Raw genomic sequence first — 115,343 nt, forward strand, 5'->3', positions numbered from 1 at the left:
GCATGCTGCGTGATGAGGCGCCGGAACGTTATTTCCATAGCCGCCTGAAGCGGGCCGCCAATGGGCTGTATGACACCTGGTTGATCCTGGGCGGAGAAGGCTTCGACGAGGATCGGCTGCATACCCACGCCAGCCTGTCGTTACACCTGATCGGCACCCACGGCCAGCTGCCACGCAAAGCGCTGCAGAGCACGGTGCTCGATACAGCGGTGCAAACCACCCAGTTCGGCCTGCGGGTGCGCAACCTGTGTGCGCCGACGTTGCCGTGCTATCCGCCAAACCGCGACCGTTTCCACTGGCGCATCCTGAGCCACCTGGGCTCCAATTTCTTGCCGATGCTCGACAGCGCAGAGGTGTTGCGCGGGACGTTGGCGTTGTATGACTGGACCGGCAGCGAGCAGAACCGGCGTCGCCTGGCGGCGATTGTCGAGGTGAACCATCACCTGGTCCAACGTTTTGAAAATGGCTTTTTGCTGCGCGGGGTGGATATTGAAATCACGTTGGATGCCCACGGCTTTTCGGGGGACGGCGATATCAGTCTGTTCGGTGAAATGCTCAACCGCTTTTTTGCGCTCTACGCCGACATTCATTTGTTCACCCAGCTCACGCTGATTCTTCAACCTACCGGAGCGTGCCTGCGATGGAACGAGAACCACAGCCAGCGCATTCCCGGTTGAACGCCGACGGTTTGCTGGACGCGTTGCGAGGGCGGGTGGCCGAGGCCAGCCTGTATCGTTTCTGCCAACTGTTGGAACAAGCGCTGCCCGGCCGTCCTCTGCTTGGCAGCACCGCGCATCCGGCAGACGATCCCGTGCGCTTTCGACCCGATCCCGGCATGGGGTTTCCCGCCGGTGAGCTGAAGGCGATCGAAATCGACACGAACAACCCGCAACGTCCGGCTACGGTGCGCACCCGTCTGATGGGTTTGTACGGCCTAGATTCGCCAATGCCGACGGGGTTTGTGGATGACATCGCTCAACGCCGGGAGGGGCATGAGGCACTGGAAGCTTTCCTCGACATTTTCAATCACCGGATTTTCACTCAGTTCTATCGAATCTGGCGCAAGTACTCTTATCCAGCGACGTTTGCAGCGGGCGGCAGCGATGCGACATCGCAGTGCCTGTTCGGTTTGATCGGGCTGGGCATTCCCGGAACAGCGGAACGCGTCGCTACCCCAGTCTCCCGTTTCCTCGCGTTGCTCAGCGTCATGCGCCTGCCTACCCGCAACGCCGAAGGCATCGAGGCGCTCGTCAAGCTGCTTGCCGTCCATACCCAGGCACGGATAACCCCGTACCGGCCGCAGAAGATTCCCTTGCCGCAACCGGCCAGCCTGTGTCCGTCTTGCCCGGTACGCTTGTCCAAGGGCACGCCGCTGGGCAATGTCGGGCAAGACGTCAACAGCCAGCTGCACTTGGTGCTGTCCACCGACGACGCGCAGGAGGCCAATGACTGGTTGCCCGGCGGAGCGCTTCACCGCGACCTGCTTGTACTCCTGCGGGTGTACCTGGGATGGCGCTGCACCGCGACGCTGCAATTGACCATCGCGGTAAGCAGCCTGCCAACTCCGATACTGGGGCATCGGCAGATACGACTGGGAATGACCGGTGTGCTGGGCTTGGGTTCAGACACCTGGCAGCCGCGAGAACAGGACACCCTCACGATCAATATGGGCCGCTACCAGGGCCTTTCGACCAACCCACGGATCAGGGAAACACAACATGTCACATACCTTTATTAACCGGTTGGCACTCACGGTGCTGGTCGCTGCGCTTGGCGGGTGTGGAGCGGCGCAGACCGTCGAGCCGAGCACGGGGTTCACCACCGGGACGATGTTCCGTAAACAGGTCAAGACCTTGCACCTGGATTTCAACGCACGAACCGCGCTCAACACCGAAACCGCGGACATGAACGCCTTATCGCTGCCCACCTTGGTGCGGGTTTACCAGTTACGCGACAGTACCGCGTTGGAGCAGGCCACCTACGACGGGCTGGTGAACACAGACGACAACCTGTTCGAAGGTGCATTGCTGGACAAACGCGCCGTGGTGGTGAAACCCGGGGCAGGGGCCCTGTTGAGCGTGCCCATGGACCCCCGCACGCGGGTAGTGGCGCTGGTGGGCTTGTTTCGAAGTCCAGACGCCGCGTTAGGCTCCTGGCGCCTGGTGCTGAGGCGCGAAGACCTGGACCCGGATCGGGCACGGCTCATCGAGATAGGCGCCAACCAACTGACGTTGCGCCCGTTGGCGAAGGACTGATCCATGACCGAGCCCAACCCTTCGCTCTATGAAATGCTACTGCAAAACTTCAATGGTGAACTGGATTTGCATCGCGTCAGCGGGCAGGACCAGCACACGCTGTCGGTCCTGGACAACCTGCAACGCATCCTCAACAGCCGGGCCGGCAGCCTCAGCCATTTACCGGATTATGGACTTCCCGACATGGGAACCATTTTGCAGGGGCTACCGGCTACCGCCCATACGTTGATGAAGGCCATGACCCATACCCTGCTCAAATACGAACCGCGATTGACGGCGCTCGCCATCGAGCTACTGCCGCAATTACTGCCGGGGCATTTGGAGTGCGCCCTGGACGTGCAGTTGAAAGGAGGGCGCCGGGTAACTTTCGGTACCACGTTGGGACCGGAGGGCAAAGTCCTGATGCGTCACCTGAAGCGACAGAACCATGTGGCGGCAACGGGAACGGATAACGCAAGGCAAGCGCGATGAGCGCGTTGTTTGAAGTGCATGTTCGAATCGGTGGCGATCCGCGCGGCTATGCTGAGTTCGTCGCTTTGCGCGACGAGTTGGCCAGATTGGGCCATGGCGCCTGCCCAGACGTGGATTGGCAAAAAGTCGAGCAGTTATGCCTTGTGCTGCTGCAACTCAACGGTGCGGAGCTGCAAACCGTCAGCTTCTATGCGCTGGCTCGAAGCCAGCGTCACGGTTTGGACGGCATGGTCCAAGGCGTTCGATTGTTGAAGACGCTCTGCGGTCAATGGCCCAGCCTGTGGCCGCCGTCGGTGCGGGTGCGCCTGGATACGTTGGGGTGGTTGTTCGCACAGCTGCAAACGCTGCTGCGTGGCCTGGCGCTGACGACCAACGATCAGCGCGCGTTGCTTGAGCTCGATGGTGCGTTGGGCTGCCTGACTGAGCGGCTGGCAAGCTACGCATCCACGCCGCTGCCGGCTCTCCAGTCTCTGCGCCAGCAGGTCAACCAGCTGATCCAACGTTTGGAACGATGCGATCAACGTATCGAAGCGGCACTGCTTCCCATGGGAATGACAGAGCCGGCATTGGCGATACCCATTGTGGTCCTGCCCCCGCCGGACATGACCCATCGTAAGGGGCATTTTTCGCCATGGCTGTGCGGCGCGGCGCTCGTCTTCGCTCTCGTCGCAGGGGTTGTCGGGTGGCGGATGAGCGCGAGGTCAGCGTTGGTCTTGCCCGCTCCGGTGCAGTTGGACAGCCTGTCGCTGTTCGATGTCGGCAGTTCGCAGCTCAAGCCTGGTTCGACCGATACCTTGGTTAAGGCCTTGGTGGATATCAAGGCCCAGCCAGACGGGTTGATCGTCATTTCAGGCCATACCGACGGGACAGGTTCATCGGAACAGAACCTGCAACTCTCAAACGCCCGTGCTGTTGCAGTGCGGGACTGGATGCAGCACGTGGGCAAAATCCCCGCCGGTTGCCTAGCCGTCCAGGGCGTCGCCGCCGGTCAGCCCATAGCTGGAGACGACACCGAAGCTGGGCGAAGGGCCAATCGGCGTGTCGGTATCCGCGTGGTGCCGCAAGTGGTGGCTTGTGAGCTTTCGGGGAAGGTTGGACAAGAGACGCCGCTTTGAACGTCCTCCTTGAAACCTGCTTCGGCCTACAGACGCAGCGTGGCAAATCCACTTTGGCGAGCATTAGGTTCCAGTGCATGAATGCCAAGGTAACCTCGAAGCGACGGACAGCATCAGGCTGGATCTAAATTAGATGTCAATCAAAATCAAAACTGTTGACGGCTATGATTATGCTCATCATCATAGAGCTACCCTGACATGTATCGATGTCGGGCCCGACCCAGTTGCCGAGGAACACTCCATGACGATCCACAAACCCGTAGCCTTGGTGACCGGCGCTTCTTCCGGTATCGGCGAAGCCATTGCCAACTCCCTCGTAGCGGCCGGCTATCAGGTATACGGCACCAGCCGGCGCGGAGCCCGGGCCGATCATCAGGCGTATGAGATGCTGGCACTCGACGTGACCGACGATGCCTGCGTCGAGGCCGCGGTTGCGCAGTTGATGCGGTTGGAAGGGCGTATCGACCTGCTGGTCAACAACGCCGGTTTCGGGCTCGCCCCGGCCGCGGCCGAAGAAAGCTCGATCGACCAGGCCAAGGCGATCTTCGATACCAATTTCCTCGGTGTTGTGCGAATGACGCGCGCCGTTGTGCCGCATATGCGTCGCCAGGGTGTCGGTCGCATCATCAACATCGGTTCCATACTCGGCGTGGTATCCGTGCCCTATGTGGCGCTGTACGTGGCGAGCAAGCACGCGGTGGATGGCTATTCCCAAGCCCTTGATCATGAATTACGGACCCATGGCATCCGGGTCGTTGTCATCGAGCCCGGTTATACCAAGACATCATTCGAGAGCAACAGCCTGCAGGCTGACGCTAAGCTGGACCTGTACGAGGATATCCGGGGTAAGGTAACCAAGGTCGTCAATCACGCAATGGCCACGGCCGAGGGGCCCGATGTGGTCGCTGACGTGGTGCTCAAGGCCGCTCGCGCCGAGCGGCCGAAGTTGCGTTACACCGCCGGCAAGGCGGCAGCCCAATTGCAGTTCATGCGCCGCTTCGCGCCGGCGGGCATGCTGGATACCGGTATCCGCAAGGCAATGCAACTGGCGTGAATCTGCTCAACCGGGCCCACGACATTCGCCGCTCAAATGCACAGGAAAACAACCATGACCTTCAAAGCGCTGCTTGCCACCAAAACCGATGAAGCCATGTCGACCGGCCTGGTCGACTTCACCGAAGAAGACCTGATGCCCGGTGATGTCACCGTCGCTATCGAATATTCCACGGTGAACTACAAAGATGCCATGGCCCTCAGTGGCCGCTCGCCGGTGATCCGCCAGTTCCCGTTGATTCCCGGCATCGACTTCGCCGGAATCGTTGAAAGCTCCAGCCACGCAGGTTTCCAGGCTGGCGACCGGGTACTGCTGAACGGTTGGGGGCTGAGCCAGACGCACCACGGCGGTTTCGCCCAGAAGGCCCGGGTGAGTGGTGACTGGCTCGTCAAGGTTCCGGACGTATTCTCGACCCGCCAAGCCATGGCCATTGGCACGGCGGGCTACACCGCGATGCTCAGCGTGCTGGCGCTGGAACACGGCGGCCTGGCGCCCGATGGGGGCGATATCCTGGTGACCGGCGCCAACGGCGGCGCGGGCTCGGTGGCGATTGCGCTGTTGTCGGGGCTGGGCTATCGGGTGATCGCGTCGACTGGACGCCTGGAAGAAGCCGACTATCTGCGTGACCTGGGCGCTGCAGAGGTGATTGATCGGCGCACCCTGTCGGAGCCGGGCGCACCGATTGCCAAGGAGCGTTGGGCGGGCGTCATCGACTCGGTCGGTAGCCATACCTTGGCCAATGCCCTGGCCCAGACCCGATACCGCGGGGTCGTCGCCGCCTTCGGCCTCGCCCAGGGCGCGGATCTGCCGGGGTCGGTGCTGCCTTTCATCCTGCGCAACGTGACCCTGGCCGGTATCGACTCCGTGAATGCGCCCCAGGCTGTCCGTTTGCAGGCATGGTCGCGTCTGGCCCGGGATCTGGATGTGGACAAGCTTGCTCGCACCACGCAGCTTGTCGGCCTGGCGCAAGTGCCGGAAGTCGCGGCTCGGGTGCTGCAAGGGCAGGTTCGCGGGCGCACGGTCGTGGATGTGAATGCTTGAGCGAAAGGACAAGCCAGCATTTATTAGCGGAGCGTTACAAGCATTCGGATGCCACACGCTGTAGCGGCTTCGCGCAAAAATTAATGAACATTTGCAGCACTGGGATATCGATTCTGTAACTGAACATTTCCGTGTGGGCATTCGGTCTCTAGCTTCGTTGGGCCGCTGTCCGGGCGGTCAGTCGGCCAACGGGGCGAGTTTCCATGAATGGCAGATACCAGTGCAGCGTCGAGTACAACGGTCGCACCCTCAGGGGTGACGCTGACCAGCCGCTGATCGATTTCTTGGCAGAGCAGGGCATCGACCTGCCTCACGTCTGCTATCACCGCGCCCTCGGGCCGATCCAGACCTGCGATGTCTGTTGGATCGAGCATGATGGCGAGTTGGTCCGCGGGTGCGCGCTGCGTTCCGCCGACGGCATGAAGCTGGTGAGCGAAACGCCTCGCGTGAAGGCGGCGCAGGAAGAAGGCATGGACCGGATCCTTGCCAAGCACGAGCTTTATTGCACGGTCTGCGAGCACAACACCGGTGACTGCACGCTGCACAATACCGTCGCCGACATGAACCCCGTGATCCAGCGCTACAAATACCAGCGCAAGCCCTACAGCAAGGACCACTCGAACCCGTTTTATACCTACGATCCCGATCAATGCATCCTGTGCGGGCGTTGCGTGGAAGCGTGCCAGAACGTCGAGGTCAATGAAACGCTGAGCATCGATTTCACCCAGGAGCATCCAAGGGTGTTGTGGGATGGCGGAACCAAGATAGAGGGTTCCAGTTGTGTGAGCTGCGGTCATTGCGTCACGGTTTGCCCCTGCAACGCGTTGCTCGAAAAAACCATGCAGCCGGATGCCGGACCGTTGACGTCGATGCCCGAGGACATCAAGCGGCCGCTCATCGACGCGGTGAAGACGATCGAGAATACGATCGGTGCGCCGCCCATTACCGCTATTTCCGTCATGGACATGCACTGGCGCCAGCCTGAAATCAAACGCACCAAGACCGTGTGCACCTATTGTGGCGTGGGCTGCTCGTTCGAAATGTGGACTCGCGACCGCACGCTGCTCAAGGTGCAGCCAGTGGTGAACGCACCGGCGAACGGCATTTCCACGTGTATCAAGGGCAAGTTCGCCTGGGATTTCGTGAACAGCGAAAAACGCCTGACGACGCCGCTGATACGGGAAAACGGCCGGTTTCGTGAAGCGAGCTGGGACGAGGCGCTGACCTTGGTCGCAGGCCGTCTTCTGGCCATAAAACGTGAGCACGGCGCCGATGCCATCGGCTTCATTGGCTCCAGCAAGGCCAGCAATGAAGAAGCTTACCTGACGCAGAAAATCGCTCGCCTGATCATCGGCACCAATAGCGTCGACAACTCTTCACGCTACTGCCAGAACCCCGCGACACAGGGGTTGTTCCGCACGGTCGGTTACGGCGGTGACGCCGGCACGATCACCGATCTTGAGCAGGCGGACCTCATCGTCCTGGTGGGCAGCAACCTGGCGGAGAACCATCCGGTTATCGCTTCGAAAATCAAGGCCGCACGCAAGCATCGAGGGCAAAAACTGCTGGTGGTCGATCCACGCAAGCATGAAATGGCGGAGCGCGCCGACCTGTTCCTGCAGATCAGGTCGAGCACCGACATAGTCTGGGCCAGCGCCATGTCGCGTTACCTGTTCGATCATGGCATGGCGGACGCGGCATTCCTGGAAGCGCGGGTGAATCAGGTGGACGAGTACCGACGCTCCCTGGAACCCTTTACCCTGCCATTCGCGTCGCAGGTCACCGGGTTGTCGGAGGCGGATCTGGTCAGCGCCGCGAACATGATCGGCAACGCCAAACGGGTCTGCCTGCTCTGGGCAATGGGCATTACCCAGCATAGCCATGGGGCCGACACGAGCACCGCACTGTCCAATCTCTTGTTGGTTACCGGCAACTACGGCCGCCCCGGAACCGGCGGTTATCCGATGCGCGGCCACAACAACGTCCAGGGGGCCAGCGACTTCGGGTGTTTGAAGAACGTCTATCCCGGTTATGAAAAAGTCACTGACGAAGCGGTTCGAGCCAAGTGGGCGAAGGCCTGGGGTGTGGCGCCGGAACGACTGTCCAACAAGGTCGGTGAAGACAACTTCCTGATGGTTCAGCATGCCGCCGAGCAGAAGATAAAAGCCATGTATGTGATCGGTGAAGAGACGGCGTTTTCCGACGCCGACACTGAAAACGTGCATGAGGCTTTCAGAAAACTCGATTTCATGGTCGTGCAGGACATTTTCTTCAGCCGCACCGCGCAGTTCGCCGACGTCGTGCTGCCAGGTTGCCCAAGCGTTGAGAAGGAGGGCACCTTCGTCAACACCGAGCGGCGGATCCAACGTTTTCATGAGGTTTTTCCGCCGCTGGGCAACAGCCTTCCAGACTGGCGCATCCTGACCGATCTGGCCAAGCGAATGGGCCATGACTGGGGATACGAGCATCCCTCGCAGATCTTCGCGGAGGTGGCCGGTATCGCCACCCTGTTCGCCGGCGCCAACTATGAGCGCCTGGACGGTTGGAAATCTCTCCTCTGGCCAGTAAAGCCGGATGGCACCGATACCCCGTTGCTCTATACCGACCGGTTCCACACCGACGACGGCAAAGCCGTGTTGTACCCGCTGGAGTGGAAACCTCCGGCGGAAGCGCCCGACAGCGAATTCGACCTGATGCTGGACAACGGACGCATGCTGGAGCATTTCCAGGGCAACAACCAGACGGGACGTGGCGACCGTGTCGATTCGTTGTCACCGCATTGGTACGTCGAAATCAGTCCCGAGCTTGCAGACGAGCGGGGTATCCAGGATGGGACCCAGGTGCGGATCACTTCTCGCCGTGGTTCGGTCACGGTGCCGGTTCTGATCACCGATCGAGTGCGCGGCAAGGTGCTGTTCATGCCGATTCACCAGGGCAAGCCCGGCATTAATGAACTCACCGGGGAACATCATGATCCAGACGTCAACACGCCGGCCTACAAGGAAACCGCTGTGAAGATGACGATCCTGAGGGATCCCCCTCCGGAATCGGCATTGCCGCGCGGCAATTTCCGAAACGGCCACAGGACACCGAACAATGGCGTGGCTGTTGAGGTGAAGTGGGCCAGAGACGACTACGCGCCGATCGACGCACCGGCGCCCCATCCGGAGAGGTTTTGATGGCCGAACCTATTGATTACGACGTAAAACCAAGCAAGACCGAGCCTGACGCGCAGGATGAACTCGATCGTCTGGTCCAGAGCCTCCATGAACACGGCGTGCTGCGCATGGCCAATGACCTGGTCTGTGCCAACACGGCGATTGCCAAAGTGCTGGTTGATGGCCTGAACAAGGAAGGCACGCTCAACGTCATTCAGAACCTGTCGATCCTGGCGATGGCACTGTCCCGCGTGCCGCCCGATGAATTCTACCGGCTGGTCTTCGCGCTGAAGGATGCCGGCGCTGCGGTCAGTCAATGGACCGCGCCCAACAACGACGACGTCGCGCCAGGCGTGCGGGGCGCATACCGTTTGCTGCATGACGAATCGCTTTGGCGCGCGATCTTGCCGCTCCTGGAGGGCTTGAAAGCGATGGGTGAGGGCATGAAGAGGCCGATCGATAAACCGATCAGTCAATTCTGCGGCAAACCCAGCGGCGCTTGAGCGGGGCCTGCCCATGGAATCGATGGATTCGGCGTTGATGCTGGCGCGCTACCAGTTTGCGTTCACCATTAGCTTCCACATCGTGGTTGCCGCATTTTCCATCGGCCTGGCCAATTACCTGATGGTGCTGGAAGCCCTCTGGCTGTGGCGAAAGCGTCAGGTCTATATGGACGTCTACCGATTCTGGCTGAAGATATTCGCCTTGACGGTCGCCGTGGGCACGGCATCAGGGCTGGTCATGGAGTTCGAGTTCGGGACCAACTGGAGCGCGCTGGCCAGCCGGGCGGGGGGCATCCTCGGGCCTCTGATGTTCTATGAAGTCATGGTCGCGTTTTTCCTGGAAGCAGGCTTCATCGGGGTCATGCTGTTTGGCATGAATAAAGTCGGGCCGCGCCTGCACTTCCTGTCTACATGCGCGGTCGCCGTCGGCTCGTTGTTCAGTGCATTCTGGATACTGTCAGCCAATTCCTGGATGCACACCCCGGCAGGCTTCAGCATTGCCGGCGATGGCCGGTTCGTGCCCGAAGACTGGCTGCAGATCATATTCAACCCCTCGTTTCCCTACCGTATGGTGCACATGAGCATCGCCGCCTTTCTCGGCACGGCCACCCTCGTGGGCGCCGCGGGCGCGTGGCACTTGTTGCGCGACAATACCCACGCGCCTGCGCGAGTGATGTTCTCAATGGCACTGTGGATGGCGGCCGTGGTCGGGCCTATCCAGCTCGTCGCGGGGGACCTGCACGGCGAAAATACCCGAGATCACCAGCCGCAGAAGCTGGCCGCGATGGAAGGTTCCTGGCGACGCCCGGAAGCCGGCCAGGGCGAGCCGCTCAGGTTGTTTGCGATACCGGACCAGGCCAACCGCAGGAATGATTTCGAACTGGCGATACCCCATCTCGGCTCGCTTTATCTGCGCCACGACTGGACCGGCACCATACAGAGCCTTGATGAGTTCGCGCCCGAAGACATCCCGCCCGTGGCCGTGGTCTTTTTCGCGTTTCGTATCATGGTGGGCATCGGCTTGCTGATCGTGGCCATGGGTATCGCCAGTCTCTTCTTGCGTTGGCGCGGCGGTCTGTTCGAGTGTCGATGGCTGATGCGCTGTGCGGTGCTCATGGCCCCGGCCGGGTTCGTAGCGATGGTTTGCGGATGGGTGGTTACCGAGGTCGGGCGCCAGCCATTCACGGTCTATGGCTTGATGCGCACCGTTCACAGCAGCTCGCAGCAACCGCTCTCATTCGTCCTGGGCAGCACACTCGCCCTGGTTATCCTGTACCTGCTGGTTTTCGGCCTGGGGCTGTTTTACCTGGTACGCGCCATCAACCGACTGCCGGCAACTTCAACGGATGCCGACGATCAAGCCAGCGCAACGCGGGGGAAATCGTGATGTTCATCTCTGAAGCGCTGTTACCCAATCTGTCGGCCGCCGCAATTGCCTTTACCATCATCACCTACGTGATTCTGGACGGCACCGACCTGGGCGTCGGCATCCTCTTCGCGACCCGCCAACACCCCGACGATAAGCAGATCATGGTCAACTCCATCCTGCCGATCTGGGACGGGAACGAAACCTGGCTGGTGCTCGGTGGCGGCGGTTTGCTCGCGCTTTTTCCCGTGGCTTACAGCGTCTTGTTTTCCGCCCTGTATATCCCGGTGATTGCGATGCTGCTGGCATTGATTGTCAGGGCCGTCGCGTTGGAGTTCCGGGCCGACGCGCCTGCACGAATGAAGCGCTGGCTCGACGTCAGCCTCGTGACCGGCTCGTTGATCGCAACGCTTTGCCAGGGTGTCATCATGGGCAGCGTGGTACAGGGAATCGATCACCACGAGGGCCGGTTCGCCGGAAACGGTTGGGAGTGGTTGAGTGCATTTGCGCTGGCGTGTGGCCTGGTGCTGGTGATTGGCTACGCACTGCTTGGCAGTTGCTGGCTGTTCTGGCGAACCGAAGGCGCGCTGCAAGCGGCGGCCAGAAGGCAGGCGCGATGGCTGGGATGGCTGACACTGGCAGGCATTGCAATCATTGTGGTGTGGACCAGCGAGTTGGCGCCGTCCTATCGAGACCATCTTCTTGAATCGAACCTGAGCCCGGCGCTTCTGCTTGTTCAGTGCGCGTTGCTGGTCGGGTTTTACCGGGCTTTTTCCAGCCGATACCATTTCCTTCCGTTGTTTGCGGTATTGGGATGGTTTGGCACGGCGTTCGCTGCCGCGATCATTACCCTCTATCCGTTAATCCTGCCGCCGTCGCTGGCGATCAGCCAAGCGTCTGCTCCAGCTTCGAGCCAAGGGTTCATGCTCGTGGGATTCGCGGTGCTGGTGCCGGTCACGCTGGCCTACAACACGTGGGGGTTCTGGGTGTTTCGCGGTAAGGTCAAAGCGCAGTACTTCCCAGACCGATAAAACCTGTCTTCATTTCCCGTCCCCGAATGGTGTGTCGACTAATTTGTAGACGTGTCTGTCGAGCGCGGGATTGCTACGGCATCGCCATTGCTGCACTCTCACTCTTCATTTTTGCATCGGGGCGGAGCATGGATTGGAGTGATGTTCGGGTCTTTCTCGCGATTGCCCGCAGTGGGTCATTGGGCGCTGCTGCCAAGCTGTTGGGTGTTAGTCATCCGACCGTGGGGCGGCGCTTGCAGGTCCTTGAACAGTCCAGCGGCCAGCCCATTTTCCTGCGTACCACCCAAGGTCTGATACTGACCGAGAGCGGAGAGAAGCTACTCAGCCTGGCGCAGCAAATGGAGCAAAGTGCGTTGGCCATCGAGCGGCGCCTTGCGGGCGACAGCGCGCAGCCAGAAGGTGTGTTGCGCATCTCCTGCGCTGACTGGTTTGCCTGTTACGTGCTGGCCCCGGTTCTGAGCGAACTGGGGCGACGTTATCCGCTGATCGTGCCCGAGGTCATCGCCGGGCATCGATTGTTCGACCTGGCCCGTCGCGACGCCGACATCGCGTTTCGGATCGTTCCTTTCACCGAACCCGATATTGTTCACCGCAAACTCACTTCCCTGAGCTATGGGCTGTACACCGCCGTCGGATCTCCTGACCTCGAGCCGCAGGGCGAGGGGGTTGGCTTGATTACCATGAGTGTCGCCCAATCACATTATCCCGATGTGCAGTGGCTGCGGCAGCGGTACCCTCTGGCCCGTACGGTGTTTACGAGTAGTAGTCGCACCGTCCAGGCGCAGATGTGCGCGCAAGGGCAGGGCATCGCTGTGCTGCCCCGCGCCCTGGGCGACCGGTTAACGGCGCTGCGCCTGATTGATCCGCATGAGGCGCCACCGGGCCGCGACATATGGATGGGCTACCACCAGGACATGCGGCAGATGGACAGCCTGCGTGCTCTTGCCGACCTTGCTTCCATCATGATCGGCAACCAGGCAGGCGGTTGACTCACTCCGCTGGGTGCATGGCTGTCGTTTGCAGTTGCGCAGCAGGTTGGCGCGCCAGGGTAAGGCTGAGTCCCGTGCCTACGACCAGGCATGCCGCGATACAGAGTATTGAGACGGTGAAGGCGTGGGTGATGGCAGCCGCGTCTGTGTCCGTGCCTAGAAGGGTGTAAAAAACTCCGCCTATTATCGCGACACTCAGTGATGTGCTGATTTGCAGAGTAGAGCTGGTAATGCCTGCAATCATGCCGGAGTACGCTGGCGCCACGCGCCCTGTGATCATGCGCATCAATGTCGGAAGGGCCAGTCCTTGTCCGAAGCCGATCAGAAACAGAATGACGGCAAGGGGCAGCGCAGCGGGGCTTACGGACATCGGCGTGTGCGCCACGAGCCAGGCCAGGAGCATGAGCCCCAACACTTCAAGTCCCATCCCGACCGGATTGACGTACGCCCCCAGCAAATGCCTGAAGTGAGGAGTGGAGAGCGGTCCCAGCAAAAAGCCCGCGCCGAAAGGAAGGAAGACGAGGCCTGCATTGAGTGGGCTCGTATGCAGCGCTCCCTGTAAATAAATAGAAAACAGCAGAAAAAACACGCCGATCGCGTAAAAGGTCAGAGCGACGAACAGTGCCCGGCCCAACCCAGGCGCGCGCAGTACGGCAGGATTCAGCAACGGCGCGCCTTGCGCTTGGTGCAAACGGGCTTCGTAGCGCCAGAACAGCCAGGCCAGCAGCGGCACCGCCGCAAGCGATAGCCAGGCCCACAAAGGCCAGCCCGCTTCACGCCCCTCGATCAGCGGCACGATCAGCGCTCCCAGCGTCACCATGGACAGTACCGTTCCGCCCAGATCAAGCTTGCTTGTATGTGGTGCGCGGGTTTCCTTGACCACCGCAATGGCGATCAGAATCACCAGCAACGCAATCGGTAAATTCACAAGAAATATCGCCCGCCACCCCAAGCCCATCAAGTTGAGCGATATCAATATTCCGCCAAGGGCCTGGCCGACCACCGACGCCAGACCAAAGACTGCGCCATAGAGGCTCAACGCCAAAGGTTTTTCGGACTCGGGGAATATGGCCTGCACTGAAGCGAGTGCCTGGGGCGCCATGACCGCTGCCGTCACGCCTTGCAGCGAACGTCCGGCGATCAACATCCAAGGTGACTCGGCGACACCGCAGATCAATGAGGCGATTGCAAAGCCAACCAGGCCAACGAAGAACATTCTCATGCGGCCGTAGATATCGCCGAGCCGACCCCCGGTGATCAATGTCACGGCATAAAGAGCCGCATATGACGAGATGATCAACTGTTCGGCGGAGGAGGCCGTGCCCAGCGATTGTTGAATCGAGGGCAGTGCTACGTTGACGATGAAAAAATCCAGCGGCGGTAAAAACGCACCGACCAACAAAATGGCGAACATCAACCAGCGCCGCGGTTCCGGGGGGGCGATTTTAGTCTGAGGCATAAGGTCTCCTTCCTGGAACACTTCGGTTCCAGATATTCTCGATTGCGGGTCATGCTCTGAATCAGCTGACTCGAATCTAAACGATCAAACCTTCGCTGACGCCTCACATAACTGAACGGCCAATGTTCATTTTTGGCAGTGCCGCTCAGCCCCTGACTCCTCTCAAAATGGCCGTACTGTGGTTTCAATCGAGCCACACAACCGAGGCTGAGGAGTCAGATATGTCAGGTAAATTCGCCAATCAGGTTGCAGTTGTCACCGGCGCATCCACCGGGATCGGATTTGCGATTGCGCAGGGTTTGATTGCAGAGGGAGCCAAGCGTGTTTACATCACGGGTCGTTCTGCAGCCACGCTGGAAGCTGCGGTGGCAAAGCTGGGCGAAAGAGCCGTCGCGGTCATTTCGGATGTCGCGCGCCAGGCTGATCTCGATAAGCTCAAGGCGACCATTGTGGCCCGTGACGATCAATTGGACGCAGTGTTTGCCAACGCGGGCATTTGTGAAAAAAACCCGGTGGGCGAGACCACGGAGGCGGCTTATTTCAATATGTTCGACATTAACGTAAAGGGCGTTTTTTTTTCCGTTCAGACGTTAATGCCATTGTTGAAAGATGGCGCTTCGATCGTGTTGACGGCCTCTATCTGTTCCAGCAACGGGATGGAAGGGCTGAGCCTTTACAACGCATCCAAGGCCGCGGTGCGGTCCTTCGCAAGGACTTGGGCCAACGAACTCAAAGGTCGCGGGATTCGGGCGAATGTCCTGAGCCCTGGCTTCACCCGCACGCCTCTGATGGATAACGGCTTGAAGATGAGCGAACGCGACATCGCCGCGCTGCGACAACATGTCGAGCAGATCACTCCGCTGGGGTATATGGCCCAACCTGAAGAAATCGCCTCGTCGGCGCTGTTCCTTGCATCCGCCGATGCGAAATACGTCAACGGTGTGGAGCTGATGGTCGACGGCGGCCTGTCGCAGATCTGAACACTTGCTTAACCGCAGCGCAGCCCTCGCAGAGGGTTGCCTTTTCGCTTTTGCGAAGTCTCAGCAGGAAACCTCATCATGAACATTGAAGAACTGAGCACCCGACTGGACGCCCTGGAAAGTCGCGCCGCAATCGAGTCGCTGATCAGCGCCTACGCCAATGCCTTCGATCGCGTTGACGTGTTGCTCCTGAGCGCAATCTGGCACGAAGAATCGACACTGGACCTACCGGGTTTCGGCAAGGCCGGAAACCGTGACGAAATCCTGGCGATGGCGCAAAACAGCTGGCACCAGATGCCTTATATGCACCACTGGATGGCCAACCCACTGATCGAAATCAAGGGTGACAGCGCGGCGGGTACGGTGGCCGCGGATTGCCTGTTCCATGACATTGAAAAAGGTCCGGTTCAAGCCAGTGGGCTGTACCACGACAGGTTTGAACGTCGCGACGGAAAATGGGCGTTCCTGTCACGTCGTTTTGAACTGCACTTTCTGACACCTTTAAAGGATTGGGTACCTGTAGCGGGCGATGAAAAGTACACAGCGGATCAACATCAGCGCCTGAACATGCCTTCACAGAAATGACGTGCTTGCATGACGTCCAGTGAGTAGTGAGTGGCGCGAACGACGAGCGCTGCCCGGTGTGAATGGGTCGCTACGACCTATGAAAAGTCAGAAATGATCAGCTAAACAGCCTGCAGGACGAAACCTAAAGGCTATCAGGGTCGCCAAAAAACATCTGGATCCGCGACCGCAACCAGCGTTCTCCCGGGTCATTATCCTGTGATCCCCGCCAAGCCATGTGCAATTCGAAGCTTCGCACCGGGATGGGTGGGTCTTCGGCGCGCACGCCGCCAGCGGCGGTCAATGCGTCGGCGGTGTAATCGGGTACGGTGGCGATGATGTCGGTGCCCGATAACAGTGTGCTCAGGCCGTTGAACTGCGGAACCGCCAGTACCACATGGCGCTTGCGGTCGAGTTTTTCCAGTTCTTCATCGATAAAGCCGCTCAAATCCCCGGCGAATGACACCAGTGCGTGGGGCCGGGCGCAGAATTCGTCCAGGGTCAGCCGTCCCGGCGCGGTGTCGGCCCGTAGCACTTTCGGCGAACTGCGACGCAATACCTTGCGTTTAGCATTGGCCGGCAAGTCGTCGGTATAGCTGACGCCGATGGAGATTTCCCCCGAGGCCAGCAAGCCCGGCATCAGGATGTAATTGACCCGGCGCACCACCAGCACAATGCCCGGTGCTTCGGCTCGCAGGCGCTTGAGCAGCATGGGCAGGAGGGCGAATTCGGCATCGTCCGACAGGCCGATGCGAAACACCGAAGTGCTGGTGGCCGGGTCGAATTCCGCCGCCCGGCTGACCGCGGTGGAGATTGAATCCAGGGCCGGAGAGAGCAGGGCGAAGATTTCCACCGCTCGGGCGGTGGGTTCCATGCTGCGCCCGGTGCGCACGAACAAGGGGTCATCGAACAGGCTGCGCAGGCGCGACAGCGCGGCGCTGATGGCCGGCTGGCCGAGAAACAGCTTCTCGGCGGCGCGGGTCACACTGCGTTCATGCATCAATGTTTCGAACACGATCAACAGGTTCAGGTCGACACGACGCAGGTCATTACGATTCATCTGGGGTCCTGGCAGATTCGGCAAGCTTGACGTGGGCGGCCATATGGGAACAATGACCGGCATGAATCTTACGGGGAAAGGCTGGTACTCTGCATCGGGTAAATGCATTTTCTTAGGGATAAGTCCTACAGGACTGGTTAGGTTTTCTTGCTGCGGAATCAATGACAGGCATGTCGACTATTAATAGCCACTGATGGTCTTGGCTACAAAGCCCGGATAGAGTTCATGGCATTAGAGGTTACTTTGACGAGGTTTGCGATGTCCCGCACGATCCGTTTTCACAAGTTTGGTGGTGCCGAGGTGCTCAAATGCGAAGAGCATGCGGCGGCTCTTCCTGCGCCGGGAGAAGTGCAGGTCCGCGTCGAAGCGATCGGCATCAGCTGGTATGACACCCTGTGGCGCCAGAACCTGGCGTCGTCCCAGGCGCGCCTGCCTTCGGGGCTTGGCCATGAAATGGCTGGCGTGGTCACCGCCATCGGCGACGGTGTCGACGATCTGGCCGTCGGCGACAAGGTCGCCAGCTTCCCCGCAGAGAGTCCGAACGATTATCCGGTGTATGGCGAGGTCATCGTGCTGCCACGCACCGCGCTGACTCGCTATCCCGACGTGCTCAGCCCAATCGAGGCCGCGGTGCATTACACGCCGCTGTTGATCGCCTACTTCGCCTACATGGACCTGGCACGGGTCAAGCCTGGGCAGTTTGCCCTGGTCACCGATGCCAGCCATTGCGCCGGTCCGTCGTTCGTGCAGCTGGGCAAGGCCTTGGGTGTGCGGGTGATCGCAGCGACCAAGACTGCCGACGAGCGCGAATATCTGCTGTCGCTGGGCGCCGAAAAGGTGATCGTAACCGAAGAGCAGGACTTGCTGATGCAAATCAACAAGCTGACGGACAATCGTGGCGTCGACGTCGTGTTCGACGGCCTTGGCGGTCCGCAGATGTCGCTCCTGGGTGACGTGCTGGCACCTCGTGGCAGCCTGGTGCTGTATGGCTTGCAGGGTGGCAACCAGACGCCATTTCCGGCTTGCGCGGCCTTTCAGAAGAACATCCAGTTCTTCGTGCACTGCATCGGCAATTTCACCGGCAAGCCGGAACTGGGGATTGTCCAGGACCAGGTGGCCTTGCAGCGCGCATTGCGTGATATCAACCAGCTCACCGCCGATCGTGTCGTGTTGCCACTCAAGACTCGGGTCTTTCCCTTCTCCGAGTTCGTCGAGGCCCACCGCTACATGGGCGAATGCCCTTGCCGCGAACGTGTTGCCCTTCAGGTGGTCGACCCCGCCTGATTCCCCTCCTTGCGCAAGAGCCAGCGGTTTCGGCTCTTGCGCGGCCCTGGCCTGCCTGGCCACGCGCCTTTTCATTGCGTCTTGCCTTATCCAAGGCGGCCCTGCGCCTGCTTGTGCGCGTTACCTATGCCGCTTTTCCCCGCGTTAAAAACCGAAGTCGCGCAACTGAACTGGTTTTTGGTGCCAATCTGTATCTTCTAATCATTATTTAAGTGCTGATAATTGAACGCTTGTTTCCAACTCAAGGAAGAAGTCGTGGCGCAATACAGACTTTACTCAGGTTTCGACCCTTCAGCGAATATTCAAAATGGCCCGAATGGTAGTTGCTTTGGACCTGCCCGTCGATCATGGGGAAAATCGAGTTGGTCAACAGGAGAGTTGCTTTTCGGCATGTTCTTTATCTGTTGTCTCTCTAGTCTGTGGGAAGTTGTAAGAAATCTCCTAGGACGTAACGATTGTTCAGCGAGGGGCAATGATTGCGGGGTTTTCCTGGGTTCTGATGAGGCGGCGGGGTCAAGGTGCCTCGTATGTGTCAAATGATTACCCAAGGCAAACATGGAGCGTATTGCCAATACTGTTGGCAATAACAAAGCAATATTCAGAACACTGCGTCGCGCAATCGGATTGGTGCGGGCGCGACGCCGATAATCGAATTTCCAGGTAAATGGTTATGAGTGCAATTCATGAACAGGCAATGACTTACGTTTATCAGCAAGTATTGCAACGCTTGCTGGATTTTTATTCCCGAGCGGAACGGACTGCGCTGCAGCTCCTGATCCAACGCTTGATCGTCGCCGCTGGGGGCATCGAGCGAATCGGCGATTACCGGGTGCTGTCGGTGCAGAACGGGAGCCGGGAGGGGTTCTACGTCCTGACGGCCTTGCGAGCGGCGCAATTGAGCATCGCCGGTCGGCACCCGGCGACGTTTGATCTTCGCGTCGCCACGCCTCGCCTGGGGGAGACGACCCAGGCCAGCCTGGAGAATATTCATCGCTGCTACAGCGCGCTGTTCCTCTACGACGACCCCAGGGTGGAGCTGCTTATGGCCGACAACCGTGAGGTGGTGCCATTCGACCATCGCAAGGCACCTTCGGAGGCGTGGTATGAGTCCAATCGGACCCACATGCTGATGCTGGGCCACCTGCGTCCGTCCGACAGCCTCTTGGGCCTGGGGGATGAGGGCTACCTGGCAATGGCGGAATTCTACAGGCATGTGGCGCGCTGGGAGTCGGGCGTCGATTCATGGGTCAGCAGCGACACGCCACGCCAGCAGAAGCAATTCATGGCGGGCCTTCATCGTGCGACCCGCAAGGTTGGCCAGCCGGTCGATCCGAGTTGTGGCTTCGACGGCCTGTTCATGCAGCTCGACACGATAGGCGGCGATTTCTTCCAACAGTTCTATGGCCGGGCCCGCCTGGGGCCGTGGCGGCCCGAAGGTCAGTTCGAGGCCTGTCGGCGGATAGGGCATATCAGCATCGACGACCTGATCGTCGATCGCCTGGAGGAAAACAACTGGCCTCTGTTCAGTGAATTTCTGCGGGTACGTCCCGATGGGCTGGTTGCGCCAACGATCGAGCATGAGTTCCTCAGTCCGTTCCTGTCCGCTCACCTGTACGGCTTGCAGGCCTGCTATCTGCAAGGCCGCAGCTATGAAACCGGCTATGGCGACTATGTGCAGCGCACTGTCATGCTCATGCATCGCAAGCAATTACCCCTCCATGTCTGCCAACAGGTCCAGGAACTGTTCGGCTCGCCGGCGGCCATCCCCGAGCGTCGCGCCCAGGCAGCCAACGAGGTGCAAAACACCCTGAGGCTCAATGAAACCCAACTGGTGTGCATGCTGTTTGCGCCCTTCGTGGACAATGGCGCGGGGCTGGAGCATTTCCTGCGCTGTAGCCATCCGGGCATGCTGGTGGCAATGCCGGACCTGCACAAAGCCTTGCAGGGAGGGACCGTCGCCGATCAGGTTGCGCAATGGATGGTGGATGTCAGCGGCCTGTCTATCCCGATGCTTGGCAAGTTGTACCGCGTCCGACTCGTCCCTGCGGAACGGGGGGCGGTTTCGGTGGTCGGCCCGCAATCAGTCGAGCAAGGCTTCGATACGGATGAAGATGAGCAGGGTACCGATGGATTGCGCGAACGCTCGGCGCGACGCTGAGGAACGGGGTTTGAAGGGGTTGGCTTTTCTCGTCCCGGCACGGCTGGCCATGGCTCGTATCGTTGGCGCGGGCTCATGAAGGTAGGCCGGGAAACAGATTTCGCCTACCAGGCGGTCTACCGATACCTGACGAACCTCATCAATGAGCTTGGCGCAGACGCCAAGGTGCGATTGCCATCGTTGCGGCAGTTGTCCGAGCGCCTGAGCGTATCCATCTCGACGATCCAGTACGCCTACTCCCTACTGGAGAAGGAAGGGCGCGTGTATTCAATCGCCAAGTCCGGTTACTACGCGTCGCCGGTGCCCTGCGTTGCCGACCTGGGCGACGGTGAGGATTTGCTCGAAACCTTGTATGTCAACGCCCGCAGGCCTGGCATGCTGGTGCTCAGCGATGATGAGCCGGCTTCCCTGCAGCCACTGGACAGCCCGCTGCTTTTGCTTGAGCGCGAGTTGCTCCGCCAATACCCGCGCGCTTCACAATTGCCCTCACAACCCTGGGGCGAACAGGAGCTGCGAACGGCCCTTGCGGCTCGCTATACGTCTTCGCCGGCCCGATGCTGGAATGCCGACGACGTTTATATCGGTGCCGACCTGCGAGGTGTCCTGGAGATCCTCATCGCGGTATTGGCCCTCAAGGGGGCGACGGTGCTGATGGAGTCACCCGGCGACTGGACTGTCCTGCGCCTGCTGCAAGCGGCCGATGTGCAAGTGATCGAGCTGCCATCACCGGCGGGCGGGGACATGGACGTCGAGCAACTGGAGCGATTGCTTGCGAGCGAAACGGTGAGCCTGGTGGTGCTGTCCTCGGTCTTGAGCATGCCCAGGGGGACGCGCGCGAGCGAGGGTAATCGCCGCGCCGTGGCGCGGTTGCTCGAACGATACGGTACCTGGGTGCTGGAGAACGATAGCTACACCGACTTGGTATTCGAGCCAGGGAGCACGCCATTTCGGGATCTGCTGGACCCGGATCGTCTGATTGTCTACTCCACGTTCGAGAAAACCATCGGTGCCGAGGCGCCCTACGGTTACGTGCTGTCCAGGCAACTGACGTTGACCTTGCAACGGCACTTCCTGCTGCGCGCATTTCGCCTGTCGCCGATTCGCCAGAAGGCGATTGCACGCCTGTACAGCAATGGAAGGATCGACCAGCACCTCCTGGTCTTGCGCCGCTTGCTACGGGAAAGCGCCGCGTCGACCTCGCAATTGTTGCGCGAGCGGGTGAGTGATTGCCTGCAATGGGTGGAGCCCGAAGGAGGGGCGACGGTCTGGGCGCGAACTTCGCGCCCAGCTGACATGCGCCGGGTCTTTCAGCGCCTGCTGGCCCGTCGAATCGTCATCGCGCCGGGAGAATTGTTCAGCATCCAGGGGATGTACGGCCAGCATCTGCGCCTGACCCACTCATTCAGCTCAGTGGACGATCGGCAGGCCGCCCTATCTGCATTGGCCGACGCTTTGAAGCTCGAGCAATCTTGATCGCTGGGCCAGGGATCGAACCCATCGCGTGATGGTCGAACTGTCAGTAAACTGCATCCATTTTCGAGCCACTCCATTCCGAGGTTTTGCATGACAGTCAGTCCATTTGCGGGCAAGCCGGCACCGGCAGAGTTGTTGATCGATATCCCGCGACTGGTTACGGCCTATTACACGGGCCGACCCGATGCCTCGGTTGCGACCCAGCGCGTCGCTTTCGGCACCTCGGGGCACCGCGGCAGTTCTTTCGACCTGGGCTTCAATGAATGGCATGTGCTGGCCATCAGCCAGGCGATTTGCCTTTACCGCGAAGCCCAAGGTATCGATGGGCCGCTGTTCGTCGGCATCGACACCCATGCGTTGTCGACCCCCGCGGCTGCCAGCGCCCTGGAAGTGCTGGCCGCCAACGGTGTCACCGTGATGATTGCCGAAGGCGATGAATACACCCCTACGCCGGCCGTTTCCCACGCCATCCTCTGCTACAACCGAGGCCGCACCACTGGCCTGGCCGATGGCATCGTCATCACGCCGTCCCATAATCCGCCGCAAAGCGGTGGCTACAAATACAACCCCACCAACGGTGGCCCGGCGGATACCCATATCACCAAATGGATCGAAGCCAAGGCCAATGAGCTGCTCGCCAACCAGCTGGCCGGCGTCAAGCGCATCAGCTACGAACAGGCGCTCAAGGCCGACACCACCCACCGCCATGATTTTCTCAATACCTACGTGGCAGACCTGGTCAACGTCATCGATTTTGATGCCATTCGCAATGCCGGGTTGCGCTTGGGCGTCGACCCGCTGGGTGGCGCGGGCGTGCGCTACTGGCCGGCCATCGCCGAGCACTATCGACTGGATCTGGACGTGGTCAATACTCACGTCGATTCGACCTTCCGCTTCATGACGGTCGACTGGGATGGACAAATCCGCATGGACCCATCCTCCAGTCACGCCATGCAAGGCCTGATCGGCCTGAAAGAACGGTTTGACGTGGCGTTCGCCTGTGACCCGGATCATGACCGCCACGGTATCGTGACTCCGAGCGGCGGCCTGCTGGCGCCGAACAACTACCTGGCAGTGTCGATCGACTACCTGTTCCAGAACCGCCCGCAATGGCGTGCCGATGCCGCTGTCGGCAAGACTGTCGTCAGCAGTGGCCTGATCGATCGCGTGGCCAACCGTCTGGGACGACGCCTCTATGAAGTCCCGGTGGGCTTCAAGTGGTTTGCCGATGGGCTGTTCGACGGTTCCCTCGGTTTCGGCGGCGAAGAAAGCGCCGGCGCCTCGTTCCTGCGCAAGGACGGTGGCGTCTGGAGTACCGACAAGGACGGTCTGATTCCGGCGTTACTGGCTGCGGAAATGACCGCTCGCACGGGTCGCGATCCAAGCCAGGCCTATCGCGCCCTGACGGACGAGTTGGGTGAACCGTTCTCGGTGCGGGTCGACGCCAAGGCCAGCCCGCAGCAAAAAGCACTGCTGAGCAAGTTGTCGCCGGACCAGGTCCAGTCCACCGAACTGGCCGGGGAGGCGATCAAGAACATCCTCAGCCATGCGCCAGGCAACGACCAGGCCATCGGCGGCCTGAAAGTGATGACCGAGAACGGCTGGTTCGCAGCGCGTCCGTCGGGCACTGAAGACATCTACAAGATCTATGCGGAGAGCTTCGTGAGCGACGAGCACCTTAAACAACTGGTGGTCGAAGCCCAGGCGCTGGTGGACGGGGCCATTTCCGGGCAGTAACCGAACGTTACGCTCCCCCCTGTATTTGCAGCGATGCCAATACAGGGGTGGGTGACCCTGCTCGCGAAGCATTGCCATGCCAGCAAACCTTGCGATACCAACCTGCCATAGCACTTTCATTTCATCGCCTAAATCCATGACTTAAAAGCTTTTGGCTGGAATCCGCCGGTAAATCCAGACACCATAGTCGCCATGGTTCTGAACACCGGAGTCCCCAAGCGTGCCGCAACACCGTCCCGATCTTCCCTCCGACCTCTTGCCCCTGGCCCAGATGCCCTGGTTCAAGCGCCTGGCCGCGCGTTTATTCGGCCACGGCCTGACACGTTTGCGCGCCCAACACCGGGCGTCCTGGCTGCACGGTCAGGCCGATGGCTTTCGGAGCGGCCACACCGCCGGGTTTGACTATGGTTTCAGCGAAGGCAAGGCCGAGGGGTTGGAAGAGGGTCGCCAGGTCCTGTTGATCCGGGATTCGCGAAGCACTGAACATCCCGCTCCCCAAGTCGATGACCTGCTGTTCGATGACTGGCGCTTCCCCCTGACGGCCGAGCTGAAAAAACGCATGAAGGCTGACGTTGCCCGGCTGTTGCCGGCGCAGGCGCAACCCAGCAGCGCCCAATGGAAAATGATCTTCAGCGATACGCCGGCGACGTCGGTCGTTGCGGGCGCGGGCGCGGGCAAGTCCACCACCTTGGTGCTGCGCATCGTGCTGCTCTCACAGTACCTGGGCTTCGAGCTGGGCTCGATGACCGTGGTGACATTTACCCGGGAGTCGCGCAAGGATTTCATCGAGAAGCTCATCTCGGTCTTTGCGCTTTGGGGGCGGGCGATCGGGTTGAAGGAGGCGCGCGAACTGGTGCGCACCTTCCATTCTCGTATCCTGCCCATGGTCCGCAGTTTGCCGGGATTCGAGCGGCTCCAGGCGTTCGAGACCCTGAGCCATCGAACCGGGCCTGATGATGAGGACGGCCAAGGCAATCCGTTCGATCTGCGCATCAACGATGCCCAGCGCCAGCAGCTCAACGCCTGCTATCACGGGCTTTATCAGCGTGACGAGCGGTTCCGTGAGCTGATGATGGCACTTTCCCGTCACGCCTTGCGGCTCAAGGAACTGGAGCGCGACCACCCGGATGTGCAAAAGCGCATCGCTGTGACCGAGCTGGCGGCCCAGCGCGACGAAGCGTTGTGCGATGCGATCGAAGACCTCTGGTTTCGCGCGGGCGCCTGGCCGATCAAAGGGGTTGAGCCCAAGCGCGAAACGTTTGAGATCAATGGGTCGAGGTTTCATTGCCACGGCTATATACCGACCCTCGATGCCTGGGTGATGCTAGGGTTCGATCCGCGAGAAAATACTCAACTGAGTCGGCCCGGCGCCAAGCTCAGCCTGCGCGCCGAATGGGCAGTTAAGCGAACTCTGTTTCAAGCTTTCTGCCGTAAGCCGTTGATTTGGCTCGAAAGCTATGAAGAGGCCAGGCGGGTCCTCGCCTCGCTGGCGGGAAACGCCACGGCGGGCCCCGGCTTTGATTACAAGATAAAGGGCGAGTTGGCTTCGGCACCGTTGCTGGATTGTTTCGTTTCGGCGGCGGGCTTCATCGAAAACCTCGGCCTGGATGTCCCAGACGCCGTGGGCAGGCTGTGTTTCTCCAAGGACGACCCGGATCGGTATTTTTTCGAGGCGCTGAGCCGTTTCTGGCGGGCTTTCGAGGACCATTTGCTCGACCAGTCCCCTCCGGTCATGACCTACAACCGGATGTTCTCGCTGTTCAGCGAGCATTCGCCGGAGAACTTCAAGCTGCTCGATGACGCGCTGCTGAGGTCGATGTCACATTTGATGATCGATGAGTTCCAGGACGTTTCGCCACAGATCGTCTCCTGGCTGCGAGCGACCCTAAGTGAGGTGCGCAAGCGCGGGCCCGCCATGCATGTGGGGCGGGGCGCCCAACGGTCATCGTTGCTGTGCGTGGGTGACGACTGGCAGTCGATCTACGGGTGGCGTGGCAGTTCGCCGAGTTTTTTCGTGGGATTCAACAAGCAATTTCCGTCACCGGCGAATACGCGGGTCATGCTCACTGAGAATTACCGCAGCCACCAATACATCATCGACGCGGCCGAACATATCGTCGGTACGACGCCTTCCATTCCCGGCAAAAAAGCCAAGGCCAGTGGAGAGCCTCGTTCGCCGAGCCCGGTCAATGTGCTGGAGCGGGACGACGAAGGCTTGGCGAGGCGGCTCGGCGAGCACTACCGCAACGGCGATTCGATCTTGATGTTGTATCGAAAAAGCAGCGATAAGCTATTGATACAAAAGTATATTGAGCCAACAGTTAATGTGGATTCTAGCTTGCCGTATTCTCAAAGGCGCCTCAGGCAGATGACCTACCATAGCGCCAAGGGTCTCCAGGCGGATGCGGTGTTCTTGATAGGCGACTGCCAACATTTGACCCGTTCGCCGTACAAAAACCAGGTGTATCGAATGGCTGGGTTGGGCCAGGAAGGCGACGCCGAACCTTACGACTCGGCGCAGCGCGATGAGATCCTGCGCTTGGCGTATGTGGGCATTACACGGGCGGTGCAGCATTGCTACTGGTATGTCGATGGTCAGGACAGCCAGGCGGCTAACGCACCGAAGGCCTCGGACCGGGTCGGGGTAGGCAAACCTTTTTTCGCTGATCACCGCCGTGCGCGCGGCTGAGCTGCCTTGGCAAAACTCTTAACGACAAAAAAGCCCACATGAAAATGTGGGCTTTTTTCGTCACGAGGCGAATCGTCGCAAACCAACCGGGGGGACGAAGGCTTCTAGCTCGGCTTCCACCGCTTCGATGATTCGCTCGACGTCGGGGGCGTTCATCACGGTCGCGCAGGGAATGCCTGCAATCGCGATCATGGTTTCGCCGCTCGCGCGGTCAAATAACCGGGCAACCATACTGCCCGGGGCGTCCATGCTGGCTTCGAAGCCCATGGGATGGAAGTGCCAGCGCATCAACTGGCAGGCGTTGGGGAACGTTACCTTGCTGAAAGATCCTTTATTCATCTGTAGCCCGCCTTCTTCATCAAGCGCTTCCTTTTGCTCATGTCAGGAAGGAAGAGCCATCTTGGCTCTACCAGTGAGTACTAAAAATAGCATTTGAAAATGAACGGCACGTGGATTTTTTCAGTCCGTTTGGCGATTGGTTCAGTTTTTTTGATCTGCGTCATGACCTAACGCTAAATGTTCAGAACGCCATCACCGTTTGCTGGTGCGCTCCGCGCCTTGCTTCAACCGCTCTGGCACGCGGGTTGCGGCGCTTATCAACCACGCCAGGGCGGTCAGGGCCAGGCCGGCGGCAAACGTGAGATGCATGCCGTTCGTTACGTCTTCCGGACTTGCGACAGAGATACCGTTGGTCGGCAAAACCGCGGCAAAAACCGCACCGAGCACTGACGCGCCAGAAAGGAAGCCAAGATTGCGCGATAAATTGAGCAGGCCGGCAACCACGCCACGCTTGTCATCGGGGACCGGCGCCATCACCGCCGCGTTGTTCGCGGGTTGAAACAGCGCGTAGCCAAGGGTAGTCACCGCAATGGCAAGAACATAGCCCGCAATGCCCTGCGCGGGGGGAATCCGCGACAAGAGCAGGGTGCCGAGGACCATCGTCGCCAGCCCGGCTAGCCGCATTGGACGTACCCCGAACCGATCAGCCAGGCGTCCGGCGGGCACACCGGCGAGCGCGGCCACGCAGGGGCCCGCCGCCAGCACCAGGCCGACGATTGCCGGAGGCAGACCGAGGGTGATGGACAAGTAGAACGGGCCGACCAGCAAAGTCGCCATCATGACCGCCGCGACCAATGCACTGGCCGCCAGGCCTGACACTAGGGGGCGGTCGCGGAACATCGCCAGGGGAATCAGTGGCGAGTCGAGCCTACGTTGCACCTGGACGAACAGCCCGCCGCTGATAACCGCTACCAGTAACAGCCCGCTGTTCAGCCAGCCGAAGCTTGTGCGTCCGACGGTCATCGCCAAGGTATAGGCGCCCAGCCCGGTGGCGAGCAACAGTGTGCCCAGGCCGTCGAAGCGCAAGCGCCCGATGGCAATCGGCCTGGGCACGACAGGCAGGAATCGCCAAGCCAACAGCAGCGTCAGCAGGCCCAGGGGCAGGTTGATCAAGAACAGTGCGTGCCAGCCAAACCCTGTGATCAGCAGGCCGCCCAGGGACGGGCCCAAGGCGGTGCCCACCGCCGACAGCGTGGCAAGCAGCCCCATGGCGCTGCCAGTCCTGCTCTTTTCCACCGTTTCGCCGACCAGGGCCAGCGTCAGGGTCATCATGATCGCCGCCCCCAGGCCTTGCAGGGCCCGGGCCGCGACCAACCACCAGAGCGACGGCGCCAGGGCGCACAGCGCCGACGCAAGGGTAAACAGCGCAATGCCTGCCAGCAGCAGCTTGCGCCGGCCCAGCAAGTCGCCGAGCCTGCCCACGCTCACGATCAGCGTGGTAATCGCGAGCAGGTAGGCCAGCACGACCCATTGGACTTGCGCGAACGAGGCCTGGAACGCCTCGGCGAGCACCGGCAAGGCGACGGTGGCTACGCTGGCACCCAGTGACGCCAGCAGTGTCGAGAGTGCGAGGCTGGTCAGGGCCCAGCGCACCGGGGTACTCGGCGAGTGAGCCGCTGTCGTTGGCAAGCTTTGTTCTGCATTGGCTGGCTTCATCATGTCTCCGTTGTTTGCAACCTGCTGTTACAACGGTACGTCGAGGCTTAACATGGCGGAAGACGCATGAGTTGCAGGTTATAGCTGCATGTGACGCCATCCAACCCAGCCAAAGGCCCGCCAATGTCTGCAATCGACCTGAATCTACTCGTCACCCTGGATGCGTTGTTGTCCGAAGGCAGCGTGGCCGGTGCGGCCCGGCGGCTGGGGCTAAGTGCCTCGGCCATGAGCCGAGCGTTGGCGCGGTTGCGGCAGGCGACGGGGGACCCGTTGCTGGTCCGGGCGGGGCGCGGCCTGGTTCCAACGCCCCGGGCCATGGAACTACGCGGGCAAGTCAGCCAGTTGGTGCAGGGCGCCCAGGCCGCCTTGCGTCCGGTGCAGGCCCCGGACTTGCGCCGTATCAACCGGACATTTACGTTGCGCACCCGCCAAGGATTCGTGGAGAACTTCGCGATCGACCTGATCGCATACCTAAGCGAGCACGCCCCAGGAATACGGTTGCGTTTTGTCGAGAAGACCGACCGGGACGGCACGGCGCTGCGCGAGGGCAGCGTGGACCTGGAGACCGCCGTCGTCGATGAGGACACGCGCCCGGAACTGCGCACCCAGGCGTTGTTCGTCGACCGCATCATAGGCGTGGTGCGTGCGGGGCATCCGCTGAGTCGGGCCGAGGTGGATGTAGCTGGTTACGCGGCCGGCAGGCATGTCGGCGTTTCCCTGCGCGGAATCGAGCATGGCCCGATCGATGAGGCCTTGGGGGCGTTGAATCTATCCCGCGACATCGTGACTTGCGTCCCGGGTTTTTCCACTGCCCTGGGGCTCGCGCGGTCCAGCGATTTGATTGCCAGCGTGCCGGAGCGCTACACCACGCGCCTGCGCCACGGCATGCACAGCTTCGCGCTGCCAGTCCCGATTCCTGAATTCTCTGTCGCAATGCTCTGGCATCCGCGAATGGATGCTGACCCCGTGCACCGTTGGTTGAGGGGCTGTCTGCGGGAAATATGTTCGGGGAAAAAACCGATATAGCGAAGCCAGCGAGGCTAGGGCCATGGACTGGCGGGGGGCGGTCCGGTACAGGTGGACAGACCTGCCGGCCCTCCAAGGGGAGGGCCCGGGATCCGTTCAGTCTTCCTTGCGAATCGTGGCGACTTCATCGGCACGAACGCGGACTTTCTTGCCTGAAATGTCTTCGAATTCGTAGAAGCCATCCGCCGTGCGGGTATTGGGGGTGTCCTCGGTCAAGTATTGGGTACCGTTCTGCAACGTCACCACGGTTGGTGATGCACAGCCGGCCAGCGCCAGGAATGCCACGGCGACCCAGGGCAGGCCCAGAAACCTGATGTTCATATCCATAACCTCTATGCATAGGGGTGAAGCCCAGCTGATTCGACCGGGCCATCACTGAGTTAACCGCCATTGGTCCCGCTTGTTGTAGGAAAGTTCATCGCCGCTTGAAGGTTTTCCCCTTTAAATATAGGAGACCGCTCATCTTTTGCAGTTGCCTGGGCTGCGACTAGCTGCTATCTGTACGCATAACCAGTACTTCAAGCACCGTGGCGCTATTTTCCGTGACAGCCAACCCCCTCGACGATCCCTTTTACTACCTGAACAATTTCCAGCGGGTGCTCGCCTGGCTGGCGCAACGCTACGCCGATGTACTCAGCGTCGAGGAACAACGTTTCATCGAGGATTTCGCCGCACTGCCGCGTGCCGCCCAAGGCCTGCTGGTGCGGATGGTGATGCGCAAGGGGCGGCACTTTCGCCACGGCAAATTGCATTACCCCGAGATCGGCGACATCGGCACGGCGGTGCAACCCCTGATCGCCTTGGGCTGGGTGGAGGAAGAGGCTGAACTGAGCCTGGAAGAATTGTTCGAAGTGTTGCTCAAGCCTGAAATCCTGCTCTGCCTCGGCCATGGGATCGAGCAGCCCAAGGCAAAGAAGGCTGACTGGCTATTGGCGTTGAGCGAGGGGTTCAGCCAACCCCAGCCATTTCGCGCCTGGTGCCCTCAGCTCGAGGATCGATTGTTCAGTCTGACCGTCATGGCGCTGTGCGACCGCTTGCGTTTGATGTTCTTCGGCAATCTCTACCAGGATTGGTCGGAGTTCGTGCTGGCGGATCTGGGTATTTTTACCTACGAGGCCGTTGAGTTCAGTGTCGAGTCCCGGGGGCTGCGCAGCCGGCAGGACATCGATGCTTGTCTTTTCCTGCATGAATGCCAGCAGTGCTTCGAAGCCGGCGAAGCGCTTGAGGCGATCGTCGCCCGGATCAATACCCTGGAATTGGATAATCCTTGGCTGGAGCGGCGTCGGGGCAAGCTGCTGTTCCAGATCGGCCAGCACGCGGAACGTATCGGCGACTTTGCCACGGCCCTGTGCATCTATCGCAATTGCACCTATCCCGGCGCGCGGTTGCGCATGATCCGGGTACTTGAACGCGTCGGCGAATATGCCTTGGCCCTTGACCTGGGCGAAGCCGCGGCGCAGTCGCCGCAAAGCGCCGCCGAACAACAAGCCCTGTTGCGGATCGTGCCGCGGCTGAGGCGCAAACTGGGCGGGCCACCCGTGCCGCGCCCGACGGCCCGGAGCGTCGAGCGGCTGGATTTGCACTTGCCCCGGGTCGATCCGGCATTGTCGGTGGAATATTGCGTCCAGGCCCATTTGCATGACGACGCCGCGCCGGTGCACTACGTCGAGAACAGCTTGGTCAATTCCCTGTTCGGCCTGCTGTGCTGGCCGGCGATTTTCGCGCCGTTGCCAGGGTCGTTCTTCCACCCGTTCCAGCGCGGCCCGGTGGACCTGCTCAACGAGGACTTTCACGACCGTCGCGCCGAGCTGTTCGCGGCGTGCTTCGCCGAGCTGGATGACGGGCGCTACCGTGAAACCATCCGCCGTCGTTATTCAGAAAAATGTGGCATGCAATCACCTTTCGTGTTCTGGGGGGCGCTGTCCGAAGCGCTGTTGGACCAGGCGCTCGACTGTCTGCCGGCAGAGCACCTCAAGCACTGGTTCAGTCGTTTGCTGTTGGATATCAAGGCCAACCGCGCGGGCATGCCGGACCTGATCCAGTTCTGGCCGCAGCACAAGACCTACCGCATGATCGAAGTCAAAGGCCCTGGCGATCGCCTGCAGGACAACCAGCTGCGATGGCTGGACTTCTGCCATGAGCACCGTATGCCGGTGGCTGTCTGTTACGTGCAATGGGCGGAGCAGGGCGCATGACCGAGGCGCCGGGCTACAGCATCGCCGTGCGGGCATTGTGTGAATTCACCGCCAAGGTCGGCGACCTCGATTTGCGCTTTACTCCGTCACCCACCGCGCTGGAAGGGATTGTCGGCCACCGGACCGTGGCATCACGGCGCAGCGAGGGCTACCAGGCCGAGGTCAGCCTGGAAGGCACCTACCAGAGCCTGAAGGTCAAGGGGCGGGCCGATGGCTACGATCCTGCGACCAACCGCCTCGAAGAAGTGAAGACCTACCGCGGCGACCTCAGCAAGCAACCGGACAACCATCGGCAGCTGCACTGGGCCCAGGCGAAGATCTACGCCTGGCTGATGTGCCAGAAATTGGAGCTGCCGCGCATTGACGTTGCCTTGGTGTATTTCGACATCGTCAGCGAGAAGGAAACCTGCCTGGACCAGCGTTTCGAAGCGTCGCAACTCCAGACGTTTTTCGAGCAGCAATGCGCACGGTTCCTGGCCTGGGCAGAGCAGGAAATGCGCCATCGCCAGGCACGCAACCAGGGCGCACAGGCCCTGCTTTTTCCCCACGCGACCTTCAGGCCGGGGCAGCGCCACCTGGCCGAGTCGGTTTTCAAGGCCGTCAGCACCGGTCGTTGCCTGATGGCCCAGGCGCCCACTGGCATCGGCAAGACGGTTGGCACCTTGTTCCCCATGCTCAAGGCCTTGGCGCCGCAGCGCCTGGACAAGGTGTTTTTTCTCACGGCGAAAACCCCAGGACGCAAACTGGCATTGGACGCCGCCCGGCTGCTCACCAACAGCACGACCGCGATGCCGCTGCGGGTGCTGGAAATGATCGCCCGGGACAAGGCTTGTGAACATCCGGATAAAGCCTGCCATGGCGAATCCTGCCCGCTGGCCCGTGGATTCTATGACCGCCTGCCCCAGGCCCGGGCAGCGGCGAGCCAGGTAACGCTCCTCGATCAAGCCGCGTTGCGTGACATCGCCCTGCAACACGAGGTCTGCCCGTATTACCTGAGCCAGGAAATGGCCCGCTGGGCCGACGTGGTGGTGGCAGACTACAACTATTATTTCGATTTCAGCGCCTTGCTTTTCGGCCTTGCCCAGGCCAATGGCTGGGCGGTCGCGACCCTGGTGGACGAAGCCCACAACCTGGTGGAGCGAGGGCGGCAGATGTACAGCGCGACCCTGGATCAGGCCACTTTGTCGGCGGTGCTCAAAACCGCGCCCGAGCCCCTGAAGAAACCCCTGCAAAAGCTCAATCGCCAGTGGAATGCCTTGCACGCACCACAGGTAGCGGCTTACCAGGCTTATGGCCGCCCCCCGGAAAAGCTGCTCCTTGCGCTGGGCTCCTGCGCCACGGCCATGGGCGATTACCTCAACGACCACCCCCAAGGCCTGGACAGCGGTCTGCAGGCCTTCTATTTCGACATCTTGCAGTTCGGGCGCGTGGCGGAGTCGTTCGATGAGCACTTCCTGTTCGATATCCATAAGCGCGAAACCGGTCGCCAGCGCAGCCTGTCCACGCTGTGCCTGCGCAACGTGGTCCCGGCCGGTTTCCTGCGGCCCCGGTTCACGGCGTCACGCAGCAGCGTGCTGTTCTCCGCGACCCTGAGTCCACGGCGCTACTACGCTGACTTGCTGGGTACGCCGGCGGACACGGTATCGATCGACGTTGAGTCACCGTTCCAGGCCCAACAATTGGACGTACAGGTGGTCAGTCGCATTTCCACCCGGTTCGCCCGTCGCCAGGCTTCCCTTGAGCCGATCGTCGAGTTGATGGGCCGCCAGTTCGATGAGCGCCCTGGCAACTACCTGGCGTTCTTCAGCAGTTTCGATTATTTACAGCAGGTGGCCGGGCTGTTCGCCGAGCGATATCCGCACGTCGAGACCTGGGCGCAATCGCGCGGAATGGGCGAGGCCCCACGACAGGCGTTTATCGAGCGGTTCACGGAGCAGGGCCAGGGCATCGGCTTCGCCGTGCTGGGCGGGGCGTTCGGGGAAGGCATCGACCTGCCGGGCTCGCGCCTGATCGGCGCCTTCGTCGCCACCCTGGGACTGGCGCAGTTCAACCCGGTCAATGAACAGATCAAGCAGCGAATGGCGGCGATCTTTGGCGATGGATATGACTACACCTATTTGTACCCCGGCCTGCAGAAGGTCGTGCAAGCGGCTGGGCGCGTCATCCGTACCCAGCAGGATCGCGGGGTGGTGATGCTGATCGACGATCGCTTCGGCGAGGCTAAGGTGCAGCAGTTGCTGCCACGGTGGTGGTCAATCAATCCTGAGCATCCCAAGGCACCTACGGGAGCGAGTTTGATCGCGATGGCGCCTGCATATCCTGCCTCTTCTTAGGCGGATGCACCGCTGTCACAAGCCCAACAGCCTATAGCCCCACGAAAATCGAGGTTTTTCCCGGCGCGTCAGTTGTTCCATACTCCACCCAAATTCCCATGGATGCCTCGGCCACATGCTTGAGAAGAACCCAAAGACCGCCCGTATCGATGAAGATCAGCGTTTTCGACTGTTGATCGATGCGGTGGTGGACTATGCCATCTACATGACCGATCCGTCGGGCATTATCATCAGTTGGAACTCCGGTGCCCGGCGCTTCAAAGGTTATGAAGAATCGGAAATCCTAGGCCAGCATTTTTCCCGTTTCTACACCGACCAGGACCGCGCCGCCGGCCTGCCGCAGCGGGCGCTGGACACCGCCGTGCGCGAAGGACGCTTCGAAGGCGAAGGCTGGCGAGTGCGAAAGGATGGCACGCTGTTCTGGTCTCACGTGGTGATCGACCCGATCATCGACGCCCAGAGCGGCGAGCTGCTCGGTTTCGCCAAGATCACCCGTGACCTGACCGATCGCAAGATGGCCGAGGAAACCCTCAAGCAAAGCGAACAGCAATTTCGCCTGCTGGTGCAAAGCGTCACCGACTATGCCATCTACATGCTCGATCCGGATGGACAAGTCACCAACTGGAACCAGGGTGCCCAGCGCATCAAGGGCTATCTGCCGGCTCAAGCCATCGGCCAGCATTTTTCCATGTTCTACACCCCTGAAGACCGCGAAGCCGGGGAGCCGCAGCGCGCTCTGAGCATCGCCGCCACGGAGGGGCGTTTCGAAAAGAAGGGCTGGCGCGTGCGCAGGGATGGCACGCGATTCATGGCCCACGTGGTTATCGATGCGATTCGCAGCGATACCGGTACGTTGCTGGGGTTTGCCAAGATCACCCGGGACATCACCGATGCCACCCAAGCGCAGCAGGCCCTTGAACAGGCTCGCGAGGCGTTGTTCCAATCCCAGAAATTGCAAGCCATCGGCCAGCTCACCGGCGGCATCGCCCATGATTTCAACAATCTGCTGACGGTGATCCTTGGCAACCTGGAGATCGTGCGCAAGCGTATGCCCAGCGAGCCGAAGCTGACCCAACTGCTGGACAACGCCACCCAGGGCGCGCTGCGCGGCGTATCGCTGACCCAGCGCATGCTCGCGTTTGCCCGGCGGCAGAAACTCAGCGCCGAACCGGTCGAATTGTCGGCGCTGGTGGACGGCATCAGCGGTTTGCTGCAAAGCTCCATGGGCCCTTCGATACACATCCAGACCCAGTTTGACGAGGCGTTGTCGCCGGTGCTGGCCGACGTCAACCAACTGGAACTGGCGATCCTCAACCTGGCGACGAATGCCCGGGACGCGATGCCCCAGGGCGGCCGGATCTTGATCCAGGCACAGGAGCGACAGGGGAGCGATGCTCCGACGGCAAGCAAGCCGCTGGCGACCGGACGCTACATCTGCCTGACCATCAGCGATGAAGGCGAGGGCATGGACGAGGAGACGCTGGCTTCGGCGGTGGATCCTTTTTTCACCACCAAGGGCGTCGGCAAAGGCACTGGCCTGGGTCTGTCCATGGTGCATGGCCTGGCCGAGCAGCTGGGCGGCCGGCTGATTCTCAAGAGCGAGAAAGGCGTCGGCACCAGTGCCGAGCTGTGGTTGCCAGTGGCCGACGATTCGGTCAGGGACAAGCCACCCGCCACCGAGATACCAACGCAACACGTCCAGAAACTGACGGTGCTGGTGGTGGACGATGACAGCCTGGTGCTGACCAGCACCCGTTTGCTGATCGAAGACTTGGGGCATCGGGTCCTCTGCGCGTTGTCTGGCGCCCAAGCGCTGGAGCTGTTCGAGCGCAATGAAGGTATCGACCTGGTGATCACTGACATGGCCATGCCCCAGATGGATGGCGCGCAGCTGGCCAGATTGCTGCGCGAGCGCCAACCGACCCTGCCGGTTATCCTCGCCACTGGTTACGCCGAGCGCCTGGAAGGGTTTGCAACGCAATTGCCGCGTTTGACCAAGCCATTCAAGCAGATCGACCTGGTGCAGATCATCGGGCAGACGATGGGTTAAACCGCCAAGTCGTGATGTGCGACCGCTGTGGCGAGGGGATCAAACCCCTCGCCACGATCAGATGGTGTGTCATTGGGTATTTTTCTTGAAGCCCCGCAGGTTCATCGCGCACAGGCAGAACTGCAAGACGATCAGCGCGTAGGCATCCGTGTGCAAGCCCCAAATGACCCACAGGATATTGCTGAGAATAAAACAACTAAAGCCCGCCACTCGCCGACGGGGCTGGCGCGATCCGATCAACCATGCCGCCAATACCGTGATCGCCATTGCTGGCCATTGCACCCATCCAAGATAATCCACGCTTTTTTCCTCTTGCCTTCAATCCTTTAAAGACCCCGGCGGTGCAGCAGCGTTTCGTTGACCTTTGGTCCATCGGCTTGAACTTGCCCGGTCCTCATCCTTCTAGATGTACCCCAATCAAACCGAGGGAAAACCTGAGCAATGCCCAGAATCCTCACCCGCCTGACCCCTGAAGAAGAACTGACCGAACACAACGCCAAAATGTTCGGCTCGCCCAAGGAGCGGCTGGACTTTTATCGTCGGGAAATCCAGTACGAAACCAGCATTCTGGCCAATCGCACCGACGCCTACCTGACCGCCCAGTCATTCCTGGTGATCGCGTTTGCATCCTGCATGGCCAATCTGAACCCGGAGTGGGGCAAGCTCTTCACACTGATCGTGCCGCCATTTTTGGCGTTGCTCGGCGTCTTGAGTTCCCTCAATGCATGGCCGGGCATTCGGGCCGCCTACGACATCATCGACCACTGGCATTTCAAACAAAGCGAATTGCTGCGCAGCGAGCCGCTGATGGGGCTGGCCTACGACGAATCGCCGCTGTTCAGCGAGCGAGAGTCGACCCATAAGGGCTACCGTAAGTCGCTGCTGTTTTCGGTGCGCACGCCGTGGATATTCGCAGCGTTCTGGGTGCTGTTGGGCATTTACTCGGTGTTTATCCAAGTGACCGATCCGGGCGGCTAGCCCGTGCGACCGTCTTTGCGGCGCTCATACCACGCCAGGGCGGGTTGGGTGGTGACACCGTGGACAAGGATGCTCAGCGCCACCACCGACAGCGTGAGGTTGATGCACTGCTGCGCCACTTCCGATTGCACGTCGTGATTCAAGGCGTAGAACAGATAAAACAGGCTGCCGATCCCGCGGATACCGAACCAGCCGATCAACAGCCGTTGCGGATGGTCCAGCAACCGCCCCCAGGGCATCACCCACACACTCAACGGACGAATGACCGCGAATAACAGGGCGCCGACGGCGAGGGCCCGCCAATCCCAATGAGTGGCAAGGACGACGCCCAGCAGTGTCACCAGGAAAACCTCCATGGAACGCTCCACCAGGCTGCCGAACGCCAGCATGTCGCTCATCATCACGCCAGCCGCCACTTGGCCGTCGTCCAAGGCCTGGGTGTCGCCGACCACCGCCTGCTGAGGCTCGACCGTTTCGTGGCCCACCACCGGCTGTACCAGGTGTTCTGCCGGTGGCGAGTGTTCGTCAGTGGACTCGACCTCGGCCTGGCGCAGCCCCAGGCCAGCGGCGAACACCGACAGGAAACCGTAGCCGTGGATCGCTTCTGCCGCCACGTAGGCGAGGGCGATCAGGGCCAGGGCCAGATAGTCATTGGGTGACAAGGTGCTGTCGGCATTCTTGATACGCATCGACAACGTCAGCCCGCCGATGCCGCGCCCCAGCCAGTAGCCCACCAGCAAACCCGCCGGCACCGCCCACAGGACGTCCCGCAACGCCCATTCGCCGAGGAATCCGCTGCCTTCCTCGCTCAGCATGAGCAAGCCAAGGATGACGAAGGGAAACGCCGTGCCATCGTTCAGCCCGGCTTCACCGGACAGCCCGAACCGCACCCGGTCGTCGTCGCGGGCATCGTTGACCTGCACCAGGGCCGCGAGCACCGGGTCGGTCGGCGCCAGTATCGCGCCGATCAGCATCGACATGCCCCAACCGAGGCCAAACAGGTAATGCAGCGCCAGGCAAAGCCCGACGATCGTCAAGATCATCACCGGCCCGGCGAGCCCGTAAGCCACGCGCCAGCTGCGGTTCTTGAGGGGCAGGCGCAGCTTGAGGCCGCTGACGAACAGCGAAAACACGACGGCGACTTCGGTCAGGTGCTCCATCCACCCGGACGAGTCATTGACATCGAGCCTTAGCAGCCCCAGCCCAGCCGGCCCGATGGCGACGCCCAGCGCCAGGCACACGGCGGAGGTGGTGACGGGCATCCAGCGCAGGTAGGAGGAGGTCAGGGCCAAGGTCAGCAAGACAGCGCCGAGTACGGCTACCCACACGGTAAAGATCATGATTGCTCCTTGGGTGATGAAAAGGCGCCTGTCCAACGTTCGAGGGCGATAGCGAAGCGAGGGTTCCGCCGCATATCAGGGCGATTCCGTTTATCCGGGCGCTTTTCGATCCAGGGGAATTTTTTGCCCTGCGCGAGGCTCTGCAAAGGAAGAGACGTGCCGATTCGAGCGTCCAGCCAAGAACCCAAGAGGCCTATATGACTGCGCTGACACCCCTCCAATCCAGGCCTGCCACCGCGCAGCCATTCACAAGTGCTGGTAACGTTCGCCAGTGTTACGAGCGGCTGTTGCAAGGCGCCGACGATGCTGACAAACAAGCGGTTGCCCAGGCCTTCCTGCAACCGTGTCTCGAACAAGCGAGCGCATTGCCTCAAGAAATGCCTGACGACCCTGGCGCGTTGCTTGCCTGGGTAGAACAGCACAGCGCCGGCGTGGCCCGGCAATATGCCGACTACCTGGAACGGCGCAAAAGCGGCGGCGGTCGGGAGTTTTTCCAGAGCAAGGCCCATGCCCTGTATTTTATCCAGGCCGTGGCGCCGACTAAGCTCGTGGACGGCGCATGGCTGTACGGTGTGCTCAAACACTGGCATGACCATCGCTTCGAAGGGCTGCTGTGCACCTATCTGGAAGAGCTTGGGGATGGCGTTCCGGCCCAGAACCATGTCGTGCTCTACCGCAAGCTGTTGGCCGAACACGGCTTACAGGACATGCCCGACATCGATGACGAACGCTACCTGCAAGGTGCTGTTCAATTGGCCCTGGGCTATGCCGGCGACGAATACCTGCCCGAGGTCATCGGTTACAACCTGGGTTATGAGCAACTGCCCCTGCATTTGCTGATCAGCGCCTATGAGCTGAGCGAGCTGGACATCGACCCGTATTACTTCACGCTTCACGTGACCATCGACAACGCCAGCACCGGGCACGCCCACAAAGCCGTGCAAGCGTTGCAACAACTGATGCCGATGGAAGCTGACCGCGAGTCGTTCTGGCGCCGGGTCACACTGGGCTATCGCCTCAACGACCTGGGGCAGGGCAGCCGGGCGGTCATCGAGTCGTTCGACCTTGAGCGCGAAGTCCTGGACATGCTTGAGCGCAAGCGCCCGTTCGGCCAGCACATGCATTCCGATTACTGCAAGTTCGAAGGCAAGACCGTCAACCAATGGCTGGCGGAACCGGGGCAGTTGGAGGGTTTCCTCAAGGCCATGCAAGGCAAAGGCTGGATCCGTCGCCATGAAGATCCCCAGAACAGCCGTTTCTGGACCCTGATCGAAGGCCCGGGCGCGGCCATGTTCGGGGTTTTCAGCCCTTACGAAAAACAGCTGCTGCACGACTGGATTGCCGGCGACTGGCTGGACCAGCGCGGTCGTCCCGGCGCCCGCCGCAATCATGGCGCGGCCCATGAATCGCCGGCACCGGCCCAAGACCCGGATGTGCAGAACCTGCAGCAAACGCTGCGGGGCAAGGCCCCCGATGAGCAGATGCAAATTCTCATGCCCTGGCTCTCGGCCCGCTGCCACAGCCACCCGGCCGGGTTGTTGGCGACCCGCCGGTTCATCGAACTCAAATCCGCCCTTCGCTAGGAGCCCTGCATGAATCAGGAAGACCGCCTGTCCGAACCCGACCTGGCGCTGCTGCAGCTAGGTCGTCGCCTGCACGCTGACGGCTACCGTTTCATCACCCCAACGCCGCTTACTCACGAGCGCGTCAACCAGCGGCCAGGCAACGAGCGCTCCAAGACCTTGCGGGACGTTTTCGGCTGGTCCCGGCCCTTCGCGCCGGGGCTTATTTCCGCCGACGAGCAGCGTCAATTGCAAGAAGCAGAAGTGTTGGAAGAACACGACGGCCTGCTGCGCAGCCGCGTGCGCTGGTCAAGCCTGGACGGCATGCTGTTCGCCCATTCGCAATTTCCGACCCAGGCCAACGACGCAGTGTTCTTCGGCCCCGACAGCTACCGTTTCGCGCACCTGATCCATACCCATCTGCAACAGAACTTCACGGCCGTGCATCGCGCGGTGGACATTGGCTGCGGCGCCGGTGTCGGGGCGATGGTGATTGCCCGCGCCCGTCGCGAAGCCCAGGTACTGGCCATCGACATCAACCCGATGGCCTTGCGGCTGTGCGCCGTCAATGCGGCGCTGGCCGAGGTGGCAAATGTCGAGATCGCCCGCAGCGACGTGCTCAAGGACGTCGAGGGCGACTTCGACCTGATCGTCGCCAACCCCCCGTATATGGCCGACCCCGCCGAGCGTGCTTATCGCCATGGCGGCGGAACGCTGGGCGCGGGATTGTCGCTGCGTATCGTCGAACAGGCATTGCCACGGCTGACACCCGGCGGTTCGCTGGTGCTCTACACCGGCGTGGCGATGGTCGACGGTCGTGATCCGTTTCTGGAGGCTCTGGGCCCTTGGCGCGATTCACCGCAGTTCGCCTGGACCTACAGGGAATTGGACCCGGATGTGTTTGGCGAGGAACTGCTGACACCCGGTTATCAGGACGTGGAACGGATCGCCGTGGTGGCGTTGGTTGTCACCCGCACGGGTGCGGGTATCGGAGGGAATATCGATGAACAGGCGTCTGAAGTTCGGCATTGAAGAGGAATATTTCATCACCGATCTGCAAACCCGCCGCATGCCCGATCAACCGTCGGCGGCGGCGGTGACGGCGTGCCGGGAAGAGCTGGGCAAGCACTTCGCCCATGAAATGTTCCAGAGCCAGGTGGAAATGGCTTCGCCCATCTTCCGCAGCCTGGCCGAAGCGGCCGATTACCTGGCCCAGGTGCGTAACGGCCTGACCCAGCGCTTGGCGCCCCATGGCCTGGGATTGCTCAGCGCCGGATCCCATCCAATGGCGACCGTTGGCTTGCAACCCACCGACGAGCTGCACTTCCAGCAGTTGTTCGACGACTACCAGCGCGTGGCGCGCCGCAGCGTCCTGTCGGGCCTGCACATACATGTGGAAGTGCCGGGCGATCATGACCGGGTCAAGGTGATGAATGAGGTGCTGCCCTGGCTGCCGATGCTGTTGGCGCTCAGCGCGTCATCGCCGTTCTGGAACGGCGCCTACAGTGGCTTCAGCAGTTATAGGCAAGTGGCCTGCGATGAATGGCCGCGCATGGGCGTGCCGGAATTCTTCGAGGACGAATCAGCCTTCAATGGCTACGTGGACATGCTCACCCGCACCAGCTCCATCCGCCAGCCCAGCGATTGCTGGTGGGTGATCAGGCCTTCCTCGCACTATCCGACCCTGGAGCTGCGTATCTGCGATGCCTGCCCACGGACCGAAGATGTGCTGTGCCTCGTCTCGCTGTTTCGGCTGATGATTGCCCACGCCGTCGCCCAGCCCAAGCCAGGCGCCCACTACAGCTTGATGTCCCACTGGATCCTCAAGGAAAACCGCTATCGGGCCAAGCGCCACGGCATCCTCGCGGAATTTATTGTCGAAGGCCAGGAGCAACCGATGCTGATTGGCGAGTGGCTGAACCTGGCCGAGCAGACCTTCGGCGACACCGCGACGGCGCTGGGCGTGCAGGACGTGTTCAAGCAAGCGCGCCGGATCATCCAGGAGGGCACCAGCGCTGATCGACAAGTGGTCCTCTACGAGCAAGGCCTGCTGCTGGGCGATACGACCGAAGAGGCCCTGGGCCGGGTGGTCGATCAGCTGTTGTCGGAAACCGCCGGTTTGCCGGTGGCCGATCCCACCCTCGCGCAAGTTGCAGGTGGCCAATGACCAGCAAAACCCTCGACGACTACAACCGCATGCGCGATTTCGGCGCCACCTCGGAGCCGTCGGCGAAGCGCTCTCGCAAATCGGCAAAAACCACCCACGCGTTGCAGTACTGCATACAGAAGCACGATGCAACTCGTCTGCATTACGACTTTCGCCTGGAGCTGGATGGCGCGCTCAAGAGCTGGGCGGTGCCCAAGGGGCCGTCCCTGGACCCGAAGGTCAAGCGCCTGGCGGTTCACGTTGAAGACCATCCCATCGATTACGCGACGTTCGAGGGCAGTATCCCGGAGGGGCACTACGGCGCGGGCGACGTCATCGTCTGGGACCGGGGCGTGTGGATTCCACAGGGTGACGTGCACGAAGCCTACGAAAAAGGCCGGCTCAAGTTCGAGCTGCGGGGGGAAAAGCTCGCGGGGCTGTGGAACCTGGTGCGCACCCATATGCCGGGCAAGCAGGAACAATGGTTTCTGATCAAGCATCAAGATGACGCCGCCCGGCCGGAAAGCGAGTACGACGTGGTGCAGGCCGAGCCCGACAGCGTGCTCAGTGACCGCACCATCGTGCCCAAGCGGCGGGGCAAGGCGGCCGCCGCCAGGGCTGTAAAGCAGCCGGAAAAACCCGCCAAGGCGAAGCCATCCAAAAAGAGCGGCAAGACCACCCTCAGCGGCGCCGTGGCCGGGCCCATCCCCGAGACCCTCAAGCCGGAACTGGCGACCCTGGTGGAAAGCGCACCCGATGGCGAATGGCTCTACGAAATCAAGTTCGACGGCTACCGCGTCATGGCGCGCATCGATAATGGCGACGTGCGCTTGATTACCCGCAACGGCCATGACTGGACCCACAAACTGCCGAAACAGGCCGAGGCTCTGGCGGGGCTGGGGTTGGAATCAGCCTGGCTGGACGGTGAAATGGTCGTCGCCGACGAGCAAGGCGTGCCGGACTTCCAAGCCCTGCAAAACGCCTTCGACGCTGGCAGCAGTGGCAAGATCGCTTATTACCTGTTCGACCTGCCGTACCTCAACGGCATGGACTTGCGCAAAGTGCCGGTGGAGGAGCGCCGGGCGGCGTTGGCTGCGGTGCTGGAACCCAACGAAGACCCCTTGCTGCGTTACTCCGATTCCTTCGAGGAAACCCCGCAAGCACTGCTCAACAGTGCCTGCCAGATGCGCATGGAAGGGCTGATCGGCAAGCGCCAGGGCAGCGCCTATGTGTCCCGGCGCAGCAGCGACTGGATCAAGCTCAAGTGCAAGAACCGCCAGGAATTCGTCGTGGTCGGCTTCAGCGAGCCGAAGGGCGCCCGCAGCGCGTTTGGCGCCTTGTTACTGGGCCTGCATGACGTCGACAGCGGCGAGCTGCGCTATGCCGGCAAGGTTGGCACCGGTTTCAACGAAACCACGCTCAAAAGCATCCATCAGCAGCTGTTGCCCCTGGAAACCAAAAAGGCCGCCGTGGTCAATCCGCCCACAGGGTATGACGCCAAGGGTGTGCACTGGCTAAAACCGGAGTTGCTGGCGGAAGTGGCGTTTGCCGAAATGACCAAGGAAGGCTCGGTACGCCATGCCGTGTTCCATGGCCTGCGCAATGACAAACCGGCAAAGGCGATTACCCAGGAATTGCCCAAAACCGTGAAAAAAGCGGCGGCCAAGGACAATGCTGAACCGGCGCCGGCCGAGCCGAAAGCCAAATCCAAATCCAAGGCCACGGCCACGGCCACGGCCACGGCCAAGACCACGCAGTCGCCAACCTTGGAAGGCAAGGTCCGCATTACCCATCCGGATCGGATTATCGACGCGAGCAGCGGCACCACGAAGATGCAACTCGCCGAGTATTACGCCAGCGTTGCTGATTTTATCCTGCCGGAGCTGGCCGATCGCCCGGTGGCGCTGGTACGGGCGCCGGATGGCATCGCCGGCGAGTTGTTCTTCCAGAAGAACCCCGAGCGCCTGGCAATTCCCGGCATCACCAGCCTGGACAAGGACCTGACCGGGCAACCAGTGATGATCATCAACAACGCCGAAGCGCTGATCGGCGCGGTACAGATGAGTACCGTGGAGCTGCACACCTGGAACGGGACTTCTGCCGATCTGGACAAGCCTGACCGCTTCGTCCTCGACCTTGACCCGGACCCGGCGCTGCCGTGGAAAAGCATGGTGGAAGCCACGCAATTGACTTTGTCAGTGCTGGATGAGCTGGGCCTGAAGGCGTTTCTAAAGACCAGCGGCGGCAAGGGCATCCACATTGTCGTGCCGATTACTCGCAAGTTGGGCTGGGACGAGGTGAAGGGCTTCAGCCATGCCATCGTCAGCCACATGGCCAAGCTGTTGCCCGATCGCTTCTCGGCAGTGTCGGGTCCCAAGAACCGGGTAGGGCGGATCTTCATCGATTACCTGCGCAACGGTTTGGGCGCAACCACCATTTGTGCCTACGCAGTGCGTACCAGGGAAGGGCTGCCGGTGTCGGTGCCCATCTACCGGGAAGAAGTGGCCGAGCTCAAGGGCGCCAACCTTTGGAACGTGAACAACGTCCACGAGCGGCTGGCGGAGGTGGGGCATGAGCCTTGGGCTGACTTGCCCAAGACCCGCCAGAGCATCACCGCCGACATGCGGCGGCGGATTGGGATGAAGAAGACTGCGAAGTAGCTTGATCGGCCTCGCTTTTTTGGCGAGGCAGTGAGTAGCTAAAAATAACCCGCCTCTGTGGTGAGGGAGCAAGCACCCCCGCTACAGAGGCTGTTCTAGCCAGCCCCAGCTAGTAAACCCGCGAACGCCGCAACTGCTCGATCGTTTCAATCAACTCGTCATAGGACACCGGCTTGCCGATGTGCTGGTCGAAGCCCGATTGTTGTGATTTATGCAGGTCGATGGACGCACCGTAGCCCGTCAGGGCGATGGCCGGGATGTATTTGATGTGAGGCAGCTCGCGCAGCGCCTGCATCAATTCATGGCCATTCATCTCCGGCATGCCCAGATCGGAGATCACCACGTCGAAACGGGCGTCCTTGGCGGCCTGCAAGGCTTGCAGCGGCTGGTCGAAGGCGACCACGTTGGCGTCTTCCATTTCCAGCAGCAACTTGAGGGTATCGAGCACGTCCGGGGAGTCGTCCACCAGCAACACCGTCAGGCCGCTCAGGCGTCCCGACTGTTCCTCGCAAGCCTGCGGTTTGGGCACGATCGCGGCATTGCTCAGGGGCAGGCGAATCGTGAAGGTGCAACCTTTGCCCAGCCCCTCGGACTTGACCTCGACGCTGCCGCCGTGGGCTTCGGTCAATTGCCGGACCAGTGACAGGCCGATCCCCAGGCCTTCGCGCTGGTGTGTCGCGTGTTGGGTCTCGGCCTGGCCGAACAGGTCGAACACTTCGCTCAGGTGCTCCGCCGCGATACCCACGCCGGAATCCTTTACGTCCAGGCGCGCCATATGGTCGTCGTGGCTGGCGACCAGTTGCACGCGGCCGCCGCTAGGGGTGAATTTCAGCGCGTTGTTCACCAGGTTCCAGATGATCTGTTCCAGCCGGGTCGGGTCGGCATTGACGATCAGTTCTCCATTGGAACCCTCGGGCAGGTCCAGAGTGACCTTGTTGGGATGATTGTCGTTGATCACCACGGTGTAGATGTCTTGCAGCACCCGCGCCAGATCAACGGCTTGGCGCTTGAGCTTGAGCTTGCCGGTGCGGACACGGGCCACGTCCAGCAGATCGTCAATAATGCGTGCCTGGCTGTTGACCGCATCGCAAATGGTATTGACGGCCCGGGCCGCGGTGGTGGCGGCCTTGGTCACCGGCAGGCGGCGAAGCAATTCGGCGTTTAGCTGGATCAGGTTCAGCGGGTGCTTGAGCTCGTGGGACATGACGGCGAAGAACTCATCCTTCAAATGGCTGGAGTTCTGGGTTTCCATGAGCCGCTGGGTCTGTTCCTCGTGCAGGCGCTTGTGGCCGGTGAGGTCACGGGCAATCTTCACGTAACCCTGCAGATATTCGCCGCTGAGCAGTGTGACTTCGCCGCTGCAGAAGAAGCGGCTGCCATCCTTGCGCTGGTGCCAGCGCTCGTCTTCGCAACGGCCTTTGGTTCGAGCGGTGCTCAATTCTGTTTCGGGTACGCCAGTGGCGCGGTCCTCGGGCGTGAACACGAAGTCGTAGTAACTGCCTTCGGCTTCGCTCTTGGTATGCCCGAAGATCAGCTCCGCCCCGGTGTTCCAGCTGGTGATCACGCCGTGCTCGTCCAACAGGATAATCGCGTAGTCGCGGGTGCTTTCAGCCACAAGGCGCATGCGTTCCTCGCCCAAGCGCAGCTCTTCTTCGGCCGCGCGACGCTTGGTGATATCGATGAAGGTCAGCACCGTGCCGTCGATATGATCTTCGCTGGAGCGGTATGGCAGCAGCCGGGCAATGTACCAGCGAGCGTCGCTGCTGCTGACTTCGCGCTCGATCATGTTCAGGGATTCGAATACCTGGGTGGCGTCCGCCGCCATGTCCGGGTAGTCCAGCCGATGGGTGATGTCCAGCAACGAACGGCCGGTGTCCACCGGCAGCATGCTGAAAATCTCCGTGGCCCGAGGCGTGAACCACTTGATGCGCATGCTGCGGTCGACGAATACCGTGGCAATATCGGTGGAGGCGATCAGGTTGGTGAGGTAGTCGTTGATCTTGTCGGTTTCCTCCACCTTGGTCTTGAGTTCGTAGTTGACCGTCAGCAGTTCCTCATTGATCGATTGCAGCTCTTCCTTGCTGGTCTCCAGCTCCTCGGTGGCCGATCGCAACTCCTCGTTGATGGCCTGCATTTCTTCATTGGAAGCCTTGAGCTCTTCGCTGGAGACTTCTGCCTGCTCGATGGTGTCCTGCAGGTGCGACTTGGTGCGCTGGAGTTCGCGTTCCAGGTTGGCAAGCACTTGGTTTTCGGTCTGGCTGGTAATGGCGGCAACCTGCTGGCCGGGGTCGACTTCTTCCTCTTCGAAGACGACGAGCACAAAGTCGCCATCGGATTGTTCGTCGCGATAGGGCTGGACCAGCAGGTCCACCAGGAAACGCCGTCCGTCGCGTTCCATGTTGACTTGGCGTGACTTGACCGGTTGGCCGTTCTGGTTGACCTGAAACAACGCCGTGCGGATTTCCAGGCGCAATTGCGGATTGATCAGCGTCAGCAGGTTGCGCGACATTTCGCCGCCGACATGGCGCAGGTAGCGGCCGGCACTTTCGATCATGTGCAGGATGTCGCCATTGTTGTCGACAATCATGCTGGGCGGCGCGGCACGCTCGATGGCGCGCAGGTGGATATCGGCGAACGAGACTTTGCGTGGCACCGCGACCTGGGGCGGGACCAACGCCGAGGTACTGCGCACATAACCGCCACGGGGCATGGTCGGTGTGCGGCGGCTGCTGGCGGTGCCGTACTTGGCGCGGAAGATCCGGTTGCGCTTGTCCACCGGGCTGAACAACTCGCTGCAGGCGTCGGCCGATTCCGAAGAGCCGAGAAACAGATAGCCGCCCGGCCGCAGGGCAAAGTGGAACATTTGCAGGATTTCACGCTGCACCTCGCGGTCGAGGTAGATCAGCAGGTTGCGGCACACGATCAGGTCGATCTGCGAGAACGGCGGGTCCGAGAGTAGGCTGTGCTTGGCGAACAGCACCCGTTCGCGGACTTCCTTGCGCACACGGAAAGTCGAGCTTTCCTTGACGAAGTACTGGCGCAGGCGGGTGGGCGGTACGTCGGTGATGATCGCTTCGGGGTAGGCCCCGCCGCGGCCCACCGTAATTGCCCGCTCATCGATGTCGGTGGCGAATATCTGCAGCTTGGCGTTGCTGGCATCGTGTTGCAGTTGATCGCTGATCAACATGGCCAGGGTGTAGGCTTCCTCGCCGGTCGAGCAGCCGGCCGACCAGACCCTGATTTCCTCCGGCGGGACGCTGCCCGGTTCCACCGGCTTGAGCAGGTTGGGCAGTACGTCGCGCTCCAGGGCTTCGAAGGCCTCACGGTCCCGGAAGAAGTTGGTCACACCGATCAGCAGGTCACCGAGCAGGGCCTTGGTTTCCTCCGGATGACTCTGCAGATAGCTGTAGTAGGCGTTGAGGTCCGGTTGGGCGGTGACTTGCATGCGTCGTTCGATACGCCGCAGCACGGTGGCCCGTTTGTAATGCTTGAAGTCATGGCCGGTGCCTGCCCGCAGCTGCACCAGGATGTCGTGCAGCGATTGCTCGGCGGCAACGGCTTCTCGCTCGGATGTCGGCGGCTGGGTATGTATCTCAGGGTCGTTGGCGGTCGGCAGGCGGATGGCCTGGGAGTTTTGCCACAGCTCCAGGAGTTTTTGCGGCATTTCCGCCACCGGTAGCACCAGATCGACCATCTGGGTGTCGATGGCCGCCTGTGGCATGCCATCGAATTCGGCGTCCTGGGGCGACTGAGCGAGGGTCACCCCCCCTTGCTCCTTGATTCTTGACAGACCCACGGCACCGTCGGAACCGGTGCCCGACAGCACCAGGCAAAACGCGCGGTCCTTGTGCACATCGGCCAGGTCACGGAAAAACAGGTCGATCGCCACATGCCCACCCTGGCGCGGTTCGGCCGGGGTAACCTTCAGATACCCGTCGTTCATCGATAAATGATGGGCCGGGGAAATCACATAGACATGGTTCTTCTCGATCGGCACCGCCTCGGTCACCTGCAATACAGGCATCTTGGTGGATTCCTGGATGATCTTGTCGGCGATGCTCTGATAATCCGGCGCCAAGTGAAGTACGATCACGAACGCCATGCCGTTGTCCTTGGGCATGTGCTCGAAAAACTGCTTGATGGCCTGCAACCCACCCGCCGAGGCGCCGATGCCCACGACGGCGAAATCCAGGTGACTGGGGCTCAGCTCCTTTCGTTGTGGAACGTTGGGAGAGCGTTTGCTTGGAGATGACATATTAGGTTAGGCCTTAAAGGGCGGCGGGGCGGTCCAGCGCTGCCGACTCGATTTCAGGATGCAAAGCCGCAGGATAGTCGTGTTACACGAACATTGCGAAATTGACGCTTCGCAACACCGCCGCCACCGTCATTGTGTACCTCAAAACCCCGTTCAGCCTACCGGAACCCGCAAATACTCCGGCTGCAAATAGTTGAACCACAGCAGGATCATCTCCACCAGAATCGTGACCAGCACCAGCAGGCCGACGCCCCAGACACTGGCCGAATACAGTAGGCCCTGTTCCTTCTTCAAACCCATGAACTTAGGCAGGCCGACGAACAGCAGGAAAGTCGAGTACACCGAAGCCGCCAGCAGGACCGCCACTGCCAGCCATCGGCTGGGGTACACGCCGAATATTCCGGCCAGGAAGTAGGGGGTCGCGGTGTAGGCAGCGAAACCGATGCATTGGTTGACGGTTGGCCGGGCCTCGAAGGTGCGCGACATCCAGCGGATGAACAGCCCCATCAACGTCACGCCGACAACGATGGTCACATACAGCAAGACGCACAGCTGCAGCGCACTGGCGTGGCTGAGTCGCACGGTTTCGTTTTCGGCCAGACTCCAACCGGTCCAAGTGGTACCGACGAACAGGCATACCGCCGGAATCAGTGCGAGCAACAGAAGATGCGCCAGGTAATGGTGGGGATGGGCCTGTTCCTGCTCGCGAATGTCCCCCCAGGCGAATTCCGGATGGGTGAACAGTTTGACGAAAAGCACGGACATAACGACCTCCTGATCAAGACAGCCTCTGCATGAGGCTCATACCGTTATGAGGTACAGGAATGACCAGGGGTTTCATTTATTTGACCGCTTGGCGCGACGGCGCGATAAAGGGAATGATTCGAGGCGGCGGGGGTCAACCCATCAGCATCCATGAAGGACTGTATGCCATGACTGTTGCCCATTCCCTGATCGAGTACATGCGTGAACATGAGTTGCGCCTGACCACTGCCGAGTCCTGCACCGCAGGGCTTATCGTCACGCTGTTGGCCGAAGTGCCGGGCAGCGGTTCGCTGATCGAAAGCGGTTACGTGGTGTATTCCCCCGAAGCCAAGCAGCGGCTGCTGGGTGTCAAGCCGCGGACCATCGATACCTTCAACCTGACCAGCCGCGAAGTCGCCGAGGAAATGGCTTTTGGCGCATTGCGCGACGCCAACGCCAACGTGGCGGTGGCCACCACCGGCCTGCTCGGGCCCGACGATAAGGACGGCATTCCCGCCGGCACGGTGTGTTTTGCCTGGGCGTTCGAATTGAACGGGCAGCGCGCGCTGTTCAGCCGCAGAGAGCGTTTTTTCGGCGATCGGCGCCAGGTGCAACGGTTATCCAGTGAATACGCCTTGCAGCAATTGCCCAGCTATCACCGGCGCGCCATGGCGGGTGAACGTCGATAGGAGGACCCCATGACCGACCAATGCGAACAGGACGATCATCGCAGTCGCCAGTACCCGGTGTGCGAGGACATGGCGTTCCAGCACAAGGTCTGGCGTTTCGAACGGGTGGGTTGGTATGCGTTGGTGCTGCTGGTCTTGTTGACGTTGCTCGGACTGTTTTCCCATGGGCCACTGAGCAATAGCGAGATTCACAGTGCTGACGGCAGCATCGGGGTCGAATACGAGAGGTTCCATCGCAACGGCTCGACCAACCCCGTGATCGTGCGCTTGAAGGGAGCACCCAATGCAGTGCTGGAAATCGAGCTCGGGGGCGACTGGCTGGAGGGATTCGACGTGCAAAGCGTGCAACCTACGCCCATGCGCTCGGCCGCCGCGGGTCCGGGCATGAAGCTCTGGCTCCAGGCGGATGGTCAGGGGCAGGCGAACCTGCACCTGTCATTGCTCAGCGAAGGCCTCGGCACGTACCAGAGCCGCATCGCAACGCCCAACGGCGCCGTGGTCACGTTCAGTCAATTCATCTTTCCTTAGGTGACATATGGATTCGGTACTGCGAGCCGCCGCGATGTATGCGGTGCTGATGGTGTTGTTCAAGATCGCCGGGCGTCGTTCGTTGGCGGAAATCACCACGTTCGATTTCGTGCTCTTGATGATCATTGGCGAGGCGACCCAGCAAGCGCTGCTGGGGGATGACTTTTCGATGACCAACTCGTTCATGGTCATCGTCACGCTGATCGCCATTGATGTCGGATTTTCGTTGCTCAAGCTGCGCTCCGACTGGGTGTCCCGGCTCATCGACGGCGGCCCGACCATCATCGTCGAGGACGGGCGCATCCTCCAGGGCCGTATGCGCCACGCACGGCTGGTTGAGGCGGACATCATGGAAGCGGCACGCTCGAGCCAGGGCATCGAGACCCTGGACCAGATCAAATTCGCGATCATCGAGCGCAATGGGAAGATTTCGGTGATTGCCAAGGAGTGATCAGAAGGGCGCTTTCCGTGGCGAGGGAGCAAGCTCCCTCGCCACGGAATATGTGCCTGCGCTTACAGGATCGGCTTGCCCCCCGTCACCGCATACCGCGAGCCGGAGATGTAGCTGGACTCATCCGACGCCAGCAGCACGTAGATCGGCGCCACTTCCACCGGTTCGCCGGGGCGGCCCAGCGGCGTCTGGGAACCGAAATTCTGCACTTCTTCCTCGGGCATGGTGGCGACGATCAGCGGCGTCCAGATCGGCCCCGGCGCAACACTGTTCACGCGAATACCCTTGGGCCCGAGCATCTGGGCCAGACCGCCGGTAAAGTTGGCAATGGCGCCCTTGGTCGTAGCATAGGCCAGCAGCGTCGGCTTGGGCATGTCGGAGTTGACCGATGTGGTGTTGATGATCGAGCCTCCGGCCTTCATGTGCGGCACCGCGGCCTGGCAGATCCTGAACATCGCCGTGATGTTGATATCGAACGTGCGCACCCATTCTTCATCGGGAATTTCTTCGAGGGTTTCATGGGTCATCTGGAACGCGGCGTTGTTGACCAGGACATCGATACGCCCGAAGCGCGCCACGGTTTCATCGACAACCTTGCGACACTGGGCCTTGTCGGCAAGATCGCCCGGCAGCAACAGGCACTGGCGACCGGCCTGTTCAACCCAGCGCGCGGTTTCCTTGGCATCTTCGTGTTCGTTCAGGTAGGAAATGGCCACGTCCGCGCCTTCACGGGCGAAGGCAATCGCCACGGCGCGCCCGATGCCGCTGTCGGCGCCGGTGATCAGGGCGATCTTGTTCGCCAGGCGTCCTGAACCTTTGTAACTCTGTTCGCCGCAGTCTGGATAAGGGTCCATTTTCTGCTGGCTGCCAGGTACGGGTTGGTTTTGCTTAGGGAAGGGTGGGGTTGGGTAATCGGCCATTTTAGTTCTCCATCTCCAGTGGTTGCGATGGACGGTGGACCCTGGGGTTTTGGCCGGAGTTCGGTCGGATTTTCCTGCCGGTCGATAAGCGTGACCACGAGCGTTTCATCGACCGATCACCGATTAAGGTGAACGTGGGCGAAGCCGCCTTTTCCAATCGAATAAGGTCTCAGAAGGAGAAGGGCATGTTCAGTCATATACAGATCGGCGCGCGCGACCTACCGAAGATGGTCGCGTTTTATGATGCGGTCCTGGGCTGCCTTGGCCTGGTGCGCATGGACAGCGAGGACGACTCTGGCCCACCCGGCGAGGGCTGGCATCAGCCCGGCAGGCATTGGCCGCAGGTGTTCGTCCAGGTGCCCATCAACGGGCTGCCGGCGACCTGGGGCAATGGGATGCAGGTCAGCTTTGCCGCTGAATCACAGCAAGCCGTGCGCGAGGCCTGGAAGATGGCGATGGACATGGGAGGTTTCGACGAAGGCGAGCCGGGCCCGAGGCCCCAATATTCGAAGGATTACTTCGGCGCCTATTGCCGGGATCCGGAGGGGAACAAGCTGTGTTTTGTGCATACGCCGGATATGCATGACTGACTTCGGCATGGGCGGTGGTGGAGGCTTCTGTGGCGAGGGAGCTTGCTCCCGCTCGGTCGGCCCGACGCTTCGGGCGCAGCGACCGCAAGATTTTGGGGCCGCTTCGCAGCCCAGCGGGAGCAAGCTCCCTCGCCCCAGGGGATCCGGTCAGGTTCGGGATTTCAGGCTACGCTCCATCCGCGCAATCCCTTCCTCCAGCAACGCCCGTGGGCAGCCGAAGTTCAGCCGCACGAACTGCCCCGCGTCGTCGCCGAAATCCAGCCCGGCGCTCAGGCCGACCTTGGCTTGCTTCAGGAAAAAGCCCTGTGGGTCGTCCAGCCCCAATCCGGAGCAATCCAGCCACGCCAGGTACGTTCCCTGCGGCACGGTCATGGTGATGCCCGGCAAGCGGGTCTTCACTGCCTCGACCAGGTAATCACGATTGGCCTGCAAATACCGCTTCAAGGCCTCCAGCCACGGTCCCGCTTCGCTGTACGCGGCGCGGGTGGCCTCCAGGCCAAGGGCGTTCACACTGTCGACCATGCCGGCCCTGGCGCCGTTGACCCGCTCGCGCAGCTTGGCGTTCTGGATGATGGCGAAGGAGGTTTTCAGCCCCGCGATGTTATAGGCCTTGCTGGCGGACATCAGGGTGATGGTACGTTCGGCAATGTCCGCGCCCAGGCTGGCGGTGGGGATGTGCACGCGGCCATCGAAGCATAGCTCGGCATGGATTTCGTCGGAGATGATCCAGGCGTCCTGCTCGACACAAATATCCGCCACCGCCTTGAGTTCGTCGCGACCGAATACCTTGCCCAGCGGGTTATGCGGATTGCTCAGCAACAGCGCGCCGCCGCCCTGCAGAGCATCCCGTAGTTCGGCCAGCGGTGTGCGGAACTCGCCATCGACCGTGTCGAATGCCAATTCCACCTTGTTCAGGTTCCAGTTACCAGGCGCGTTGCGTAGCGGTGGATAGTTGGGCACCTGCACCACGACGTTCTGCTGCGGTTCCACCAGCGCATGCAGTGCCATGTTGAAACCCGGCTCGACCCCAGGCAGGAATAGGATTTGCTGGGGCTCGACGCGCCAGGCGTATTTGCTCCAGAGATCGGCGACGATGGCCGCGCGCAGATTGTCCTGGGCAACGCTGTAGCCGAGCATCGGGTGCTCCAGGCGTTTGCGCAGCGCATCGACGACGACCGGTGGCGCGGCGAAATCCATATCGGCCACCCACATTGGCAATACATCCGCCGGGTAGCGGCTCCACTTGGTACTACCGGTGCCGTGGCGCTCGAACACCAGGTCGAAATCGAAAGTCATGGTCGTTCCATCAGGTCAGGGAATGGGGATGGCGCCATGATAAAGCGTGAACGGCATGATTGTATCGCTGTGTATCCAGACCCTTTGCCGATACGCACTGATTCCTTTGTGCCAGTCGATGACACACCCCAGATACCTCGCCGGCGTCAAATGAGCCCATCGAGACAGCACAAGCCGTCTCAGCTACTCACTCAAACGTCGGAGACATCGCCATGAACGTCAAGAATCTCAGCATTGCTTCACTGTTCGCCGTCCTCAGCCTCGGCGCTCTGGCAGCCAACGCCCAGGACGCCGTCAAGCCGCATACCTACATGTACGGTGATCACCTGGACATCGCCAAGGTGCTGTCGGTCAAGCAAGGGATGGGCTCAGGCTGCGGCGTCGTCGAGTCGCGAATGACCTACCTGGATTCCACCGGGGCGATCCAGGCGCTGGACTACAGCGCGATCGAGCAGGATTGCGGTCAGGGCAATTGAAGAAACGGGTGTCCCATGTGGCTGTGGCGAGGGGATAAAACCCCTCGCCAAGGTTTGGCGTTCGCTCCCAATCAAGCCAGGCTGAACGGCAACTGCCGCAGGGGTTTGCCCGTCAGGCTGGCAATGGCATTGGCAAACGCCGGGGCCAAGGCGGGCAGGCCGGGTTCGCCCATGCCGGTCGGTGGCTCAGCGCTCGGGACGATGTGGACGGCAATTTGCGGCATGTCGGTGATACGCGGCACGCTGAAGTCGGCAAAGTTGCTTTGTTGCACGACACCGTCCTTCAACGTCACGGCGCCACCAGGCAGGCACATCGACAGGCCCATCAGCGCAGCGCCTTGGACCTGGGCTTCGATGCTGCGTGGGTTGACCGCCAGATTGCAGTGCACGCCCGCCGTGACGTTATGGAGCACGGGACGGCCATCCTGCACCGAGGCTTCGACCACGTAGGCCACCACCGAGCTGAACGACTCGTGCACCGCCACGCCCCAAGCTTGACCGGCGGGTAACTGGCGCTTGCCGTAGCCGCTCTTGTCCACCGCCAACTGTAGCGCGTCGCGATGACGCGGGTTCTGGTCGCCAAACAGCTTCATGCGGTACGCCACCGGGTCCTGCTTGGTCGTGCGGGCGATGTCGTCGAGCAGCGTCTCCATCACGAAGGCGGTGTGGGTCGAGCCGACGCTGCGCCACCACAGTACGGGCACGTTGAGCTTGGGATGATGCACCGTCAATCGCATCGGCAGCGGATACGGATCGCGCAAGCCTTCGGTGGCGGTGGGGTCGATGCCGTTTTTCATCTGCCCGGCGAACAAGGTGCCGGTCAAGATGGATTGCCCCACCAGCGCGTGGTCCCAGGCCAACACCTTGCCGCTGTCGTCGAACCCGATGCGTGCGCGGTGAAGGTGCATGGGGCGGTAGTAGCCGCCCTTGATGTCGTCTTCACGGCTCCAAAGGGTGCGGATGGGGGCATCGAGCCCGGCGGCGCGGGCCGCCTTGGCCACTTCGCAAGCCTGTACGACGAAATCATTGGTGGGCACGCCGCGCCGGCCGAAGCCACCGCCCGCCGTCTGCACATTCACCTGGACCTGCTCAGGCTTGAGATTGAGCACCTTGGCCGCTGCCGCGCCGTCGCCGCCGGGAAACTGCGTACCCACCCACAACTGCGCACGGCCCTCGGACAGCTGGACGGTGCAGTTCAGCGGCTCCATGGGCGCATGGGCCAGATAAGGAAATACGAACTCGGCTTCCAGTTGATGGGGCGCCGACGCCAGGGGCTTCATGTCGGCATCGAAGTGGAGCGGTCCGGATTGGCCGGCCAGTTCGCGGTACTGGGCCAGTTGTTTTTCCGTGTCGACTTTTTCGACCTTGGCAACGTCCCATTCGACCTTCAGCGCATCACGCGCCAGCTTGGCCTGCCAGTAGCCGTCGGCGATCACCGCGACGCCTTCGGCACCGCCGTCCAACGGCACGCGCAGCACGGCTTTTACACCTTTGGTCGCGCGTGCGGCGCTGTCGTCCAGGGAGGCGATGCGGGCGCCGAATACCGGTGGATGGGCGACCACGGCGGTCAGTTGCCCCGGCAGATGCACGTCGATGCCGAAATCCTGTTGCCCGCTGCTCTTGGCCTTGGCGTCGAGGCGGGTGGTGGCCTGGCCGATGAGGCGGAAGTCCTTGGGGTCCTTGAGCGTGACCTTCTCCGGCACGGGCATCGCCATGGCGGCTTCGGCCAACTCACCGTAGGTGGCCTTGCGACCGCCAGGGCCAAGCACCGCGCCGTTTTGCGTGGTCAGGCTGGAGGCGTCGACATTCCAGCGCGCCGCTGCGGCGGCCAGCAGCATTGAACGGGCCCGGGCGCCCAGTTCGCGGTATTGGGTGTAGCTGTTCTTGATCGAATTGGAGCCGCCGGTAAGGTGAATGCCAAAGGCCGGATCCATGTACGCCGCGTCGTTGCTGCCGTTGCGCGTGCGCACCAGGCTCCAGTCGGCGTCGAGCTCTTCGGCGAGGATCATCGGCAGGCCGGTCTGCACGCCCTGGCCGAACTCAAGGCGATTGATGGTCACCGTCACCTCGCCGTTAGGCGCGATCTGGACGAAGGCAGAGGGTTGCTGGGTCGGCTTGAGTGGGCCTTCGCCCGCGCCGTTGGCCTGTTCGGCCAGGGCCAGGTGAGGAAAAGCCCCCAAGGCCAGGCCGCCGATGCCGACGATCTTGAGGAAGCTGCGGCGGGGCAGGGTCGCGGGACCGTCCGCGTCATCGCGTTCGAGCAGGTGCTGCAAGGCTCGCGGAAGTTCGGTTGGAAAAATCTCGTTCAGCATGGCGCAACTCCCTGTCAGGCGAGGGCTTTGGCGGCGTCGGCCACCGCGGCGCGGATTCGTGCGTAGGTGCCGCAGCGGCAGATATTGCCGGCCATGGCCGAGTCGATCTCGGCCGGTGTCGGCTGCTTGCCCTTGGGCTGGGCCTTGAGAAACGCGGTCGCGCTCATGATCTGCCCGCTCTGGCAGTAGCCGCACTGCGCCACGTCATGCTTGACCCAGGCTTCGTGCACCGCGGTGCCTACCGGGTCGCTGCCGTCGGTGGCCGCCTCGATGGTCGTGATCTTCCTGCCAACCGCCGCGGCTATCGGCGTCACGCAGGAGCGAATGGCCTGGCCATCCAGATGAACGGTGCAGGCGCCGCACAAGGCCGCACCGCAGCCGAACTTGGTGCCGGTCATGCCCAGGGTGTCGCGCAGGGCCCAGAGAATAGGGGTGCCAGGGTCTACGTCAACCGTGTGCTCACGGCCATTGATATTGAGGGCGCTCATAGTCGGACCAGCTCCAGATGGTTGGGCACCGATTACTATAGAAAGCATTGGGCGCGATAGCTTGCACGATCCGGTCCGATGATTGCCCAATCTTGCAAATCACCCAGCCGTTCGTTTGAAACGACCACGCCAAGATGTGGGCACGGCATACCCGCGTATGATATCGGGCGCGCCATACCGCGATGCACACTCGTCCTCCAGGTGATCCGTTGTTCTGCCAATGGATACGGATTCGCCTCATCCAGCACAGGAGAGCGATCATGACGATGCATCTGCAAGACACGCCGCAAAAAACCATCCAGGGAGTATCCGCGACCGAGGAACTGGTTCCGTCGCGCTACGCACTCAAGGTCGGCGACATCGATGTACTGGTGGTGAGCGACGGCGTGCTGCCGCTGCCGACCTCGACCATGTCCACCAATGCCGACCCCGCCGCACGTGCTGCCTGGTTCAAGGACATGTTCCTTGGCCCGGACGCGTTCGATTGGGCGTTGAACGTGCTGGTGGTGCGCAGCGGCGAGCAAACCCTGCTGGTCGACGCGGGGCTGGGCGGGCAGTTCCCCGGCTTCCCACGTGCAGGGCTGTTTCCAAAGCGGCTGGAGGCGGCCGGCATCGAGCTTTCCTTCATTACCGACGTGGTCATCACCCATATGCATATGGATCACATAGGCGGCCTGCTCGTCGACGAGGTACGGAACCGCCTGAGCCCGGACGTGCGGATCCATGTTTGCCAAACCGAGGTCGATTTCTGGGCGGAGCCTGACTTCTCCCGCACCGTCATGCCCGCGCCGATACCGGACGTGCTGCACACGACCGCGCGGCAGTTCATGGAGGCATACCACGACAAACTGCACACCTTCGAGCAGGAGCATGAAGTGGCGCCGGGTGTCGTGGTCAAACGCACCGGCGGGCATACCCCGGGGCACAGTGTGGTGCATGTGACGTCTGGCCGCGAAAAGCTCACGTTTGCCGGCGACGCCTTGTTTCCGGTGGCTTTCGACCATCCCGATTGGCAAAACGGCTTCGAGCATGACCCTGAAGAAGCGGTGCGCGTTCGCGTACGGTTGATGCAAGAGGCCGCGGCAAGCGGGGAGCTGTTCGTGGCGACCCACCTTTCGTTTCCTTCCGTGGGCCGTGTGGCGGTGGATGGCGACGCGTTTCGTTGGGTGGCGGGGTCCTGGGATTATTGAGTGCTGGCTGGGCTTGGATGTCAGTTCGGGCCCAGCGTAACGAACCAAGTCGCGACGTTGTCACTTCGAACTCAGTTGCACCGGCGTCGTCTCGATCAGCCGTCGCGAGCGGATCATCGACTTGGTTTGCTCGACGTAAAGCTTGAAATGTCGATCTCAAGTTGCGCGATACGGACCACGGCCGTGGAAGGGAAGCTTTGCGCCGATGCCCAGCCACCAGCAAAGAGACCCGGTACTAACGCGCATGCGAAAAACAGACGATGGATTTTCATGAACTCTCCTGACTGCTATTTATACTCGGTGAATCGGTGACAGGCGGGGACAAACAAAACGCCAAACCCGGTTCCGCCCTGTGCGCAACCAGTGTCCACCCGTGTGCGCGAGCGATCTCCTGGCAGATGGTCAGCCCCAGTCCCGCGCCGTGATCGCGCCGATGGGCGCCGCGCCAGAAACGAGTGAATATGTGGGGCAGTTGCGCTTGCTCCACGCCGGGGCCCCAGTCGCGCACGGTTAACTTGTCGGCGGTACATTGCACCCGCACCTGCGTGCCTTCAGGCGCGTGCTGGATGGCGTTTTCCAGCAGGTTTTTCAGCAGCGTGAACAGGGCGCTGCGGTCGGCCTGCCAAGGCGTTTGCGTGGCCGTATGCCCTGTAAGGACGATGCCGACCCGCGCGGCGTCGGCCATGCGTTGCAGGTAGTCTGCGGCTTGCTGCACCACTTCCCCGACGTTCACGGCGGCAAAGCTGTAGTTATGGGCCTCGCTGGTCTCGGCCAGCAGCAGTAATTGTTGAACCTGGCGTGTCATGTGCTCGACGTCATTGAGCAGCGAGTCGCGGGTCTTGTCTGGAGCCATCAATTCGATTTGCGCGCGGATCAGCGCCAGTGGCGTCTTCAGTTCATGGGCCGCGGTCGCGAGGAACTCCTGCTGCACACGGTATCCCTGTTCCAGGCGTTCAAGGGCGCTGTTGAAGCTGCTGACCAGTGGCGCGACTTCCGACGGCACGGTTTTGCTGTCCAGGCGTGAATGCAAGGATCGAGGGGAAATGGCCGCCGCCGATTCCGAGACTTCGCGCAGTGGCTTGAGCGCATACCCCAGCGTGAAATAGGCGCAAGCGCCGAAGACAAAAAGCAGCACCAGGCTGAACAGGACGATACCGGCCCCCATGAAAGGCCAGGCGAAACCCTGATGAAGCAGTTCCATCAGTCGTTCGCTGACGGCGAATTGCAGATACCAGATCGTGCCGTCGCGCTCCACCGGGGCGGTGGCGGCGTACATCAGCATGCCCTCACGCTCGAACTTGAAGCGCCCTTGGTCCGAAGGCGGTGATTTGGCGACCGGCGACCAGAATGCCTCGTCGGTGGAGGCCAGGACGACGTTTGCCTGCGAGTCCAGCACGCGATAGCCGATTTCCGCCCCCAGGCTCTTGAAGGTCCAGACGCGATCACCTTCGCTGTCATCGAAGCCGGTAGGATGGCCCGCAGCGTCGAACATCAGCTTGCCGGCGAGTTCATGGGTGCGTTCGGCGACGTCGGTGGTCAGGAGGATATCGCTCCTGGACGTAATGAGCGCGACAGCGCCCAGCGCAATCAGCAAGATACTCAAGCCCACGCCGGCGACGTAGGCGAGCAGGACCTTGAAACTGATGCTATTGCGCCAGGTCGTCTTGACGAAGGGCATAGCCCAGGCCTCTCAAGTTGACTATCCGTTGGTGGGAGCCGATCGCCAGGAGCTTGCGGCGAATACGATGCAAGGCCACGTCGAGGGCGTTTGGCGTCACGGCTTCGCTCAAGCCCCACGCAGCCGCCTCGATGGCGCTGCGACGGACGATTTCACCGGGCTTGCGCAGTAACAACAACATGATCTGCATTTCCGCCGGCGCCAGTGGAACGCTGCCTTTGACGCTGCACATGACCCCTGCGTCGGGTTGCACGCTGAGGTCGCCGTGTGACGGCGCCAAGGCGCGGCGCTCCACGGGACGGCGCAACAAGGCCCGCACGCGTGCGACCATTTCGTCCATGGCGAATGGCTTGGGCAGGTAGTCATCGGCCCCGGCGTCCAGGCCTTCGATCCGGTCATGCAGCGCGTCGCGGGCCGTCAGCACCAGGCAGGGCACGCCCAACCCGGCGTTGCGCAAGCGTTCGAGCAGTAGCAGCCCATCGCCATCCGGCAAACCCCGGTCGAGAATCAACGCCTGGTAGGGCACCTGTTGGATGGCCGCCCATGCCGCATCGATGCGGCTGATGACGTCGACGGCGATGCCTGCGCTCGACAAACCCTTGCACACCAGTTGCGCCAGACGCTCATGGTCTTCGACCAGCAGTATGCGGCTCATCAGAAACGGTACAGGTAGCCGAACAGCGCGCTGTTTTCGGTAGATCGATCTACCAGCGGGCTGTCCTTGATTTCATCGGACAGGCTCGTGGCCTTGAGGTCCAGAAACACGGAGTGATGATCATCGAACATATAGTTTCCACGTAAGCCGATTTCGGTGTTCATGCCGGACTTGCCATCATAGGCTGCCCGATCGGCGCGAGCTTCATTTTCCCGGACGCCGAAGTAGTAATCGACGTAGTTGTCGTCCTGCCAGATGGCGGCCAGCCGTGGCGTGAGCCTGATGTGCTCGCCGAAATTCCAGGACCGTTCCAGGCCCAGGGTGAAGCGCTGGCCCTTGCTGTTGCTCGAAACGTCGCCCAACCACTCGGCGCTGACATCGGCCAGGTCGTTGCGCCACTTCACCTTGGCCCCCGCCCAAAAGCCGCCCTTGCGGTCGCTCATCCCGTCCAGGATGCGGGCGTCATCGTCATCATAGCCACTGAAATCGTACTCACCGACGAGGCTGAATTCGAGTTGCTGGGTGTCGCTGATGTCCAGGCTCGGCAATTTGATCTCGGCGGTTGGGCCAAAGACGCGCACATATTCGTTTTCAAAATAGATCAGCGGCAAGACCTCGCTGTCACGGTCGATGCCTTTGTAGGGCTGTTGGCTGCTGGCTGCACCCACGCCGAGGCCCCAAGCGGAGCCTTCAGACTCGTCGGCACTGGCCGCGATCGGTGAGCACACGCCCAGCACAAGCGCGGAGCTGGCGATGGTCAGCCGGATCGCAAGGTAAGGTTTCGATAAGGTCAAGGCGCGCATGGAAGTCTCCGGATCGGTGGGATGAATGCATGCCTATCGTTGAGAACTTCTTCTTACTGAACACTTACGGTTCGGCATGGCTAACCGCCTTTTGCCGGTAAGTGTTGCGAAAGACTGCCTGTTGGATAGTGGCCGTCTCGAGCAATCGCGCCATGTGGATGTATCGGCACCCGCGAGCGATGCGAACCCTGCGCAGGAATCCGATCCCCATGAAAAGAAAAACCCGCCACGTCGTTCTGTTTGTCGCGACCATCGCCTGCACCGTTGCATTGGTGATGATGGGCCTGTCGCCGGACCCGCGACCGCCCGGTTCTGAACATCACCCCAGACCGGCACTGACCGTGGCCGTCACCCGGCTTGAATCGGCCATGCTGCCGGTGCGCATCCAGGCCAATGGCAACATCATGGCGTGGCAGGAAGCGAGCGTCGGCACCGAGGCCGATGGCTTGCGGTTGGCCGAGGTCATGGTGAACGTTGGCGATGTGGTGCGACGTGGCCAGGTGCTTGCAACGTTCAGCTCCGATACGGTGGCCGCCGAACTCGCGCAACGTCGCGCGGCCACCGCCGAAGCACACTCGGCCCTGGCCGAAGCCCGGGCCATCGCGCGGCGTGCCCGGCAGTTGCAGTCGAGCGGGGCGCTTTCGCAGCAGCAGGTCCATCAACATGTGACAGCCGAACGCACGGCGCAGGCAAGGCTTGAGGCGGGCGAGGCCGCCGAACGATTGCAGCACCTGCGCCTGGCCCAGACCCGCGTCCTGGCGCCCGACAACGGAGTGATATCGGCGCGCAGTGCCACGGTGGGCGCCGTATTACCCGCCGGCCAGGAGCTGTTTCGCCTGATCCGCGAGAGCCGGCTCGAATGGCGCGCCGAGGTCGCGGCAGCGGATCTCGCGAAATTCCATCCCGGCCAGCTTGCGCGTGTGGTGCCGGTCAACGGCGCGGCGATCGAGGGCAGGGTGCGCAGGGTTGCGCCCACGGTGGACATGCAGACCCGCAATGGCCTGGTGTATGTCGACCTGCCCGCCGACACGGCGGCGCGTGCCGGGATGTTTGCCCGTGGCGAGTTCGACGTCGGGGCCGAGCGGATGGCGACGCTGCCGCAAACTGCCGTGCTGCAGCACGACGGCTTCAGTTACGTCTTGCAGGTCGGCGCGGCGTTCCAAGTGGCCCAGGCCAAGGTGACAGTAGGGCGCCGCGTCGGCGATCGAATCGAGATCACCGCTGGCATCGACAGCACCGCCGCCGTGATCGAAGCCGGAGGCGGTTTTCTCGCTGAAGGTGACCTTGTCCGCGTCGTCCAGGGGCGCACCCAACCGATACACAATCTCACCAGCGGGAGCGCGCAATGAGCCTTAACGTGTCGTCCTGGTCGATCCGCAACCCGACGCCTTCGGTGCTGTTGTTCATCCTGCTGACATTTGCCGGCGCGATGGCCTTCTGGAAGATGAAGGTGCAGAACTTTCCCGACATCGACCTGCCCATGGTCGCTATCTCAGCCGAGCTGCCGGGTGCTTCGCCGGTCCAGCTGGAAAACGATGTGGCCCGCAAGATCGAGGATTCTCTCGCCACCGTGCAGGGCGTCAAGCATATCCAGAGCACCTTGACCGACGGCAACGCCGATATCACGGTTGAGTTCCGCCTCGGCAAACCCACCCAGGAAGCGCTCGATGACGTTCGTGATGCGGTTTCCAGGGTCCGGGCAGACCTGCCCGCCGACCTGCGCGACCCGGTGATCAGCAAGATCGAGGTTGCTGGCACGCCGATCCTGACCTATACGGTGTCGGCCGCGGGCCTGGACGAAGAGGCGCTGTCATGGTTCGTCGACAACACCCTCAGCAAGGCCTTGCTGGCTGTCCCTGGCGTGGGCGCAGTCGAGCGTGTCGGTGGGGTGACGAGGGAAATCCGCATCGATCTGGACCCGGCACGTCTGTTGGCCTTGAATACCACGGCGCTGGATATTTCTCGTCAACTTCGCCAGATCCAGCAAGAGGCCTCCGGCGGGCGCGTGGATCTGGGTGGCATCGAGCAAACGGTGCGTACGCTTGCCACGGTACGGTCGGCCGATGAAGTCGCGATGCTGGACGTGACCTTGAGTGACGGCAGACGAGTGCGGCTCGACCAGGTCGCGACGGTATCCGATACCGTTGGCGAGCGACGTTCGGCGGCGCTGCTGGACGGCGAGCCGGTGGTCGCGTTCGAAATCGTACGGGCAAAAGGGGCCGGGGAAATCGAGGTCGATGAAGGTGTACGCGCCGCCCTTGAGCGGCTCAAGAACCGACATCCTGGAATCACGTTCAACCAGGCGTTCAGTTTCGTCGAGCCGGTGATCGAAAATTACCAGGGTTCCCTGCACCTGCTCTACGAGGGCGCGGCACTGGCGGTGCTGGTGGTGTTCCTGTTCTTGCCGGATTGGCGAGCGACCTTCGTCTCGGCTGTCGCGCTGCCGCTGTCGGCGATACCGACATTCGCGGTGATGCACTGGATGGGGTTCACGATCAACACCGTTACGCTGCTGTCGCTGTCGCTGGTGGTCGGTGTGCTGGTGGACGACGCCATTGTCGAAGTGGAAAACATCGGGCGTCACTTGCAGATGGGCAAGAAACCCTACCAGGCGGCCATGGATGCCTCTGAGGAGATCGGCCTCGCGGTGGTCGCCACGGCGTTTACGTTGATTGCGGTGTTTCTGCCCACCGCGTTCATGAGCGGCACGGTCGGCAAGTTTTTCGTCCAGTTCGGCTGGACGGCGGCCACGGCGGTATTTTTCTCTCTCGTTGTAGCGCGCCTGCTGACGCCCATGATGGCGGCCTACCTGATGCGCGCCCCGAAAAAACCCGAGCCCAGGGTGGCCGGATGGGTGACGCACTACTTGTCCTGGGCCCGCTGGTGCCTGCGTCATCGAGCCGTGACCGCTGTTGGCGCAGCGATTTTTTTTGTCGGCGGGTTGATGCTCGCGGCAGCGTTGCCGGGCACCTTCATGCCGCCCGATGACGACTGGCAAACCCAGGTCACCCTCACGCTTGCGCCGGGTAGCAGACTGGGCGACACCCTGGTGCTGGCCGAGCAGGCGCGGGGGATAGTCCGGCACAACCCCCAGGTGAATAAGGTCTACACCGCCGTCGGGGACGGCAATGCCGGCACCGACCCTATAGGAGCGGGCGGCAACGTCAAAAATGTCCGCACGGCGGTGCTGACACTTAACCTGACGCACCGCAACGATCGACCCGGACTGAGTAAGCAACAGATCGAGAAACAATTGCGCGAAGCCCTCGCGATACTGCCCGCAACGCGGGTGAAGGTGGGCATGGGCGAGTCGGAGAACTACGTGCTGGTGCTCGCTGGCGAAGACGGCGCCTTGCTCACCCGGCATGCGCAGCTGGTGGAGCGCGAACTGCGCGGCGTGCCTGGCGTGGGCGCGGTGATTTCGACCGCGAGCCTGAAACGCCCCGAACTGCTGGTGCGACCCGATTTCGCCAGGGCGGCCGACCTTGGCGTGACTTCCGCAGCTATCGCCGACACCCTGCGCGTCGCCACCTTGGGTGACTACGACCAGGCCCTCGCCAAACTCAATTTCAGTGAACGGCAAGTGCCTGTTGTCGTGCGCTTGACCGACGCCGCTCGTCAGGATTTCGAGACGCTCAAGCGCCTGCCGGTGCCCGGCGCCCGTGGTCCGGTGCCGCTGGAAAATGTCGCGTCGCTGGAGATCGCCAGCGGCCCGGCGCAGATCGAACGTTTCGACCGCATGCGCAACGTCAACATCGAAATCGAGACAAACGGCCAGCCATTGGGCGACATTGAACAGGCAGTGCTTGCCTTGCCGAGCCTGCAAGCACTGCCGCCCGGCCTGGTGCGCACTTCGGTGGGAGATGCCGAAGCCATGGGGGAGCTTGCTTCGGGATTCGGCGTGGCGATGCTGACCGGGGTGTTGTGCATCTATATGGTCCTGGTCCTGTTACTGAAGGACTTCCTGCAACCGCTGACCATTCTCGCCGCCCTGGTGCTCTCGGTGCCAGGCGCCTTCCTTGCGCTGTTCGTCACCGGCTCGACATTGTCGATGCCGTCGATGATTGGGCTCATTATGCTAATGGGGATTGCCACGAAGAATTCGATCCTGCTGATCGACTACATCCTCCTCGCGCGCCGAGACCACGGACTGACGCGCTCTGAAGCGATCATCGATGCCTGCGGCAAGCGTGCGCGGCCCATTGTCATGACGACAATCGCCATGGGCGCCGGCATGATGCCCATCGCACTCGGTTGGGGGGCTGACCCGAGCTTCCGCGCGCCGATGGCCATCGTGTTGATTGGCGGGCTTATCACTTCGACAGTGCTGAGCCTGCTGGTCATTCCCGTGGTGTTTTCCTTGGTAGACGACGGCGCGCAGGGAATATATGTGCGTATGCGTGTCATCACGGGTAATGAAACGGTGGGGGGGCACTCAGAGCACTCATGAAGCCGACCCAAGCCCCTGTTGCGCGACAGGGACAAGGCGCTCTGAGAAACAATGCGTCAGCGTCCTGGCGCCTTGTTCTCGACCAAGCGTTGTGGTGAGCGAGTATGGCATCGATTGGCCGGTGCATAGCGTTGGCCTCTACTGTGGCCACTGCTCCAGCAGGATCGAGACGAACTTTTCCGCAGCGGGGGAAAGGGAGGCACCGCGTCGATAAACCAGGCCCAGCGACCGATTCACCACCGGCTCGATCAGCGGTACGCTGACCAGCGTCGGATGATCGACCGCCGGCATCGCCAGGCTGGGCATCGCCGACACGCCGAGGCCAGCCTCGACCAAGCCCAAGGATGTGGACAGGTGCTGCACTTCGTAGAACCACTGCGGACGCCAGCTCAGGCCTGACAAGGCGTGGTCAAGCAGCATGCGGTTGCCACTCAAGCGACCGACACCGATCAGCCGATAGTCGCTGAGCTCCGACCAGGTGACCGCACTGCGGCCAGCGAGCTCATGGTCTCGTCGGCAGGCCAGCACAAAGGGTTCGTTGACCAGGGGCACGAACTCGATGTCCGGGTGCTGGCCACTCATCATGTTGATGCCGAAGTCAGCTTCGCCACGCAGTACAGCCTCCAATCCTTCGTTGGCACTGAGATCGAGCAGGCGTATGCGGATCTTCGGGTAGCGTTCGTTATAAAGCCGGATCACCGAGGGCAGAAAATAGAACGCCGCCGTCGGGATGCAGGCCAAGGTCACTCGGCCGATCTGCCGCTCGGCCAATTCGCGGATATTGAGAATGGAATCGTCAAAATCATCCAACAAGCGCCGCGCCTTAGGCAGGAAATCACGTCCAACGCTGGTCAGGCTGACCTTTCGCGTCGTGCGGTCGAGCAAGGCGGTGCCTAATCCTTCCTCAAGCTTTTTCATCCGTCGGCTGAGGGCGGGCTGGGATAGGTGCAGTGCATCGGCGGCTTCATGGAAACTGCCAAGTTCGGCGATCTTAACGAAAGATCGGATGTCCTGAAGTTCATATTCCATCAATTTTTCTCGCTACCAGGTTCCAAGGAACTCCAAAATGATTCTTTTGTGAAACGCAATAATAACTCCGATCTTTGCATTGGAAACACTTTTTAAACCCTGCCACTCTTGTGCACAGAGCATCAATTATCCAGATTGATCAACAAGAGTTAGTGGTCATGCAACGAATTCCTTGTGTACTCATGCGCGGCGGCACTTCCAAAGGTCCGGTTTTTCTCGCCTGGGATTTGCCGGCAACGATTCCCGAACGTGACGAGTTGCTGCTCAACCTGATGGGTTCTGGCCATGAGCTGGAGATCGACGGCATCGGGGGTGGTAGTCCACAAACCAGCAAGGTGGCGATCGTCAGCCCATCGCTGCACCCTGAAGCCGACGTGGATTACCTGTTTGTCCAGGTCATGGTTTCCCAGCGCCGGGTCGACACTGCACCCAACTGCGGCAACATGCTCTGTGCCGTCGGCCCGTTCGCAATTGAGCAAGGGCTGGTCAAGGCCACAGGCGACCTGACCCGCGTGCGGATCCGCAACCTCAATACCGGAACCTTCGTCAATGCCGAGGTCCAGACACCGCAGGGCAAGGTCAGCTACGAAGGCGACACTGCCATCGACGGTGTGCCGGGCACGGCCGCTCCGGTGCAACTGACCTTTCTCGACGCAGCCGGCAGCAAGACCGGAAAACTCTTCCCCACGGGGCAATCCGTCGACTTGATCGATGGCATCCCGGTGACTTGCATCGACATGGCCATGCCGATGCTGATTGTCGAGGCCGGCCAGCTCGGCAAGCGTGGCGACGAAAGCCCCGCCGAGCTTGATGGCGATACGGCGTTCTTGCAGCGTTTGGAGTCCTTGCGCTTGAAGGCCGGCCTGGCGATGGGCCTGGGCGACGTCAGCGACAAAGTGATTCCCAAGCCAGTGCTGGTCTCGACGGCCACGTGCGGCGGGACGATCCAGGTGCGCTACTTCATGCCGCATAGCTGTCATCGCGCCTTGGCGATTACCGGTTCTATCGGGCTGGCGACGGCCTGCGTGACCGACGGCAGTGTCGCGGCCAACCTGCTTGGCGGCGTCAGCGAACCACGCCTTCAGCGGGTGCGCATCGAGCACCCCAGTGGCGGTATCGATGTCGTGTTGTCCTACACCGGCGAAAAGGGTGAGACCATCCGCGCCTCGGTGGTCCGTACCGCCCGCAGGCTTTTTTCAGGTTTTGTCTACGCCACGGTTCCCCAACGCCTGGCCGGATGACCCGGGCAGACTTTGTCATTGCATCTGCGACTCATAACAACAAGAGAACTGACTTATGCTCGCTTTACTTGGCTTGGCCATGGTGGTGGTCTTCACCTTTCTGATAATGACCAAACGGCTGTCGCCGATCGTCGCCCTGACGATCGTGCCGATAGTCTTCGCGGTGATCGGCGGCTTCGGTGGGACCACTGGCAAGATGATGCTGGATGGGCTGAAGATGGTTGCACCGTCGGCGGCACTGCTGTTGTTCGCGATTCTTTTTTTCGGTCTGATGATCGACGCGGGCCTGTTCGACCCGCTGATCCGCAAGATCCTCAAGCGGGTCAATGGCGACCCGATGAAAATCGCCGTGGGCACCGCACTGCTGTCGCTTCTCGTTGCACTGGACGGTGACGGCACGACGACCTACATGATTACCTGCGCCGCGATGCTGCCACTGTACAAGCGCATCGGCATGAATCCGATGATCCTGGCGACCGTCGCGATGCTTTCGCTGAGCATCATGAGCGGCATGACGCCTTGGGGCGGGCCGGCGACCCGGGCCATCGCGGCACTCGGCCTGGATGCCGGCGAGTACTTCGTGCCTTTGTTGCCGACTATGATCGGTGGCGCGATGTGGGTGGTGTTCACCGCGTTCCTGCTGGGTCGTGCCGAGCGCAAGCGTATCGGCAACATTCAACTACAGAGCGGAGGCGGCGATTGCTATATCAAGGCCATCCTGGAGGACACGCCGCACAAGCGTCCGAAACTGGCCTATGTCAATTTGCTGTTGGTCGTCGCAGTCATGGTCGCGCTGGTGATGGGCCTCATGCACTCGGCGATCCTGTTCCTGATCGGTTTCGTCCTGGCGCTGGTGATCAACTATCCGCAGCTGGACATCCAGAAAGAGCGCATTCTCGCCCACTCGGGTAACGCCATGACCGTGGTCCTGCTGGTGTTCGCGGCGGGTATTTTCGCCGGAATTTTCTCCGGAACGAAAATGGTCGATGCCCTGGCGCAAACGCTGGTCGACTGGATTCCGCCTTCCTGGGGCCATTTGTTCCCCCTGGTGGTGGCAATTACCAGCATGCCGCTGACGTTCGTATTGTCCAACGATGCCTATTACTTTGGGGTCGTGCCTATCCTGGCTAACGCCGCTGCCGCCTACGGGATTCACCCGGTCGAAATAGCTCGGGCGTCCATCCTCGGTCAGCCGGTGCACCTGATGAGCCCATTGGTGGCCTCGACCTTGTTGCTGGTGGGCATGGTCGATCGCGACCTGGGCGATTTCCAGAAAGCCACCATCAAATGGGCGGTGCTCACCTCAATCGTAATAACGGCGCTGGCGCTTCTGACCGGGGCGCTGACGCTGTTCTCCTGATTCACCCGACACCCTTTAGTCCTTGCCTGACGCTCCCCGCATGGGGAGTGCGCCGGCCTGCGCGCCAAATAACAACAACGAGACACTCGACATGAGTATTTACCTGATTCGCGGGGTTCTGTTTCCGATCCTTGGTCTGCTGCCGTTGGCCAACGCCAGTGCAGAGGGATTCGTCGACGACAGCAAGCTCAAATTGCAGTTGCGCAATGTTTACTTCAACGAGAACTTTCGCGATGAACATGGCATGAGTGCGCGAGCGGCGCGGACCGCCAAAAGCGAGCGCACCGAATGGGCTCAGGGCTTGCTGTGGGATTATCAGTCAGGCTACACGTCAGGCACGGTTGGTTTCGGCGTCGATGCCCTGGGCCTGCTCGGATTCAGGCTTGATTCGGGGCGCGGTCGTAGCGGCACTGGCTTGCTACCGGTCCATGACGACGGTCGTGCCGCAGAAGAGTTCGCCAGCGCGGGGATGACCGCCAAGGCCCGACTGGCAAAAACCACGTTCAAATACGGCACGCTGCTGCCCAAGAACCCAGTACTGATCTACAACGACGCGAGGCTGCTGCCCCAGACCTATCAGGGGGGGGCAGGTCAGCAGCAACGACATCGACAACCTCACCCTGACGGGTGGGCGGCTGGAACGATTCAAACTGCGCGATTCAAGCGACAGCATGCCGATCGTGCCCGACGGCTACAGTGGCAACGAGTCAGGCGACTTCATTTATGCCGGCGCCGACTACAAGCTGGGAAAGAACATTCGCTTGAGCTATTTCTATGGCGAACTGGAAAACTTCTACCGGCAGAACTTCGCCGGTGTCCAACATGACCTACAGCTCGGTCCCGGCGTGCTCACCAGCGACCTGCGCTACTTCAACAGTGCCGATTCGGGCTTGGCCCATAGCGGTAAAGTCGACAATGACATGTTCAGCGGCTCGCTGTCGTACGTTGCCCTCGGCCACACGTTCAGTGCCGGTTACCAGAAGCTCAGCGGGGAAGGGGGCTTGCCATACATCAGCGGCGCCACGGTCTATTCCTTCAGCAACGTTGGGATCGGCAAGTTCATCGAGGAAGATGAAAAGACCTGGATGCTCGGCTACGGCTACGATTTCGCTCGCCTAGGCGTGCCCGGCCTGACGTTTTCCAGCCGCTACCTCAGTGGCGCCGATGGCAAATCCAACAGCGTCGTGAACGAGTGGGAGCGCGACGCCGAAGTCGCTTACATTGTGCAGCAAGGTAAGTTGAAGGGGTTGGGTGTCAAATTGCGTAACTATGTCTATCGCTCCGACTTTTCACGGGGACGCGATAGCAACCGTGTCTACGTCACTTATGACGTCGCGCTTTGGTAGGGTCTGGGTTCGCGGGGGGGCTTTCTGACAAGAATGTCAGCAAGCCGTCAGCCTCCGGACACCTTCTGCGTCTAGACTCTTCTGGTTGCCCCGCTTTCGTAGAGGAGTCACCAGATGCGTTTGCTGATCGTCGAGGACGAAGAAAAAACCTCCTCCTATGTCCACCGCGGCTTGAGCGAGCTCGGCTACATTGTCGATGTCGCGACGAACGGCATCGATGGCTTGCACTACGCCCTGGAGCTTGAGTACGACGTGGTCATCCTCGATGTCATGTTGCCGGGCAAGGACGGCTATGCCGTGTTGCAGGGCCTGCGCCTGCACAAAAAAACCCCGGTGATCATGTTGTCGGCCAGGGGCACGGTGGATGATCGCGTCCGGGGGTTGCGCGAGGGTGCTGACGACTACCTGGGCAAGCCCTTTTCGTTTGCCGAGCTGGTGGCGCGCGTCCAGGCGTTGATCCGCCGTCGCGCCGATGACGCGGCCGATCCCACGCATCTGCGCATCGACGACCTGGAAGTCGACCTGCAAGCTCGCAAGGTCACCCGGGCCGGTTTGCGGCTGGACCTCACGGCGAAGGAGTTCTGCCTGTTGAGCCTGCTGGCGCGACACCAGGGGGAGATTCTTTCCAAATTGATGATTGCCGAGCAGGTCTGGGACATGAATTTCGACAGCGATGCCAACGTGGTGGAGGTCGCGATCAAGCGTGTGCGCGCCAAGGTGGATGCGCCATATCCACGCAAATTGCTGCATACCGTGCGCGGAATGGGCTATGTATTGGAAAGTCGTGAAGCGGACGACAGGCACGTTGGGATGGTGTGATGAAAGGATCGATCTCCAAGCGGCTCGCCCTGATGTTTGCCCTCGCGGTCATGCTTATCACCGCGGTCAGCGCAACGCTGCTGCGCTGTTCCTTGAAGCAATCGCTCGAAGACCAGATGCAGAACGAGCTGATCCTGCGGCATTCGGTTCTCGATCCGGTGCTCGCCAAATATGACTCACCGGAATTCTGGGTGGGGCTGCGGCAGAAGCTCGACGGCCTGACACCCACCGATGAGCGCGTGCGTTACTGGGTCCTGGTCGATAACCCGGCCTACAGCTATGGCGGGGCGATGCCGGACGGCCAGGATTGGTCAAAGCGTCCGGATGGGTTTTCCACGGTCGCCATCCCTGACCGGGATCGCCCCATGGTGCTGATGATCGAAACCATCGCGGCCATGGGCAGCCGGCCGGAGGTGCGTTTTATCGTGGGGCTCGATTCGACGCCGTTCATGAAGACCCTGAATAATTTCACCAAGACGTTGATCGTAACGTCCGCGTTGGGTGTCGTGCTGGTCGCGCTGCTGGGGTATTGGATCGCGCGTTTTGGCCTGGGACCGGTCCGGCGCCTGAGCCGCCAGGCCAACAGCCTGCCGCCGGGGGATTCCAAGCAACGGCTGGACACCGAGGCGTTGCCTGGTGAGTTGCAGGAGCTGGCGGTGTCGTTCAACGGCGCCCTGGCTCGCCAGGAGGCCGCCTGGTGCCAGCTCGAAGGGTTCAATGCCAATGTCGCCCATGAATTGCGCACGCCCTTGACCAACCTGATCGGCCAGACCCAGGTCGCCCTGGCCCACGGCCGGGACGTGAATGAGCTTCAAGACTTGCTGCAATCGAACCTCGAAGAGCTGGAGCGGATGGGCACCATCGTCAATGACATGCTGTTCCTGGCGGGTGCCGAAAGCGGGCAGCGAGCCACGGAGCTAAGCGATGTCTCGCTCTATGAAGAGGCGTCCAAGACAGTGGACTACCTGGAGCCGGTCTTGCACGACAAGCAGTTGAGCGTGGTGATTCAAGGCGACATGCGGGTGTGCATCGACCGACGTCTGTTCCACCGTTCCCTGGCCAACCTGATCCAGAATGCTGCGCGATACGCGGTACCGACCAGCACGATCACGGTAAGCCTGGTCAGCCATGGCATGCAGGCCGAGGTGAGCGTGTCCAATGCTGGGGAGCCGATTGATAACGTCCACCTGCAGCATCTGTTCGAGCGCTTCTACCGGGCCGACGCCGCCCGGGCCCGCAGTGACGCGCATCATGGCTTGGGGCTTTCCATCGTACGGGCGGTGGCCTCCATGCACGGCGGTCGCGTGTTCGCCCACAGCAAGGACGGGCTCAATACCTTCGGGTTCTCGTTGACAAGCCAGGCAGCGCGTTAGTCCGCCTTCAGTCCCCGTTGCCCGTGATACAGCCATCGCGAGCAAGCTCGCTCCCACACTGGATTTGCGGCTGACTTGAATCCCAAGGGCAACACAAACCCCGTGGGAGCGAGCCTGCTCGCGAAGATGCCGGCACATTCGGCATCTTCATCAACTGAAGCACCGCCATCGCGAGCAGGCTCGCTCCCACACCGGATTCGCGGCTGACTTGAATCCCAAGGGCAACCCAACCCCTGTGGGAGCGAGCCTGCTCGCGAAGATGCCGGCACATTCAGCATCTTCATCAACTGAAGCACCGCCATCGCGAGCAGGCTCGCTCCCACATTGAATCTGCGGCTGACTTGAATCCCGAGGGCAACACAACCCCCCTGTGGGAGCGAGCCTGCTCGCGAAGATGCCGGCACATTCAGCATCTTCCTCAACTGAAGCACCGCCATCGCGAGCAGGCTCGCTCCCACATTGGATCTGCGGGTGACTTGAATCTTGAGGGCAACACAAACCCCGTGGGAGCGAGCTTGCTCGCGAAGATGCCGGCACATTCGGCATCTTCATCAACTGAAGCACCGCCATCGCGAGCAGGCTCGCTCCCACACCGGATTCGCGGCTGACTTGAATCCCAAGGGCAACCCAACCCCTGTGGGAGCGAGCCTGCTCGCGAAGATGCCGGCACATTCAGCATCTTCATCAACTGAAGCAACGCCATCGCGAGCAGGCTCGCTCCCACATTGAATCTGCGGCTGACTTGAATCCCGAGGGCAACACAACCCCCCTGTGGGAGCGAGCCTGCTCGCGAAGATGCCGGCACATTCAGCATCTTCCTCAACTGAAGCACCGCCATCGCGAGCAGGCTCGCTCCCACATTGGATCTGCGGGTGACTTGAATCTTGAGGGCAACACAAACCCCGTGGGAGCGAGCTTGCTCGCGAAGACGCCGGCACATTCAGCATCTTCATCAACTGAAGCACCGCCATCGCGAGCAGGCTCGCTCCCACATTGGATCTGCGGCTGACTTGAATCCCGAGGGCAACACACCCCCCCTGTGGGAGCGAGCCTGCTCGCGAAGACGCCGGCACATTCAGCATCTTCATCAACTGAAGCACCGCCATCGCGAGCAGGCTCGCTCCCACATTGAATCTGCGGCTGACTTGAATCCCAAGGGCAACCCAACCCCCTGTGGGAGCGAGCCTGCTCGCGAAGACGCCGGCACATTCAGCATCTTCCTCAACTGAAGCACCGCCATCGCGAGCAGGCTCGCTCCCACGCTGGATTTGCGGCTGACTTGAATCCCAAGGGCAACACAACCCCCCCTGTGGGAGCGAGCTTGCTCGCGAAGACGCCGGCACATTCAGCATCTTCCTCAACTGAAGCACCGCCATCGCGAGCAGGCTCGCTCCCACGCTGGATTTGCGGCTGACTTGAATCCCAAGGGCAACACAACCCCCCCTGTGGGAGCGAGCTTGCTCGCGAAGACGCCGGCACATTCAGCATCTTCATCAACTGAAGCACCTCCATCGCATTGGCGTTTGACATGTTCCTGACAGGCACCGGTCACCTTGACGTCAGCGTCCCGCTCTTAAAGTTCAACCACCATCCCGGTCAGGACAGTGGAGTCCACCATGAACATTCAAACCTTGTCGGTCGCAAGTCTGCTGGCAGTGATCACGTTGAGCGGTTCGCCTCTGTTTGCCAAAGAGCAAACCCCTATTCCGGCTTATGAATACGGCATGCCGCTGGACGTTGCCCAGGCCCTGCGTATCGAGGAGCCGAAATCAGCCGTATGCGAGGTCGCGCAGGCAAAGATGACCTACGTAGACACCCAAGGACAGATCCGGCACGTCAGTTTCCTTCAGCAGACTGACGCCTGCGCCATTCAGTAAGCCCGGTCGCGCCGGTTGCCACCCAATCAAGGAACTCAATCATGTGGAATAGAACGATCACCCCCGCCGTTGCCTTTTCATACAACATCAGCAAGCTCATGAGGCTGGCCCGTACGTTGACGGCCGGCGTCGCGCTCCTCAGTGCGATGAGTCTTGAAGCATCGGATCGTGCCGCGCCGAAACCCGACTGGTCGACCCGTGACATGCCCTCCCAGAAGGGCCGGATCGTGCTGGTGACCGGCGGCACCAGCGGCATGGGCTACGAAGATGCGCTGGCGTTGGCGCGCGCCGGCGCCGAAGTGATTATCGCGGCGCGTAACCCGGAGCGGGGCGCGGAGGCCATCAAGCGTATCCGCCAGGCCGTACCCGACGCCAAGTTGCAGTTCGAGCCCGTCGACCTGGCCAACCTGTCATCGGTGCGCGGCCTGGCCGAGCGGCTCAACCAGCGATTGCCGCGCCTCGACGTGCTGATCAACAACGCCGCCATCATGGCCCCGCCCGAGCGGGGCACCTCCGCCGATGGCTTTGAGCTTCAGCTGGCGACCAATTACCTGGGGCACTTCGCGCTGACTGGCCTGCTGGTTCCGCTTCTGCGCCAAAGCGACGACGCGCGAGTGGTAAGCCTTTCCAGCATCGCGGCCACGCGCGGCGCGGTGAATCTCGATGACTTGCAGTCCGAGGAGAAATACGACCCTTATGCAGCCTATGCCCAGTCGAAACTGGCTGTGCTCCAGTGGTCGTTCGAATTACAACGGCGTAGTGACGCGCAAAAATGGGGTATCCGCAGCATTGCCGCCCATCCCGGCGTGGCCGTCACCGAACTGATCGCCCGCGGCCCGGGCGTCAATAGCGTGTTCGGCCAGCGCTGGGCGAAGGACCGCGATGCGTACCATTCCGCGGCGCAAGGTGCGCTGCCCACGCTCTACGGGGCCACCGCCGAGCAGGCCGTTGGCGGTGCCTACTACGGCCCGACGGGCGATGAGGAAAAACGCGGCCCGCTGGGGTTCGCCAAGACACCGCCAGCCGCGACCAACGAAGCGGACGCCGAACGGCTCTGGGCCGCCTCCGAACGTCTGACCGGCGTTACCTATCGCTGAACCGGTCATGGCGCGAGTGTCCGTCTCGCGCCTGCTCTCTAGCCTGCTGCCGCCTCCCTCTGGAGTTTTCATGAGTACGACTTCTTACTTGCATCGGCTGAGTCTCGCCCTCAACGCCCGCGACGGCGAGCTGCGTCCGGCGCTGTGCGGGTTCCTGCTGTTTCTTTGCCTGTTTACCGGTTACTTCATGCTGCGTCCGATCCGCGAATCGATGGGCATTGCAGCAGGCGTCGAGAACTTGCAATGGCTGTTTACCGCGACCTTCCTGGTCATGCTCGCGGCCGTTCCGCTGTTCGCCTGGCTCAGTTCCCGGGTGCCGCGATTGCGTCTGATCGACTGGGTCTACGGCTTTTTCGGCATTAACCTGTTGATGTTCGTCGAGTTCTTTCAATTCCAACCGGACAGCGTCTGGCTGGCCCGGGTGTTTTATGTCTGGATATCGGTTTACAACCTGTTCGTCGTGTCGGTGGCCTGGAGCTTGATGGCGGATGTATTCGACAGCGAGCAGGCCAAGCGCTTGTTCGCGTTCATCGCCGCCGGCGCCAGTGTCGGCGGCCTGTTGGGGCCGGCCCTGAGCGCTTTGCTTATCGACATCGTGGGTGCGTCAGGCTTGATGCTGTTGGCGGCGGTGTTGCTCGGTGCGACGCTGGTGTTGAAACGGACCTTGATGAACTGGCGTGAAGAAGGTGGGGCGGGGCGGCCCGGTGCTGCGCCCACGCAAAGCCCCCGACAGCCGTTGGCCGGCAATCCGTTGAGTGGGATGGTTGCCGTGCTTCGCTCGCCTTACTTGTTGGGCATCGCCGGTTTCGTGGTGTTGTTGGCGACGGTCAGTACGTTTCTCTATTTCGAGCAAGCGCGTCTGGTGGCCGAACACTATCCGGACCGCGCCTCGCAAGTTCGCATCTTCAGCACCATCGACATCATCGTGCAGGCCGGTGCGTTGCTGTCCCAGCTATTCATCACCGGCAGAATCGCACCGAAGCTTGGCGTGCGCGCGTTGCTGGCTATCGTCCCGTTGCTGATGTGCATCGGCTTCCTGGGCCTGGCCCTGGCGCCTGGGTTTGCGCTGCTGGCGACCCTGATGATTGTGCGACGCATCGGCGAATACGCATTCGTGCGGCCGGGCCGGGAGATGCTCTTCGCACCGCTGGATGCTGAAAGTAAATACACGGCCAAGAACTTCATCGACACCGTGGTCTATCGCGCCGGCGACGCCATGAGCGGCTGGGCCAAGAGCCTGCTCGACCAGCTGGGCCAAGGGGCAGGGGTGGCGGCGATGGTGGGTGCGTGTTGCGCGTTACTGTGGGGTTACCTGGGCTGGCAACTGGGGCGACAGGCGGATTACGCCGCATCAAGGGAACTGCGCCTGGCGGCCATTTCGGCCAGGGCATGACGCCTGTGCATTTGCATCGCGGCGTGGCGCTAACGACTTGAACGTCTACCGCGATGCAGCCTCTGACAATAATGCAGGGCGGATGCATTTCGCCCATTACCGATCGGAGGAAAGGTGTACATGAAAATTTTGATGGTACTTACATCTCATGATCAGTTGGGCGACACCGGCAAGAAGACCGGTTTCTGGCTGGAAGAATTCGCGGCCCCTTATTACGAGTTCATCGACGCCAACGCCGCGGTGACGCTGGCGTCCCCGAAGGGCGGGCAGCCCCCTCTGGACCCCAAGAGCGATGAGGAACAAGCCCAGACCGACGCCACGCGGCGCTTCGCCACGGATACCAGCGCCCAAGCGGCACTGGCCGATACCGTGCCGCTGGGCGAGATCGATCCCTATGATTTCGATGCGGTGTTCTATCCTGGCGGCCACAGCCCCCTGTGGGATCTCGCCGAAGACACCGACTCCAAGACCCTCATCGAAGCCTTTTATGCATCGAACAAACCCATCGCCGCGGTCTGCCATGCGCCTGGGGTGTTCAAGGATGTCAACGCACCGGATGGCGAGCCTGTGGTGAAAGGTAAAAAAGTCACCGGATTCACCAACTCCGAAGAAGAGGCGGTGGGCCTGACGCAAGTGGTGCCGTTTTTGGTGGAGGACATGCTCAAGGCCAAAGGCGCCCAATACTCCAAGGGAGCGGACTGGGCGAGTCATGTGGTGGAGGATGGGCACCTGATCACCGGCCAGAATCCGGCCTCATCGCAAGCGGCCGCCCATGCGTTGCTCAAGCGGCTGAAGCAAGAGCAGAGCGCTTGAATCCGGCTTTGTGGGGGCGACCGATCAAGTCGCTCCCGTTGGAGGAGCATCAAACATGCACGACCCATACAATCTGGCCCGTTTCGTTGACGCGCAACACCCGGTATTCAGTCGCGTCATGGATGAGTTGCGTGCGGGCCGTAAGACGAGCCACTGGATGTGGTTCATATTCCCGCAATTGCGCGGGCTTGGCCGTTCCGAAATGGCCAGTCGCTTCGCCATTTCCGGCCTTGCCGAGGCCCGCGCGTATCTGCAACACGATGTGCTCGGTCCGCGACTGGAGAGCTCTGTTGAAGCGGTGTTGCAACACAGCGACGTCAGCGCCGAGCGCATATTCGGCTCGCCCGATGATATGAAGTTTCGTTCCTGTCTTACGCTGTTCGTCAGCGCCCAGTCGGGCTCTTCTTTGTATCAACAGGCGCTCGACCAGTTCTATTCCGGCGAGCCGGATCGCAAAACCCTCGCCCTGCTTGAGCAACAGGTATGAACGGCGGACGCGTCACACCGACCTAATCAGCAGGTTCCTGAGGCTGCGAGGACATCGGCTTCAGAACGCCCTGTATCAATGCCGTGAACGCTTCGATCACTTCGTCCTCGCCATGTCGCCCCCTAACCAAGGCGCCGGAGAGCGCTTCTCCCGCGCCGACCAGGCCGATGCAGCACCGCTCAAGTTCGGCTTCTGCCAGACGGGCGTGGGGCTTGAGAACGGCCATGAACATCTTTACGCAATTGTCGAGCAATTCCTGGAACGCCGCCTTTTCGTCACTGCCGGCCAAGGCCGCGCCCACCGCGTGAAACTCGTCGGTATGGTCCGCCGCGCACTGGATGTAGGCGCTGGCCAGGGCCTGGGCGGTTTGCTCAAGGCTCAGGGTGGTGCTGGACATCGCGTCCCGGAACGCGTTGACCCGCTCGGTATCGATCCACTTGTAGAGCTCGATCAACAGCCCCGAGCGTGTCCCGAAATGATCATAGACGACGGGCTTGGACACACCGGCGCGGACGGCCAGGTGGCCCAGGGTCAGTCGGTCGGCGTTTTCCTCGCGCACGATCAACAAGGCAGTGTCCAGTAGCTGGCGTCGCCGTTCGGCTTTAGAAAGCCTGCGGGGCGGAGCGCTGACAGGGGTCGGCTCGATTTCTTTTTGCACGTTGTCGCTTCCAATTCAAAAAAACCTACCAATGGTAGGTAACTGTCGGTGATGGTGTGCTAGGTTACCTACTAATAGTAGGTCAACCCGGAAACAAGGAGAACAAACAATGTCACTCAATCCTATCTTGTTCATGGGCGGTTCCGGCGCAATCGGCCACCACACAGCCCGAGCGCTACGCGCCGCTTATCCAGACGTGCCGCTGCTGATTGGTGGGCGGGACCTTGCGAAGGCCCAACGGGTCGCAGCGCAGATGGGCGGGGCGCAGGCCGTGGTGATCGATTCCAGCGCAGACGACCTGGGCCTCGGCGATCGTCCGGTCAGCGCCGTGGTGGTTTTCTACATGGACCACGCCCTCGCCGGATTGCGCTATGCGCAAAAGCGCGGGGTGCCGCACCTGAGCATATCTTCCGGGGTCTTCGAGATCGCCCCCGAAATCGCAATGTACATGCATGCGCCAGGCGCCTCGCCCATTGTTCTGGGTTACGAATGGATGGCCGGCGCAACGACGGCGGCGACGTTGAGCGTGGCCCGGGAATTTGGCCGGATCGATGATATCCGCATCGATGCGCTGGTCGATGAGCAGGACACTGGCGGGCCGACCGTCGCCAGCGATTTCGAACACCTCAACAAGATGCTCCCCGCAGCGCTGACAAGGCGCGACGGGGTGTTCGTATGGCGTGAAGGCGAACATTCCAATACGCAGTTCCAAGCCGTGGACGGTACGTCAATCGACGCCGGCGGCTTCTCATCCATTGATGTCGCCGGCCTGGCGGCTGCGACGGGCGCGGCCAATGTCCAGTTCAACATTGGCATCGGGGTGAGCTCCAGTCGGCGACAAGGACAACCGATGTCCACCGAAATCATCATCGAGCTTGCCGGCGCGGACCTGAAAGGCGAACCGCTGCGCACCCGTCACGCCGTCGTTCACCCGGCGGGCACGGCGCCGCTGACCGGCCTTAGCGTCGCCATGCTTCTTGAACGCCTGCTTGGGTTGGATGGTCAGCCGGTGACGTCGGCAGGGCTTTATTTTCCCTATCAGTTGTTGGACGCTGCGGCGTACCTGGAACGCTTGAAACAAGAGGGCGGCGAGTTGCGCCGGTTGCAGGTGCAATGATGCTGCGAATCAGCGCTTCCTAAGCTGGCGCCTGGCAGAACCTCGACGCAGGGCAGACTCTTGCCCCAGGCAACGGCTCAACGTTCGCTGGCCTTTTCGAGCACCTGGCTGCTGAGCCGCGCGTCGCTGGCTCGGTTGTCCGGGCCCTGGCAAATTGCGCTGCAAAGGGCCCGGACGACCGGTACGTAGCTCACCTGACTGGGCTGCCCGACATTGGCAGCACCCGTTGGGTTGATCAGGTGCACGGCGATTTCGCCTGGCAACCATGGAACCAGTGGCCAACTCGCACGGTTGGCCAGTATCGCGCAACGATTGCCCATCGCGGGCCCGATATCACAAGACGTCACCAGTGCCACGCCCATCAGCCAGGCGCCTTCAAGCTGCGAACGCACACGGCCTGGGCTCTCTACATGACCCAGGTCCGCCACTACGACCGCGCGATGAACAATCAAGCGGCGCTCATCGCTCATCTCGATATCGACGACGATCGCGGCGCAGCCCTGGGCATCGTAATGAGCGGCGATCCCCTGAGTCCGGCCACGTTCGCCTGCCTTGCCCCAATGGCCCCTCGCGGCCGCCTCGGTAATGACGCGACGCATTCGATGGGCATCGAAGGGGGAGGGTTGGCCTGCGCCTTCGCTCACGGCCGATGCCGAATCAATCACCGCGAGCAGATAGTCCCGATGATCCATATTGCGGGCTCGCAGCTGCGCGGCCACGAACTGCTGTTCGGCGAGCATGTGAAGCAACAGGTCTTTCTTGTCCAGATTGCGGTCAAGGGTCGCCCGCCAGGTCAATTGATCGAGCGTGCTGTCGTGCCCATCGGGATGGCTCATTAGCGTTTCTCCTTCCGCTGATGCATGAGGCCAGCAAAAAACGACGTCCCACCGGGCCTGTTGCTCGCGCAACCACCTCAGAGAGATCAAGGCCTACCTTAGGCGCAGGGAACTGACGTCAGGGTGACGGGCCGCTGACAGGAACATGTCAGGTCGAAAAAAGCGACGTTGCCATTCGATCTTCATAAAAACGTAACAACTCTGTTGCAGAGTTCCTCAGCCCGTCATCACAAGGAGTTTCCTTTAATGAAAAGTTTGATGAAGTCTGCTGCGCTTGCCGTTACGGTTTCTCTTTGTGCCAGCTCGGCATCCTTCGCCGCAGAGAGCGTCCGCCTGACGGGCTCTGGCGCCAGTTTCCCCGCGCCGATCTACCTCACCTGGTTCAAGGATTTCAGCAAGAAGTCCGACGGTGTCACCGTGGATTACCAATCCAAGGGCAGCGGCGCCGGGGTTCAGGATTTCCTGAACAAGACCGTCGATTTCGCCGCCAGCGACTCGGCCATGAAAGACGAAGACATCGCCAAGGTCGCCGAAGGCGTGCAGTTGCTGCCGATGACGGCCGGTGAAATCGTCCTGGCCTATAACCTGCCGGGCAATCCCAAGGGCCTGAAGCTGCCACGGGACGTTTACTCCAACATTTTCCTGGGCAAGATCACCCGTTGGAACGATCCTCAGATCGTCGCCGCCAACCCGGACCTGAAACTGTCCGATACGCCGATCACCGTCGTTGTGCGTGCGGACTCCAGCGGTACGACTGCGGTGTTCACCAAGCATTTGGCGACCATCAACCCTGAGTTCAAGCAGGCGCTGGGCGAGGGCAATACGGTCAACTGGCCGGCCAGCGACAAGTTCATCAAGTCGCCGAAGAACGATGGTGTGACGGCCACCGTGCGCCAGACCCCGGGTGCGATTGGCTACATCGAATACGGCTTCGCCAAACTCGCCAAGGTCGACTTTGCCCAGTTGCAGAACAAGGCCGGCCAGTACGTCGTGCCGAACGCCGAAAGCGGTGCCGAGGCCTTGGCTGCGGTGAAGATGCCGCAAAGCCTGGTGTCGTGGCTGCCTGATCCGGACGGTGCCAAGTCCTACCCGATCACGTCCTACACCTGGATGATCTTCCGCAAGGACAACGGCAATCCGGCCAAGGCCAAGGCCATGCGTGAAATGGTCGAATACAGCCTGACCGAAGGCCAGAAGATTGCCGACTCGATGGGTTACATCCCACTGCCGGCCTCCGTCGTCGAGCAGGTTCGCAAAGCGTCCGCCAACATTCAGTGATGCATGAGGCCTCTCCCGGTGCGTGCGCGATCAGCCGCGCCGGGAGAGCTTTTCCCTTGTTCGGACTTAGCCAATGAACAAACCTTTTGTCGTACCGGTTAATCCGGACTCTGCCTGCCAACCACCATCGGCGAAGGACTTCCTGGTTGATCGCACCTTCCGTGCGCTTGCACGCATCGGGGTGGTTCTGATCCTGGCGCTGGTATTCGCGCTGGTGTTCGAGGTGGGGCGCAAGGCGCTTCCGGGCATGGAGAAGCATGGCACGGATGTGCTTTTCGGCACTGTCTGGGACGTTAACCAAGGTAAATACGGCATCCTGCCGGCGATCTGGGGCACGCTCTACAGCGCGTTGATCGCATTGCTCATTGCAGGTTTCTTCGGCGTCAGCATGGCGATTTTCCTGACCCAGGATTTTCTGCCCCCCAAGCTCGCCGCCATTTTTCGCACCATCGTCGAACTGCTCGCGGCTATCCCCAGCGTCGTCTACGGCCTATGGGGCATCTACGTGGTCATCCCTGCGATCCGTCCGCTGACGACTTGGTTGAACAGCGAACTGGGCTGGATTCCGTTCTTCGGCACTTCCTTGAGCGGGCCGGGGCTGCTCCCTGCGGCGCTGGTGCTGGCCATCATGATCCTGCCAACCATTGCCGCCGTTTCCCAGGATGCGCTCACGGCCGTACCGATGAAAACCAAGCAGGCCGCCTACGGCATGGGCACCACCCACTGGGAAGCGATTCTCAAGGTGATGGTGCCGTCTGCCGCCACCGGCATCTTCGGCTCGCTGGTCCTTGGCTTGGGCCGGGCGCTGGGTGAAACGATGGCGCTGGCCATGCTGGTCGGTAACGCCAACACGCTTTCGCTCTCGCTGTTCGCACCGGCCAATACCCTCGCGGCGCTGTTGGCGCTGAACTTCCCCGAGGCCGGGCCGAACGAGATCGAGGTGTTGATGTATGCCGCGCTGGTGCTGATGTTCATCACGCTACTGGTGAACATCATCGGTTCGATGATCATGATGTACGCCCAACGGGGTAACAAGTGATGACTGATCTCACTGCTGCAACAGATTTGACGGCTCCAGCGGGCGCGATGCCCAGCCTGCAACGCAGGTTCGAGGGCCGGGCCCTGCGCAGCCTGATCTTGACCACCCTGGTCTGGGCGGGGGCACTGCTGGCAAGCGTACCGCTGATTTCGGTGCTGTACATGCTGATCACCCGCGGCGGTGCGCGCTTGAACCTGGAAGTGTTCACCGAGCTGCCACCGACTGGCTTCGAGATGGGTGGCGGCTTCGGCAACGCCATGGCAGGCACCTTCGTAATGGTGGGTATCGCGGCGGCCATTGCGGTGCCCGTCGGCATCATGGCAGCGATCTTCCTCGCAGAGCTGGGGCCGGACAGCAAACTGGCAAACGCCGCGCGTTTTGCGGCCAAGATGCTCACGGGTCTGCCATCGATTCTTGCCGGTGTCTTCGCTTATGCCCTGGTGGTGATGACCACCGGCACGTATTCGGCACCGGCCGGTGGCGTGGCGCTGGCGGTGCTGATGCTGCCTATCGTCGTGCTGACGGCGGAAGAGTCGATGCGGATGGTGCCCAAGATCATGAAAGACGCCGCCTATGGCATGGGCTGCACCCGCTCGCAGGTGATCTGGAAAATCATCTTGCCCACCGGCATGCCCGCGATCCTCACCGGCGTGATGCTGGCGGTGGCGCGCGCCGCCGGCGAAACCGCGCCGTTGCTGTTTACCGCGCTGTTCAGCAACTACTGGATCTACCACCAAGGCAACCTGGAGGTCATGAATCCGACGGCATCGCTTGCCGTGCTGATCTACAACTTTTCCGGCATGCCTTTCGACAACCAATTGGAGCTCGCCTGGGCGGCCTCGTTGGTGCTGGTGATGATCGTGCTGGTCGTGAACATCATCAGCCGTATTTTCGGCAAGCCCAAGTATTGAGAACGGGAGCATCTGATCTTGAACGTATCCACTGCGCAAATAGCCGCTCCGTTTGTCACCCAGGCGCCTGTAGTCATGGACTGCAAACTGGACAAGATTTTCTATGGCAACTTCATGGCGGTGCGTGACAGCCACGTACCGATCGAGAAAAACAAGATCACCGGCTTCATCGGCCCATCCGGCTGCGGCAAGAGCACCGTGCTGCGCAGCCTCAACCGGATGAACGATCTGGTGAAGGGGTTCCGCTTCGAGGGCCACGTGCATTTTCTTGGCCAGGACGTCTACGGCAAGGGTGTCGACCCGGTGGTGGTGCGCCGTTATATCGGCATGGTGTTCCAACAGCCGAACCCGTTCTCGATGAGCATCTTCGACAACGTCGCGTTCGGCCTGCGCCTCAATCGCTATAAAGGTGACATTGGCGACCGGGTCAAGCATGCGCTGCAAGGCGCGGCGCTGTGGGACGAGGTCAAGGACAAGCTCAAGGTCAGCGGCCTGTCGCTCTCCGGTGGCCAGCAACAACGGCTGTGCATTGCCCGCGCCATCGCCACCGAGCCGGAAGTATTGCTGCTGGATGAACCCTGTTCGGCGCTCGACCCGATCGCTACCCGGCGGGTCGAGGAACTGATGGTCGAGTTGAAAAAGGACTACACCATCGCGCTGGTGACTCACAACATGCAGCAAGCCATCCGCGTTGCTGACACCACAGCGTTTTTCTCCGTGGACATCTCCCAGGGCACACGCACCGGCTATCTGGTGGAGATGGGCCCGACGACGCAGATTTTCGATAACCCCCGTGAACAGATGACCGGCGATTACATCAGCGGCAAGTTCAGCTAAGCCACATCCCCGGTCGAGGCCGCATCCCTGCAGAAGCCAAATGGATTTGGCGGGCATCCGGTAGACATTTACCAAGCGTTTCCAAGGAGCACCAATGCCTGCTACGCATCGCCTTGATTTGCCTGCGATTGAGCGCGCACTGCGCGAAGTGCAAAAGAGCTTCGCCGCGCTGAGCCGGCACTTCACGGAGCCGCGGGACCCCCTGACGGATGAAGTGCTGCAAAATGTGCTTGAAGGCTATGGGCTGATTGACGACTATGTGGCCCGCGGCGTCGACCTGTTCGATCTCCAGCAACTGAACCTGATGCTTGAGATCAACGCCACGGTGCTGTGTGGCCGAGACCCCGTGCGCCGGCTGGAATACGCCCAGCACCTGGCGGCGACCGAGGCGCATTTCTTCAACAACGTTGAGGGCGGCATCAAGGACTTGTACAACTGGTATTGCGCGTATCGCAGTGAGTCGGTGTGGAAGCGTGCGGCCGGCGTCTATGTACGCATTCTCAGCAAGCCGCAGTTGTTCATCGAGGGCAACAACCGCAGTGGGTCGCTCATCGTCAGCTATCTGCTCATGCGCGCGGGGCTTCCTCCTTTTGTGCTGTCACTGGAAAATGCCGAGGGCTACTTCAATCCGTCCTCGGTCATACGCAACTCCGCCAAGCATGGCGTCAAGGCTTTGTATGAATTGCCCAAGATCAAGAAGAAATACGCAGCGTTCCTCGAAGAACAGGCACCGGACCCAATGAAATTCTTCCTCGAGGGCAAATCCTTGCCCGTCTCACAGGGCCGCCACTGATGAGCAGGGCTCTGGTGCTCGCCGGATGCAAAACCTTAGGTGGCCGGGTAGGGCAGGCTATCCGCAGCGTCAATCCGACGCGGCTGCTCCAACGCCAGCGCATACGCATTTCGTTCGACATCGACGACACGCTCGCCTGTCAACTGCACCACTGCGATGTCGAGCGAAGCCGGTTGCCGGCCTGTGTTCACCGCTGGCTGGGAGAGCCGCTGCGCATGGGTACGCGCTCGCTGATCCGGGAGCTGCGTCGCCAGGGTTGCAGTATCTGGGTCTACACATCGTCTGGCCGCACGCCGTCCTACATCAGGCGTTGGCTGCTGCTGTACGGCATCCGCGTCGACGGCGTCGTCAACAGCGTGCTGCACAACCGCGCCTTGACGGTGCATGGGCTGTCCAACTCACCCTCCAAGTACCCGCCGGCGTTCGATATCGACTTGCACGTCGATGATTCCGAGGGTGTGCAGATTGAAGGGGATGACCACGGGTTTCGCGTTGTCGTGGTGCATCCGGAGGATGAAGGCTGGGCGCAGAAGGTGCTGGATGCGGTGGCCATGGTCCAGGCGCAGCTTGATTGGCAGCAGAGGCCGGTCCAGCGGGCTCCGTTGCGCCGGGTTACGACCGGCTAGCAAGTCAGGCTGTCATCGTGCGATTCAGGGCCACAATCTGCTCATGGGTAAGCTGACTGCCGGGATCCATGAACCTGGCGATCAGTGCGTCGCGGTTTTGCGGTGCCCGTGCCTTTTCTGCCGCGTCCAGCGCCGTTTCCAGCTCCGGCAGCGTCAATTCAGTGCAGTAAGCCGGTGTGCCTGGCTGCTGACGCCATGAGGCTTCGAGGCTACCGGCGGCAAAAGCGGTAAAGCCTGTCTGCTCGACAAGATCCTGCGCTAGCGCCACAGCGGCGGCATCGTTCCCAGCCACGGGTATCGCGATGCGCGTTGAAGCTTCCGCCGGCTGGCCTTTGTCGGCAAGCGTGGCGGCGAGCAGGGCATTCCATGCCTTGACCACCGGGCGACCAAGCTGTTCGCTCACCCAGACGCTCTCGGGCTTGCCGTCCTCAACTTCCTTGATTGCCCCGTCACGACCCGGATAGTAATTGGAAGTATCGATGACGACGGTCTTCGGGGAAGCATTGCTCAACGTCTGCTTGAGGTCAGGGTATCTAGCAAATGGAATCGACAGGATTACAGCGTCCACGCCAGACACCGCATCATCCTTGGTCACGGCATGCACGCCGATTTCGCTGGCAAGTTTCTGGATGCTTTGAGGGTCTTTCGAGTTCGCCAGTTTGACGTCATGGCCGCACGCCGCGAGTTTGCGGGCAAGGGTCGCCCCAATGTTGCCTGCGCCGATAATTCCGATTTTCATTTCAGTCACCTCGCTTGTGGACAGTCTGCAAGTTTCATCATTCCTGCGCCGGCCTGTATCCGGCCAGCAAACTTAGAATCTCGTCATGTGAGCCGTTGGATTCGGCAAACCGTAATGGCTTGGCGCGCTCGACGACAAGTTCCTGTGGAGTCGATTTCGAGCAATTCAAGAACGTCATGCAGGAACTCGTCCAAGGGCATGGCGTTTTTCTTCATTTTTCGTATTTCAGCGGGAGCCGGAGAAATTCCGGCCCTCTGCGGGTAAAAATTCTGAGCAAACGGCACTGCCTGCGCGTCCAAAACCCTCAACGCATCCTTTAAATGCGACTATCTATTCGTCAGATCGTTTTGGAAATCACCATGCTTCGCCTATTTGAACAACGGCTAGACCCTTTCCCACCCGATGAAGTCCCCCCGCCACCCGACGGTCTGGCGCGGTTCCTGTGGGCTTGCACGCGAGGCGCACGCGGTTACATTCTCGCATTCGCGCTGCTCAGTGCCGGTGTGTCGATCTACGAAGCCTGGCTGTTTTCTTTCCTCGGTCAGGTCGTGGACTTGCTCTCGACCTGGCAGGCAGGCGGCGATGCGGCAGCGCAAGAGAGTCGGGTGCTGTGGGGCATCGGCATCATCCTGGTGGCCAGCGTTGGGCTGGTCGCGTTGCGCACGATGGTGCAGCACCAGATTCTAGCGATCAACTTGCCGTTGCGCCTGCGCTGGGATTTTCACCGGCTGATGCTGAGGCAAAGCCTGTCGTTCTTTTCGGATGAGTTTTCCGGCCGGGTCACCACCAAAGTGATGCAGACGGCGCTGTCGGTGCGTGAGGTGCTGTTCACCATCATCGAGATCGTTCCCGGAATCGGCGTGTACTTCATCGCGATCATTGCCCTGGCAGGCGGTTTCGACCTGAAACTGATGCTGCCTTTCATTGCCTGGATGGTCTTGTTCGGTGTCGCCATGCGCTACTTCGTGCCGCGCCTGGAGAAAGTAGGGCAGGAACAGGCCAATGCGCGGTCGTCGATGACCGGGCGAGTTTCAGACGCCTACACCAACATCACCACGGTAAAGCTGTTCTCCCACTCCAAGCGCGAAGCGCATTTTGCGCGCGCCGCCATGGAGGATTTCAAGCAAACCGGCTTTCGCCAGATGCGCTTGGTCAGCCAGTTCGAGATCGTCAACCAGGCCTTGGTGGTCGGGTTGATCATGGGCTCGGGCGGTTATGCCCTTTGGCTATGGCACCAAGGCGAAGTCGGCACCGGTGCCGTCGCGGCGATTACCGCCATGGCGTTGCGCATCAATGGCATGTCGCACTGGATCATGTGGCAAATGACCTCGCTGTTCGAGAACATCGGCACGGTGCAGGATGGCATGGCGACCCTGACCCGCGGCCCCAAGGTGCAGGATGCGCCAGACGCCGGCGTGCTGGTCACCACGGGCGGCGCGGTGACCTTCGATAAGGTGCGCTTCAACTATAACGGCGAACGACAGGTGCTCGATGGTCTGAGCCTGAGCATCCGCCCGGGCGAAAAGATCGGCCTGGTAGGCCGTTCCGGCGCCGGGAAATCCACGCTGATCAACCTGCTGCTGCGTTTCTATGACGTGGACAGCGGCGAGATTCGGATCGATGGGCAGAATATCGCCCACGTCACCCAGGACAGCTTGCGCAGTGCCATCGGCATGGTCACCCAGGACACGTCGCTGTTGCACCGCTCCATCCGCGACAACATCGCCTATGGCCGCCCCGATGCAACCGACGCGCAGATCCGCAGCGCCGCGATCAGCGCTCAAGCCGATGGATTCATCAGCCAACTGAGTGACAAGCAAGGTCATTGCGGCTACGACACCCTGGTTGGGGAGCGTGGGATCAAGCTTTCGGGAGGCCAGCGACAACGCATCGCCATTGCCCGGGTGATGCTCAAGAACGCCCCGATCCTGCTGCTTGACGAAGCCACCAGCGCACTGGACTCAGAAGTCGAGGTCGCCATCCAGGAAAGCCTCGATGAAATGATGAAGGGCAAGACCGTGATCGCCATTGCCCATCGACTGTCGACGATCGCTGCCATGGACCGGCTCATCGTCATGGATGAAGGCCGCATCATCGAGCAGGGCACCCACGCCGAGCTGCTCAGGAAGAACGGGACCTATGCGCGATTGTGGCATCACCAGAGTGGCGGTTTCCTGGGGGAGGATCAGGGGATGGTTGAGGCGGTGGAGTAGGCTGGCTCAGTATCGGAACAACACACGATTTCGGTTCCGTGTAATCGCGCAAACCGAAAGACCCGCGCATTTCAGGGCTTGTTCCAGGGAAGCGATTTTCTCGCAGGCGGGGTTTTGCAAGAATGTACCCTCTGCATATGACAGCTCCCCCTGAAGGAACCTCCCCGGTGAACGTCAATGACGCCAGCTTCGAAGAACTGCTCAACGCTCTCCATGACGGCGTCTACATCACGGATGGCGACGGCAATACGCTAAAAGTAAATCAAGCCTATGAGCGCCTGACCGGGCTCAGTGGTGCGGATCTCGTCGGTCGATCCATGCAGGAGCTGGTGAAGGAGGGCGTCATCTCGCAATCGGCCACATTGCGGGTGTTACAGGGTGGTCGGCCGGTATCGGTGATGCAGAGCCTGAGCCATGGCAAGAAGTTGCTCGTCAGTGCCACGCCAATTCTCGACGCTGGAAAGCGAATTTCATACGTGGTCAGCACCGTGCGCGACATGACTGAACTGCTGCGCATGAAACACGAGCGCGATGAGTTGCAACAGCTCAAACAACTGCGCAACAGCACCGCCAAGCTTCATGCCGGGCAACGGGACAATCTGCTGCGTTCTCCGCTCATGGCCGATCAGGAGGTTTCCGGCCGCGTCCTTTCGCTGGCCCGGCAGGTTGCGAGCAGCTCGGTGAAGGTATTGCTTCAAGGCGAAACCGGCGTCGGGAAGACCCTCGTCGCGCAATTCATCCATAACGCCAGCCCACGTGCCAGCGAACCCTTCCTCGCGCTCAACTGCGGCGCGCTGCCCGAGAATCTGATCGAAGCCGAGCTGTTTGGCTATGCACCTGGGGCGTTCACTGGCGCAGGTCCCAAAGGCAAGCGTGGCCTGCTCGAACTGGCGCATCACGGTACGTTGTTTCTTGATGAGATTGGTGATCTTCCGCTGCCGGTGCAGGTCAAGCTGCTCAAGGTCATCGAAGAAAACCGCTTCATTCCTGTCGGCGGCCTGGAATTGAAGGAGGTGGATGTACGCATCATCAGCGCCACCCACCATGACCTCAAGCAGCGGGTGGCGGAGGGGCATTTTCGGGCTGATTTGTATTACCGGCTCAACGTGGTGCCGATTCACATACCGGCACTGCGCGAACGTCGGGAGGAGATTGCGCCACTCCTGCGTTACTACCTCGACCGATTCAACGTTCGTTATGAACGCCAGGTCCAGTGGAGTCTGGATGCCCTCGACTTGATGTGCGAATACGCCTGGCCCGGCAATATTCGCGAGTTGATCAATGTCGTCGAACGGCTGGTGGTGACCAATCAGACCGGGACTGTCGAGGCGCTTGATATGCCGGAAGAGATCCTCAACCTTAATCCGTCGAAAACCAATGACGCGGGGCTGCCACTGCGCAAGGTATTGGAAAATGCCGAGCGCAGCGCGATTCGCGCCGCGCTGCTTGCGCACAAGACCACGCGCCCTGCGGCCAAGGCATTAGGGGTGAGCCAGGCGACTGTGGTGCAGAAAATGAAACGCTGGGAACAGTCTGATTAGGATTCTGATCAATGTAGGGTAAAACGATCAGAAAACTAATCGGAGCTCACCGGTAAAAAAGCCCATAATTCACGCAAAAGTCCCGTAGGGCGGGGCTTCCAGGGCATTGGCACGTCTTTCGCTATCCCATTTGGCACGTCTTCCATAAAACAACATCAACTGGACGAGCCCGATGAACATTTCTTTTATCAAAATCGCCAATAAATTAATCACCGGACCCGGCGCAATCGAGCAGCTTTGCGCTGAGCTGACGCGCCTTGAGATCAAGAACCCTCTGATCGTCACGGACACCGTCCTGGTGAACTCCGGCACTGTGGACCTGGCGCTAGCGCAACTCGGTGATCGCCACTACGGCGTTTTCGACCAGGTCAAACCGGAGCCTGAGGTGGCCATCGTGGAGGAGTGCACTCGCGCCTATCGCGAGGGTGGGCACGACGGATTGATTGCGGTGGGTGGCGGCAGTGCCATCGATATTGCCAAGGGCGTCGCGGCGTATGCCGGTCATGCAGGTCCGCTGACGGAACTGTTCGGAGTCGATCTGGTGAAACGCAAGGGCCCGCCCTTGATTGCTATCCCGACAACTGCCGGCACAGGTTCGGAAGTGACCAACGTCGCGATTTTCTCCGACAAGCAAGCACAGCTGAAAAAAGGCATCGTCAGTGACTACCTGCTACCGGACGTGGCGCTGGTCAGTCCGACCATGACGTTGACCTGCCCACGCAGTGTGACGGCGGCCAGTGGCGTCGATGCGCTGGTGCATGCGGTCGAGTCCTATCTTTCAGTCAACGCTTCGCCAATCACCGATGCCATCGCGCTCGGTGCGATCAAGTTGATCAGCAAGGCGCTGCCGAAGGCTTATGCCAACCCAACCAACCTGCAAGCCCGGGAAGACATGGCCACCGCGAGCCTGATGGCCGGCATGGCGTTTGGCAACGCGGGGGTAGGGGCGGTGCATGCGCTGGCGTACCCGCTCGGCGGACGGTTCAACATCGCCCATGGCGTCAGCAACGCCTTGCTGCTGCCGTACGTAATGGAGTGGAACAAGACGGCTTGCGTCGAGCGTTTCCGTGACATCGCCGAAGCCATGGACGTGCGCGTCGCGAACCTGAGCGACAGGGACGCTGCGGACCAGGCTGTGAAAGCCATGGCGGATCTGTGTGCTGGCGTTGATATTCCCTCCGGGCTGCGCAGTTTCAACGTGCCCGAGGAGGCCATCCCAGCGATGGCGGAGGAGGCCAGCAAGATCGACCGTTTGATGCGCAACAACCCGCGCAAGCTGACGGCCGCCGATATCGAGAAGATCTATCGCGCCGCCTACTGATCCATAAAGCCATGGCTCCGGTTTCCCGGAGCCTGCGCCCGCCACTACAAGACCAATAACACAGGTGAACCCAATGACTGACACTCCTGCGCAGCGGGGCGAAAGTCCATACATCCCGCTCGGTCCTTTCAAGGTCCGGTTGCCGTTTCTCCATTACAAGATCGAACTTCCAGACTACCTCCAAGGCTTGTTGATGTGTGCCGTGGACCTGGCCGCGATCCCGCTGATGACCGAACTGCTGGGCATGCCTTTCGAAGTCGCGCTTGCCGTGGTGATGCTCAACGGCTTGCTTTACCTGGCGCACCATTTGCTCGGTGACCCGACCGTTCCTGGCTGGATCACGCCGGCGGTTCCTCTGTTGATGGCTTACTGCGCGCAGTTCCCAATGGGCCCGGAGCGTGTCCATGCCTTGATAGCCTTCCAGCTGATGCTTGGCGTATTTTTAATTGCCCTGGGGGCGACTGGAATGGCGAAAAAGGTTGTGGAATTCGTGCCCTCGGCAATCAAGTCCGGCATCATCGTCGGGGCTGGCTTGAGTGCCGTGATCGCGGTGTTCCAGGTAGGCGGGAAATTCAATGTACTGCCCTGGACCATCTCCATTGCGGTGGGCATAGCCTTCTACCTGATCTTTTCCCAGCACTTCAACGAGCTCAAGCAACGCAACCGCTTCTGGTGGAACTTCGCCAAGCTCGGCATCCTGCCGATCATCCTGCTGGCGGTGGTGATTGCACCGTTGTTTGGTGAGGCGCCATGGCCGACGATTCAGTGGGGAATCAGCCAACCGGACTTTGCCGGATTGTGGAATGACTACACCGTCTTCGGTCTGGGCATGCCGCCGGTCTCCATGTTCATCTCAGCGTTGCCGACCATGCTGGCGGCCTACATCATCGTGTTCGGCGACGTGCTCAGCGCCAAATCGCTCCTCGATGAGGCAGAAACCGTGCGCACCGACGAAGTCGTCGACTACAACGCCGATCGCGCTCACCTGATCTTCGGCGCGCGCAACGCGTTCATGAGCATCTTTGGTCCCGATGTCGCCATCACTTGGACGTTAGGAAAATTCTGGTAGCGAGCGTGTGAGCCGGAAACAGTCCAAGCCGTTAGTGAGCGTCGATGTCGAGATGTGGATTATGTATGTGGGTCAATCTTCTGATTTTCGAGAAGCGGGGTTACTGGAAGTGGACAACAGGAAGGGAGCGGATACGTAAACATCGTGTTTAACATAATATACATTATGTGAACCTTCGTATGGAGTTACCTGGGGCGTGGGCAGACAGATTTGAAGCCACGATTGCCACCTCAGCACGTTCACACTGAGCATGAACGGTCACAGCGTCATGCAACCGGACAGCAACTGTAATGAGCAGCATTGCAAGGACTGCGGATCTGCTCGGTCCACAGTACGAAGCCCCATCGGTCATGCTCGGCCTGCGTTATTCGCTCTGACGCAACAGGATGTAGCAAGCGACTATAGCCATTTACCTGATCACCGGAAACGATCAAAATCGCCCCCATTCGTCTACCCTCACAACGCGCCCGGCAAGAATGCTTGGTGATTGAACCCTTTTGCTTTCACGCACCGGAGATTTCCATGCTCAAGCGTTCCCTGGCTTTGGCCGTCGGTTTCACCCTGACCCTGAGTTCTGTCCTGGCGCAGGCCGCCGACACCCTGAAAGTCAGCGCGATTCCCGACGAAGCGCCGACCGAATTGCTGCGCAAGTTCAAGCCGCTGGGTGCTTATCTGGAGCAGCAGATCGGCATGAAGGTCGAGTTCGTACCGGTGAGCGACTACCCCGCGGTGGTCGAGGCATTGGCCACCGACCGCATCGACATGGCCTGGCTGGGCGGTTTTACTTTCGTCCAGGCTCGCCTGAAGACCGGCAACGCCATTCCATTGGTGCAACGTGAGCAGGACGCGCAGTTCACCAGTAAATTCATCAGTGCCGACCCGGCCGTCAAATCCCTGGCCGACCTGAAGGGCAAGAGCTTTGCCTTTGGCTCTGTTTCGTCTACCTCCGGCAGCCTGATGCCGCGTTACTTCATGCTCCAGGATGGCATCAAGCCGGAAACCTACTTCAGCCGCGTGGGCTACTCCGGTGCCCATGACGCGACGGCCGCGTGGGTCCAGGCCGGCAAGGTCGACGCCGGCGTGCTCAACGCCAGCGTCTGGGAAAAACTGGTGGCCGCCGGCAAGGTCGACACCAGCAAGGTCAAGGTCTTCGCCACCACCCCAGCGTATTTCGACTACAACTGGACGGTGCGCGGGACCCTCGACCCGGCGGTGGCCGCCAAGATCAAGGCCGCGTTCCTGGCGCTTGATCCGGCGAACCCAAAGGACAAGGAGATCCTTGATTTGCAAGCCGCCAGCCGCTTCATCGAAACAAAGCCCGAGAACTACAAGGGCATCGAAGAAGCCGCACGCGCCGCTGACCTGCTCAAATGACATTGCGTTTGACCCAGGCCAGCGTCATCCACGCCAACGGCGCCCAGGCGTTGCGCGGCGTGGACCTGCACCTGCGCGCAGGGGAACAGGTCGCGATCATCGGCCCGTCCGGCGCTGGCAAGTCCAGCCTGCTCAACGTCCTTGCTACCGCGCTGCGGCCAGCCAACGGTGAAGTAGAAGTGCTGGGCGAGCGGGCCTGGCAGCTGTCGGCGCGCCAGCGCCAACGCCTGCGTGCGCGCATTGGCTTGATTCATCAAGCGCCTCCCCTGCCCCCGCGCCAACGTGTGGTCACCGCAGTACTGGCTGGCAAGCTGGGGCAATGGGGTATCGGCAAAAGCCTGCTGAACCTGTTCCATCCGCTGGATATCCCCGGGGCTCGGGCAGCCTTGGCCCGTCTGGACCTGGGGGAAAAACTGTTCGTGCAATGCCAGCAATTGTCCGGCGGGCAGCTGCAACGCGTCGGCATCGCCCGCGTGCTTTACCAGGCGCCGGAGGTGTTGCTGGCGGATGAACCGGTATCGGCGATGGACCCGGTGCTCGCCGAGCACACGCTCTCGGTGCTCTGCCAGCATGCCCGGGAGCAGCACGTCACCCTGGTGACCAGTCTGCATGCGGTGGACCTGGCGCTTGCGCATTTTTCGCGAATCATTGGTTTGCGTGACGGCCAGATTCTCTTCGACTTGCCGACCGAAGCGGTTGATCGCAAGCAGCTCGATGCACTTTATGCCAATGAGCAACTGGAGTCGCTGTCGAGCCCAACGCCGCCGTCGAGCGTGCAGATTCCCCGATGCTGACGCGTGACGCTCGGGACCCCGCCGCCCTCCCTCGCCTGTTCCTTGGCCTGCTGGCCATTGCCCTGCTGTGGCCGGGTATCCATTTCAGCGAATTGGACCTGGGTGTGCTGCTGGCCAGCGATAGCCAAAGCGAGATGGGCCGGTTCGCCGCCGCGTTCTGGCCGCCGGCCCATGACGAAACGTTTGTCGAATTGCTGCTGCAAGCCACACTGCAGACGCTCGCCATCGCTACCGCCGGCATGACCTTGGCACTGCTGTTGGCGGTGCCCGCGAGCCTGGTCGCCAGCCGGGCGCTGTCGTTGTCCGCCGCGTACCGCGCAGGCAGGCCTGGCCTTTGGGGTCAGTGGCTGCGTTGGCCGGTCCGTGGCCTGCTCATCTTCCTGCGCAGCGTGCCGGAGATCGTCTGGGCGTTGCTCTTCGTCCGGGCCGTCGGTCTTGGCCCCACCGCCGGGGTATTGGCCATCGCCATCACCTACAGCGGCATGCTGGGCAAGGTCTACGCGGAAATCTTCGAGTCGGTTGACCAACGCCCCGCGCACGCGCTGATGCAAGCCGGAAGCGGTCGGCTCGCCGCCTTCTGCTACGGCATCTTGCCCAACGTCGCCGCCGAGCTGCTGTCGTACACCGTGTACCGCTGGGAATGCGCCATCCGCGCCTCGGTGGTGATGGGCTTCGTCGGCGCTGGTGGACTGGGCCAACAGATGGACCTGTCGTTGCGCATGTTCGCCGGCGGTGAAGTCGCCAGCCTGCTGCTGACTTTCCTGATATTGGTGCTGCTCGCCGACCAGCTCAGTCGCGTGCTGCGCTGGAGGTTGGCATGAGTCGCCTGCTCAACGCGCTGTTGCTGCTGTGCATCGGCGCGGCCGTGGTTGCCTCGTTCGTCTATCTGGGTATCGACCTGGACGCCCTTGGCGATCACTCGAATCTCAAGCAAATGGCCGCTTATGCCCAGCGTTTCCTGACCCCTGACCTGAGCCCGACCTACCTCAAGGCGATCGGCCATGGCGCGCTGGAAACCATCGCCATGTCCGCCCTTGGCACACTGCTCGCGGCAGTGCTGGGTTTGGCCTTGGCGCTGCCCGCCGCCGGGCGCCTTGGCTGGCCGTTGCAGAGCGTGTCGCGCCTGTTGTTGAACGCCTTGCGCGCGGTGCCGGAGCTGGTATGGGCCGCGCTGATGGTGCTTGCCGCCGGGCTTGGCCCCAACGCCGGTACGCTGGCGCTCGCCCTGCACACCGTCGGCGTGCTCGGTCGATTGTTTGCCGAAGCCTTGGAAAACACTCCGTCGCGACCCGCCGATGCCCTCCGCCTGCAAGGTGCCAGCGCCCTCTGGGCGTTCTGCTACGGCACGCTGCCCAACCTGATGCCGCAACTGTTGGCCTACACCTTGTACCGCTGGGAAAACAACATCCGCATGGCCAGCGTGCTAGGGTTCGTCGGCGCCGGCGGCCTTGGCCAGATGCTCTACGTCAGCCTCAGCCTGTTCCAGGAGGCGCAAGGCAGCACGGTGATCCTGGCGATGTTGCTGCTGGTCTTCACCGTCGATACGTTGAGCAGTTGGAGCCGTCAGCGTTGGGTCAAGGCTTGACGGCCTGGGGACTCACCACAACGCCATCGTATAGCTGACGATCAAACGGTTCTCATCCAGGTCATTGCCGAAGTTCGAACGCACCGTTGCATTGCGCCATTTGAAACCCAGCCCTTTCAATGTGCCGTCCTGGATCACATAGGCAATGTCGGTGTTGCGCTCCCATTCCTGGCCCTCCCCTGGCGCGCTGCGTTGCACGTTGTCGCCACTGATGTAGCGGGTCATGAATGTCAGGCCCGGCACACCGAGGGCGGCGAAGTTGTAGTCGTAGCGGGCTTGCCAGGAGCGTTCGTCGGTGTTGGCGAAGTCGCCGATCTGCACGAAGTTGACCAGATAGGGATCGCTGCGGGAGATGTAGGGGAATGGATCGTCGCCGCTCATGCGCTGATAGCCCAGCCCGAACCCGTGGCCAGTGAGGCTGTAGGTGAACAGTGCGCCGAACGCTTGGTTATCGATCCTGCGGAAACTGCCGTCCTCGGTGCTGCGCGAGTAACGCACGTCGCTTTTCAGTGACTGGCCATCGCCCAGGTCCAGGGTGTGGACGAAGCCGAGGTAGTTCTGCTGGTAGATATCCTCGAGCTTGCCGTAGCGGTACTGCGCCGTGAGATTGGGCAGAAGCTGGTAGTCCGCCCCGGCGAACTGGAACCTGTCGCTGGTGCCGCCGATGCGATTGGCGGTCATGTCTTGATAGTCGGTGGAATCGACGAAATTGATCTGGGAGAGCTGCCCGGCGGTGAGCTTGAGGCGGTCGATTTCCTGCACGTTCAACAGCCCGCCCTTGAAGGTGCTCGGCAATAGGCGCGTGTCGTTGGAATTCACCACCGGGTCCTTGATCTGCAGCGTCCCGGCTTTCAGCGTGCTGTTGGACAAGCGCATTTTCGCGGTGAGGCCGACTTCGCCGTAGCGATCCTGGGAGCCACCGGACAGGTCCGCGGGCAAAAGATTGGTACCCGCCGTGCCGCCGCCCGAGTCCAGCTTGATGCCGGCCATGGCCAAGGCGTCGAGACCAAAACCCACGGTGCCGGCCGTGTACCCCGACTCCAGGCGCAACAAGAACCCTTGCGCCCATTCCTCGGCCTTGTCCCGAGCGCCCTCCTGCCTGAAATCGCGGTTGAAATAAAAATTGCGAGCTTCCAGGCTGGCCTTGCTGTCGCCAATGAAATCGGCATGGGCCACCGGCGCGCCGATCAGGCCCAGGCCGAGCAAGGGACCAATGGGCGAACGGCTCCAGTGGGTATCGATGAAACAGGGCATGGCGTGCTCCTTTTTGTGGGCGCGAACGATCCCTTCGGGGACGGCGTACGCGCCTCGCTTATTATTTGGGGCAGTGCGGATACTGTGGCGAGTGAGCTTGCTCCCGCTGCGCCGGTCCGACGCCTCGGGCGCAGCGGCGCCATTCACGGTGAGCGCTGCGCGCTTAAGCGAGCAAGCTCCCTCGCCACGGGGCGGATTCTTCGCAGTGGCGCGATACAGCGTCAAACGGGAAAAACCCAGGCGCGTACATAAGAAAATTTGATGCGCGCCGAAGCCCTATCTGGAGTAACAATTGCAACGATAAGAACGATAAACGCCAAGAGAGCCACCATGAACCTCAAGTTCCTCGAAACCTTCGTCTGGGTCGCTCGCCTGCAAAGCTTCAGCCTGACCGCCGAAAAGATGTTCAGCACCCAGGCCGCGATTTCCAGCCGGATCGCCTCGTTGGAAGACGAGCTGGGCCTGCGCCTGTTCGTGCGTGATTCACGGGGCGTGTCATTGACCCCGGAAGGCACCAAGGTCCTTGAATATGCCGAGCGAATGCTCGACGTTCAGCGCGAGTTGAAGCAGTCCCTGGACAACAGAACCCCACAGCAAGGCCTGGTGCGCATCGGTGTGATGGACACGGTGATTCACACCTGGCTGAGCCCGTTGATGTCGATGCTGATGCAGGCGTTTCCCGCCGTGGAGATCGAAATTACCGCCGACGCGGCGCGAAATCTTTGTGAGCAGCTGCAAAAAGGTTACCTGGACATCGCCTTCCAGACCGACCTGGTCCGCCACGAAAGCGTGCGCAATCTCGAGCTGGGGCATTACCCGATGCACTGGATCGCCGCCAGCCAATCGATTTACGCCCGGCCCTACGCCTCGCTGGCGGAAATGGCGAGCGAGCGCATCATCACTTTCGTCAAGCATTCACGGCCTCACCAGGATGTGCTCAACCTGCTGTATGCCCATGGCGTCGGTACGCCGAGGGTCAGTTGCGTCAATTCGGTATCGGCGATGACGCGACTGATACGCGACGGTTTCGGCATTGGTGCGCTGCCCGCGGCGCTGGTGACCAAGCCGCTGGCCCGTGGCGAGTTGATCCAGCTGGAACCGGGCGCGCCCCTTCCCCAGCTCGATGTCGTCGCATCGTGGCGGGCCGGCGTGGGGCTCGAACTGATCGAAAGCATCGTGCACATGAGCCGCCAAGTGGTCTGCCAGTACGCCACGGACGTCGGACCGCAACGCATGGTCGCGGCACCGGGGCTGTCGACGGTCGAATAACTTTTACTTGTCAGGGGGTAGCAATTTTCCTTGTTGGACGCCATCGCCGGGATTTTCTAAAAAGGACTCACTCAGAAAAAGAACCCAACGGAGCCCCTGCGATGAGTCCATCAGCCCTGTCCCTCGAGCAACTGCAGCAGTGTTCACCGCAAGCCTTGCGCCAGAAAATCGCCGCCGGGCAATACCACGGCCATACCAGCGGCCTGGGCCAGGGTCGGGTCCAAGCCAATATCGTGATCCTGCCGGGAGACTGGGCCGACGAGTTCCTGCGCTACTGCACGCTCAACCGTCAGGCTTGTCCGGTGCTGGACGTGACGGAACCGGGTGACCCCTTCCTGCGCAACCTGGGCGCTCCCATCGACATCCGCCACGAGGTCCCAAGCTACCGGGTCTTTCACCACGGAGAGATAAGTGAGCAACCTTCGGACATCGAACACCTTTGGCGCGATGACCTGGTGACTTTCGCCCTCGGCTGTTCGTTTTCTTTCGAGCAACCGTTGCTTGAGGCCGGCATTCGGATGAGGCACATCGACCTGAGTCGCAACGTCGCCATGTTCCGCACCAACATCGACACACGCCCCACCGCGCGACTGTCGGGCAAAATGGTCGTGAGCATGCGCCCGATGAAAGCGGCGGCGGCGATCCAGGCGATCCAGATCACCGGGCGCATGCCCGGCGTCCATGGCGCCCCGGTACACATTGGCGATCCATCGCTGATCGGCATTGAGTCCCTGGAGACGCCGGACTACGGCGATGCGGTACCGGTCGAAAGCGATGAAATACCGGTATTCTGGGCCTGTGGCGTGACGCCGCAATCGGTGGTCCAGGCGTCGCGTCCGCCGCTGTGTATCACTCACGCGCCGGGTTGCATGCTGGTCACCGATCTATGGAACAGCGCATTGTGATGTATCGACCCGGAGACGGAGATTTGATGAACAGCCCGCGACGATCGATCGAGCAGTACATCCGCGCCAAGGACGGCAACCGCCCCCACCTGCTGGACCAGGCGTTTACCAATGACGCGACCCTGGACATGGTTGTTTGCACCGGATCCATTTCATTCCCCGATCATGTCCAAGGCCGTGGCGCCATCGGTGATGTGCTGGTGAGCCGTTTCAACCAGACCTTCGAGAACGTCTACACGTTTTGCCTGGACGCTCCTCCTGCGTCCAACGCCGAGACGCTACAGTGCCGTTGGATGGTCGCCATGGCGGACAAGCACAGCGGTGAAGTCCGGGTCGGGTGTGGCCGGTATGACTGGCGATTCAGGCGCCAGTCGTGGTTGGCTGAGGGACTCACCATTACCATTGCACACATGAAAACCTTGCCAGCAGACGATCTATCGGTAGTCATGGCCTGGGTGTCGCGTTTGGCGTACCCGTGGTGCAGCGTTGATGACGCCATGGATGCGGTGCCGGATTCAAGCGCGCTTGAAGACGTGATCCAATACCTGTCAGTCAGGCATGATCGAACGGTTTGATCTCCCTTGGATTTCCCTGCCTCTTCGTTTCAAGGAGCTGCCCGACATGAATATCAAGTTCCTGGAAACCTTCGTCTGGGTCGCCCGCTTGAAAAGCTTCCGGCTGACGGCGGAAAAGCTCTTCACCACCCAGGCGTCGATTTCCAGCCGTATTGCGGCCCTTGAAGATGAAATGGGCGTGCGCTTGTTCGTCCGCGATCCCAAGGGCGTGTCGCTGACATCCGAAGGCCTGCGGGTACTCGAATATGCCGAGCGCATCATGGAAACCATGCAAAGCATGAAGGCGGTGATCAAGGATCCCCGTCAGGTGCGCGGTCGGATCCGCATCGGCGCGATGGACACGGTGATCCATACCTGGCTCAGCCCGTTGGTGACACGGCTGATGGAATGCTACCCGGCCCTGGAAATCGAGTTGTCGGCCGATACCGCGAGCAACCTGTGCTCGCAGCTGGAAAAAGGCTATCAGGACATCATCTTCCAAACCGACATCCTGCGCCTGGACAGCGTGCGCAATACGCTTTTGACCCGTTATCCGATGCATTGGGTGGTGCGCACCGGCTCCGCCTATGACCGCGATTATGCTTCGCTGGAAGAATTATCCCAGGAGCGCATCGTGACCTTTTCGCGCAACTCGCGTCCGCACCAGGACATCCTAAATTTGCTGCACTCGGCCAATATCGTCTCGCCGCGCATCAATTGCGTGAATTCGGCGTCGGCCATCACGCGGCTGGTGCGCGACGGCTTTGGCATAGGCGCCATGCCCGCGGCGCTGGTTCAAGGCGAACTGGCCCAGGGCACGTTGAGGCTGGTGGATGGCGTGCCGCTGCCCTCGGTGATGGACGTGGTCGCCAGCTGGCGCACCGGCGCGGGCATGGAACGGGTCGAAGACATCGTCACCCAGACCCGGGAGGTGGTTGAAGAATTCAGCGCGCAACTGCCTGCCCAATACCGGCTGGCGGCGGACCCTGCCCCGGCAGGCTGTCAGTGAACTGCAACATCCCCGCCCTATCCTGAAACGAGCGCACCGCGGTGTACCGCTGGGTGCGGCCGCTCGGGATGGTCCAGGGAGTTCGCCATGAAGATCAGCGTGTTCGGCAGTGGTTACGTTGGATTGGTGCAAGCCGTCGTGTTGGCCGAGGTCGGTCATGACGTGGTGTGCATGGACATCGACGAGCAAAAGATCGAGAACCTGCGCCAGGGCCAGGTGAGTATTTTCGAACCCGGCCTGGCGACGCTGGTGCGCGAGGGGCTCGATGCCGGGCGCTTGCGTTTTACCAGCGACGAACAAATGGCCGTCCGGCATGGGCAGGTCGTGTTCATCGCCGTCGGCACGCCGTCCAGGGAAGACGGCTCGGCGGACTTACGCCAAGTCCTCGCCGTCGCTGAAGCCGTTGCCCGCTACGGCGAACAGCCGCTGGTGGTGGTGGAAAAGTCCACCGTGCCGGTGGGCACTGGCGATATCCTGCGCGCCCACATCGATAAGTGCCTGCTCAAGGCCGGGCGCCTGCTGCAATTCGATGTCGTGTCCAATCCCGAATTCCTCAAGGAGGGCTCCGCGGTCTCCGATTGCCGGCGTCCCGATCGCATCGTGATCGGCTGTGAGCGTGAGGAAGTTCGGGAAACCATGCGCGAGCTGTATGCGCCATTCAACCGCAACCACGACCGGATCCTGTTCATGGACGTGCGCAGCGCCGAGCTGACCAAATACGCGGCCAACGGCATGCTGGCGACCAAAATCAGCTTCATCAACCAGATCGCCGAACTGGCCGAACACCTTGGTGCCGACATCGAGTCGGTGCGCCAGGGCATAGGGGCTGACTCGCGCATCGGCTATCACTTCATTTATCCCGGTTGCGGCTACGGCGGTTCGTGCTTCCCCAAAGACATGCGGGCCTTGATCCATACAGCGCAGCAAGCCCATTGCGCCAGTGACCTGCTGCAGGCGGTGGAGTCCATCAATCTGCGGCAGAAACACAAACTGTTCGAACGCATCAATGCTTACTACCAGGGCGACTTGCATGGCAAGACCTTTGCCCTGTGGGGCCTGGCCTTCAAGCCCAACACCGACGACATGCGCGACGCCCCCAGTCGCATGCTCCTGGAAGCGTTGTGGGCGGCTGGGGCCAACGTCCGCGCGTTTGACCCCGAAGCAATGCAACAGACCCAGCTGCTCTACCCCAACGAGCCGAAACTGATGCTGATGGGAACGCCAGAGTCAGTCCTGGCCGGCGCCGATGCGTTGATCATCTGCACCGAATGGCAGTCGTTCAAGGCCCCCGATTTCCAGCTGATCCGGCAGCGCCTGAACGCACCGGTGATTTTTGATGGGCGAAACCTCTATGAACCGGAACGCATGGCGGACAGAGGTTTCGTCTATTTCCCGATGGGCCGCGGACAGTCATGCAGCTTGCCCATTGCCCACCAGCCTTGGTTACAAGCCAGAAGCGCTTGATCAAACTGCAAAATAAATGAACTCAACCAGCATTAATATGAATTTGTAAGCAAGAGAGCCGAGCGGCACACTGTGCTCCGTTCCTCCCCCAAATGTTGGAACAGTTAAAGGGCTTTCTGGGATTCTCCCGTAAGCCCCTTTTTTTGTTGGCTTTTTGGATCTCCGCTTAATGTTTTCTCGCTGGTTCCCCGCTGCTATCAATACCCGTCCCACCGAATGGAGCCGTGCCGCGATCGGCATGGCTTTAGGAACAATGTTCAGTGTCTGGCTCTGCGGCCAGGTGTTTGGCCTCGAAGTGGCGCAACACCTGATCGGCCCTCTCGGGGCCTCGGCGGTATTGCTGTTCGCCGTGTCGTCGGGCGCCCTGGCCCAGCCTTGGTCGATTTTTGGCGGTTACCTCTGTGCTTCAGTCGTGGCGTTGCTGGTCGCCCATGTGCTCGGCCGAACACTGGGCAGCGCTTGCCTGGCGGCGGGCATGGCGCTGGTTCTGATGTGCTGGCTGCGTTGCCTGCACCCGCCGGCGGGGGCCTTGGCGGCCACGCTGGTGCTGGCGGATCATTCGATCATTGCCCTGGATTGGCAGGCGCTTGGCGCTTCGATGCTGGCCGGCTCCGGTCTGCTCGCCTTCGCATTGGCCTACAACAACCTGACGCGCGTACGCTACCCCAAGCGCGCCAGCGAGCCGGTCGCCGCCATTCCGGCCGACCACCCGCCCGTGGATCGCCAGGCCATCACCGCCGAAGACTTGAAGCTTGCGCTCGAGGAAATGGAAGCGTTCTTCGACGTAACTCCCGAGGATCTCGAACAATTGATCCACGCCAGCGAGCGCCATGCCAAGCGCCGCAGCATCACGGAGGTGCTGTCGGGTCGCGGTTGAGCCTGTGGCTGCTATAAATATGCAGACAGGACCTGCACGTATCCCGGTTGTGCAATGCAAATTTGCACTGTTACGATCCCGACCGGGTACGCGCGACATTATTTATAAAGACAATAAAAGCAGGGAGTTAGCGATGACAGCTCAGGTTTCATCCCAAACTGCGGACGGCGTCGAGACCGCGCCATACGAGGTGCTGTTCGAAGTCCGCAACCACATTGGCCACTTGACCCTGAACCGCCCCGCCGGCCTCAATGCCCTTACCTTGGGCATGGTGCGCAGCATGCAACAGCAACTCGATGCCTGGGCGCAGGATGCGCAGATTCGCGCGGTGGTCCTTCGCGGTGCCGGCGACAAGGCGTTCTGTGCCGGCGGTGATATCCGCTCGCTGTATGACAGCCACAAGCAGGGCGATACCCTGCATGAAGACTTCTTCGTCGAGGAATACGCCCTCGACTTGACCATCCACCACTATCGCAAGCCCATTCTGGCCCTGTTGGACGGTTTCGTGCTGGGCGGCGGCATGGGCCTGGCGCAAGGCGCCGACCTGCGGGTAGTGACCGAGCGCACTCGCCTGGGCATGCCTGAAGTGTCCATCGGTTATTTCCCGGACGTGGGCGGCAGTTATTTCCTGCCGCGCATTCCCGGTGAGCTGGGGATCTACCTGGGCGTCAGTGGTGTGCACATCCGCGCCGCCGACGCGTTGTACTGTGGGCTCGCCGACTGGTACCTCGATAGCCGCAAGCTTGCCCAGCTCGATGAGCGTCTCGATCGACTGGAGTGGCGCGATACCCCACTCAAGGACTTGCAAAGCCTGCTGGCAAAAATGGCGGTTCAACAGCTACCTGCACCGCCCCTCGCCGATTTGCGGTCCGTCATCGACCATTTCTTCGCTCTGCCCGATGTGCCGAGCATGGTCGAGCAGTTGCGTCAGGTCACGGTTGCCAACAGCCATGATTGGGCGATGGAAACCGCCAATCTGCTGGAAACCCGCTCGCCGTTGGCCATGGCGGTGACCCTGGAAATGTTGCGTCGCGGCCGTCACTTGAGCCTGGAAGACTGTTTCGCCCTCGAGCTGCACCTGGACCGCCAGTGGTTCGAGCGCGGTGACCTGATCGAAGGCGTACGCGCCTTGCTGATCGATAAAGACAAGCGCCCGCGCTGGAACCCGCCGACCCTGGAGGCGCTGGACGCCTCGGTCGTGGCGAGTTTCTTCGACGGCCTCGACTACCACGGGAATTGACCATGCAAGACCTTGAGCTGACCGAAGAACAAGTGATGATCCGCGACATGGCCCGTGACTTCGCCCGCGGTGAAATCGCGCCCCACGCTCAGGCCTGGGAGAAAGCCGGGTGGATCGACGACGGCCTGGTGGCGAAGATGGGCGAGTTGGGCCTGCTGGGCATGGTCGTGCCGGAGGAATGGGGCGGCACCTATGTCGATTACGTGGCCTACGCCCTCGCCGTGGAAGAAATCTCCGCTGGCGACGGTGCCACGGGCGCATTGATGAGCATTCATAACTCGGTGGGTTGCGGGCCGGTCCTCAATTTCGGCACCGAAGAGCAGAAGCAGACGTGGCTGGCGGATCTTGCCAGCGGCCAGGCGATTGGCTGCTTTTGCCTGACCGAACCCCAGGCCGGCTCCGAAGCCCACAACCTGCGCACCCGCGCCGAGCTGCGGGACGGCCAATGGGTGATCAACGGCGCGAAGCAGTTCGTCAGCAATGGCAAACGGGCGAAGCTGGCGATCGTCTTCGCTGTGACCGACCCGGACCTGGGCAAGAAAGGCATCTCGGCGTTCCTGGTGCCGACCGATACCCCGGGCTTCAACGTCGATCGCTCCGAAAACAAAATGGGCATTCGCGCTTCCGACACCTGCGCGGTGACATTGAGCAACTGCACCGTGCCCGAGGCCAATCTGCTGGGTGCCCGAGGCAAAGGCCTGGCCATTGCGCTCTCCAACCTCGAAGGCGGTCGCATCGGCATTGCCGCCCAGGCACTAGGCATCGCCCGCGCAGCGTTCGAAGCGGCCCTGGCCTATTCCCGCGATCGTGTGCAGTTCGACAAGCCGATCATAGAGCACCAGAGCATCGCCAACCTGCTGGCCGACATGCACACCCGCCTGAACGCCGCCCGCCTGCTGATCCTCCACGCCGCGCGCCTGCGCAGCGCTGGCAAACCGTGCTTGTCGGAAGCGTCGCAAGCCAAGCTGTTTGCTTCGGAAATGGCCGAGAAAGTCTGCTCGTCGGCGATACAGATCCATGGGGGGTACGGGTATCTGGAGGATTATCCGGTGGAGCGCTACTACCGGGATGCGCGGATTACCCAGATCTACGAAGGATCTAGCGAAATACAACGCATGGTCATTGCCCGCGAACTCAAGCACTACCTGGCGTAACGGCGGGAAAAACATCGCGAGCTAGCTCGCTCCCACAGGGTTTGGAGGCGTACGCAATGGCGCGTACACCTCAGATCCACTGTGGGGCCGAGCTAGCTCGCGATGGGGTCAGTCGGAACGCCGCCTTACTTGTCCTGGAACGCCGCCGCACGCTTGGCCACGAACGCCGCCATGCCTTCCTTCTGGTCCTGTGTCGCAAACGCGGCGTGGAATACCCGCCGCTCGAAACGCACGCCTTCGGACAGGCTGACTTCAAAAGCGCGGTTGACGCTTTCCTTGATCATCATGCTGATAGGCACGGACTTGGAGGCGATCAGTGCCGCCGTCTTCATTGCATCGTCCAGCAGCTCATCAGCCGGCACGATCCGCGCAACGATGCCGCAACGCTCGGCCTCGACCGCATCGATAAAACGCCCTGTGAGGCACATTTCCATAGCCTTGGCCTTGCCCACGGCGCGGGTCAGACGCTGGGTGCCGCCCATGCCCGGCAGCACGCCGAGGTTGATTTCCGGCTGGCCGAACTTGGCGTTGTCACCCGCCAGGATGAAGTCGCACATCAACGCCAACTCACACCCGCCGCCCAAGGCAAAACCGTTCACCGCCGCAATGATCGGCTTTCGGCGATTGGCAACGCGGTCGCTGTCGCTGAACAGATCGTCCAAATAGATTTGCGGGTACGTCAGCTCGGCCATCTCTTTGATGTCGGCGCCGGCGGCGAAGGCTTTTTTCGAGCCGGTCAGCACGATGCAACCGATCTGCGGGTCCGCCTCCAGGCTGTCCAGCGCCTGGTTCAGCTCGCTGACAATCTGCGCATTGAGCGCATTCAGCGCCTGAGGACGGTTTAGCGTGATCAGGCCGACGCGGTCCTTGATCTCCAACAAAATCGTTTCGTAATTCATGCAGGATTCCTTGTTCAAAGATTGCGCGAAATGACCATGCGCTGGATATCGCTGGTGCCTTCGTAAATCTGGCAGACCCGCACGTCGCGGTAGATGCGCTCCAGCGGGAAATCGTTGAGGTAACCGTAGCCGCCCAGGGTTTGCAGCGCCATGGAGCAGACCTTCTCGGCCATTTCCGAGGCGAACAGTTTGGCCATGGATGCTTCCACCAGCGCCGGCTGGCCGCCATCGCGCAGGGCTGCGGCATGATGAACCATCTGCCGTGCCACGGCGATCTGAGTCGCCATGTCGGCCAGGCGGAACGCCACGGCCTGATGTTCGATAATCGGTTTGCCGAAACTCTGGCGCTCACGGGCATAGTCGCGCGCCGCTTCGAATGCCGCGCGGGCCATGCCCACCGACTGCGCGGCAATGCCAACCCGCCCGCCTTCCAGGTTCGCCAGGGCGATCTTGTAGCCCTCGCCCTCTTCTCCCAGGCGATTGGCGACGGGCACCTTCAGGTCCTCGAAGAGGATCTGGCAAGTGTCGGAGGCGTGCTGGCCGAGTTTGTCTTCGACCCGCGCCACGCTGTAGCCCGGCGAGTCGGTGGGCACGATGAAAGCACTGATACCGCGCTTGCCGGCGCTCGGATCGGTGACCGCAAACACGATGACCACCCCAGCGTTCTGCCCGGACGTGATGAACTGCTTGCTGCCGTTGAGCACGTAATGGTCGCCCTCCAACCGCGCCCTGGTCTTCAAGCTGCTGGCGTCGGAGCCGGCCTGAGGCTCGGTCAGGGCAAAGGCGCCGAGCATCGTGCCGCTGGCCAGGGGTGTGAGGAACCTGGCTTTCTGCTCGTCAGTGCCGAATTTCAGGATCGGCACGCAACCCACCGAGTTGTGCACACTCATGATGGTCGAGCACGCGCCGTCGCCGGCGGCGATTTCTTCCAGCGTCATCGCGTAGGCCAGGTAACCGGTGTCGCAGCCGCCCCACTGTTCCGGCACCAACATGCCGAAAAAGCCCAGCTCGGCCATTTCACCAATGGCCTCCTTGGGAAAACGATGCTCGCGGTCCCATTCAGCCGAGAACGGTTTCAGACGCTCTTGGGCGAATTGCCGAGCCATGTCGCGGATTTGTGTCTGTTCTTCAGTCGGGAGCATGGCAGTTCCTTAGTACAGGCATTCAACGGCCATGGCCGTGGCTTCGCCGCCGCCGATGCAGATGGCCGCGACGCCGCGCTTGAGGCCCTTCTGGCGCAGGGCCGACAACAAGGTCACCAGGATCCGTGCGCCGGATGCACCGATCGGATGGCCCAAGGCGCAGGCGCCCCCATGGACGTTGACCTTGTCATGGGGGATTTCCAGCTTGTCCATCGTTACCACGCCCACCACGGCAAAAGCTTCGTTGACTTCCAACAGATCAACCTCGTCCAGCGACCAGCCAGTCTTGCCCATCAGCTTCTTGACCGCGCCAATCGGCGCCGTGGGAAACAGGCCCGGGGCGTCGGCAAAGGCCGCATGGCCATGGATGACCGCCAAAGGTTTCAAGCCGCGCTGTTGCGCCTGGCTCTGGCGCATCATCACCAGGGCTGCGGCGCCATCGGAAATCGAGCTGGAGTTGGCCGCCGTCACGCTACCGCCTTCGCGGAACGCCGGTTTGAGCGTGGGGATCTTGTCGATGCGTGCCTTGGGCGGTTGCTCGTCGTGGCGAACGGTGACCTGTTCCTTGCCGACCATGACCTGCAACGGCACGATTTCGGCATCGAAACTGCCATCCTCGATTGCCTGTTGCGCGCGGGTGGTGGACGCGATGGCGAAGGCATCCTGGGCCTCACGGCTGTAGCCGTTGGCCTCGGCGCAGTCTTCGGCAAAGGTGCCCATCAGGCGCCCCTTGTCGTAGGCGTCTTCGAGGCCGTCGAGGAACATGTGGTCCAGCACCTTGCCGTGGCCCATGCGCAAGCCGGCGCGAGCACGGTCCAGCAGGTACGGGGCGTTGGACATGCTTTCCATGCCGCCCGCCACCACGACGTCGGCGCTGCCGGCGACGAGCATGTCATGGGCGAGGATCGCTGCTTCCATGCCCGAACCGCACATCTTGTTGAGTGTGGTGCAACGGGTCGATTTGTCGAGCCCGGCGCCGAGGGCTGCCTGCCGTGCCGGCGCCTGGCCTTGGCCTGCGGCGAGCACACACCCGAACAACACTTCTTCGACCGCGTCCGGTGCGATGCCGGCACGCTCCACGGCAGCCTTGATGGCGGCGGAACCCAGCTGCGGCGCGGTCAGACTTTTGAGTTCGCCCTGGAAGCCGCCCATCGGGGTGCGGACAGCGCTGACGATGACAATTGGATCATGGGACATGACAAATCCTCCTATTTGGCGGCCATGCGCAAGGCGCCGTCGAGACGGATCACCTCGCCGTTGAGCATGCTGTTTTCAATGATATGCCGGACCAGCGCCGCGTACTCGGCGGGTTTGCCCAGGCGCGGCGGGAACGGCACGCCGGCGGCCAGGGAGTCGCGCACTTCCGGGGTCATGCCGGCCATCATCGGGGTTTCGAAAATGCCCGGCGCGATGGTCATCACACGGATGCCGAAGCGTGCCAGCTCACGGGCGGCCGGCAGGGTCAGGCTGGCGATTGCGCCCTTGGATGCGGCATAGGCTGCCTGGCCGATCTGGCCGTCGAAGGCCGCCACCGACGCGGTATTGATGATCACACCGCGCTCGCCGTCGGCGTTGGCTTCGGTTTCGGCAATGGCCGCAGCGGCCAGGCGCAACAGGTTGAAACTGCCGATCAGGTTGACGTTGATCACCTGGCTGAAACTGGCGAGGGCGTGAGGACCGTTCTTGCCGAGGATCTTCTCGCCGCGCACGATCCCTGCACAGTTGACCAAGCCGTTGAGGCCACCAAACGCATCGACCGTGGCCTTGACCGCCGCTTCGGCGGCTGCTTCGTTGCTGATGTCCGCGACCACGCTCTGGCAGCCAAGCTTTTGCGCCTGGGCGGCTACGGCGTCGGCGTTGAGGTCCAGCAGCATCACCTTGGCGCCGGCCTTGACCAGCATTTCACCGGTGGCCGCGCCGAGGCCGGAAGCGCCACCGCTGACGAGGAATATCTTGTTGTCGATCTGCATCATGGTTTCCTTGGATTCAAGCTGAAACGTTCTTCGCCGCAGTCTCTTGAGCTTTGGCGATTTCCTGGTTGCGCAAGATAAAGCGCTGCAATTTGCCGCTTGGGGTTTTCGGCAAGTCGCTGACAAATTCGATCTCTCGCGGATACGCATGGGCAGCGAGGCGCTTGCGCACGTGCAGCCGCAGTTCTTCGGCCAGCTCTGGCGCGGCGCGGTACTGGGCGCTGAGCACCACAAAGGCTTTGACCAGCTCGGTACGTTCCGGATCGGGCTTGCCGACCACGGCAGCTTCGACCACCGCCGGATGCTCGATCAACGCGCTTTCCACATCGAACGGGCCAACGCGATAGCCGGACGTGGTGATCACGTCATCGCTGCGCCCGACGAAGCTGATGCTGCCGTCCGGATTGAACTCGACGGTGTCGCCACTCAGGTAATAATCGCCGACGAAGGCCTTGGTCGGCCCGCCCTGGTAGCCGGCGAACCAACACATGGGTGACTGGCTACGGTCGACCGCAAGAATGCCCGGTTGGCCGACGCCCAACTCCTGATGGCTTTCATCCAGCACCACGATGCGATGGCCCGGCGAGGCAAAACCCGCGGCGCCCTGGTGCACCGGATGCTTGAGGCCGTGGTGATTGCACAGCACCATGCCCAGTTCAGTCTGGCCGTAATGGTCGTGGATCACCACGTCCAGGTTGTCGGCGAACCAGCGGATCACTTCCGGATTCAGCGGCTCGCCGGCGCTGCTGACGATGCGCAGCTTGCCTTTGATTGAGCGGGCGAACTGCTCGCCGCCAGCGATCAGCAGGCGATAGGCCGTTGGCGAGCCCGCGAGGTTGGTGATGCCGTATTTATTGATGACCCGGCAGGTGCTGTCCAGGGTGAACGGGCCGTCGTAGAACGTGATCGGATGCCCCATCGCCAAAGGCCCGGTCACGCCAAAATAGATGCCGTAGGCCCAGCCGGGATCGGCAACGTTCCAGAACGCGTCTTCGGGGCGCAGGTCAACGGCGTCGCGCATGTAGCTCTGGAACGCCACGATCGCCTTGAGCGGCACCGACAACGCCTTGGCCGGGCCGGTGGTGCCGGAGGTGAACATCAGCAGGAACGGGTCTTCGCCAGTCAGCATCAGGGGTTCGCACTGGTTGGGCTGATTGGCGACTTCGGCCCAGAAGCTGAAATCGCCACGAACGATGCCCTCGCCCTTTTTCCCGCCGACCGTGACGACGATGGGGCAATCGGCAACCTCAGTGAGTTTTGGACGGTTGACGGCGTCAGTGACCACAACCCGTGCCCCGGAGCTGCCGAGGCGGTGTTCGATGGCTTTCGGGCCGAACGCGGTGAACAGCGGCTGGTACACCGCGCCGATGCGCCAGGTGGCGAGCACCACGATCAGTAATTCGGCAGTGCGCGGCAACAGGCCGGCCACCCTGTCACCCTTGCCGACGCCCTGGGCGCGCAGGAAATTGGCGAAGCGCGCCGCGTTGTCCTGCAGGTCACGGTAAGTCCAGGTCGCGTCACTGCCGTCACGGCCCTCCCAAAACAAGGCGATGCGCCCCGGCAAGGTGTGCCTGTCGCAGCATTCGACGCAGGCATTGAGCGCTTCGAGCGAGCCGTGCAACGAGGCATTGACGGTGTTCAGGTAATCGAACTGCGACGTGGCGGACGAATAATCGCGCATGACCAGAATCCCTCTGTACTTTTTATTGGTGGGGGGAACCGTGAATAGCAGGGAAATACTCGCGCCGAAGAGGCGGCGCGGCAATGGTCAAAGCCTTCAAGTTGCTTGACTGGTTTGGCCATGGACCAAAGTAGGCGTTGGCTGTGCGGGCCGTCAGCCCGCCTCGTTGAGAATCAAGCTGCGATAGTGCCCAGGATTGGACCCGGACCACTTGCGAAACGCCTTGTAGAACGAACTGGCGTCGGCGAACCCCAGGCGCGAGGCGATTTCCACGAAACTGATGGAAGGTTCGGCCAGCCAGGCAATGGCCAGTTCCTTGCGGACGCCGTCCTTGAGGCCCTGGTAGGTTTGCCCCTCCTCTGCCAGGCGTCGGCGCAGGGTCGAGGCGGAAACGCATAACCGCTGGGCCAGGGCCTCGGTTTCCGGCCACTGCTCGGCGGGCAGCTGGCGCAGGTCATGGCGGATGCGGCTGGAGAGGCTTTGCGGGTCGCGGTACTTGACCAGGATATTCGCCGGTGCCTGGGCCAGGAAGCGCTTGAGCTCCTCGGGACTGCGGCGGATGGGCAGGTCCAGGCAGTCGGCGGAAAAGATCATCCGCGTACGGGGCCGGTCGAAGCGCAGGTTCTGGGAGAACATGACGCGGTAATCATCACAGAAGTCGGGCTGCGGGCACCGCAACTCGATGGACAGGATCGGAATGCGTCGCCCGGCCAGCCAGCAGGCCACGCCATGGACGATCATCCAATAGGTGAAATACGTGAAGGCCCGGCGCGGTGTCTGGTCTTCTTCGAGCAGGACAATTTCCGCCAGGCTTTGTTGGCGAGCCCATTGCGCCGGCAGGTGTTCGAGCATCAGCGAAAGGAACCCCAGCCCCGCCGTCAGCCCGGAGGCCAATGTCGGCTGGGCCATGGCGCAGCGGCACAGAAAGGCCAGGCTGCCGGACTTTAGCTTGCGCGGGTCCATGCCGAAAAATTCATCATCCAGGCGCCTCGCCAGCAGGCGCCAAAGCTGCGCATAGGCATGGGCCGGGACCCGCGCCTGGGCATCGCCGAGCAACGCCGGGTCGATGCCCACTTTGCGCAGCACCTCGTCGGTCGCAGCGCCAGGGGCACAGCTTTGCAGCAGTGCTTCGCGCACCAACTGGACCGAGATGGTGTCTTTTTCCGACATGGCCTGGGTTTTCACAGGATCCGGTAAAGCAGACGCTCTATTCGCACCCGGCTGACGCGCTTGAGGAACTTGCCCACCGCTGCGGGGTAATCCGGCAGGGTTTCCAGGTCCAGGTAGCGTTCGATTCGCTGGGTGTGCCGATAGATCCGCTCGAGCTCGGCCTGGCGCGGTCCCGACAACTCGCCCTTGGGATCGTCCAGCAACAGGGCATTTTCCAGGTCCAGGCGAAACGCCCGTGGGTTGAGGTTGTTGCCGGTGAGCAAGGTATAGCGCTCGTCCACCCACATGCCCTTGAGGTGGTAGGTATTGTCGCCGTCTCGCCACAGGTGCAGGTTCAACTGGCCGCTGTCGATGTAGCGCTGGTGCCGCTTGGCAAAGCGACGCAGGCTGATTTCGTACAGGTAGGGCAACGCAGCGATGATCTTGAACGGCTCGCTCGCAGGAATATAAAAATCGTTGGCGGTCTTGTCGCCAACGATGATGTCGATTCGCACGCCGCGAGCCAGGGCACGGTTGATTTCCCGCGTTACAGCCAATGGCAGGTTGAAATACGGCGTGCAGATGGTCAGTTGCTTGCGGCTGCCGGCGATCAGTTCACCGATCACCCTGCTCAGCGGGTTGTTCTTGCCGACGCCCAGCAACGGGCTCACCGACAGGCCATTCTTGTCGAGGCTGCCCGCCGTGGTGTCGTAGGCCGCGTACTTGAGGCGGCTGCGCAGGTCGCCGATGTCCTTGCGCAAACTGCGGGTGCTGGGCAGGTCCGGCAGGTCAAGGCGATGCACGGCCCTGGAGGCGATCAGGCCATGTTGCACCAGATGATGCATCGAATCGGCCAGCGGGGCGTTCTGCAGCAGGTGATAACGGTCGTAGCGGTACTTGTCGAACTTGTGCAGGTAGACGTTGTTGAGGCTCGCACCGCTGTAGAGCACACAGTCGTCGATCACGAAGCCTTTGAGGTGCAGTACCCCGAACAGCTCGCGGGTCTGCACCGG

Annotated in this window: 96 protein-coding genes and 2 pseudogenes (2 of these 98 only partly in view); 69 read left to right on the top strand and 29 right to left on the bottom strand. The window is 61.3% G+C overall.

Features of this window, described 5'->3' with window-relative positions:
* The 12 genes from tssF to J3P92_RS12615 all read left to right on the top strand — a co-directional run.
* Nucleotides 1-677 carry the final stretch of a type VI secretion system baseplate subunit TssF gene (gene tssF, locus J3P92_RS12560; RefSeq protein WP_434651009.1) on the top strand. 1,093 nt of this gene lie to the left of the window's left edge, so only the last 677 of its 1,770 coding nucleotides appear in the window; its start codon lies off the left edge, out of view; its stop codon occupies nucleotides 675-677.
* A complete protein-coding gene (tssG, locus tag J3P92_RS12565) occupies nucleotides 641-1,738 on the top strand; it encodes a type VI secretion system baseplate subunit TssG (RefSeq protein WP_434651011.1) in 1,098 nt (365 codons plus the stop codon). Before tssF ends, tssG begins: the two co-directional genes overlap by 37 nt.
* Complete coding sequence (tssJ, locus tag J3P92_RS12570; protein ID WP_434651013.1) at nucleotides 1,719-2,255, top strand: type VI secretion system lipoprotein TssJ; 537 nt, start codon at nucleotides 1,719-1,721, stop codon at nucleotides 2,253-2,255. The genes tssG and tssJ overlap by 20 nt, the downstream gene beginning before the upstream one ends.
* 3 nt (nucleotides 2,256-2,258) lie before the next feature.
* A complete protein-coding gene (gene tssE / locus J3P92_RS12575; protein WP_434651015.1) occupies nucleotides 2,259-2,726 on the top strand; it encodes a type VI secretion system baseplate subunit TssE in 468 nt (155 codons plus the stop codon).
* Complete coding sequence (locus J3P92_RS12580; RefSeq protein ID WP_434651017.1) at nucleotides 2,723-3,841, top strand: OmpA family protein; 1,119 nt, start codon at nucleotides 2,723-2,725, stop codon at nucleotides 3,839-3,841. Before tssE ends, J3P92_RS12580 begins: the two co-directional genes overlap by 4 nt.
* Before the next feature lie 241 nt (nucleotides 3,842-4,082).
* Nucleotides 4,083-4,895, top strand: a complete 813-nt coding sequence (locus J3P92_RS12585; RefSeq protein ID WP_420764019.1) for an oxidoreductase — start codon at nucleotides 4,083-4,085, stop codon at nucleotides 4,893-4,895.
* A gap of 54 nt (nucleotides 4,896-4,949) precedes the next feature.
* The gene (acuI, locus tag J3P92_RS12590) at nucleotides 4,950-5,936 is read left to right on the top strand and encodes an acrylyl-CoA reductase (NADPH) (RefSeq protein ID WP_434651019.1); all 987 of its coding nucleotides are present in this window, start codon (nucleotides 4,950-4,952) and stop codon (nucleotides 5,934-5,936) included.
* 203 nt (nucleotides 5,937-6,139) lie between these two features.
* Nucleotides 6,140-9,115 (top strand): formate dehydrogenase subunit alpha, encoded by a 2,976-nt coding sequence (gene fdhF / locus J3P92_RS12595; RefSeq protein WP_434651021.1) that lies wholly within the window; start codon nucleotides 6,140-6,142, stop codon nucleotides 9,113-9,115.
* Nucleotides 9,115-9,597: a DUF1641 domain-containing protein gene (locus tag J3P92_RS12600; RefSeq protein WP_434651023.1), complete on the top strand. Its 483-nt coding sequence runs from the start codon at nucleotides 9,115-9,117 to the stop codon at nucleotides 9,595-9,597. Before fdhF ends, J3P92_RS12600 begins: the two co-directional genes overlap by 1 nt.
* A gap of 13 nt (nucleotides 9,598-9,610) precedes the next feature.
* A complete protein-coding gene (locus tag J3P92_RS12605; RefSeq protein WP_434651025.1) occupies nucleotides 9,611-10,984 on the top strand; it encodes a cytochrome ubiquinol oxidase subunit I in 1,374 nt (457 codons plus the stop codon).
* Entirely contained in the window at nucleotides 10,984-11,994 is a 1,011-nt protein-coding gene (gene cydB, locus J3P92_RS12610; protein WP_434651027.1) for a cytochrome d ubiquinol oxidase subunit II, read from the top strand. The genes J3P92_RS12605 and cydB overlap by 1 nt, the downstream gene beginning before the upstream one ends.
* A 128-nt stretch (nucleotides 11,995-12,122) precedes the next feature.
* Nucleotides 12,123-12,983 carry a LysR family transcriptional regulator gene (locus J3P92_RS12615; RefSeq protein ID WP_434563984.1) on the top strand — a complete coding sequence of 287 codons (861 nt, stop codon included), beginning with the start codon at nucleotides 12,123-12,125 and terminating at the stop codon, nucleotides 12,981-12,983.
* Between the two features lies 1 nt (nucleotide 12,984).
* Here J3P92_RS12615 and J3P92_RS12620 read toward each other — a convergent pair whose 3' ends face one another.
* Complete coding sequence (locus J3P92_RS12620; protein ID WP_434651029.1) at nucleotides 12,985-14,442, bottom strand: MFS transporter; 1,458 nt, start codon at nucleotides 14,440-14,442, stop codon at nucleotides 12,985-12,987.
* Nucleotides 14,443-14,663: 221 nt separating this feature from the next.
* On the opposite strand from J3P92_RS12620, the gene J3P92_RS12625 reads away from it, so the two are divergent.
* Together J3P92_RS12625 and J3P92_RS12630 are read left to right on the top strand one after the other, a co-directional pair.
* Entirely contained in the window at nucleotides 14,664-15,422 is a 759-nt protein-coding gene (locus J3P92_RS12625) for an SDR family oxidoreductase (RefSeq protein ID WP_434651031.1), read from the top strand.
* A gap of 78 nt (nucleotides 15,423-15,500) precedes the next feature.
* Nucleotides 15,501-16,007: a nuclear transport factor 2 family protein gene (locus tag J3P92_RS12630; RefSeq protein WP_434651033.1), complete on the top strand. Its 507-nt coding sequence runs from the start codon at nucleotides 15,501-15,503 to the stop codon at nucleotides 16,005-16,007.
* A gap of 124 nt (nucleotides 16,008-16,131) precedes the next feature.
* On the opposite strand, the gene J3P92_RS12635 is transcribed toward J3P92_RS12630, so the two are convergent.
* Nucleotides 16,132-17,046, bottom strand: coding sequence for a LysR family transcriptional regulator (locus J3P92_RS12635; protein ID WP_434564004.1), 915 nt, complete (start codon nucleotides 17,044-17,046; stop codon nucleotides 16,132-16,134).
* Nucleotides 17,047-17,304: 258 nt separating this feature from the next.
* Between J3P92_RS12635 and J3P92_RS12640 the strand changes: the two genes are divergently transcribed.
* The 5 genes from J3P92_RS12640 (at nucleotide 17,305) to J3P92_RS12660 (ending at nucleotide 26,387) form a co-directional block, all read left to right on the top strand.
* Nucleotides 17,305-18,330: a zinc-dependent alcohol dehydrogenase family protein gene (locus J3P92_RS12640; protein WP_420764012.1), complete on the top strand. Its 1,026-nt coding sequence runs from the start codon at nucleotides 17,305-17,307 to the stop codon at nucleotides 18,328-18,330.
* A 670-nt stretch (nucleotides 18,331-19,000) separates the two neighbouring features.
* Nucleotides 19,001-20,488, top strand: a complete 1,488-nt coding sequence (locus J3P92_RS12645; RefSeq protein ID WP_420764011.1) for a hypothetical protein — start codon at nucleotides 19,001-19,003, stop codon at nucleotides 20,486-20,488.
* 75 nt (nucleotides 20,489-20,563) lie between these two features.
* Entirely contained in the window at nucleotides 20,564-21,961 is a 1,398-nt protein-coding gene (locus J3P92_RS12650) for an aminotransferase class I/II-fold pyridoxal phosphate-dependent enzyme (protein ID WP_434651035.1), read from the top strand.
* Nucleotides 21,962-22,051: 90 nt separating this feature from the next.
* Nucleotides 22,052-23,698, top strand: coding sequence for a phosphoglucomutase (alpha-D-glucose-1,6-bisphosphate-dependent) (pgm, locus tag J3P92_RS12655; protein ID WP_434611371.1), 1,647 nt, complete (start codon nucleotides 22,052-22,054; stop codon nucleotides 23,696-23,698).
* Nucleotides 23,699-23,918: 220 nt separating this feature from the next.
* Nucleotides 23,919-26,387 carry a UvrD-helicase domain-containing protein gene (locus J3P92_RS12660; protein WP_434651037.1) on the top strand — a complete coding sequence of 823 codons (2,469 nt, stop codon included), beginning with the start codon at nucleotides 23,919-23,921 and terminating at the stop codon, nucleotides 26,385-26,387.
* A 60-nt stretch (nucleotides 26,388-26,447) separates the two neighbouring features.
* Here J3P92_RS12660 and J3P92_RS12665 read toward each other — a convergent pair whose 3' ends face one another.
* Together J3P92_RS12665 and J3P92_RS12670 are read right to left on the bottom strand one after the other, a co-directional pair.
* On the bottom strand, nucleotides 26,448-26,726 hold the full coding sequence (locus J3P92_RS12665; protein WP_003201764.1) for a DUF1652 domain-containing protein: 279 nt from the start codon (nucleotides 26,724-26,726) through the stop codon (nucleotides 26,448-26,450).
* A 192-nt stretch (nucleotides 26,727-26,918) separates the two neighbouring features.
* Nucleotides 26,919-28,382 (bottom strand): MFS transporter, encoded by a 1,464-nt coding sequence (locus J3P92_RS12670; protein WP_434651039.1) that lies wholly within the window; start codon nucleotides 28,380-28,382, stop codon nucleotides 26,919-26,921.
* A 123-nt stretch (nucleotides 28,383-28,505) separates the two neighbouring features.
* On the opposite strand from J3P92_RS12670, the gene J3P92_RS12675 reads away from it, so the two are divergent.
* The gene (locus tag J3P92_RS12675) at nucleotides 28,506-29,408 is read left to right on the top strand and encodes a LysR family transcriptional regulator (RefSeq protein ID WP_434651041.1); all 903 of its coding nucleotides are present in this window, start codon (nucleotides 28,506-28,508) and stop codon (nucleotides 29,406-29,408) included.
* A 96-nt stretch (nucleotides 29,409-29,504) separates the two neighbouring features.
* On the opposite strand, the gene J3P92_RS12680 is transcribed toward J3P92_RS12675, so the two are convergent.
* Nucleotides 29,505-29,729, bottom strand: a complete 225-nt coding sequence (locus J3P92_RS12680) for a YgdI/YgdR family lipoprotein (RefSeq protein ID WP_420764005.1) — start codon at nucleotides 29,727-29,729, stop codon at nucleotides 29,505-29,507.
* Between the two features lie 221 nt (nucleotides 29,730-29,950).
* On the opposite strand from J3P92_RS12680, the gene J3P92_RS12685 reads away from it, so the two are divergent.
* The 3 genes from J3P92_RS12685 to J3P92_RS12695 all read left to right on the top strand — a co-directional run bounded on the left by J3P92_RS12685 (nucleotide 29,951) and on the right by J3P92_RS12695 (nucleotide 35,986).
* Nucleotides 29,951-31,603, top strand: coding sequence for a VRR-NUC domain-containing protein (locus tag J3P92_RS12685; RefSeq protein WP_434651043.1), 1,653 nt, complete (start codon nucleotides 29,951-29,953; stop codon nucleotides 31,601-31,603).
* The gene (locus J3P92_RS12690; RefSeq protein WP_434651045.1) at nucleotides 31,600-33,936 is read left to right on the top strand and encodes an ATP-dependent DNA helicase; all 2,337 of its coding nucleotides are present in this window, start codon (nucleotides 31,600-31,602) and stop codon (nucleotides 33,934-33,936) included. Before J3P92_RS12685 ends, J3P92_RS12690 begins: the two co-directional genes overlap by 4 nt.
* Nucleotides 33,937-34,051: 115 nt before the next feature.
* A complete protein-coding gene (locus J3P92_RS12695; protein WP_434564013.1) occupies nucleotides 34,052-35,986 on the top strand; it encodes a PAS domain S-box protein in 1,935 nt (644 codons plus the stop codon).
* Nucleotides 35,987-36,055: 69 nt separating this feature from the next.
* Here J3P92_RS12695 and J3P92_RS12700 read toward each other — a convergent pair whose 3' ends face one another.
* Entirely contained in the window at nucleotides 36,056-36,286 is a 231-nt protein-coding gene (locus J3P92_RS12700; RefSeq protein WP_434564014.1) for a hypothetical protein, read from the bottom strand.
* A 141-nt stretch (nucleotides 36,287-36,427) separates the two neighbouring features.
* On the opposite strand from J3P92_RS12700, the gene J3P92_RS12705 reads away from it, so the two are divergent.
* Nucleotides 36,428-36,964, top strand: a complete 537-nt coding sequence (locus J3P92_RS12705; protein WP_420764000.1) for a hypothetical protein — start codon at nucleotides 36,428-36,430, stop codon at nucleotides 36,962-36,964.
* On the opposite strand, the gene J3P92_RS12710 is transcribed toward J3P92_RS12705, so the two are convergent.
* On the bottom strand, nucleotides 36,961-38,304 hold the full coding sequence (locus J3P92_RS12710; RefSeq protein WP_434651047.1) for a cation:proton antiporter: 1,344 nt from the start codon (nucleotides 38,302-38,304) through the stop codon (nucleotides 36,961-36,963). The two genes, J3P92_RS12705 and J3P92_RS12710, sit on opposite strands and share 4 nt — an antisense overlap.
* Nucleotides 38,305-38,501: 197 nt before the next feature.
* Between J3P92_RS12710 and J3P92_RS12715 the strand changes: the two genes are divergently transcribed.
* From J3P92_RS12715 to ligD, 4 genes are read left to right on the top strand one after another with little or no spacing between them, the layout of a single operon-like run.
* Complete coding sequence (locus J3P92_RS12715; RefSeq protein ID WP_434651049.1) at nucleotides 38,502-39,887, top strand: iron-containing redox enzyme family protein; 1,386 nt, start codon at nucleotides 38,502-38,504, stop codon at nucleotides 39,885-39,887.
* 9 nt (nucleotides 39,888-39,896) lie between these two features.
* Complete coding sequence (locus J3P92_RS12720) at nucleotides 39,897-40,898, top strand: methyltransferase (protein WP_420763997.1); 1,002 nt, start codon at nucleotides 39,897-39,899, stop codon at nucleotides 40,896-40,898.
* Entirely contained in the window at nucleotides 40,870-42,033 is a 1,164-nt protein-coding gene (locus J3P92_RS12725; protein ID WP_420763996.1) for a carboxylate-amine ligase, read from the top strand. Before J3P92_RS12720 ends, J3P92_RS12725 begins: the two co-directional genes overlap by 29 nt.
* Nucleotides 42,030-44,672: a DNA ligase D gene (ligD, locus tag J3P92_RS12730; protein ID WP_434651051.1), complete on the top strand. Its 2,643-nt coding sequence runs from the start codon at nucleotides 42,030-42,032 to the stop codon at nucleotides 44,670-44,672. The genes J3P92_RS12725 and ligD overlap by 4 nt, the downstream gene beginning before the upstream one ends.
* A gap of 109 nt (nucleotides 44,673-44,781) precedes the next feature.
* Here the strand turns inward: ligD and J3P92_RS12735 are convergent, their stop codons facing one another.
* Nucleotides 44,782-48,927, bottom strand: coding sequence for a CheR family methyltransferase (locus J3P92_RS12735; RefSeq protein WP_434651053.1), 4,146 nt, complete (start codon nucleotides 48,925-48,927; stop codon nucleotides 44,782-44,784).
* Between the two features lie 153 nt (nucleotides 48,928-49,080).
* Nucleotides 49,081-49,692 (bottom strand): Yip1 family protein, encoded by a 612-nt coding sequence (locus J3P92_RS12740; RefSeq protein ID WP_420763993.1) that lies wholly within the window; start codon nucleotides 49,690-49,692, stop codon nucleotides 49,081-49,083.
* Between the two features lie 167 nt (nucleotides 49,693-49,859).
* Between J3P92_RS12740 and J3P92_RS12745 the strand changes: the two genes are divergently transcribed.
* The 3 genes from J3P92_RS12745 to J3P92_RS12755 are packed head-to-tail and all read left to right on the top strand — an operon-like array spanning nucleotide 49,860 to nucleotide 51,339.
* A complete protein-coding gene (locus J3P92_RS12745) occupies nucleotides 49,860-50,360 on the top strand; it encodes a CinA family protein (protein WP_420763992.1) in 501 nt (166 codons plus the stop codon).
* Nucleotides 50,361-50,369: 9 nt separating this feature from the next.
* Nucleotides 50,370-50,888, top strand: coding sequence for a hypothetical protein (locus tag J3P92_RS12750; RefSeq protein ID WP_420763991.1), 519 nt, complete (start codon nucleotides 50,370-50,372; stop codon nucleotides 50,886-50,888).
* A gap of 7 nt (nucleotides 50,889-50,895) precedes the next feature.
* Nucleotides 50,896-51,339: a DUF421 domain-containing protein gene (locus J3P92_RS12755; RefSeq protein ID WP_420763990.1), complete on the top strand. Its 444-nt coding sequence runs from the start codon at nucleotides 50,896-50,898 to the stop codon at nucleotides 51,337-51,339.
* A 62-nt stretch (nucleotides 51,340-51,401) separates the two neighbouring features.
* Here the strand turns inward: J3P92_RS12755 and J3P92_RS12760 are convergent, their stop codons facing one another.
* Nucleotides 51,402-52,259: an SDR family oxidoreductase gene (locus J3P92_RS12760; RefSeq protein ID WP_434651054.1), complete on the bottom strand. Its 858-nt coding sequence runs from the start codon at nucleotides 52,257-52,259 to the stop codon at nucleotides 51,402-51,404.
* Nucleotides 52,260-52,444: 185 nt separating this feature from the next.
* On the opposite strand from J3P92_RS12760, the gene J3P92_RS12765 reads away from it, so the two are divergent.
* Nucleotides 52,445-52,849, top strand: a complete 405-nt coding sequence (locus tag J3P92_RS12765; RefSeq protein WP_434564019.1) for a VOC family protein — start codon at nucleotides 52,445-52,447, stop codon at nucleotides 52,847-52,849.
* Nucleotides 52,850-52,996: 147 nt separating this feature from the next.
* On the opposite strand, the gene J3P92_RS12770 is transcribed toward J3P92_RS12765, so the two are convergent.
* Entirely contained in the window at nucleotides 52,997-54,145 is a 1,149-nt protein-coding gene (locus J3P92_RS12770) for a MalY/PatB family protein (protein WP_434651056.1), read from the bottom strand.
* Nucleotides 54,146-54,357: 212 nt separating this feature from the next.
* Here J3P92_RS12770 and J3P92_RS12775 point away from each other — a divergent pair, with 212 nt between their 5' ends.
* The gene (locus J3P92_RS12775; protein ID WP_420763986.1) at nucleotides 54,358-54,621 is read left to right on the top strand and encodes a DUF2790 domain-containing protein; all 264 of its coding nucleotides are present in this window, start codon (nucleotides 54,358-54,360) and stop codon (nucleotides 54,619-54,621) included.
* Nucleotides 54,622-54,692: 71 nt separating this feature from the next.
* On the opposite strand, the gene J3P92_RS12780 is transcribed toward J3P92_RS12775, so the two are convergent.
* The gene (locus tag J3P92_RS12780; RefSeq protein ID WP_434651058.1) at nucleotides 54,693-56,933 is read right to left on the bottom strand and encodes a molybdopterin cofactor-binding domain-containing protein; all 2,241 of its coding nucleotides are present in this window, start codon (nucleotides 56,931-56,933) and stop codon (nucleotides 54,693-54,695) included.
* 14 nt (nucleotides 56,934-56,947) lie between these two features.
* Nucleotides 56,948-57,421, bottom strand: a complete 474-nt coding sequence (locus J3P92_RS12785; RefSeq protein WP_420763984.1) for a (2Fe-2S)-binding protein — start codon at nucleotides 57,419-57,421, stop codon at nucleotides 56,948-56,950.
* Between the two features lie 260 nt (nucleotides 57,422-57,681).
* Between J3P92_RS12785 and J3P92_RS12790 the strand changes: the two genes are divergently transcribed.
* A complete protein-coding gene (locus J3P92_RS12790) occupies nucleotides 57,682-58,611 on the top strand; it encodes an MBL fold metallo-hydrolase (RefSeq protein ID WP_434651060.1) in 930 nt (309 codons plus the stop codon).
* 113 nt (nucleotides 58,612-58,724) lie between these two features.
* On the opposite strand, the gene J3P92_RS12795 is transcribed toward J3P92_RS12790, so the two are convergent.
* From J3P92_RS12795 to J3P92_RS12810, 4 genes are read right to left on the bottom strand one after another with little or no spacing between them, the layout of a single operon-like run.
* Nucleotides 58,725-58,883, bottom strand: a complete 159-nt coding sequence (locus tag J3P92_RS12795; RefSeq protein WP_434564024.1) for a hypothetical protein — start codon at nucleotides 58,881-58,883, stop codon at nucleotides 58,725-58,727.
* Entirely contained in the window at nucleotides 58,880-60,289 is a 1,410-nt protein-coding gene (locus J3P92_RS12800; RefSeq protein ID WP_434651062.1) for a sensor histidine kinase, read from the bottom strand. The genes J3P92_RS12795 and J3P92_RS12800 overlap by 4 nt, the downstream gene beginning before the upstream one ends.
* On the bottom strand, nucleotides 60,258-60,944 hold the full coding sequence (locus J3P92_RS12805) for a response regulator transcription factor (RefSeq protein WP_434651064.1): 687 nt from the start codon (nucleotides 60,942-60,944) through the stop codon (nucleotides 60,258-60,260). Before J3P92_RS12805 ends, J3P92_RS12800 begins: the two co-directional genes overlap by 32 nt.
* A complete protein-coding gene (locus J3P92_RS12810; RefSeq protein WP_434651066.1) occupies nucleotides 60,944-61,747 on the bottom strand; it encodes a MipA/OmpV family protein in 804 nt (267 codons plus the stop codon). Before J3P92_RS12810 ends, J3P92_RS12805 begins: the two co-directional genes overlap by 1 nt.
* Before the next feature lie 209 nt (nucleotides 61,748-61,956).
* Between J3P92_RS12810 and J3P92_RS12815 the strand changes: the two genes are divergently transcribed.
* On the top strand, nucleotides 61,957-63,096 hold the full coding sequence (locus tag J3P92_RS12815; protein WP_434651068.1) for an efflux RND transporter periplasmic adaptor subunit: 1,140 nt from the start codon (nucleotides 61,957-61,959) through the stop codon (nucleotides 63,094-63,096).
* A complete protein-coding gene (locus J3P92_RS12820) occupies nucleotides 63,093-66,197 on the top strand; it encodes an efflux RND transporter permease subunit (RefSeq protein WP_434651070.1) in 3,105 nt (1,034 codons plus the stop codon). The genes J3P92_RS12815 and J3P92_RS12820 overlap by 4 nt, the downstream gene beginning before the upstream one ends.
* Before the next feature lie 138 nt (nucleotides 66,198-66,335).
* Here the strand turns inward: J3P92_RS12820 and J3P92_RS12825 are convergent, their stop codons facing one another.
* Complete coding sequence (locus tag J3P92_RS12825) at nucleotides 66,336-67,226, bottom strand: LysR family transcriptional regulator (protein WP_039588554.1); 891 nt, start codon at nucleotides 67,224-67,226, stop codon at nucleotides 66,336-66,338.
* Between the two features lie 158 nt (nucleotides 67,227-67,384).
* Here J3P92_RS12825 and J3P92_RS12830 point away from each other — a divergent pair, with 158 nt between their 5' ends.
* From J3P92_RS12830 to J3P92_RS12875, 10 genes and pseudogenes are all read left to right on the top strand, one after another.
* A complete protein-coding gene (locus J3P92_RS12830; RefSeq protein ID WP_434564030.1) occupies nucleotides 67,385-68,467 on the top strand; it encodes a 4-oxalomesaconate tautomerase in 1,083 nt (360 codons plus the stop codon).
* A gap of 55 nt (nucleotides 68,468-68,522) precedes the next feature.
* Nucleotides 68,523-69,827, top strand: a complete 1,305-nt coding sequence (locus tag J3P92_RS12835) for a CitMHS family transporter (RefSeq protein ID WP_420763976.1) — start codon at nucleotides 68,523-68,525, stop codon at nucleotides 69,825-69,827.
* A gap of 91 nt (nucleotides 69,828-69,918) precedes the next feature.
* Nucleotides 69,919-71,173, top strand: a pseudogene (locus tag J3P92_RS12840) (OprD family porin).
* A gap of 114 nt (nucleotides 71,174-71,287) precedes the next feature.
* Nucleotides 71,288-71,992, top strand: coding sequence for a heavy metal response regulator transcription factor (locus tag J3P92_RS12845; protein ID WP_420763975.1), 705 nt, complete (start codon nucleotides 71,288-71,290; stop codon nucleotides 71,990-71,992).
* Nucleotides 71,992-73,365, top strand: a complete 1,374-nt coding sequence (locus J3P92_RS12850; protein WP_434651073.1) for a heavy metal sensor histidine kinase — start codon at nucleotides 71,992-71,994, stop codon at nucleotides 73,363-73,365. The genes J3P92_RS12845 and J3P92_RS12850 overlap by 1 nt, the downstream gene beginning before the upstream one ends.
* A 1,616-nt stretch (nucleotides 73,366-74,981) precedes the next feature.
* Complete coding sequence (locus J3P92_RS12855) at nucleotides 74,982-75,242, top strand: DUF2790 domain-containing protein (protein ID WP_434564033.1); 261 nt, start codon at nucleotides 74,982-74,984, stop codon at nucleotides 75,240-75,242.
* 41 nt (nucleotides 75,243-75,283) lie between these two features.
* A complete protein-coding gene (locus J3P92_RS12860) occupies nucleotides 75,284-76,339 on the top strand; it encodes an SDR family oxidoreductase (RefSeq protein ID WP_434647339.1) in 1,056 nt (351 codons plus the stop codon).
* Between the two features lie 70 nt (nucleotides 76,340-76,409).
* Nucleotides 76,410-77,732, top strand: a complete 1,323-nt coding sequence (locus J3P92_RS12865; RefSeq protein ID WP_434647342.1) for an NTP/NDP exchange transporter — start codon at nucleotides 76,410-76,412, stop codon at nucleotides 77,730-77,732.
* Between the two features lie 120 nt (nucleotides 77,733-77,852).
* Nucleotides 77,853-78,545: a type 1 glutamine amidotransferase domain-containing protein gene (locus J3P92_RS12870; protein ID WP_434647345.1), complete on the top strand. Its 693-nt coding sequence runs from the start codon at nucleotides 77,853-77,855 to the stop codon at nucleotides 78,543-78,545.
* 55 nt (nucleotides 78,546-78,600) lie between these two features.
* A complete protein-coding gene (locus J3P92_RS12875) occupies nucleotides 78,601-79,032 on the top strand; it encodes a DUF1810 domain-containing protein (protein ID WP_434647347.1) in 432 nt (143 codons plus the stop codon).
* A 22-nt stretch (nucleotides 79,033-79,054) separates the two neighbouring features.
* On the opposite strand, the gene J3P92_RS12880 is transcribed toward J3P92_RS12875, so the two are convergent.
* Complete coding sequence (locus J3P92_RS12880; RefSeq protein WP_434647349.1) at nucleotides 79,055-79,690, bottom strand: TetR/AcrR family transcriptional regulator; 636 nt, start codon at nucleotides 79,688-79,690, stop codon at nucleotides 79,055-79,057.
* A gap of 109 nt (nucleotides 79,691-79,799) precedes the next feature.
* Between J3P92_RS12880 and J3P92_RS12885 the strand changes: the two genes are divergently transcribed.
* Nucleotides 79,800-80,807 (top strand): NAD(P)-dependent oxidoreductase, encoded by a 1,008-nt coding sequence (locus tag J3P92_RS12885; RefSeq protein WP_420763967.1) that lies wholly within the window; start codon nucleotides 79,800-79,802, stop codon nucleotides 80,805-80,807.
* A gap of 77 nt (nucleotides 80,808-80,884) precedes the next feature.
* Here the strand turns inward: J3P92_RS12885 and J3P92_RS12890 are convergent, their stop codons facing one another.
* On the bottom strand, nucleotides 80,885-81,643 hold the full coding sequence (locus J3P92_RS12890; RefSeq protein WP_434647351.1) for a hypothetical protein: 759 nt from the start codon (nucleotides 81,641-81,643) through the stop codon (nucleotides 80,885-80,887).
* A gap of 246 nt (nucleotides 81,644-81,889) precedes the next feature.
* Between J3P92_RS12890 and pstS the strand changes: the two genes are divergently transcribed.
* From pstS to J3P92_RS12920, 6 genes are all read left to right on the top strand, one after another.
* Nucleotides 81,890-82,921, top strand: coding sequence for a phosphate ABC transporter substrate-binding protein PstS (gene pstS / locus J3P92_RS12895; protein WP_420763965.1), 1,032 nt, complete (start codon nucleotides 81,890-81,892; stop codon nucleotides 82,919-82,921).
* A 73-nt stretch (nucleotides 82,922-82,994) separates the two neighbouring features.
* Entirely contained in the window at nucleotides 82,995-83,960 is a 966-nt protein-coding gene (gene pstC / locus J3P92_RS12900; protein WP_420763964.1) for a phosphate ABC transporter permease subunit PstC, read from the top strand.
* Entirely contained in the window at nucleotides 83,960-84,871 is a 912-nt protein-coding gene (gene pstA / locus J3P92_RS12905) for a phosphate ABC transporter permease PstA (RefSeq protein WP_039588462.1), read from the top strand. Before pstC ends, pstA begins: the two co-directional genes overlap by 1 nt.
* A 75-nt stretch (nucleotides 84,872-84,946) precedes the next feature.
* A complete protein-coding gene (gene pstB / locus J3P92_RS12910; protein WP_025214260.1) occupies nucleotides 84,947-85,708 on the top strand; it encodes a phosphate ABC transporter ATP-binding protein PstB in 762 nt (253 codons plus the stop codon).
* A 94-nt stretch (nucleotides 85,709-85,802) separates the two neighbouring features.
* Nucleotides 85,803-86,501 carry a hypothetical protein gene (locus J3P92_RS12915; RefSeq protein ID WP_420763963.1) on the top strand — a complete coding sequence of 233 codons (699 nt, stop codon included), beginning with the start codon at nucleotides 85,803-85,805 and terminating at the stop codon, nucleotides 86,499-86,501.
* Complete coding sequence (locus J3P92_RS12920; RefSeq protein WP_420763962.1) at nucleotides 86,501-87,127, top strand: hypothetical protein; 627 nt, start codon at nucleotides 86,501-86,503, stop codon at nucleotides 87,125-87,127. The genes J3P92_RS12915 and J3P92_RS12920 overlap by 1 nt, the downstream gene beginning before the upstream one ends.
* A 4-nt stretch (nucleotides 87,128-87,131) precedes the next feature.
* On the opposite strand, the gene J3P92_RS12925 is transcribed toward J3P92_RS12920, so the two are convergent.
* Nucleotides 87,132-87,866 carry an NADPH-dependent F420 reductase gene (locus tag J3P92_RS12925; RefSeq protein ID WP_434647353.1) on the bottom strand — a complete coding sequence of 245 codons (735 nt, stop codon included), beginning with the start codon at nucleotides 87,864-87,866 and terminating at the stop codon, nucleotides 87,132-87,134.
* 359 nt (nucleotides 87,867-88,225) lie between these two features.
* Between J3P92_RS12925 and J3P92_RS12930 the strand changes: the two genes are divergently transcribed.
* The 8 genes and pseudogenes from J3P92_RS12930 to phnE all read left to right on the top strand — a co-directional run bounded on the left by J3P92_RS12930 (nucleotide 88,226) and on the right by phnE (nucleotide 97,763).
* Nucleotides 88,226-90,079: an ABC transporter ATP-binding protein gene (locus J3P92_RS12930; RefSeq protein WP_434647356.1), complete on the top strand. Its 1,854-nt coding sequence runs from the start codon at nucleotides 88,226-88,228 to the stop codon at nucleotides 90,077-90,079.
* 167 nt (nucleotides 90,080-90,246) lie between these two features.
* On the top strand, nucleotides 90,247-91,620 hold the full coding sequence (locus J3P92_RS12935) for a sigma-54 interaction domain-containing protein (protein WP_434647359.1): 1,374 nt from the start codon (nucleotides 90,247-90,249) through the stop codon (nucleotides 91,618-91,620).
* A gap of 172 nt (nucleotides 91,621-91,792) precedes the next feature.
* Nucleotides 91,793-92,941, top strand: coding sequence for an iron-containing alcohol dehydrogenase (locus tag J3P92_RS12940; protein WP_434647361.1), 1,149 nt, complete (start codon nucleotides 91,793-91,795; stop codon nucleotides 92,939-92,941).
* 73 nt (nucleotides 92,942-93,014) lie between these two features.
* Nucleotides 93,015-93,983, top strand: a pseudogene (locus J3P92_RS12945) (hypothetical protein); the annotation flags it as partial.
* 549 nt (nucleotides 93,984-94,532) lie between these two features.
* On the top strand, nucleotides 94,533-95,384 hold the full coding sequence (locus tag J3P92_RS12950) for a putative selenate ABC transporter substrate-binding protein (protein WP_434564044.1): 852 nt from the start codon (nucleotides 94,533-94,535) through the stop codon (nucleotides 95,382-95,384).
* Nucleotides 95,381-96,178 carry a phosphonate ABC transporter ATP-binding protein gene (locus tag J3P92_RS12955; RefSeq protein WP_434647364.1) on the top strand — a complete coding sequence of 266 codons (798 nt, stop codon included), beginning with the start codon at nucleotides 95,381-95,383 and terminating at the stop codon, nucleotides 96,176-96,178. Before J3P92_RS12950 ends, J3P92_RS12955 begins: the two co-directional genes overlap by 4 nt.
* Nucleotides 96,172-96,999, top strand: coding sequence for a PhnE/PtxC family ABC transporter permease (locus J3P92_RS12960; protein WP_434564046.1), 828 nt, complete (start codon nucleotides 96,172-96,174; stop codon nucleotides 96,997-96,999). The genes J3P92_RS12955 and J3P92_RS12960 overlap by 7 nt, the downstream gene beginning before the upstream one ends.
* Nucleotides 96,996-97,763 carry a phosphonate ABC transporter, permease protein PhnE gene (gene phnE / locus J3P92_RS12965; protein ID WP_434647367.1) on the top strand — a complete coding sequence of 256 codons (768 nt, stop codon included), beginning with the start codon at nucleotides 96,996-96,998 and terminating at the stop codon, nucleotides 97,761-97,763. The genes J3P92_RS12960 and phnE overlap by 4 nt, the downstream gene beginning before the upstream one ends.
* 12 nt (nucleotides 97,764-97,775) lie before the next feature.
* Here phnE and J3P92_RS12970 read toward each other — a convergent pair whose 3' ends face one another.
* The gene (locus tag J3P92_RS12970; RefSeq protein WP_434647370.1) at nucleotides 97,776-99,017 is read right to left on the bottom strand and encodes an OprD family porin; all 1,242 of its coding nucleotides are present in this window, start codon (nucleotides 99,015-99,017) and stop codon (nucleotides 97,776-97,778) included.
* A 330-nt stretch (nucleotides 99,018-99,347) separates the two neighbouring features.
* Here J3P92_RS12970 and J3P92_RS12975 point away from each other — a divergent pair, with 330 nt between their 5' ends.
* The 8 genes from J3P92_RS12975 to J3P92_RS13010 all read left to right on the top strand — a co-directional run bounded on the left by J3P92_RS12975 (nucleotide 99,348) and on the right by J3P92_RS13010 (nucleotide 107,489).
* Nucleotides 99,348-100,286 (top strand): LysR family transcriptional regulator, encoded by a 939-nt coding sequence (locus J3P92_RS12975; RefSeq protein ID WP_434611447.1) that lies wholly within the window; start codon nucleotides 99,348-99,350, stop codon nucleotides 100,284-100,286.
* A 101-nt stretch (nucleotides 100,287-100,387) separates the two neighbouring features.
* Nucleotides 100,388-101,191 carry a putative hydro-lyase gene (locus tag J3P92_RS12980; protein ID WP_434647373.1) on the top strand — a complete coding sequence of 268 codons (804 nt, stop codon included), beginning with the start codon at nucleotides 100,388-100,390 and terminating at the stop codon, nucleotides 101,189-101,191.
* A 26-nt stretch (nucleotides 101,192-101,217) separates the two neighbouring features.
* On the top strand, nucleotides 101,218-101,766 hold the full coding sequence (locus J3P92_RS12985) for a hypothetical protein (RefSeq protein WP_434647375.1): 549 nt from the start codon (nucleotides 101,218-101,220) through the stop codon (nucleotides 101,764-101,766).
* A 46-nt stretch (nucleotides 101,767-101,812) separates the two neighbouring features.
* On the top strand, nucleotides 101,813-102,754 hold the full coding sequence (locus J3P92_RS12990) for a LysR family transcriptional regulator (RefSeq protein WP_434564051.1): 942 nt from the start codon (nucleotides 101,813-101,815) through the stop codon (nucleotides 102,752-102,754).
* Nucleotides 102,755-102,841: 87 nt separating this feature from the next.
* Complete coding sequence (locus J3P92_RS12995) at nucleotides 102,842-104,218, top strand: UDP-glucose dehydrogenase family protein (protein WP_420763949.1); 1,377 nt, start codon at nucleotides 102,842-102,844, stop codon at nucleotides 104,216-104,218.
* 169 nt (nucleotides 104,219-104,387) lie between these two features.
* Nucleotides 104,388-105,095 (top strand): HPP family protein, encoded by a 708-nt coding sequence (locus J3P92_RS13000; RefSeq protein ID WP_434564052.1) that lies wholly within the window; start codon nucleotides 104,388-104,390, stop codon nucleotides 105,093-105,095.
* A gap of 133 nt (nucleotides 105,096-105,228) precedes the next feature.
* Nucleotides 105,229-106,335, top strand: coding sequence for an enoyl-CoA hydratase/isomerase family protein (locus tag J3P92_RS13005; protein ID WP_434647377.1), 1,107 nt, complete (start codon nucleotides 105,229-105,231; stop codon nucleotides 106,333-106,335).
* 2 nt (nucleotides 106,336-106,337) lie between these two features.
* Nucleotides 106,338-107,489, top strand: a complete 1,152-nt coding sequence (locus J3P92_RS13010; protein WP_434647379.1) for an acyl-CoA dehydrogenase family protein — start codon at nucleotides 106,338-106,340, stop codon at nucleotides 107,487-107,489.
* 125 nt (nucleotides 107,490-107,614) lie between these two features.
* Here J3P92_RS13010 and J3P92_RS13015 read toward each other — a convergent pair whose 3' ends face one another.
* From J3P92_RS13015 to pssA, 7 genes are all read right to left on the bottom strand, one after another.
* Entirely contained in the window at nucleotides 107,615-108,388 is a 774-nt protein-coding gene (locus tag J3P92_RS13015) for an enoyl-CoA hydratase (protein ID WP_420763945.1), read from the bottom strand.
* Nucleotides 108,389-108,402: 14 nt separating this feature from the next.
* Nucleotides 108,403-109,530: an acyl-CoA dehydrogenase gene (locus J3P92_RS13020; RefSeq protein ID WP_420763944.1), complete on the bottom strand. Its 1,128-nt coding sequence runs from the start codon at nucleotides 109,528-109,530 to the stop codon at nucleotides 108,403-108,405.
* A gap of 9 nt (nucleotides 109,531-109,539) precedes the next feature.
* Complete coding sequence (locus J3P92_RS13025) at nucleotides 109,540-110,727, bottom strand: acetyl-CoA C-acyltransferase (RefSeq protein WP_434647381.1); 1,188 nt, start codon at nucleotides 110,725-110,727, stop codon at nucleotides 109,540-109,542.
* 11 nt (nucleotides 110,728-110,738) lie between these two features.
* On the bottom strand, nucleotides 110,739-111,500 hold the full coding sequence (locus J3P92_RS13030; protein WP_434564055.1) for an SDR family NAD(P)-dependent oxidoreductase: 762 nt from the start codon (nucleotides 111,498-111,500) through the stop codon (nucleotides 110,739-110,741).
* 16 nt (nucleotides 111,501-111,516) lie between these two features.
* Nucleotides 111,517-113,181 carry an AMP-binding protein gene (locus J3P92_RS13035; protein WP_434611460.1) on the bottom strand — a complete coding sequence of 555 codons (1,665 nt, stop codon included), beginning with the start codon at nucleotides 113,179-113,181 and terminating at the stop codon, nucleotides 111,517-111,519.
* A 153-nt stretch (nucleotides 113,182-113,334) separates the two neighbouring features.
* The gene (locus tag J3P92_RS13040; RefSeq protein WP_434647383.1) at nucleotides 113,335-114,351 is read right to left on the bottom strand and encodes an AraC family transcriptional regulator; all 1,017 of its coding nucleotides are present in this window, start codon (nucleotides 114,349-114,351) and stop codon (nucleotides 113,335-113,337) included.
* A gap of 11 nt (nucleotides 114,352-114,362) precedes the next feature.
* Nucleotides 114,363-115,343, bottom strand: partial view of a CDP-diacylglycerol--serine O-phosphatidyltransferase gene (pssA, locus tag J3P92_RS13045; protein WP_420763939.1) — the 3' portion only. It continues 363 nt past the right edge of the window; only the last 981 of its 1,344 coding nucleotides appear in the window; its start codon lies beyond the right edge, outside the window; it ends in the stop codon at nucleotides 114,363-114,365.

It is taken from the genome of Pseudomonas sp. D3-27, from assembly GCF_051132165.1.
Lineage (GTDB): Bacteria > Pseudomonadota > Gammaproteobacteria > Pseudomonadales > Pseudomonadaceae > Aquipseudomonas.

Bases quoted from the DNA above. Each gene is read 5' to 3' on its own strand.
- fdhF (WP_434651021.1), top strand. From the start codon at position 6,140: ATGAATGGCAGATACCAGTGCAGCGTCGAGTACAACGGTCGCACCCTC.
- J3P92_RS12920 (WP_420763962.1), top strand. From the start codon at position 86,501: ATGAGCAGGGCTCTGGTGCTCGCCGGATGCAAAACCTTAGGTGGCCGG.
- J3P92_RS12795 (WP_434564024.1), bottom strand. From the start codon at position 58,883: ATGAAAATCCATCGTCTGTTTTTCGCATGCGCGTTAGTACCGGGTCTC.
- J3P92_RS12710 (WP_434651047.1), bottom strand. From the start codon at position 38,304: ATGATCTTTACCGTGTGGGTAGCCGTACTCGGCGCTGTCTTGCTGACC.
- J3P92_RS12665 (WP_003201764.1), bottom strand. From the start codon at position 26,726: ATGAATAAAGGATCTTTCAGCAAGGTAACGTTCCCCAACGCCTGCCAG.
- J3P92_RS12635 (WP_434564004.1), bottom strand. From the start codon at position 17,046: ATGAATCGTAATGACCTGCGTCGTGTCGACCTGAACCTGTTGATCGTG.
- tssE (WP_434651015.1), top strand. From the start codon at position 2,259: ATGACCGAGCCCAACCCTTCGCTCTATGAAATGCTACTGCAAAACTTC.
- tssG (WP_434651011.1), top strand. From the start codon at position 641: ATGGAACGAGAACCACAGCCAGCGCATTCCCGGTTGAACGCCGACGGT.
- J3P92_RS12815 (WP_434651068.1), top strand. From the start codon at position 61,957: ATGAAAAGAAAAACCCGCCACGTCGTTCTGTTTGTCGCGACCATCGCC.
- J3P92_RS12835 (WP_420763976.1), top strand. From the start codon at position 68,523: ATGCTCGCTTTACTTGGCTTGGCCATGGTGGTGGTCTTCACCTTTCTG.
- J3P92_RS12695 (WP_434564013.1), top strand. From the start codon at position 34,052: ATGCTTGAGAAGAACCCAAAGACCGCCCGTATCGATGAAGATCAGCGT.
- J3P92_RS12580 (WP_434651017.1), top strand. From the start codon at position 2,723: ATGAGCGCGTTGTTTGAAGTGCATGTTCGAATCGGTGGCGATCCGCGC.
- J3P92_RS13005 (WP_434647377.1), top strand. From the start codon at position 105,229: ATGACAGCTCAGGTTTCATCCCAAACTGCGGACGGCGTCGAGACCGCG.
- J3P92_RS13040 (WP_434647383.1), bottom strand. From the start codon at position 114,351: ATGTCGGAAAAAGACACCATCTCGGTCCAGTTGGTGCGCGAAGCACTG.
- J3P92_RS12780 (WP_434651058.1), bottom strand. From the start codon at position 56,933: ATGCTGAACGAGATTTTTCCAACCGAACTTCCGCGAGCCTTGCAGCAC.
- J3P92_RS12985 (WP_434647375.1), top strand. From the start codon at position 101,218: ATGAACAGCCCGCGACGATCGATCGAGCAGTACATCCGCGCCAAGGAC.
- J3P92_RS13000 (WP_434564052.1), top strand. From the start codon at position 104,388: ATGTTTTCTCGCTGGTTCCCCGCTGCTATCAATACCCGTCCCACCGAA.
- J3P92_RS12785 (WP_420763984.1), bottom strand. From the start codon at position 57,421: ATGAGCGCCCTCAATATCAATGGCCGTGAGCACACGGTTGACGTAGAC.
- J3P92_RS12625 (WP_434651031.1), top strand. From the start codon at position 14,664: ATGTCAGGTAAATTCGCCAATCAGGTTGCAGTTGTCACCGGCGCATCC.
- J3P92_RS12825 (WP_039588554.1), bottom strand. From the start codon at position 67,226: ATGGAATATGAACTTCAGGACATCCGATCTTTCGTTAAGATCGCCGAA.
- J3P92_RS12735 (WP_434651053.1), bottom strand. From the start codon at position 48,927: ATGTCATCTCCAAGCAAACGCTCTCCCAACGTTCCACAACGAAAGGAG.
- pgm (WP_434611371.1), top strand. From the start codon at position 22,052: ATGACAGTCAGTCCATTTGCGGGCAAGCCGGCACCGGCAGAGTTGTTG.
- J3P92_RS12765 (WP_434564019.1), top strand. From the start codon at position 52,445: ATGTTCAGTCATATACAGATCGGCGCGCGCGACCTACCGAAGATGGTC.
- J3P92_RS12715 (WP_434651049.1), top strand. From the start codon at position 38,502: ATGACTGCGCTGACACCCCTCCAATCCAGGCCTGCCACCGCGCAGCCA.
- J3P92_RS12790 (WP_434651060.1), top strand. From the start codon at position 57,682: ATGACGATGCATCTGCAAGACACGCCGCAAAAAACCATCCAGGGAGTA.
- J3P92_RS12645 (WP_420764011.1), top strand. From the start codon at position 19,001: ATGAGTGCAATTCATGAACAGGCAATGACTTACGTTTATCAGCAAGTA.
- J3P92_RS12800 (WP_434651062.1), bottom strand. From the start codon at position 60,289: ATGCCCTTCGTCAAGACGACCTGGCGCAATAGCATCAGTTTCAAGGTC.
- J3P92_RS12865 (WP_434647342.1), top strand. From the start codon at position 76,410: ATGAGTACGACTTCTTACTTGCATCGGCTGAGTCTCGCCCTCAACGCC.
- J3P92_RS12675 (WP_434651041.1), top strand. From the start codon at position 28,506: ATGTCTGCAATCGACCTGAATCTACTCGTCACCCTGGATGCGTTGTTG.
- J3P92_RS12830 (WP_434564030.1), top strand. From the start codon at position 67,385: ATGCAACGAATTCCTTGTGTACTCATGCGCGGCGGCACTTCCAAAGGT.
- phnE (WP_434647367.1), top strand. From the start codon at position 96,996: ATGAGTCGCCTGCTCAACGCGCTGTTGCTGCTGTGCATCGGCGCGGCC.
- J3P92_RS12640 (WP_420764012.1), top strand. From the start codon at position 17,305: ATGTCCCGCACGATCCGTTTTCACAAGTTTGGTGGTGCCGAGGTGCTC.
- J3P92_RS12605 (WP_434651025.1), top strand. From the start codon at position 9,611: ATGGAATCGATGGATTCGGCGTTGATGCTGGCGCGCTACCAGTTTGCG.
- J3P92_RS12885 (WP_420763967.1), top strand. From the start codon at position 79,800: ATGTCACTCAATCCTATCTTGTTCATGGGCGGTTCCGGCGCAATCGGC.
- J3P92_RS12600 (WP_434651023.1), top strand. From the start codon at position 9,115: ATGGCCGAACCTATTGATTACGACGTAAAACCAAGCAAGACCGAGCCT.
- J3P92_RS12860 (WP_434647339.1), top strand. From the start codon at position 75,284: ATGTGGAATAGAACGATCACCCCCGCCGTTGCCTTTTCATACAACATC.
- ligD (WP_434651051.1), top strand. From the start codon at position 42,030: ATGACCAGCAAAACCCTCGACGACTACAACCGCATGCGCGATTTCGGC.
- J3P92_RS12845 (WP_420763975.1), top strand. From the start codon at position 71,288: ATGCGTTTGCTGATCGTCGAGGACGAAGAAAAAACCTCCTCCTATGTC.
- J3P92_RS12990 (WP_434564051.1), top strand. From the start codon at position 101,813: ATGAATATCAAGTTCCTGGAAACCTTCGTCTGGGTCGCCCGCTTGAAA.
- J3P92_RS12760 (WP_434651054.1), bottom strand. From the start codon at position 52,259: ATGGCCGATTACCCAACCCCACCCTTCCCTAAGCAAAACCAACCCGTA.
- J3P92_RS12680 (WP_420764005.1), bottom strand. From the start codon at position 29,729: ATGAACATCAGGTTTCTGGGCCTGCCCTGGGTCGCCGTGGCATTCCTG.
- acuI (WP_434651019.1), top strand. From the start codon at position 4,950: ATGACCTTCAAAGCGCTGCTTGCCACCAAAACCGATGAAGCCATGTCG.
- pstA (WP_039588462.1), top strand. From the start codon at position 83,960: ATGACTGATCTCACTGCTGCAACAGATTTGACGGCTCCAGCGGGCGCG.
- J3P92_RS12650 (WP_434651035.1), top strand. From the start codon at position 20,564: ATGAAGGTAGGCCGGGAAACAGATTTCGCCTACCAGGCGGTCTACCGA.
- J3P92_RS12915 (WP_420763963.1), top strand. From the start codon at position 85,803: ATGCCTGCTACGCATCGCCTTGATTTGCCTGCGATTGAGCGCGCACTG.
- J3P92_RS12875 (WP_434647347.1), top strand. From the start codon at position 78,601: ATGCACGACCCATACAATCTGGCCCGTTTCGTTGACGCGCAACACCCG.
- J3P92_RS12810 (WP_434651066.1), bottom strand. From the start codon at position 61,747: ATGCGCGCCTTGACCTTATCGAAACCTTACCTTGCGATCCGGCTGACC.
- J3P92_RS12620 (WP_434651029.1), bottom strand. From the start codon at position 14,442: ATGCCTCAGACTAAAATCGCCCCCCCGGAACCGCGGCGCTGGTTGATG.
- J3P92_RS12750 (WP_420763991.1), top strand. From the start codon at position 50,370: ATGACCGACCAATGCGAACAGGACGATCATCGCAGTCGCCAGTACCCG.
- J3P92_RS12585 (WP_420764019.1), top strand. From the start codon at position 4,083: ATGACGATCCACAAACCCGTAGCCTTGGTGACCGGCGCTTCTTCCGGT.
- J3P92_RS12630 (WP_434651033.1), top strand. From the start codon at position 15,501: ATGAACATTGAAGAACTGAGCACCCGACTGGACGCCCTGGAAAGTCGC.
- tssJ (WP_434651013.1), top strand. From the start codon at position 1,719: ATGTCACATACCTTTATTAACCGGTTGGCACTCACGGTGCTGGTCGCT.
- J3P92_RS12805 (WP_434651064.1), bottom strand. From the start codon at position 60,944: ATGAGCCGCATACTGCTGGTCGAAGACCATGAGCGTCTGGCGCAACTG.
- J3P92_RS12950 (WP_434564044.1), top strand. From the start codon at position 94,533: ATGCTCAAGCGTTCCCTGGCTTTGGCCGTCGGTTTCACCCTGACCCTG.
- J3P92_RS12940 (WP_434647361.1), top strand. From the start codon at position 91,793: ATGAACATTTCTTTTATCAAAATCGCCAATAAATTAATCACCGGACCC.
- J3P92_RS12925 (WP_434647353.1), bottom strand. From the start codon at position 87,866: ATGAAAATCGGAATTATCGGCGCAGGCAACATTGGGGCGACCCTTGCC.
- J3P92_RS12970 (WP_434647370.1), bottom strand. From the start codon at position 99,017: ATGCCCTGTTTCATCGATACCCACTGGAGCCGTTCGCCCATTGGTCCC.
- J3P92_RS12775 (WP_420763986.1), top strand. From the start codon at position 54,358: ATGAACGTCAAGAATCTCAGCATTGCTTCACTGTTCGCCGTCCTCAGC.
- J3P92_RS12725 (WP_420763996.1), top strand. From the start codon at position 40,870: ATGAACAGGCGTCTGAAGTTCGGCATTGAAGAGGAATATTTCATCACC.
- J3P92_RS13015 (WP_420763945.1), bottom strand. From the start codon at position 108,388: ATGAATTACGAAACGATTTTGTTGGAGATCAAGGACCGCGTCGGCCTG.
- J3P92_RS13010 (WP_434647379.1), top strand. From the start codon at position 106,338: ATGCAAGACCTTGAGCTGACCGAAGAACAAGTGATGATCCGCGACATG.
- J3P92_RS13030 (WP_434564055.1), bottom strand. From the start codon at position 111,500: ATGCAGATCGACAACAAGATATTCCTCGTCAGCGGTGGCGCTTCCGGC.
- pstS (WP_420763965.1), top strand. From the start codon at position 81,890: ATGAAAAGTTTGATGAAGTCTGCTGCGCTTGCCGTTACGGTTTCTCTT.
- J3P92_RS12975 (WP_434611447.1), top strand. From the start codon at position 99,348: ATGAACCTCAAGTTCCTCGAAACCTTCGTCTGGGTCGCTCGCCTGCAA.
- J3P92_RS12670 (WP_434651039.1), bottom strand. From the start codon at position 28,382: ATGAAGCCAGCCAATGCAGAACAAAGCTTGCCAACGACAGCGGCTCAC.
- J3P92_RS12930 (WP_434647356.1), top strand. From the start codon at position 88,226: ATGCTTCGCCTATTTGAACAACGGCTAGACCCTTTCCCACCCGATGAA.
- J3P92_RS12995 (WP_420763949.1), top strand. From the start codon at position 102,842: ATGAAGATCAGCGTGTTCGGCAGTGGTTACGTTGGATTGGTGCAAGCC.
- J3P92_RS12690 (WP_434651045.1), top strand. From the start codon at position 31,600: ATGACCGAGGCGCCGGGCTACAGCATCGCCGTGCGGGCATTGTGTGAA.
- J3P92_RS12850 (WP_434651073.1), top strand. From the start codon at position 71,992: ATGAAAGGATCGATCTCCAAGCGGCTCGCCCTGATGTTTGCCCTCGCG.
- J3P92_RS13020 (WP_420763944.1), bottom strand. From the start codon at position 109,530: ATGCTCCCGACTGAAGAACAGACACAAATCCGCGACATGGCTCGGCAA.
- J3P92_RS12955 (WP_434647364.1), top strand. From the start codon at position 95,381: ATGACATTGCGTTTGACCCAGGCCAGCGTCATCCACGCCAACGGCGCC.
- J3P92_RS12770 (WP_434651056.1), bottom strand. From the start codon at position 54,145: ATGACTTTCGATTTCGACCTGGTGTTCGAGCGCCACGGCACCGGTAGT.
- J3P92_RS13035 (WP_434611460.1), bottom strand. From the start codon at position 113,181: ATGCGCGATTATTCGTCCGCCACGTCGCAGTTCGATTACCTGAACACC.
- pstB (WP_025214260.1), top strand. From the start codon at position 84,947: ATGGACTGCAAACTGGACAAGATTTTCTATGGCAACTTCATGGCGGTG.
- J3P92_RS12890 (WP_434647351.1), bottom strand. From the start codon at position 81,643: ATGAGCCATCCCGATGGGCACGACAGCACGCTCGATCAATTGACCTGG.
- J3P92_RS12720 (WP_420763997.1), top strand. From the start codon at position 39,897: ATGAATCAGGAAGACCGCCTGTCCGAACCCGACCTGGCGCTGCTGCAG.
- J3P92_RS12855 (WP_434564033.1), top strand. From the start codon at position 74,982: ATGAACATTCAAACCTTGTCGGTCGCAAGTCTGCTGGCAGTGATCACG.
- J3P92_RS12740 (WP_420763993.1), bottom strand. From the start codon at position 49,692: ATGTCCGTGCTTTTCGTCAAACTGTTCACCCATCCGGAATTCGCCTGG.
- J3P92_RS12820 (WP_434651070.1), top strand. From the start codon at position 63,093: ATGAGCCTTAACGTGTCGTCCTGGTCGATCCGCAACCCGACGCCTTCG.
- J3P92_RS12745 (WP_420763992.1), top strand. From the start codon at position 49,860: ATGACTGTTGCCCATTCCCTGATCGAGTACATGCGTGAACATGAGTTG.
- J3P92_RS12870 (WP_434647345.1), top strand. From the start codon at position 77,853: ATGAAAATTTTGATGGTACTTACATCTCATGATCAGTTGGGCGACACC.
- J3P92_RS12960 (WP_434564046.1), top strand. From the start codon at position 96,172: ATGCTGACGCGTGACGCTCGGGACCCCGCCGCCCTCCCTCGCCTGTTC.
- cydB (WP_434651027.1), top strand. From the start codon at position 10,984: ATGTTCATCTCTGAAGCGCTGTTACCCAATCTGTCGGCCGCCGCAATT.
- J3P92_RS13025 (WP_434647381.1), bottom strand. From the start codon at position 110,727: ATGTCCCATGATCCAATTGTCATCGTCAGCGCTGTCCGCACCCCGATG.
- pstC (WP_420763964.1), top strand. From the start codon at position 82,995: ATGAACAAACCTTTTGTCGTACCGGTTAATCCGGACTCTGCCTGCCAA.
- J3P92_RS12755 (WP_420763990.1), top strand. From the start codon at position 50,896: ATGGATTCGGTACTGCGAGCCGCCGCGATGTATGCGGTGCTGATGGTG.
- J3P92_RS12980 (WP_434647373.1), top strand. From the start codon at position 100,388: ATGAGTCCATCAGCCCTGTCCCTCGAGCAACTGCAGCAGTGTTCACCG.
- J3P92_RS12705 (WP_420764000.1), top strand. From the start codon at position 36,428: ATGCCCAGAATCCTCACCCGCCTGACCCCTGAAGAAGAACTGACCGAA.
- J3P92_RS12615 (WP_434563984.1), top strand. From the start codon at position 12,123: ATGGATTGGAGTGATGTTCGGGTCTTTCTCGCGATTGCCCGCAGTGGG.